The organism is Corallincola holothuriorum, from assembly GCF_003336225.1.
GTDB classification, from domain to species: domain Bacteria; phylum Pseudomonadota; class Gammaproteobacteria; order Enterobacterales; family Neiellaceae; genus Corallincola; species Corallincola holothuriorum.
Genome location: NZ_QPID01000003.1, coordinates 230,687 through 346,029, shown reverse-complemented (window position 1 = coordinate 346,029; position 115,343 = coordinate 230,687). Strand labels below are relative to the sequence as shown.

Genomic DNA, 115,343 nt, shown 5'->3' with positions numbered 1-115,343 from the left:
TATTAAAGGCTAACAAAGCAAGCGGCAGATCTGGGGGCATAATTTCGCCCAAGAACCTGAAAGTTACCCATACCTAAGCGTTAAACCGACGATCAATTAGATCAATGACGCTTGTTCGAAGCTAAGCAAGGCTAACCACCGTCCATTTCACCGATGCTATTTGTGCGAGATCTCTTACAAAGGTGTAAGACATTTAGTAAAAAAACCACGAAAAACGCTGCAAAAATCAGACATAAATGATATTTATCAATGAGTTAAATTTTTCCTCGGTAAAAAGATGTTTCCTTTCCCTCCTCCTAACATCTTTAACCCATTGTTAACTTCGAGGCAGACGCTATCATTCTAACTGTCAGCAGGATGTTGACACCTCAGGAAGAAAGTAGGGACACCGTTGGGCCGACATGAAGTCAGCCTTTGCAGGATGCAGAATGGACCGCTCAGGATGAGTTAGGAATAGCTTCAGGATGGAGCGTTGTGACATAGGATTTGTCGCAAGTCAGGATGACACAAGGACCGCCAACGGATTGGTTAGGAAGTGGAACGGATCCACAGTGACATGGATGCCAGCAGGGAAAGCACAGTTGAAACGGGATTGTTTCGAAAAAGTTTGTCGGGCACAGCGAAAGCTGTGCCCGCTTCATTTATAGCGTTCAACAAAATGATAATTGCTCTATTCCGGGTATCGCAGCAATGCCCTGCCTACTCGCTGAGAAACGCTTTTATCAAATGAAAGGTCACAGAACAGTATTTCGCTCTAAGCAGCTTAAGCCTTGGATCTGCTAATCCCTTTCCCGAGATCAACTGATTAAAACCCACCTCCGCAGCTTTTTCAGCTACCGTTGTATCAAACCCCATACTCCAATCAGGAAATGAACGCGCCGGCACCACACCTTGATTCAGTAGCTCGATATCGTAATGTCTAGGATCCGTAGAAATAGCAGCAAACACCTGTTCTACCGCATCTCTTTCACCTTCGAGAATCTGAAAGAAGCACCCTTGCCGGTAAAGAAGCAGCCCTGTTACGCCCTTTTGCTTATTTGCCTGCCTGGATAGGGCAAGTAACTCAGCCAAGGCTTCTGGCGACCAAACAAGATCACTGACACTGCGATAGACCAATTCATAACAAGTGATGGTGGTGAACCTCTTAGGCTGTTTTGATAGCAATAACCCTAGCCAGTTTTACAACACAAGAACAGTGCCGCAGCAACAAGCTGTGCAATTAGCCAAAGTGATTGTGCGAGATCGCTTACAAAGCTGTAGGAGATTTGGGAGACAAAATGTGGAAACAGCGCATAGAACTCAAAAAAAACAATAAATATCAGATGGTTGAAATTCTATTTAAAAACAAGTTTGCCGAGATTTTTTTTCTAACATTTTTAACGCATTGTTAACCTGCCACTGCGCGCTAATATTCTAACTGTCAGCAGGACGCTGCAACTGAGTAGACAGGGAGTCACAAAACGCGATTCATGATGAAGAGCGGCGCAGGAAGCGAAAAAGGATGAGGTCAAAGGTTGACCACAGTGGAGAGCTTCAGGAGGAAGCGCAGTAGCTAAGGACAGTTACTGGTTATGGATGACACAGGAACAGCCAGAGGATTGGTCAGGGCTAAAAAGCCCAGCAGGGAAGCGGCAGGGAACTATGTTCGGTGGACGGCATATTCTTTGTAACAGGGCGCATCTGAGATGCGCCCTGTTTTTTTTGTGTGCCACATATTAGTTCACCCCAGCTTTCAATCTTCCAGCGATCCCAGTAGAGTCTTTTATTAACAAACCATTAGCAAATTTCAGAGAGTTCTGCGCATGATCCGCCCTCTAGCACTGACACTGGCACTCGCGTTAATAGCGGCCTGCTCTTCTGCTCCGGAAACGGAACAGACATTTTCCGGCTACTTACATGACTACAACAAGCTAAAACCAGATCCTGAAGATGCCAGCAAACTGATCTGGTACGCGGAGGATTATTCAGCAAACAACTACGCGATGATCGACGTTGAACCAGCAAAGATCTGGCTGTCACCGAAACTCAGTGATAAGGAGGTGGTACCCGCTGAAAAACAGCAAGCCTTTGCCGCCTATCTAGTAAAATCTTTAAAAGAGGCGATCCCGGAGCATCTACGCACCGCGGCCGCGGGTAACAACACGCTAATTATCAAGCCTGCTATCACCGGCTTTAGTACCGGTTCAGCCGATCTTGCCGCCTATCAATACCTGCCCATCGGTCTGATTGTTGTTGGCGCTATGGAAGCAACAGACTCCAGAGATAAAGTACCAGTGATGTTTCTAGAAGCAGAAGCGATTGATAAGGACAGCGGTAAAGTGGTTGCCCAAGTGGTACGCCGCTTATCCGGTAAGGATATTGACCCCGATCTGATGACGGACAATATCGTTGAAGCTTTTTACCCCCAATTAGATGCCTGGGCTAAAGAGCTCGCTGACAACCTGCAAAAACAAGTAGAGAACATTAAGTAAGTTGTAACCAGGTCACAAGCCTCATAGCCACGCTAGGCTTGTGACTATTTGCCCCTGTTCTTGCCCTCTTCCCCCCACCTCAAGTTCTGCGCACAGCCAAGCCTCAACTAAACAACAAAAATATAACGCAAAATCAACAAGTTGACTGGCTTCACAATATCCATCAATGAACTAAACTTAATTTACCCTTGTTACTCCAATGGATATTTGGCCGCGGACGCAACATCATGCATATAGTTAAAAAACCGGCTCGTTTTTTCCCCGATGTATGCCAACGAACCTATACCCTTGTGCTGGCAGGCGGGCGTGGCACCCGATTACACGATCTAACCCAAGCACGAGCGAAACCAGCGACTTTTTTTGGCGGTAAATACCGCATCATCGACTTCACCCTTTCTAACTGCATCAATTCCGGTTTTCACCGTATCGGCGTGCTGACTCAATACAATGCCTTCTATCTGATCGCCCACATCCAGCGTACTTGGGCACGTTACAGTGGTGAACACGGTGAATATGTCGGGATCTTACCCGCAGAGCAGCGGAAAGAATCAGACTGGTATTCAGGCACTGCCAACGCTGTGTATCAAAACTTATGGCTGCTGGAGCGGCAACCGATAGATTTTGTGTTGATCCTCGCAGGCGACCATGTTTACACCATGGACTATCTGCCAATGATGGACCAGCACGATGAAACGGGCTCCGATATCACCATCTCAACCATGGAAGTGCCGCTTGAGTTAGGCAGCCTGTTTGGTGTCGTGCTTACCGACGAACATAACCGGATCACAGGCTTTGTGGAGAAGCCTGTGGACTGCACGCCTTACCAAAGCAGCCCGGGCAAAGTACGTGTATCCATGGGCATATATGGTTTTCGCCTTCAGGCATTAAGCCAACTGTTACATGAAGATGCGAAGAACCTGGATTCACAACATGACTTTGGTTACGACGTATTACCTAAAGCGCTCGCTGAAGGCTACGTTATGCATGCCCATGACTTTATTGATGAAGATGGTTTACCCGGCTATTGGCGCGACGTCGGAACCATTGAAGCTTACTATGACAGTAATATGGAGCTGCTCGCTCCCTTGCCCAGGTTGAATCTATACAACCCGGTATGGCCTATCACCAGCTATCAGGAGCAGCGTGCTCCCGGCAAACTCTCCCGTGGTGTTAATGGAGAGCCAGGCACCGCCTGCGACTCGCTGATCTCTGCGGGAAGTATTATCTCCGGCGCCGAAGTTACAAGAAGTGTCCTGAGCTACGACGTATGCATTGCTGCCAGTAGCGAAGTGAATCACTGTATTCTGTTACCTCAGGTCAAGATCGGCAAAAACTGTCATATCAATCATGCCATTGTCGACGAGGAGTGTGAGATACCTGACGGTACCGTGATAGGAGATGATGCAGAGTTAGATGCGGAACGCTTTTTGGTGACAGACGATGGTATCGTCGTCGTAACGAAAGAAAGATTGAACCGCATCTAAGCGGTTCAATCTGCAACACTAACCTGCTTTAGGCGATGCCATACTCCTGACGATACGCTTCGACCGAAGCCAGCTGGGCTTCTTTGCCCGGCTGTTGCGCCAGATAGCTGATCAGATCCTTCAGCGTCACGATAGATATCACCTGACAACCGAAGTCTCGCTCCACTTCCTGGATCGCTGACAACTCACCCTTACCACGCTCCTGACGATCCAACGCGATAAGAACACCCGCCAATCCCGCCCCATTTTGCTCAATGATAGTCATCGATTCACGGATCGCAGTACCCGCAGTGATCACGTCATCCACCAACATAATCCGGCCTTTCAGTGGTGAGCCCACTAAACTGCCGCCTTCGCCATGGGTTTTCGCTTCTTTGCGGTTAAAACAGTAAGGCGCGTCGACGTCATACTCATTGGCCAAAGCAACGGCGGTTGCACTGGCGATCGGGATACCTTTATACGCCGGACCAAACAGCACGTCGTAAGGAATAGCCGCATCTTGTAACGCTGCTGCGTAAAACTTGCCTAAGCGAGCCAGATCGCGTCCAGTGTTAAACAGGCCAGCATTAAAGAAATAGGGGCTGGTGCGGCCTGATTTGAGGGTAAACTCGCCAAAGCGCAGTACCTCACGCTCCAACGCAAATTCAATAAATGCCTTTTGATACTCTTTCACGGGAATAGTCCTTACTCTGCCAACGCCGCGTTCTGTGCCGCGATGATTGTATCGATACCACTTTTTGCCAGCCCTAACATCGCGTTGAGCTCTTCAAAGCTAAACGCTTCCGCTTCTGCTGTACCCTGCACTTCAATCAACTTGCCTTGATCAGTCATCACCACATTCATGTCGGTATCAGCTGCAGAATCTTCCAGATACTCCAGGTCACAGACCGCTTCGCCTTTGTAGATACCAACAGAGACCGCCGCAACCATCTGCTTCAATGGATCCGTGGTGATCAGCTTTTCTTGCTGCATCCAGCGCAGCGCATCCACTAACGCCACACAGGCGCCAGTGATCGAGGCAGTACGTGTACCGCCATCTGCCTGCAGAACGTCACAATCCAGAGTGATCATATGCTCACCCAAGGCCTTTAAATCGACCGCTGCGCGTAACGAGCGTGCGATCAATCTCTGAATTTCTAAAGTTCGTCCGCCTTGCTTGCCCTTCGCAGACTCGCGTTGATTGCGGCTATGGGTTGCCCGTGGCAACATGCTGTATTCAGCGGTAACCCAGCCCTGTCCCTTGCCTTTCAAGAAGCGAGGAACCGAGGTTTCCACAGATGCAGTACACAGTACCTTGGTATTACCAAACTCAACCAATACCGAACCTTCGGCATGGCAAGTGTAGTTTCGGGTAATTTTAATAGGGCGGACCTGATCTGTGGTTCTACCGCTTGGGCGCATAGTGGCTCCGATTATTTTGAGTAAGATGTGTTAAAGGCCACTATTATAGTCTTCAACGATAGCGATAAAAGGCAAAGTTAACAGTGAGTCCAATGAATCTTTCCGCCACCCAAAAAATGCTGTATGGCGTTGTACTCGATTTGGACACGCTTCATCCGCAAGACCTCGACCTTAGCAAGCTGGATCGTTGCGTCACAAAGTGGCAATACCACGGACATACCGCGCCTTCACAACTACATGAACGCTTGGCTAACGCCGAAGTGATCGTCACCAATAAAGTGGTGATCGATGCCGCCGCCATCGCAGCTGCCCCAGATCTAAAATTGATCTGCGTAGCAGCGACCGGCGTCAACAATATCGACTTGATCGCCTGCCATGAACACAATATTACCGTATGCAACTGCCGCAACTACGGCACTGCCAGTGTCGTCCAGCATACTTTTTCGCTTATTCTGGCATTGGCCAATCAACTACCGGCCAATCAAAAACTTATCGATTCGCAGAAATGGCAAAACGCAGCGCAGTTTTGTTTGTTGAACCACCCGCCGCAGCAACTGGCAGGCAAATGCCTGGGGATCGTTGGCTATGGCACGCTGGGTAAAGCGGTGGCTCATGTCGCCGAAGCGCTTGGCATGATCGTACTGATCGCGGAACGTGCCGATGCCGAATCGGTACGCCCGGGGCGAGTCAACTTTAAACGCTTGCTGCGCAATGCCGACGTGCTGTCACTGCATTGTCCGTTAACTGCGGACACGCGCAATCTATTGAGTGCAGAGATGTTAGCGCTAATGAAACCCAACGCATTGTTGATCAATACCGCCAGAGGCGGCTTGGTTGACGAACAAGCATTGGTCAAAGCATTACAGCAGAACAAGCTCGGCGGCGCGGGCGTTGATGTGTTGAGCTACGAGCCGCCAAACAACGGCAATGATCTACTCGACACTCAGCTCGACAACCTGATTGTTACCCCGCATATCGCATGGGCCAGTGCAGAAGCCCGGCAGATGCTAGTAGATCAATTGGTGGAAAACATTATCGCCGCTCAGAACGGACTGCCAATCAGGACACTAGCACCATAACGTTTTGCGCAATACCGCTCGCCAGCGCATAATATCAGCTAGATCGCTGATTAAACGCTGGAAACTATGTCTTCGTTACCTTACGGTGCCCCCCACTCTATCTGCTTACTAAGGCTCTCCTCGATCGGAGATGTCTGTCATGCTGTCGCTACCGTTCAGGCGATCCAGCGCCGCTACCCCGGCGTGCCCGTGACCTGGATACTGGGTAAAGCAGAGGCAAGCTTGCTGCAGGGCTTACCCGATGTAGAGATCATCGTCTATGACAAAACGAAAGGGTGGCAGGGGATCCTAGACGTCAGACAACAACTAAAGCGACGCAAATTCGATGTCCTGCTGCATATGCAGGTCGCCTTTCGCGCCAGTATTCTCAGCGCTTTTATCAGCGCCAATAAAAAATATGGCTTCGACCGCGCCAGAGCTGGCGAAGGCCAATGGCTATTTAGCAATCGCCGCATCGGCAAACAAACCCATGCCCACGTGTTAGAGGGGTTTCAGGCATTCGGTGCCGCCATTGGTGTACCGCCACCGCCGCACCCCTTATGGCAGATCCCCGTCAGCGACAGTGACAGCCAGTATGCGCAAACAGTGATCCCCGACGGTCAGCCAGCGCTGATTATCACGCCCGCCGCCAGTAAAGCCGAGCGCAACTGGACAGTAGCAGGCTACGCCGCCATTGCCGATCATGCCGCGCGGCAGTCACTCAAGGTGATCTTATGTGGTGGGCCTAGCGCCATGGAAAAAGCGCTGGGTGAACAGATCAGCCAAGCCTGCCAGGTGGCCGAACCGGATAATCAGATAGGTAAAAGCAGTTTAAAACAGCTGCTCGCACTCCTCGGCAGAGCACGGGTGGTATTAGCACCAGACACCGGGCCGGCTCATATGGCGGTCACACAAGGCACGCCGGTTATAGGCTTGTACTGTCATTCAAACCCTCGACGCACCGGCCCCTATCTGTGGCCAGATTATGTGATCAACCATTACGATCGTCTGTGCGAACAGCAACATGGTAAGCCGTGGCAAAAATTACCTTGGGGTACCCGGGTAAAAGGCGATGGCCTCATGGCTGAGATCACCATCGACGAAGTCAAAGCGATGTTTAACCGCGTACTGGTAGAGCAATCTCAACGCAGCTAATGCAAACCAGTTTGCACTGAAACGCCAGCATTTCACCATAAACGGATCCCAAAGGACGATAGCATGGCAAATATACTGATCGCCGGTTGCGGCGATGTCGGCACAGCCCTCGCCCTACGCTTGCTTGCCGATGGCCACCAAGTCACTGGAATACGCCGTCATCCGCCACAAACAAGCTGTGCGCTGCAATATCTAGCGCTGGATATGACCCAGCCCAATAGCTTGCTTCAGCTTACCCAGCCGTATGACTACCTGTTTTTCCTACCAACGCCAGATCAACACACGGAATCAGGCTACCGCACAGTGTTTGTCGATGCCTTTACCCATCTCAGCCAACGCCTGCAACAACTCGCAGCTCAGCTCAACACACCATTACCAACGATCTTTTATATCTCATCGACCGGCGTCTACGGGCAGAACCAAGGGGAGTGGGTCGATGAAACATCCACCACCGCCCCTACCCGCTTTAGTGGCCGCGTTTTACTTGAGGGCGAAGCGCTGGCGACCAAACTTGGCGGCACCATTATCCGTTTTTCCGGTATCTATGGTCCGGGGCGAGAGCGCTTAATCAACAAAGCCCGCGAGCTGAAGCCGATCGCAGCCACACCGCCCAGCTATACCAATCGCATCCATCGCGACGATTGCGCTGGCGTGCTGCAGTTTCTGTTACAGCTGTCAGAACAGCAGCACAGCTTGGCGCCGGTTTACCTCGGCACAGACAGCGATCCTGCGCCGCAGCATCAGGTGCTCGATTTCCTCGCCCAAGCCCAAGGATTGGCGCCATTGCAAACCGTGGCCGCAGCCGCCGATGCCACCCAGAACAAACGCTGTCGCAACCAGCGCCTGCTCGATGCCGGCTACCAGTTTATCTACCCCAGCTATCGCCAAGGCTATCAAGCGGTGATCGATAATATGGCCAAGGGCTAGGTGGCACGAGCTCGCAGATGACCAACAGACGGATGATCCCTCCCAGAGTTTCGGTTAGAGTGCTTGCACTCTGTTTGTTGTATGGCTGGTTATGTATATAGATTTAGGCTCTTTTAGTTGGCTGATCCTGCTGTTTGTTATTGGCGGTTATTGGTGGCGCGCCCGTGAAGTAAAGGAGCTGGCGCTGAAAGCCGCCCGTGCCCATTGCGAACAGATGAATGTGCAACTGCTGGACTATTCAACCTACCAGCAGCGCCTGCGTATTAAACGCGGTAGTGATGGCAAACTGCACCTTTTGCGCACCTTTCAGTTTGAATTCTCTTCCATGGGTGAAGATCGTTATCTCGGTAAGATCGAAATGCTTGGCAAACGTATGCAGCATATTGAACTGGCACCACACCGCATCTAACAGCATCGGCCACACGCTCGGGGCATAAAGCAATCATGAAATTCACCATCAGCAAGAACGGTATCCGCCTCCTGAGCATCATTAGCCTCTATGTTGGCAGCAGCCTTTATTCATTTGCCCAACCCGACCTGATCTATCTGTTGCGCCATGCGCCAAAACAAACCGACGCAATCGACAGCAAAAACCCGCCCATCAGCGCCGACGGAGAGAAGCTCGCACAGCAACTGGCTGTGCGCCTTAAAGATGAACAGATATCCGCAGTGATCAGCAGCCATCTGCTGCGCACCCAACAAACGGCACAGCCCACAGCCAACGCCCATCAGCTAACAGTGACCATCCCCAGTCAAGCCACCTCACTCACTGCCCATGTCGATGAAGTTGCCGCGCTGGCCATGGCGCAAGATGGCGTCGTTCTGATCGTGGGTCACAGCAATACCGTGCCGATGCTGATCAAAAAACTAGGAGGGCCACCGCTGGCCAATCTGAGCGAAAATGCCTATGGCGACCTGTTTATCCTTAGATTGACTCCCGATCCGACACTCAGCCCCAAAGTCGGCCCCAAACTCCAGCAGGAACGGCTAAGCTGGTAATTAGCTGATTAATCACAAAACAGAGTCGATCAACCGTTTAACCATGGTGTCGGCTCCCCTATAATCCGAGCATCAATTTTTGACGCATTAGCAAGGTTGCCAATGACTATTCACAGCATGACCGCCTACGCCCGCCACACCCTGAAGGGTGAATGGGGCACCGCCGTATGGGAAGTTCGCTCCGTTAATCAACGTTATCTGGAAAGCTACCTGCGCCTGCCTGAGCAGTTTCGCGGCTTAGAGCCAGTATTACGCGAGCGTTTCCGTAAGCGCCTGAATCGCGGCAAGCTGGAGTGTAACCTGCGTTTTGATGCCAGTGCCGAGAAGCAATCCAAACTGCAAATAAACGAGGCGCTAGCCAAAGAAGTGATGCGCTGCGCAGGCTGGGTGAATGATCAAACCTCAGGCTCCATGCACCTGAACCCCCTCGACGTGTTGCGCTGGCCCGGTGTGATGGAAAATGAAGAAGCGGATATTGATACCATCTCCACCGAACTGTTAGCCGCATTCGACGAAACCCTGAACCAGTTTATCGCCGCCCGCGCCAGCGAAGGCGACAGCTTGGAAACGATGATCAGCCAACGTCTCGATGGCGTGATGGTTGAAGTCGCCAAGGTGCGCGAGCAGATGCCAGCAGTAATGATCTGGCAGCGTGAACGCCTCACCAACAAACTGGAAGACGCCAACGTCGAACTCGACAACGGCCGTTTAGAGCAAGAGATGATCCTGCTGGCGCAACGCTTAGACGTTGCCGAAGAGCTAGACCGCCTCGAAGCCCATGTGGCAGAAACCCGCAAAATCCTAAAAAAAGGCGGTGCTATCGGCCGTCGTCTCGACTTTATGATGCAGGAGTTTAACCGCGAATCGAACACCCTCGCCTCCAAGTCAATCAACCAGGAAGTCACCCAGTCAGCGGTAGAACTGAAGGTATTGATTGAACAGATGCGCGAGCAGATCCAGAATATCGAGTGATGTCTCAGCCCCATTGTCTGACTAACAAGTAGCCCCCAAAAACCGGCGTCCTAGCCGGTTTTTTTCACCAGTGCGGCGAAGGAATTTAAATCACGGAAAATCAATTGATCTGACCCCTTTGATCGCCTTTGATCGCTACTCATCTTGGGAGCGGGGACTGAACGAGAACTTCAATGGCCTGCTACATCAGTACATTCCGAAAGGAACAGACTTACGGCTAGTGACAGATGAGGATGTGCTGCGAGCGCAGATGCGATTAAACGAGAGACCGAGGAAATGCCTCGACTTCAAGCAGCCCAAAGCAGTGTTTGAATCACTGTGTCAGGCTGCATAGGCGAACGTTGCACTTCGGAGTTGAATTCGCGGACAACTAGGAGAATATGATGGAAATTATTCAAAACCGCAGTGACCGCTTTCTTCGACTACGCGATGTGATGGAAGTTACTACACTGTGCCGCAGCAGTATCTACCTCTTGATTAAAGCTGGTGATTTCCCAAAGAACGTTACGGTTATGGGCAAGCGCAAAGCCTAGCTTGAAAGTGAGGTTGACGATTGGATGATGGAGAAAGTGCAAGCATCAGAACTAGATTAAGATTCAAAAAAGAACATATAAAACAATAGTCACATAAACACTCGTCAACGTATTTTTACTTCCTCAATTTCCCCATATTCTCTCTATTAAGTGCTAAAAATGACATGGCAGAGAGCACAACCAGATGGTTGACCAAATTCTAACTCTTAAAGAAGTAGTCGCTTATCTAAAGCTGGCAGAGAAAACCGCGTATCGACTTGCCAGTGAAGGCAAGCTACCAAGCTTTAAGGTTGGTGGTTCATGGCGCTTTAAGCGAGAAGATTTAGAAGCGTGGATAGAAAAGCAAAAGGACAATGCATGATCCCAAATTACCAAGAGTTTATGCGCCCATTCCTTGAAATCGCATCGGTTTATCCAGGAAGATGAAATATATCTGTATTGGTTTTACTTATAGGTTGGCGAAAGCTATATACAAAGCCAAGTCTAAGAAAGTTATCAAGCAACGATCAAGCAAATTTAAATTTATACTTATCATAATCTTGAAAGCTAAAACCAGACTAAAACAACATGATTCGTTGATGTTATGAAGCAGTCATCAAACAAATAAACCTATGTACGATTACTCTCGTTCTCGAACAACGTGGCAAACTCTTAAGCTGAAAGACCTAACCTTGCTCTTCTAATTCACGCTAAACATCGAATTGGAAAACTTGCTTCATCAATGGTTGCACTTCTACTTTATCCGGCGTCCTAAGCTCATTAGCATGCCTCATTGGCGCAACCGTCACAAAGCCCCAAAACTCCAGGAAGCGTTTAATAAAGCGCGATTCAATCATTGTGCCTAGTAGCTGACTTGGGGACGAGTACTCATCTTCAGGGCATCTCAGCAGTAAGTCTGGGAATGCGATCATTACCTCTTCAATCAATTGTTTTGTATTGCCATGACGTTGCAATCGCCACAGCATAAATAGCCAGAAGGTTCTTAGGTCAATATCGTGCTCCCATCCATCTAGGTAGCCCCAATTGTACTGAGAGGTTGTAGCTTCGAGCATAGGGATAAAGAATGCTTGAATACCGTGCGTTAGGTACTGCTTTTGAGCTGTTTTTTTAACATGATAACGACCGCTTCGAAGATAGATGATACCCACTATCTCTGCCAGCACCCGGCTGTAATGCAATGCATTAAACTTATCTTCGTTACTGCCTGCATATTCACTAATGCTGATATGTCGTTCAAATTGAGAAACGGCAAACTCAGGCAATAACTCACTGGCCGATTTAACGATTTTTATCGGCAAGTTACCTTTGCTGGTGGCTTTAAACGAACCGCCATTCTGCATAGCTTCGTCTAAAATCAATGCCAAATAACGCATCACTGGGCTAGCAGATAAATCCTCTGGCGTGCTAATTGTGACCCACGCCAATTCATTGAAAGGCGCATATAACCAATTACTCATTTGTGTTGGCGAAAGGCCACAGAAATCAGGATGAGGCCGTTCATTAGCCGCCTTCATTTTTTGCTCTGCAACGATATTGAGTTCTTCTAAAGACAAGTTAGGGTTCATTACCGCAACTTGCTCAATGTCATCCAGCATTGATGTGTGTTGTTTAGAAATACTGTTCATGCAGCAACGTTTGTACTTTTTACCGCTGCCACAAGGGCAAGGTTCATTTCGACCTGGTTTCATGTTTTATCTACTCGTCTTCTTTATCTTATTGCTACGTCACCTAAGAAAACATTATCTCAAACCAAGAGTGCCGCGTTTTCTTGCTTGCGCTCTGCAAGAGTTTTTTCTATCGCTAACACGGTTGTCTTGCTGATCACGTGTTGCTGAGCAAGATGCGCAAACTGGCTAATGGCCTCAACCACTTCTTTGATACAAAGCTGCGCCTCCTTCCAAGTAGCAAAGCCCGCACTGGCAGCCAGCTTTTGCATCACGTTGAGTGGTGGCGCTTTTCCGTACCCAGCAAAGGCGGTAGCATGCTCATTAAAGGGGTGAGGGCTAAACGTAACATCGTAGAAAGGGGCGAGTTGCCAGTTGCCATCATCGGCTTGTAAAAAGCCCCAGTTTTTACTGTGATCGTCTTGGTTCGCTGCAAATAAGTTAAAGATTGCGCGACGAAATTGAAGTTGCCCAGCAGCAGGTGACTTACACAATTGGCGGCTGGCTTTAATAAGATCGCTATAGTCTAAGCTAGGGCTGCGAAAGTCAGCATCCAATAGGCCGCAGGCACTGTGCATATGTAAACGCCCAGCCTTATCCTGCGCAGGTAAATAATCGAAACGCTTTAACGCAAGCCATGCTTTAGCGCCGCTACTCGCAGGTGCTTCAATTAGCTGCCAAATCGGTGGCTGACATTTTGCCAATTCAGCCATTTCTAAATAGACCGCTTCACACAAACCTTCTTCGTGGCCCAATGCTAAGTTCTTCGAAGTAAACTTAACTAACCATGCTTCATCGCCAGATTGTGCATAAGTGCGGCATTGCGTCGCGTCACCAGAGGGCATATAAATTTGCGCTTTAGGGCGAGCACCGCCGGAGCTGCCGACTGCTACCAACGTTGCTAACACTTGCTGAGTGCTACCGTCTAGATCGTCAGAGAGGGACTGGTCGAACAAGGTTTGGGCTTCAAGCCCAAGTGTTTCCAAATCAATATCTGAACGCTGATCTAATGAAAGCTCTGATACAGGCGTAAAAGACAATGCCCCCATTCCTTGCTGGCCAACAAACGCCAGTCTATCCATTGCTGTTACTTGTGCGGGTATTATACCTTGTTGGCGAAACACACGATCTTGCAACAACAAACCCCAACCATCGGGAAGGCTGTCTCCAAAAACGCCGTGTATACCTTGGTGAGGCTCTTTCGGTGCTTGCTGTAATCGCACATCGCCTTGAAGAGTAAAAGGGGATAAATTGCCAAACCTGCTTAGATAACTTTCATCATACTGAAAGAAAACACCTTGGCGGTTTTGCGCTAATACACCCACCGATACAGTTTCGCCCGTTGTGAGAGTGCGCTCCACATTCAACTTTTGAATGGATTTAAAGCTCATCTTTAAGCACCTCTTCTATACTGGTCGGTAAAGCGGTACGGTCAGCCGTGGTTTGTGTCAGTTGATAAAGCCTGTCTAGTGAATCCAGCGACTGCCACAAAAGCAGCAGCTGACGAAATGAAATTTGCCCGGTGAGTTCAAACTTTTTTATGGTCGAAGCAGGTACACAACTACGCAGTGCCAGTGCCTCTCGCGATAGCTTCGCTTGTTTACGCAAACCCCGCAGATGAGTAGCAAAAGCTTGGCTTACATCGGTATCATCTAAAAGTGAAAAGTTCATACGCAATCTCAATGGATACAATAATGTCTATTATAGCGTCATTTCCTAACTTATGGACACAATAACGCCCACATAAATGTGAATAACCACTACATGACTGGAGAAAGATACTAAAAGCTGATACTTTGCGTCAGGCAAGGGGTGAGGTAAGGTAATTCATCGCCTAATAGGCTCGTATCTAGGAAGTGAATGACTGGTGGTTAAATTGGTGGTCAACAAAGAATAATTAAGACCATTTAATCTGCAGTTGCTTGATTTTTAATTAATTTAACATTTAACTCTACATTAATATTCAGAATATCGAGTAAACGCATCTAAGCCTGATATCCACCAAAAACAGAAAATGCCGCTTTTAAGCGGCTTTTCTATATGTGACCAAATCATACGGCTTCAAACTGCTTGCCATGGCAGAAACACATAGTGCGAAACAGTCGTAACTTTATTTAGCCAATCGAAAGATCCCCTTTACCCAACACCAACTATAATTGCTTTCTAATCGCCATTTTAGAACTTCAACTTATACTCAAAAGTTTCGTTTGACCCAATAAGTTTCGAACTGATATAGTCGCAACCCCAAAAACGAAACATTAGGTGTTATGTCTAAACGCAATACACAAAACCGCCGACACCAAATCGTTGCCCAGCTGCAAGCGCAGGGTGAAGTCAGTGTTGACCAACTCTCCAAAGAGTTTGATACGTCCGAAGTCACTATCAGAAAAGATCTGAGTGCATTGGAGAAGAGCGGTATATTGCTGAGACGCTACGGTGGCGCCGTGCCTTTACCAAAAGACCTGATCAGTGACTCAAGTGAAGCAGACGATCAAAAAGTTTCGAAAAAAAAGAAACCTATCGCTTTGGCTGCTGCGGCGCGTATACGAGATCACAACCGGATCATTATTGATAGCGGCAGTACCACAGGCGCGCTCATTCCCGCCCTAAATTCGAAACAAGGCCTAGTGGTGATGACGAACTCAATAAAAGTCGCCAACGCCTTACTTGAACTAGAAAACGAACCCACGCTGTTAATGACGGGCGGCACCTGGGATCCGCACTCAGAAGCATTTCAAGGCCAGGTCGCTGAACAAGTCCTCAGGGCTTACGACTTTGACCAGCTATTTATCGGTGCGGATGGCATTGATCCGGAACGCGGCACAACCACCTTTAATGAGTTAGTCGGTTTGAGTCAGCAGATGGCTGAAGTCGCACGAGAAGTCGTGGTGTTAATCGAATCAGACAAAATCGGTAGACGGATCCCAAATTTAGAGTTGCCATGGAGCAATATCGATACTTTGGTTACCGATGCCGACATATCACCACAAATAAAAGCAGATATTGAACGCCATGGTGTCACCGTCGTTTGTGCCACAATGGATAAATAGCCTCACAACAATTATGAATTTTCTGGAGAATCAAACATGTGTGGAATCGTAGGCGCTGTAGCACAACGAAACGTAGCTGAAATATTGGTAGAAGGCCTGAAACGTCTAGAATACCGCGGGTATGACTCCGCCGGTATTGCGGTGCTGGATGCGCACGGCGAATTACAACGCGTGCGCCGCTTAGGTAAAGTGCAAGAACTGGACGATGCCGTCGCAGCCTCAGCGGCCAATGGCCCTATCGGTATTGCGCATACCCGCTGGGCAACCCATGGCGAACCCAGCGAAATCAATGCTCACCCACATATATCTAACGGTACCCTGGCTGTTGTACACAACGGCATTATCGAAAATCATAATGAACTGCGGGAACGACTTCGCGGCAAAGGCTATAACTTCACATCGCAAACCGATACCGAAGTGATTGTTCACTTAGTACATCATGAGCTTAAAACAGCCAACAGTCTGCGCGAAGCAGTACAAAAAGCAGCCACACAGCTGGAAGGTGCTTACGGCACCGTGGTATTGGACAAAAATGACCCTGACCGTTTAGTTGTTGCACGCTCAGGCAGCCCGCTAGTGATCGGCTACGGGATCGGCGAAATGTTCTTAGCCTCTGATCAACTGGCCTTATTACCGGTTACCCGTCGCTTCAGCTATTTAGAAGAGGGTGATGTCGCTGAACTTACCCGTGGCGGTGTAGAAATTTTTGACATTAATGGCGCGCCTGTTCAACGCGAAGTGATCGAGTCTGACGTAGAGCATGATGCCGGTGGTAAAGGCAATTTCCGCCACTTTATGGAGAAAGAGATCTTCGAACAGCCAGTGGCATTGCAACAAACCCTGGATCAACGTGTATCTACGAGTGGCGTCAATATTGACGCTTTCGGCGAAGGCAGTGAGACACTGCTTTCCAAAGTAGAACATGTACAAATCTGCGCCTGTGGCACCAGTTATAACTCAGGTATGGTGGCCCGCTATTGGCTGGAAGCGATTGCCGGAGTGACCTGTAATGTTGAGATCGCTTCAGAGTTTCGCTATCGCAAATCTGTTGTGCGTCCCAACAGCTTATTTGTCACCTTGTCTCAATCAGGTGAAACCGCAGACACTCTCGCCGCATTGCGCCTAGCAAAAGACATGGGTTATATGTCTAGCTTGGCCGTGTGTAATGTACCGGGCTCTTCTTTGGTACGTGAATCAGACCTCGCCTTCATGACCAAAGCCGGCGTAGAAATTGGGGTGGCTTCCTCTAAAGCGTTCACCACGCAATTGGTTGCGCTGTTGCTACTCACCTTGGGCATCGGCCGTTTGCAAAACAAGATCACGGCAGAGCGCGAAGCGGAAGTGATCAGTGAGCTGAAAGCCGTTCCCGCCAAAGTGGAACAACTGCTGCGTGGCTCTAAAGCCATTGAAGCCTTAGCCGCTGACTTTGCAGATAAACAACACGCATTGTTCTTAGGCCGTGGTGATCAGTACCCCATCGCGATGGAAGGAGCGCTGAAGCTCAAAGAGATCTCCTATATTCATGCCGAAGCGTATGCTGCGGGAGAACTCAAGCACGGGCCATTGGCATTGATCGACGCAGAGATGCCGGTGATTGTGGTGGCGCCTAATAATGAGCTGCTGGAAAAACTGCATTCAAACGTAGAGGAAGTGCGCGCCCGTGGTGGCCTGATGTATGTATTCGCAGACAAAGATGCGCAATTCGTCAGCGACGACACCATGCAAGTGCTGGATGTTCCTCACTGTGACGACTTGGTCGCGCCTATCCTCTATACGGTACCGCTGCAACTGCTGTCCTACCACGTCGCCCTGATCAAAGGCACCGATGTCGACCAGCCACGCAACCTAGCCAAGGCTGTCACCGTGGAATAATCCACCAAAACGAGTCATGCAGATTGTCGGCGGACAATAAAGTTTGATCGTTTACAATAAACATTGATCATTTACAATAAAGATTGATCGTTTTTTAACCTCCTGTTAAGTTGTCTTAGCAGGAGGTTTTTATGTCTGATGCAGATAAGCCACTTAATAAAAAAGACCAAAAGCGCTTAAAAGAAAAGCGCGGAGAAGGGATCGGCAAAGATTATGTACCCTTTGTTCAAGTAGGCGAATTTAGCAGCTCAGGCGAAAGCATTCGAGTAAAAAGCGCTACTATAGGGCGTACTCATCATTTCCTGTCCGGAATAGAACTTGCTGCATTTTTGGTTTTTGACTGGTGCAAGGATGTCATCGACATTCGAGAGCAATTCCCTATCCCCCTCGCTGACTCACTCAATATTTGCCGTCAATTAGGTATAAAACATCCTCAAATTAGAGGTGAGCTAAAAATCGTAACGACAGATCTACTAATTGATTTTGTTGATGGTAAAAAATTAGCCATACCAGTTAAACCAGCTGCAGATCTTGACCGCAAACGAATTATCGAAAAAATTCAAATAGAGAAAGCATTTTGGGAATCTGCACAGGTTCCATGCCTTATTTTTACCGACCAAGATATCTCCAACGATCTCAAGATGAATTTGAATTGGATAAGACCACTTATCGATATCGATACCGAAGATCATTGCTCACTCACCAAGCAAGATGTAATGGACCTCGCTGTTAGGCTAGCCAAGCAACCCAAAGATTTTGTTGCCAGATACTGTGCTAAATTGGATGATCGCTACCAGTTAGAAGCAGGCACACATATTGAAACTCTTCGCTTTGGTATCGCCAATCAATATTTAAAAGCCTCTCTAGAAGTCCCATTCACAGATTGGAAATGTGGAGATATCGAGCTGTTAGCAAACTACAGTGCAGGCTTCGGGGCGGGCAATGCTTCTTAATCAAGTCTATCAATATACTGATTCCGATGAGCGTGTGCGTATCGTATACGAAACGATAGAATTTGTTTGGTTGATTAATATAGATGATGATTCTGCTTGGCCCATCAGTAAGCCTATCCCCGAGTTACGAGAACTGACCATTAACAAAACAATAAAAAGCATTAATGAGCCTTTTACTTTCTCTCTCGTTGAAATCAATAGCCCTCAAAGTACAAAGAGAGATCAGGCATATTCGCTGCTCAAAATTTTATTGGAAGAACACAGTAAGTTATTTAATAAATCGTCACGTAATCAACTAATTAGAAGCGCAGTTGAGCAAACGGGTAAACCAAGGATCTATTTTGTTCGTCAATTGCGCCGATATTGGCAACGAGGGATGACACCAAACGCCTTACTACCGGATTACTATCGGTGCGGTGGTAAAGGTAAGTCGAGACGAAAAATAGACAAGAAACTTGGACGTAAGCGAACAACGAGCGAAGGTGTCGGGGCAATTATTACTGATGATGTTGCCGAGCTTTTCCGTTTAGCCATTGATGGGTTCTTTTTACAAAATGACAAATTTTCTATCAAAGATGCAAAAGACAAAGCTATTGGTCTATATAAATCACGCTATCCAAGCGCTGATAAAACATCGATACCGACTCTTCGTCAGTTTCGCTACTTCTACGAATCGAACTATCGGCAACATGATGTCGTTAAGCTGCGGACGCCATCTAAAATATATGATAAAGACATTAGAGCATTAACGAGTACCTCGGCATACATGAATATTGGGCCGGGCGGTCGTTATGAGATAGATGCAACGATAGCTGATCTATACTTAGTTTCTGAAAAAGACCCAAATAAAATCATCGGGAGACCAGTAGTTTACATAGTTAAAGATGTGTTTAGTCGAATGGTTACAGGGCTTTACGTTGGATTAGAAAACCCTTCTTGGGTAGCTGCGATGATGGCGATGTCAAACGCCTTTTTAGATAAGACAGAGTACTGCCGAAGCTATGGCATAGATATAGATAACAGTATGTGGCCATCCGTTGGGCTTCCGGCATCCATCATGGCAGATAAAGGCGAGCTTCTACATAGGCAAGCTGACGTACTCGTCAATGCGTTTAATGTCCAATTGAGTAACTCGCGTTCCTACCGAGGGGATGACAAAGGTGGTGTGGAGCGATATTTCAATACACTTCAGACAAAATTTAAGCCCTACATCAGCGGTATCGTTGAACCGGTTAATGGTAAAAAACGTTTGGGGCGACGATACGAGTTAGATGCAGAATTAACCTTAGCAGCGTTCACTGAGACCGTGATACACATCATCATCAACTACAACACTCGGCATGTAGTGAAAGATTATGATTTTGCGAAAGATATGCCCGATGAATTGCCAGCAGTCCCCCTCCAACTTTGGAACTGGGGAATCAAAAACCGAACTGGTAAGTTAAGGGCATGCAGCAAAGACTTAGTCGAAGTGAACTTGTTACCGACTGAAAACGGGACAGTGTCAGAAGTGGGTATTGGTTTTAAAGGCCTAAAGTACACATGCAGTGAAGCGATGGCGGAGGGGTGGTTTGACCGATTTAAACACGCCAGACAAAAGAACGTAGAGATAGCCTTTGACCCACGACGAACCAATGTGATCTACCTGAGACCTGATAACAGTTACCAATCCTATTGGATATGTGAGCTTTCAGATCGTAGCCGTCGATACAAGGGAATGAGTTTTGTTGATGCAGCGGGTATTCTCAAGTCCTCTAAAGTCGCAGAGGCGTCAGCGAATCAAGATAAAGATTTTGAGGCGCCTAACTTGCAAGAAAAAATGGAGAGTATCGCTAAACGAGAGCGTGACAAAAAGGGAAGTGCGCCAAAGTTGACGGGCTCACAAAGGCTGGCCGGAATTAAGGGTAATCGAGATGCAGAGCGGGAGCTTGAGCGAGACAATACCGCAGTCAATCTTAAGCATAAGTCAAAGCAAAGCGCTGCCGATGTCATTGATATTCACACAGGTCATAATTCAGAAAATATCGAATACCCATCCCTTGATGACTTTCTAGAGGAAGACGATGATTAACATTCATCAGGCAGAATATGCTGAACCTGAAATTGAAGACTATCGAGGTCAGCCACTGATTAACGCGCTACCTTTGCTCAATTCCCCGCAAGATACTGCCAAAGCGTTAAATCGATATCCTAAAGTGCGAGAATCTGAAAAGAACTTGCCGGGCTACATTCGCCGTCATGCGATGATGAGAATACTAGATGAGTTTTTATATCCGACTAAGGCGCACCTCCAACTTGAACAAATGATTTCTGGGATGATTCGCCGAGGATACTTAGGGCGAAACATCGCATCAAACGAGTATCAACGTAATCTTTCAGATGTCGATAATGTGGATTTCTCTGTCGCTTCTAGAAATGCAGGGAGTGCCGCACTTGCCAGTTCAATTATTGGCTGTTCAGGTACCGGTAAGACGACAGCTGTTCAGGCAGTCTTAGATACTTATTGTCACCAAGCAATATATCATCCCGATTACCAACACTCTCAGCTTGTGTGGTTGAAAATCGATAGCCCTCATGATGGCTCAGCTAAGAGTCTATGTATTCATTTTTTTCGAGCAGTGGATGACGTCATAGGTTCTGACTATGAAGCACTTTATGTAAAAGCAAAGTCATCTGCCGAGTCAATGCTGGGTGACATCGCAAGAGTATGTGCGCTTCATTCTATCGGGATCTTAGTCATTGATGAGCTCCAACACCTCAACGCTGCTCGTTCAGGAGGGGCGTCTAAACTGCTCAATTTCTTTGTCACACTTACCAACGTCATTAAAGTCCCTGTGCTGTTCATCGGAACACCCAAAGCAGTCGATCTCTTTTCTCCCACGCTGAGATCTGCTCGTCGTGCGGCCCAGTTTGGGAGCTTAAACTGGAATAGATTCGATCACTTGTCTAACAACGCCAACGAAAGCGAGTGGGATTGTTTTATCAAACGAATGTGGAAGCTACAGTGGTTTAAAGCGACGACCCCACTTACCCAATCGATGAAAGATTTATTCTGGGAGTTAACACAAGGCATCGCACATGTTGCTGTTTCACTATTCTATTTATGCCAAGCAAGAGCAGTTGTTGCAGGCAAAGAGTTGATCACTATTAAGTTAGTAAAGGATGTCTTTAATGAGGAGCTTTCCATTATTCACCCAATGATTAAAGCGCTGCAAAGTGGTCGGCAAGAAGAGATAGTAAAGTACGCAGATTTGGATTTGCCAGCGGATGCAATCCGCATACTCGGCCAGCCGGATGATACGATATTAAGCGAACCAGTGAATACTGATGAATCATCGCATGATAAACGAACTGAACTCACGGAAATGCTCATTCGAATGGGATTAGGAAAAGATGTGGCTCCGTTGGCCGCACAGCAAGCATTGATTGAGAAACCAGAAGAAGATCTCTTTGGTCTGGTCGCACATATCAAATCTCTAGAAGACGAGCCAGAGCAGCCCTCAAAAACGTCAACCCCAACCGCAAAAAAGCTAACACCTACTTATGTTGACAATGACCTTCGGTTACTACGAAGTGACGAACCCATGTCTACTTATCGTACTCTGAAAAATGAAGGCAATATCTTAGATATTACGCCATACCTGTGAGCTGTCGTTCCGCAAACTATCTTTAAATGAGTTGAATTAGCTTTGGTGTGGCTTTTATGTTGGCTCACTTCCCGATAGCGCAAAAAGATGAGTTGCTCACGAGCATCCTTGCTCGGTTCGTTCAGCACATGGGGATCAAAGATGACAAGATTGCACTAGATATGCTGTTCAATAATAGAATGGTAGTGCCCTCTCCCCTTCTACAGGGCCACATTGAGCAGCTACTTAAGCAAGTTGGCCACATCTGGGATATTACGCCTAGAGAGATCATTGAGCGCCATTCTCATTTACCTTTGTTTAGCGCTTTTATACCTACCTGCCGATACAACGTACTACTCTCGGATTTAGCCTGTCGGGATGTTAATCCGAGTATGTCACGAGCAGGAATCAACGCGTCGATAGTTAACTGGCCTGCTCATTACAAGATTTGTCCTCTGTGTTGGCGAGAACAACTGGAATCTCTGGGATTTACTTATTGGCAACGATTGTTCCAATCACCCGGTGTCGATGCTTGCCCCACACATCGGTGCACGTTAATTGATACCCATCTAGCACTGCAGTCTCTCCATCGTCATCATTTCACCGGAACTCACGACTACCAATACTTAGGTCACTATCCTGAGGCAGCCAAACCAAACGACTTGAAACTAGCCACTATGGTAGAGCAACTATTGAACTCAACGCTTGCTCCTGTGTCGGTTGAACAATGGACTCGTTATTACCAGAAGCTGGCGAGAGATACGCGGGTAATGAGCGGAAAAAGAGTTGATCATAGCGCCATTGCCAACCGAGTACGCAAGCTGTGGCCCGACGAATGGTTACGGCAGCAAGGATTAGCAATTTCCGGAGAAAGTTCTTGGCTGCTGGCAATGTTTAGGAAACACAGAAGAGTTTACAGCTATTTGCAACACCTTATTGTTTGGTTGTCTCTTCGTGGTACTACTGTTGAACTGCATAAAGAGCTCAAACTGGCGCGTCATTTTTCAAGCTTTGAAGGACATGCAAGAAGAATGATAACCACACCAAACATCACCAAACGTGATGAATCAAGAGCGAAGTGGCGCGAACTGCTGCAATCATCAATGTTAGATTCACTCAAAAGCATTCGAACAACAGTCCTAGGTGCAAGGCTGTACTCTTGGCTTTATCGTTATGACAGAGAATGGCTCAATACCCATAAACCTGAGCCTGCTAACAATCATCAAGATAAACGTGTGAACTGGCATACAAGAGACCTTCAACTAGTTAAGAAATTAATTGAAACCAAGAACAGCGCAGAAGAAAGAATAGAAGATCCTCGTCACTCAAAGTCATGGTTTGCATTACGTATTCAACAAAAGAGTTTAATGGAGAAAAAACTGCATAAACTGCCACTTTGCGGTATGTTTTTTGATCGGTATTGCGAATCTATAGAAGAGTACCAAGTTAGAAGGTTAAGCCGTGTTATGGTTAAACTTATCGAACATAAGGATATTTTAAGGCCTGTGTGTGAAATTGAACGACTTGCAGGACTTAATCGTAAACGCAGCAGGAAACCTGCACGGAAAATTCTCAGATTGGACATCCCAGCCTGGCAGAGAGTTAAGTCACTTTCCTAAAAACGTGCCACTCATTCAAATTGGCAGTATAAAAACCAAGCAAGTATTCAACAACAAAGTTAGGCCATATATTAATGTTCAGTTTTTGGGCTTTCCGGAAAAACAAATTCCCGCAGAACTAATCCCCATGCTGGTTCTTAACTCTCACTATGACAACAAAGTGCGCACAACTCCGCATCAACGGGACAATATCGAGATAAAAGTCAGTGGTGATTATCAAAAAATCCCTTCAGATAAAAGAATTTCAATTGTCTTACAAGCGGGAAATATAAAAGCTGCAATCCCCTGTTTAGAGCTAGCTCGAACCCTGTTCTTACACAATGTTCACCTTACCCGCACGGCTCTGCGACCAAATGGCTTGAGAGGGATGGCTAACGTCGATCGTTCAGGCAAAGAAACCATTATCAAATTTCACAAAATGTCCGACTATCCGTTAACAAACCTATCCTCTCACAGCGCATGCCAACACCTTAGGTGGTTATTGCTCAATCCCGATGCTAAAAAAAGCTTTAACAGTATCTACCAGTGTTTGCGGCAAGGTGAACAGCGGAACTGGTTGTTTAACTTTACTCCTCCACCATTAAAAGATTGGCGCTTTAGTTTCGCCGGCCAATACGATTCAGCAGATCCAACATTGTTTCATGTCGAAGAGATTAAGAGGGTCTACACGCCATATTTTAGCTACGATAAAAAAGTATCCATCTTTCATCCTAATAAAAAAGAACTTATTCCGATTGAGCCGACGAATGGAAGGCGCCCAGAAGTTAATCGTTCAGATCCAGACCCGCTGCTAGATTTTAAAGCCACTCCAGCACTCAACAGAAAGCACGACGTTGTGAGTGAAGATGGGTTCAGATTTGTATGTGGCACCAATAACGACGTCAAAGTGTTACCAGGCGCCGATCAAACAAGAGTAATTCCCAACATAAATATGGATAAAACGCCTACACCTGATACCTCTGGTGTAGGCCACGGTACGGCTGCAGGTAGTGCCCAAGAACTCGATTGGGCAATCAACCGTGCTGATGATGAGGACAATCCTCTTGAAGAACCCGAAGAAGCAGCCCCTACGGACAACTTTCAAATATTTGAAAGAGTGATTAAGCGACTAATGGCGTTGGACGATTACACGCATATATCAACGCAATGTTTGTCGATGCCTATACCGAATAACGGCTCGCAGATATACAAGAACAAAGCTACTCATCTGCCTAGAACTTACCATTGTGCTTATTTTTCTTATCAGGATTTGCCATTGGTGATCATAGAAGTAGATATCAGTGATCTTAACGACAAACACAAACTAGGCTCTCGGCTATTCGGGTTTTCAGAAAGCGGTAAAAAAGGGCTGATGCAGGTGATGAAAGCCTGCGCAGAGAAAGGGGTTCATTGGGACGCAGTAGTCAACAAATCACACTGTTCGATCGTAGTTGAAATTAAACACCCATTTAGGACAAAGAAAGTGGATGGTAAAACAGTGTGCAGGACCAATAGCGAATATGAAGATGCGTGGGTAGAAGCCTTGCGTCGGGCAGTAGAAAATGCAAGCCCACGATAACTACGAAAACTATGTGCGATTTTCTCTACTGATCACTGGAAAGTAGCCCAAAGAAGCTTAAGACAGTCCTGTTCAGGAGTGTACCTCCATGCCTAAAAACAAGGTTCAGTTTCAAAACGATGCCATTTACCGAGTGCATACGGCTGCTCGTAAGAGAGGAATAATACCAGTCACTGTGGGGGCGCAATAAAGTCTCATACCGAGTAATAAAGATTCATACTCGGTGCACTTTGATTCGGCAAGCATGAGGGTTGCAGGCAGACAACTCACTGGCAATTTTGAGCGATTTACGGTCAGTCGGCTAACAAACCATCTTGGTAGGCTTTCCTTTAAGCGGACAGCCGTTCATGACTAAAGTGCCGCTTAAAATAATGGGGTAAGCGGACTAAATGGTTGATCTTATCTTTGCATGAGAGTGAGGCAAACCGACATTTCATCGGATTGTCTGTTTGGTGCTCCAACCTACTTCTGATGCATGCTTCCCTCGCTAACTCCAGCTTATCTTGTCTGTGGGCGTACTCGTAGAGGTGGTGATACGCTTTGCATTCGGTAGTGTCCCTGAATCGTTGGCAATGATGGCTATCGCATTCGTCGCATTGATTGACAATACCAGTTGTCTGCTGCTCATATCCAAACACCGGGAGGGCGGAGCGCACATAAAGGCAAGCTGGATATTTTCGTTCAACGACGTGGTGATCAACCTGGGGGGCATTGTATTTAACGGTGCAAGGGGCATCTCGGCGTTGAAGGGTTAAATAATGCTCATTATTGGCAAAAGGCTCTCGCAGCATATCCTACGGTTTGCTGGCAGCGTCTGATCAGTCTGTAAAGTGGTTGGTGCAGCAATCAATGGCCTATGGTGAGTCTGTTTCGGTGACCCCATTTTTTAACTGGGTGCACCTATGGAACACGAGTGCCGCATTTAGTATTTTTACGAATTCTGCAGGCTGGCAGCGCTATTTTTATCGGGATCGCGGTGGTGGTCTCGATTTTTCTGATCAAGCTGATCCGTGAAAACCGTCATAATAGAGAGACCTGCCGTTTCATCTAGAAGCGGCAGGCAATTTATTCGCTTAAGTCATTGTGTTCGCCTTCACACTGCGAACGCTTCCACAAGACCATTCTGAACAAGTTTTATCAGGTAAGAATCTGTACGCAGATATAGACGAACTTCAGAAAAATCTGGACGAATGGATGACGTATTACAACAATGAACGAACTCATAAGAGCAAGATGTTCTGCGGCATAATGCCGCTGGATACTTTGCTTGATGGTAAATCGATTTGGACTGAGAAGAATTTAGCTTAAATCTAACCTGACAGGCACCAATTCAAAATCGGGTAACTGTCAGATTAGGTCTGAGCTTATGCACTTTAAAAAATGAATAAGCTTTCAGCGCTTTCGCCCTGTACCCGGAGGGGTCTTATGGCAGCTCCAGGGTTGATGAGCCGCATTGTCTTTCACGTTCTGATCGACAAACCGGTAATAACTTTCCTTAAAGTGCGTCCACCAGTCATGACTGACCTCGATATTATGGTTTTTTAGCACTTCTTCAATACCATCAATACAGAGACGTGACGCATCGTAGGCCAAGTTAAGAACTAGGGATTTTTCATCAAAAGTCACACCATCAAGTCCGTAGAGCTGATCAATTTCTTCAAGCGCAGCGTTAATCTTCGCTATATCAATTAGCTCAAGCTTTAAATGGCGAACCACCAAATTGACCTCGGCCACACCGGGTCTATGTTCGTTTTGACTCATAACTTATCCTTACCTCAACACAGTTGAGGACACCTCATTAATCCGATTACAGCCAATCCACATCATTGAGTGGCATGAAGAGCAATACAAATCGATTATTTGTCGTGCTGATGTTGATTACCTTTCTTCTCTTCGGCACAGTGAGCCATCATCTGCATACCTTTTTTCATTGAGGCCATATGTTGCTGTATGAGTTCTTGATATTTTTTGGGATCATTTTCACGCTTGATATTTTCCATCAGAGTCAGCATTTCCTGCATATGTTCATGCATCGTCATCATCCCTTCGTGGCTCATCATGCCATTCGGCATGTCTCTCTCTTTCACCTCGCCGCCGTGTTGATGCCCTTCTTCAGCCAATACCGGGAAGGCCAGCAGTGTTGAAATCACAATAACTGATATTAGAGTTTTCATAGTCTTTTCTTCATAGTGTTTCGACTTCGTCAATTTTAAATTTGGGAATCCACGCAGGTGTAATCTCCATATAGCGGCGATAATCATCACCGAATTCATCCAACGCAATCCTTTCTTCTCGCTTTGCCAAACGGAAATAGACAACGACCAATATGGGAAACATAACTAGGGTGGGGATCGTCGGCCACTGAAGTAAGAAAGCGAACATTATCAGAATAAAGGCCACGTATTGAGGGTGTCGACATGCAGCATAAAGCCCGCTGGTTGCCAGCTCGCCACGCTGTTGGGCCTGATGTAATACATGCCACGCTGAAGATAGGACAATAAAGCCGACAACAATCAACAGCATACTGAGGATGTGAAGAAGATCCCAATGTGGGTCTCCTTCCAGCCCGAGAAAAGTGTGTAAGAGGTGGCCATTCTCATGGCTTAGAAAGTCTATGCCGGGGTAGGTTTCCGCTAGCCAGCTGGAAAGAAAGTAGATGGTAAGGGGGAACCCATACATCTCGGTAAAAAGCGCAACGATAAAGGCGGAAAATGCGCCTAGGCTGCGCCAATCGGTAGTAGTCTTAGGCTTAATAAAACTAAAAGCGAAGAAGATGAATAGGGCGGAATTTAGTATTACCAAGACCCAAAGCCCGTACGAAGAATCGCCATGCATAACTATTTCCCCTTTCGTTCTGATCGTTGTTCTGCTTGCCTCTGTCCGTCCTCCATACCACGACGATAGGCCTCTTCCTCTGCTTGCCCAGAACTGTCCATCTTTTTGTTTTGGGGGCTGTCATTGTTGCTGTTTGAACCATGGTGGCCATGCCCTCTGTGCATAAACAGGTGCATCAAGGGGCAGAGCAGCAGGATCAGGTAGGGAAGAAAAGCAATGGCATGCGCTCTGTGCTCTGTAACAATAAAATAGCTGACGGCGATCGTCACGAAGATGGTGATGATGCCGGTTCTAGATCTCCAAAAAGATTTATTCATGGATACCTCCTCCCAGTAGAGGCGGCGCATATTTGCGCCGCCCCTGTTACGGACGTTACTTGTAATTGTTGAACACGGATGTGGAGCCGTCTTTATGCACGGTGATCACATCGTATGCGGCTTTATGGTGCCCCTCCATGCCAGGCGATCCCATTGGCATACCGGCGACGGCGATCCCTCGGATATCCGGCTTCTCTTCAAGCAGGCGCTTCACGTCTTCAGCTGGCACGTGCCCCTCGATGAAGTAGCCAGCAATAGAGGCTGTATGGCAGGAGCCTGCCGCAGGCACAACTCCTAATTTCTCCTTGATGGGTGCCAGGTTGGCCTTGTTATGAATGGTCATCTCAAAGCCATGCTGTTGCATATGATCCACCCACTTCTCGCAACAACCACAATAGGGGGATTTGTACACTTCAATGGCATCAGCGGCGACCGCGAGGGCCGGCATGGTGAGCAGACCCATAAGAAAGACCTTACTGGACAATTTAGAAAACAGAGTGTTCATCAGACACGCTCCTTATTTAAGGGTTTAAGAGATCGTTGGCACCACAGAAAGTAAACCGCAGGCACCAGTAGCAGAGTGAGTAGAACCGAGCTGACCATGCCACCTACCATCGGCGAGGCTATGCGTTGCATCACTTCTGATCCGGTCCCTGTGCCGTACATGATTGGCAACAGACCGACAATAATGGTGGCTGCAGTCATCACTTTGGGGCGCAGACGCAGCGCAGCCCCTTCGATCATTGCCTGGCGTAAGCCCTGCTTGTCTGGCCTGACCCCCTCTTTATCGCAGGCCTCCAACCAGTCCTGGTAGGCATGCTGGAGGTAAAGTAGCATCAATACACTGGTTTCGACGGCAACCCCCGCCAAGGCAATAAAGCCGACGCCCACAGCCACCGAAAAGTTGAACCCTTGCAAGTAGATAAGCCAGATCCCGCCGAGCATTGCCAACGGCAACGTCCCGAGGATGATAAATACATCACTGAAGCGCCTGTGGTTGAGGTACAGCAGTACCACTATGATCATCAAGGTGAGTGGGATCACGTAGATTAGTTTTTCCTTGGCGCGCTGCATGTATTCATATTGTCCAGACCAGGTGATCGAGTAGCCTGCAGGAACCACCAGTTGCTCCGCAACGATCATCTGTGCTTGTTCAACATAGCTGCCAACGTCGACATCTTCGATATCCACATAGGTCCAGCCATTGAGGCGTGCGTTTTCACTCTTGATCCCCGGCGGGCCTTCTTCAATATAGATATCGGCAACATCCCCCAGGGCGATGCGCTGACCGGTCGGCGTAACCACTGGCAGCTGCGCCAGGCTTTCCGGTGAGTTACGGTATGCTTGCGGATAACGCAGGTTCACCGGGTAACGCTCCAGACCTTCCACTGTCTGAGTTATATCCATGCCGCCGATCGCAGTGGCGATCACCTGCTGCACGTCTGCGATATTCAGGCCGTAGCGGGCGGCTTTGGCACGATTAATATCGACTTTGGTGTAACGCCCACCGACAACGCGTTCGGAATACGCCGACGCGGTACCGGGCACGTCTTTCAGGATCTGTTCAAGCCGTTGTCCTATCTGCTGGATCTGCTCCAGTTCAGGCCCGGCTATTTTTATCCCTACCGGGGTCTTGATCCCAGTCGCAAGCATATCGATCCGGGTGATAATCGGCATAACCCATGCGTTAGTTAGTCCGGGGAACTTCACCAAGGCATCGAGTTCTGCTTTCAGTTCATCCGTGGTGAGCCCCTCGCGCCACTCACTGCGGGGTTTTAGTTGGATAAAGGTTTCGATCATGGTCAGCGGTGCCGGATCGGTAGCGGTTTCGGCGCGTCCTACCTTGCCGAACACGTTTCTTACTTCAGGTACTGTACGGATCAGTTTGTCGGTCTGCTGAAGTAGTTCTCTCGCTTTACCAATGGAAATCCCGGCGTACGTGGTAGGCATGTACATGAGATCACCTTCATCCAGTGGCGGGATGAATTCGGTACCAATCTTGTTCACCGGCCAAAAGCCGACGAGGGTAATCAGAATGGACGCTATGATGGTTGTTTTCGGGTAACTAAGCACCGCTTTTAACAACGGCATATAACCTGCCATCAATATCCGGTTAACCGGGTTCTTGTTTTCGGCGATGATCCGCCCACGGATAAAGTACCCCATGAGCACAGGCACCAGGGTGATCGCCAGCGCTGCAGAGGCCGCCATGGCATAGGTTTTGGTAAACGCCAGAGGGGAGAACATCCTTCCTTCCTGTGCTTCCAGAGTGAAAACAGGTAGGAAGCTGACGGTGATGATCAGCAGACTGAAGAACAGCGACGGACCCACTTCGGTAGCGGCTTTCGAGACGACCTCCCAGCGGTTCTCCTTGGTAAGTGGCGTCTTCTCCATGTGTTTATGCATGTTTTCTATCATCACTATGGCGCCATCTACCATGGCACCGATAGCGATGGCGATCCCCCCAAGAGACATGATATTGGCGTTAAGCCCTTGCAGGTGCATTACAATAAAGGCGGCCAGAATCCCCACCGGGATCGTGATGATGCCAACCAGTGAGGAGCGAACATGAACCAGAAAAATAAGACAGACGGCGGCCACAACTAGAAACTCCTCCAGTAGCTTGTGCCACAGGTTGTCTACTGCACGCTTGATCAGGTCGGAGCGGTCGTAAACAGGCACGATTTCGACGCCTTCCGGCAAGCCGGCCTTCAACTCTTCCAAGCGAGCTTTAACACCGTCAATCACCTGCTGGGCGTTCTCCCCAAAGCGCATGACTATTACGCCACCAACCGTTTCACCTTCACCATTCAGTTCGACAACGCCACGACGCATCTGAGGCCCTAACTGAATATCGGCGACGTCCTTGAGCAACAGAGGCGTTCCCTGATCATTCACACCTAAAGGTATATGAGATAGATCGCCGATGCTTTTGATGTAACCGGTTGCGCGGACCATGTATTCGGCTTCGGCCATCTCCATCACCGAAGCACCCACCTCCTGGTTACCACGCTGTATCGCCATCTGGATCGCGCTTAGCGGGATCCCAAAGGCGCGCAGCTTTTCAGGATCGACCTGTACCTGATACTGCTTCACCATACCCCCTGCAGTGGCCACTTCAGAGACACCGGGCACTGTTTGCAGTTCATACTTCAGGAACCAGTCTTGCAGACTGCGTAGCTGCGCCAGATCATGCTGACCAGTGCGATCAACCAAGGCGTAGATATAAACCCAACCTACGCCGGTTGCGTCCGGACCTAGCTGGGGCCGAGCAGTTTCCGGTAATGTCGGCGCCACCTGGCTTAAATACTCCAGAACTCGGCTGCGTGCCCAGTAAAGATCGGTGTCGTCATCGAAAATCACGTAAACATAGGAATCGCCAAAAAAGGAAAAACCCCGCACAGTCTCTGCTCCGGGTACCGACAGCATGGCTGTGGTCAGCGGATAAGTGACCTGCTCTTCGACAACCTGAGGAGCTTGTCCTGGATAACTTGTTTTGATGATTACCTGGACATCGGAGAGATCTGGGATCGCATCAATCGGCGTTTGCTTGACAGCATACAGACCACCACCGATCAAGATCAGCGTCATGAACAGCACCATAAAGCGGTTGTAGATAGACCATCGGATTACTGCTGCGATCATGATTTGTCTCCCCGGCCTTTGTGCTCGCTATGACCCATACCCTTGTGTTGACTATGATCCATCTGCTCCGATGCATTGCCCATCACATGGATACCGACGATGCGGTAGCCACTCTCAATCTTGGAGATCTCAAAGTGAAGTGAGGTGCCAGGTTGTAATTGCTCAAGCTCAATAGAGTCGGCAACGTGAAAGTCCATCACCATAGCCGGCCACTCCCAGGCTTCTACTGGCTTATGATCTATAGTGACGGTTCGAACAGAGGGATTCATCGCGGTAACTAGCCCCTCAGCCCAAACGTTTTCAGATGCAGACTGCTCATAAATGGTCATGCGCATAAAGTCGGAGCTGATATTGGATTCAGAATCCAGCAAAAACTGCGCGGAGGTAACAATGCTGTCATTGGCTTCCACGCCTTTTACTATCTCCACGTCCAAATCGCTCAACCGACCTAGCTTTACTTCGACCGATTTGAACTTACCTTCGCCCAGCGCCAGCACAACGCGATCCTGTTGTCCGGTACGGATCACAGCTTCTCGGGGCACGATAAGGGTTACCTGATCGTTCTGGGTGTGGATGGCAACTCTGGCAAACATGTTGGGTTTCAGTTCCTCACTTGGATTGGCGAAACGCAGCCGAACCTTAGCGGTACGGTTGGTCGGATCCAAGGTTGGGTAGATGTAGTCGACGACTCCGGTCCATTCTTTGCTGGGAAGGTAGTCCAAACTCATGCTGACGGTATCGCCGACTGACACCAGTGTTGCCTGACGCTCAAAAACTTCAGCGGTAACCCATACTTCTTCTAGGGAGCCAATTGATAAAATGGTTTTGCCGGGTTTAACGAAGTGCCCCTCGGATACGTTCAGTTCAGCGATCACCCCAGACTGCGGTGCATAAGCGGTTACGGTGCGCGATACTTTTCGGGTCTTTACCAGTTTATCTATCTGGTTTTCAGAGACATCCAAGGCACGGAGGCGCTCTTTTGCAGAATTGATCAACGTACGTTTGTTCCTATCCAGCGCGAGCAACAGCTCTTCCTGGGCATTGACCAGTTGTGGTGAATAGATGGAGTAAATTGGCTGGCCTTTCTCGATTCGCTCGCCTTCAACTTTGATGTACAGGCGTTCCAGCCAACCTTCAACGCGTGGGTGCACGTGGGCCAGATTGTCTTTATCAAATCCGATGTAGCCCACTGTGTCGATCTGTTGGTGTAACGGTTGCTGTTCAACCTTCGCCGTGCGTACCCCCAGATTGTTCTCCACTTCCGGTGAGATTTTAATAGTTCCAGGGCTGTCGTCGGCACCACTGCCCTCCTCATAGACAGGTACCAGATCCATACCCATCGGAGACTTACCTGGCTTGTCGCGCCGGTAATTAGGATCCATAGGGGCAACCCAATAAATCGGTTGTTTTTCTACCGAGCCATTATCACCGTCCGAAGTCAGCAGAGGGCTGGACAAGTAGTGGTATCCGCCAGCGCCAATAGCCGTACCAACAGTGACCGCAACAATAAGTGCAAGTGAATTTTTCATTTAATCTGCTCCGTTAATTAAGTTCGCCAGCCAGCAGATAGTTAAGGCGAACAATCATCTTGAGACGTTCAACCTGGATCTGCAGAGCTTCAATTTTGGTATTTAATTCAGCGATATGCGCGCGCATAACCTCGGCAAAATCGCCGACATCATTGGTGTAAGCGCTTAAGGACGATTCACTCTGTTGGTGCACCTGAGGTAATAACACCTCCTGATAACGATCATCGCGCTGATTCAAGCGTTCGATCCGCGCCAATGTGGATCCCACCTCCGCACGCAGTTTTCTCAGTATCAACAGACGTTCAGTTTCAATGGCTTCGGCGCGATAGATTGCCGAAGATACCTTCTTATCCTGTCGATTATCAGTGAACAGCGGCAGGTCAAAGGTCACGCCAACCGATATAAAGTCAGAACGATTACTACCATCCGGCGCATCTTGCCTGTAGCCATAGTTTGTGTTCAGTCCCCACTCGGGTTTGTAACCCTGCTTGGAAATATCCACGTCGGTTTGGGCGATATCGATCTGTTGCCTTATCGCCAGTACGGATGGATGCTTTGCCAGTATTCCAGACAAACTTAACCAGTCACCGGGACGTACGTGAGCCAAAGGTAGAATGGCGGGGAGGTCGCCGGACAAAGGTTGAACAGCAACCTGCTGTGGTAGCCACTCCATCAATGACTGCCAGTTGCCATCGTACTGTTGCCACTGTTTGTCCAGCCGCTCATCCAGACGACCCAACTCAAGTTCCGCCCGGATAATATCGGCCTGTCGGGTTCGGTCCAGCCCGGCACCGTAAGACACTTCGGTGACCTGCACTAACTGTTCAAACGGAGTGCGGCTAGCTTCGATAAGCGCAATAGTTTGCTGCGACAGATAGACATCCAAAAAAAGTTGGCTGACGGTCATGGCGACCTGCGCTTCCCTTACTTTTCCCTGATACCCCGTCAGCTCAGCCTGCTTGCGACCTTTAAGTTGTTTGAGCTCGAGGGTGTCGCCACGGGGGAATATCTGCGATACCCCCACTTTCAACTGTGTCATAGCTTCCTGATCCAGATCGAAAGAATCAACCGGAACATTGGCTGCCGACAGTGTTATTTTCGGATCAGGCAATTGGCCTGCTGCCACGCCCTCGGCAAGAACCACCTGCTTGCGTAACTCATTGCCCTGCTGCCAAATATCTTCACTAAGGGCAGCTCTTACTACTTGATTAAGTGTTAGTTGGCCCGAGTCTTGCGCTCTTATTGGGACGGAAAGCACCAGCCCGGAGAGCACGCCAGAGAAGACCAATATCGACTTTATGGCACGGGCCGTTATGACAGACAGGTTTTCGCTTACTTGTCTGCGTATATTTGCAAATATGACCATTGCAAATCTCCAATTTTTAGATAGTAGGATAGGTATATACGTGCCGCTCCGTTACTGAATTCGGGGCAGCAGAAATGAGAGGCCAGCAGGGCTTAATTCAGCAGGCGCAGGGTCGTCAGGAAAACCGGAGGGTAACTAGTTAGTGGTGGTGCTTGTGCCGGTTGATAACAACCGAGGCTGATAAGCCTTAACATGATAGGAAACAGCTGTATACCGACGGCGATAGCCAAGGCAGCAAGGGAGACTAGCTGCCAGCCGGAATAGCTGAGCAGATTCGCCATTTCGTGCTCGCCATCGCCTTCCGCGCTACAGCACTGCATCACATGCTGAGCGTGTGATGCGGCAACGTGCTCTTGCATACTTTGATGCTGCATCGGGCTGCCCACTTCAGGCTGTGAAGCGTGTTCAAATCCCATTGGTGCCAGCTCTGAGCAAACCACACCTACGCAGAATACAAACCACACCAGCATCAAAGATGCGGTGTGGGTCGCGTATTTCTGCAAGCGGTGCATGGAAAGCAAAGCTGCCTACCTTAGGATCTTATTTGAGAGTTAATTTGAGTGAAGTCTAGACCCTCCCTTAAGGGGAAGGTCAAAGCATTTTTTGCAAAAAAGGGGGACAATGTGAACTGTGGCGCTCATTTGCTCAACTGTTCAAGGATCTCACAGGATGGCGTTTCATTATTAGCGCAGCAGTCTGCTAACTTGCTAAGCTGTTCCCGGATCATGGTCAGTCCTAGAATTTTGTCATCTATTTCGGTGATTTTCTTTTCCACCAACTCATGCACATCGGCGCTGTACCGATCCGGATTGTTAAACAGATTAAGCAGTTCCTTGCACTCTTTTACCGAGAAGTCGCTCTTACGCGCACGGCTGATCAAGCGCAATGTTGGTAGGAGGCTTTCGCTGTATTCCCGATAGCCGTTGTCGCCCCGAGCAGGTTCCGGTATTAAACCCGCACTCTCATAGTATCTAACCGACTTTACTGTCAATCCGGCAGCATCGGCAATTTCAGAAATCTTCATATTTGTCCCACCCGCTGCTGGCGTCGCTCACAAAAAGACAAGAGTGACCCTCTTTATAAAAACAACCTTGACCTTACTGTAAGGGTAAGGTCTATAGTCACATTATGCAAGTTTAACGAGGAGAGGTCCTGATGAGGTGGTTGACGGCAGTTCTGGTACTGATTGTTGTGGCACTGTTGTGGTCATTCGGACTAGTACAACTTGCTGCGGCGGTCTTGCTCTTCGGGGGTTTTGTACTGGCGTTGGCCAGACAGATCCGATCTCCCAGTCGGTGTTGCAGTAGCGCCAAAACCACCAGCTGCGGGCCTGGGAGGAAGCAAAATACCGACACTGGAGTGCAACATGAATCCAGAAATTAATTCTCCAAACGCGAGTAGCCCAGTGAAGGCGAGGACGGACCCTATTCACGAACTAATTATCGAAGGTGCCGGATGCGCCAGTTGTGTGGGCAAAATTGAGAAGGCTTTGAAGCAGGTGCGTGGCGTTGAAAATGCCGATATGAACTTTGCGCAACGTACGGTAACAGTCACGGGGAATGCAGACACTGCAGGGCTGATCGCAGCCGTCGAGGGTGCGGGATACAACGCCAGGCAGCTGGGCGGTGGCGCTAATGACGACGAGTTGGAGCAGAAAGAGAAAGCCGATTGGGCTTATTACAAGCGCCTGATGCGGGAGATGGCCATCGCTTTGTCACTCGGGATCCCCTTGATGATTTACAGCCTGGTTGTGGGCGAGATGACGGTCGCTACCACCGTTGAACGACTTGTTTGGTTAGTGGTTGGTTTGCTCACACTTGGGGTTATGGTTTTTTCCGGAAAGCACTTTTATATCGGCGCCTGGAAATCGCTGAAAAATCACAGTGCCAATATGGATACCCTGATCGCGCTGGGAACCGGCGCTGCCTGGCTCTATTCCATGGTGGTGATAATGGCACCTTCGTTATTGCCGGAGATGGCGCGGCATGTTTACTTCGAAGCCACCGCGATGATCATCGGCCTGATCAATCTAGGGTTGGCATTGGAGCTGAAGGCCCGGGGTCGCACGTCTGCGGCGATCAAGCGCCTGGTTGGTCTGCAGGCGAAAACCGCCCGTGTGGTCCGAGATGGACACGAGCTGGATATAGCTATAGAGCAGGTGCTTAAAGATGATGTAGTCAGGGTTCGACCCGGTGAAAAGCTGCCTGTCGATGGCGAAGTGCTGGAAGGACACAGTGCCATCGACGAATCCATGTTGACCGGTGAACCGATGCCAGTTGAGAAAGCCAGGGGGGATGAGGTGGCGGCCGGCACCTTGAACAAAAACGGTACCCTGTTATTTCGTGCCACCCGGGTAGGCAAAGATACCGCGCTGGCTCAGATCATTAACATGGTCAAACGGGCGCAAAACTCCAAGCCGCCAATTGGCCGCTTGGCCGATGTGATCTCAGCTTACTTTGTTCCGGCTATCATGATCATCGCTGTTTTGAGTGCACTGGCCTGGCTGAATTTTGGCCCTGCCCCGGCGGTTGCATTCGCTGTCGTCTCTGCCACCACGGTGCTGATCATAGCCTGCCCCTGCGCGTTGGGATTGGCAACACCGATGTCAGTCATGGTTGGTGTAGGCAAGGCCGCCGAGGCAGGTGTGTTGATCCGCAATGGCGAAGCCCTGCAGACGGCATCCAAGATCACTGCGATGGTGCTGGATAAAACGGGCACTATCACCCAGGGAAGCCCCAAAGTCACAGATATCATTGTGCTGGAACAGGAAGCTGACGCGCCGGAAGAATCTGCCATATTACGCTGGGCAGCCAGTTTAGAAGCTGGTTCTGAGCACCCCTTGGCCCTGGCGATTGTAGACTCTGCCAAATCCCGCGGACTTTCGCTGGATAAGGTGACAGGCTTCAATGCCATCGCCGGGCATGGCATCGAAGGCAGAGTTGGTAAGCGTGCGTTGCTATTTGGCAATGATAAGTTGATGGCACAGCGCGATATCGATATCCAGCCTCACATCGGAACGATTCAGGCATTGGCAGCAGAAGCCAAAACTCCGATGTACCTGGCGGTTAATCAGAAATTGTTGGCGATTATTGCGGTTTCAGATCCACTCAAGCCGGATTCAGTCACCGCGATCAACAGGCTGAAGCAAGCCGGGGTCCGGGTAGTAATGTTGACCGGTGACAACCAGGCAACCGCGAGAGCTGTGGCTGCACGGGCCGGGATCAGTGAATTTGTTGCTGAAGTACTGCCACAAGACAAAGCCAACAAGGTGATCGAACTACAGCAGCAGGGCGAGATCGTCGGCATGACCGGCGATGGGATCAATGACGCACCGGCACTGGCTCAATCCAACGTGGGATTTGCTATCGGCACCGGCACAGATGTGGCGATAGAAAGCGCCGATATAACCCTGATGCGGGGCTCGCTGCATGGACTGGCGGATGCTATTGAGGTAAGCAAGGCTACCTTGCGCAATGTTAAGCAAAACCTGTTGGGCGCCTTTATCTATAACGCGGCCGGCGTGCCAATCGCTGCCGGTGTGCTTTATCCCCTGTTTGGTTTGCTGCTCAGCCCGGTAATTGCAGGCGCGGCGATGGCCCTTTCCTCGGTCACCGTGGTGACCAATGCTAACCGTTTGCGGTTTTTTAAACCGCAGGTATCGAACTACCAATCAGAGGAGGTCTGAGCATGCTGCTGGTTAACCTATTTGGCCTTGCCCTGATTGGCCTGATCATCTGGTGGTTCTGGCTGTACCGGCCAGAGCAAGTGGATGCTGATTCGACAGCGATCACCGTGCGGGTGGAACATGGTGTTTATCAGCCGGCGCATATTCATCTCCCCCCGGATCAGTCATCTGTACTCAGCTTCGAACGTGTGGACGAGTCTCCCTGTGCCGAAATGGTGCTGTTCCCGGAGCTGGAGATCTCCGAAAGCCTGCCTGTGAACCGGGTGAAGACCATTCGGATCCCGCCACTGAAATCAGGTGAATACGAATTTCACTGCCAGATGCAGATGTACCGCGGCAAGTTAATCGTTTCGGATTAACCAAGCAGCGGTGGTTTGGACTGCATTTGGTCTTTAATAATCGAGTAAGAGTTGGGAGGGCATATGAAGATCAACGCGATGAAACTTGGGCTGGCAGCGGCTCTGGATCCTCCGTATTTACTATGAGTATTTCGGCTAATTCATTGATAGAGCTAGTGTCCAGTGAACATAGAAAAATCCTCGGTAGGGGAAAAGTAAGGCAAAACCAGCAGAACCCTTTCCAGCCTTTATTGATTTTCCAGAGAGGATTTATCAAGTTACCCTTATGACCGCTACTGGCACTGTTCACCCAGTCGACGGCACAAGAAATCTTCGGAATTAATTCCATAACTGATCCGGGCGAATAGCGTTCATTCTGGTCTACAAGGCTTTGGATAGAGCCGTTCTATACGATTGACTAATTCAGTAATTAAAGAATTAATTCTGGTACGGAAAATCCATTTGATTACGAATCTCCGACCATCCATCGAGCTATCAAATGTTAAGTAAGCAAGATCCTTATTAGCAGTCACAATCAACCTTGGCTTTACAACCACCGTCTGACGTCTCTAATGTAGTCAAGATACATTAGCCCAAACTTGCTTTTCAGCAGGCGTTCTTCGGATAAAATTTGAAACCGAGTGATATATGTGGAGAACCCATACACAAGCACTAATGCAATAAAGCTGCCGAGGTATAACCCCCATCCCGTTAAACACAGTGCCATACCCAAATACATCGGATTGCGTGTAAATCTATAGATGCCAGAGGTAACCAATTGGCTAGAGGCATCTGGGGTTCGCGGGTCGATCGTTGTCTGGTGGCTTCTAAACACCTGTACGCCACGAAAAATGACAATCAATCCCGCCAAAACACAAAACCATCCTGCTATTTTAATTTCTAGTACATCATACGATAGCTGACCTGTTGCCTTCGCAGCCAAAAACATAAAGCTGGCTGTCGATAACATCACAATGATTGGTGGAACCTTTAGCTCCAAACCAGTTAAATACGACATGCTGACACCTCTTCCTTTGCTACATTAGCTGAGCCCATGTTAAAACCTCTAGTCACTAGAGGTTCAAGCGCTATTTTTAACCAAGGTAAAAATGGAACGAAAAAAATCATCGGCATTAATGTCAATTGGCCAACTGTCCAAAATGACTAACGTAAAGGTGCCCACCATTCGTTACTATGAACAGCAACAGTTAATTATTGCGGCTTGTCGTTCTGAGGGGAATCAACGCCAGTACTCTGAACAAGAGTTCCAGAGGCTGACATTCATCAAACATGCAAGGGACTTGGGGTTTTCGCTAGATGACGTGCGACAGCTCATTTCACTTGATCACCAGCCTCATCGCTCATGTGAAAGCGCACACACAATTGCCGCTCAACATTTGAATTCTGTTCGCTCTCGTTTAACGCGTCTGAGGCGGCTAGAACATGAGCTCGAACGAGTTGTTTCGCTGACTGATAGTGGGATGAATGACCAGTGTTCCGTGATTAAAGCGCTTGCTGACCATTCGCAGTGTGAGGACGAACACTAGAGCTTAAGCAAATAGATTGCCTGCCGCTTCGAGATGAAACGGCAGGTCTCTCTATTATGACATCTCGCGTATCTTGCCTTGCGAGAACCAAGCAAACAGCACTGGCAATACAAAGAGTGTAAGTAGGGTTGCAGTGACTAAACCCCCGACAATAACCGTAGCCAGCGGCTTTTGGATCTCAGCACCAACCCCATTTGAAAGCAACATCGGGATGAGTCCCAAAGCAGAGGTCATCGCGGTCATTAATACAGGTCTAAGCCTTGAGAGCGCACCATCAAACACTGCACTTTCAATAGATAAACCGTCACTAATTCGTTGATTGATACTTTCAACCATCACCACCCCATTCAGCACCGCCACACCGAACAGTGTGATGAACCCGACGGAGCTAGGTACAGATAAGTACTGACCTGAAAGCCACAAGGAGAACACACCACCAATAACAGCCAGTGGCACATTGACGAGAATCAACATGGCTTGCCCCACCGAAGCAAACGTGAAGTACAACAGCAGTGCAATTAAACCAAGTGATAGTGGCACCACGAGAGACAAGCGCTGCTGTGCTCGCTGTTGGTTCTCATACTGACCTCCGATATCAATTGAGTAGCCGGTAGGTAACGTAACTTCTTTGGCGATAGTCTCTTGAATATCAGCTACCACACTGCCCATATCTCGACCATGGACATTGGCTTGTATCACTACCCGGCGCTGAACATCATCTCGGCGCACTTGGGGTGGACCAGACGCTACCGACACCTCTGCCACGTCACCCAATCGTACCCATGCGCCGGAAGGAGAGCGTAAACGAAGTTCGGCGATATGCTCTCTATCCTGGCGAAACGTTTCTGCTATCCGCACATAAATATCATATCGTTCATTACCGTTGATGATTTGTCCTGCATCCACGCCTCCAAGACCATCACTAACTAACGCCATCACATCCTCAACATCCAGCCCATATCGTGATAGCGCGCGGCGATTAGGTTTCACAACCAATTGAGATTCTCCTACGATTTGCTCCATGGCAACGTCACGAGTACCCGCAACTTCTTTAACTGCGGTTTCTATGGCTTGCCCTTTCTGTGCTAACACGGCCAGATCAGGACCAAAGAGTTTAATCGCGAGTTGTGCTTTTACCCCGGAGAGTAACTCGTCGACCCGAGTGGCAATTGGCTGAGAGAAGTTGAATAGAAGACCTGGGTGTTGCTCAAGCTTCTGTTCCATAAGGGCTTGCAGTTCATAGCGGTTGTCTGCACTTGTCCATTCAGTAACAGGCTTTAATCCAATATAAATCTCTATGTTATTAACAGGCTCAGGATCACCACCAATTTCGGCTCGGCCAATGCGAGACAAGGCATAAGTCACTTCAGGAAATTTCATCAAAATAGCTTCTAACTTGGGCGCAACCTCCAGCGCTGTATTCAGGCTTGATGATGGCGCTAATGTTACCCGCAGGTTGATAGTGCCCTCTTCAAGTTCTGGTACAAACTCCGTTCCCAAACGCGGGATAACAACGGCTGTCGCCACAACCAAGAAAACCGCCACACTGACGACAGCCCGACGGTGATTTAACCCCCAACGAAGGACAACTCTGTATGCGCGTTCAAGAGGTTGCAGCACGAAGCTTTGCCGCTCTCTCACACCATTTCTGAATAGATATGTCGCAAGCGAAGGCACAACCACCAGCGCAACGAACACTGCTGCCAACATGGCCAGCATGATGCTAACCGCCATGGGTTGAAAGAGCTTAGCCTCTACTCCCTCAAAGCTGAATAGTGGCATGAATACCACCAAGATAATTGCTGTCGCAAAGAAGATGGGGCGTGCCACTTCTCGACCAGCTTGCTGAAGTCTTAAAGCAATACCGGCTTTATTTTGATCGTTGCTAGTGACAACCTTGACCAAACTATCTGACCTGGAAGCTCTTTCTTCATCATGCTCCGCATCAGGGTGACTCAAGTGCTTAAACATGTTTTCTACCATTACCACTGAGCCATCTACCAGCATACCGATTGCAACGGCGATCCCACCTAGTGACATTAGGTTGGCCGAGATACCACACCAGGCCATCACCATTAATGCGATACCAATTGAGATGGGAATGGAGATCAGAACCAGCAATGTAGCCCTAAGATTCATCAGGAACAGTGCCAGTATCACCACAATAAGAATGAACGCCAGTAGCAGTGCATTTACTACCGTCTGTACAGCTTGAGAGATCAGATCGGCCTGGTCATAGAAAGCTTGAAAATGGACACCTTCAGGTAATGCCTGATTGATGCGCTCAACCCTGCTATTTATTCCGTCGATGGTCGCTTTGGTGTTTGCCCCCATACGCTTGAGAACGATCCCTGATACAACTTCGCCGAGAGATTCGATAGTTCCATCTTCAGCTTTGCGGGTCATTGTCACAGCGCCTTGCCGGATCTCTCCACCCAACATCACGTCAGCAACATTAGCCACTGTGACCGTCACACCTTCAATGGTTTTAACAGGTACTTGTTTAAGTTGCTCCAGTCCAAGCTCTCCTGAGGCGACCCAACCAGTTCCTCTTATCACGAGTTGTTCTTGGCCACGGTTCATGTACCAGCCACCGACATTGGTGTTATTTCGTTCGAGTGCAGCGATTACATCATCTTGTGAAAGCTCGTAAGCGAGCAGTAGCGAGGGATTCAAATTCACTTGATACTGGCGAACTTCGCCACCGAACGAGAGTACATCTGTCACCCCCTCAGCCGGAATAAGAAGCAGTTTTACTACCCAGTCGTTAAGGCTGCGTAGCGCCATGGCATCAAGTCCAGAGTCTGGCTCAGCCACCAATAAGTACTGATAGACCTGCCCCAAACCGGAGGTATTCGGTCCCATTTCAGGCGTACCCACACCCTCAGGAATTAGCTCTTTTGCGGCTTGCAGCCTTTCAAACACCAATTGTCGAGCAAAGTATATGTCGGTGCCTTCTTCAAATACGACAGTCACGCCAGACAGCCCTGTTTTTGAAATAGAACGCACCTCCTTTACATCGGGCAGCGCATACATAACCGCTTCAATCGGGTAAGTAATAAGTTGCTCTACTTCTTCCGCCGCCAACCCGGGAGCCTCGGTGTTCACTGAGACCTGAACATTCGTGACATCAGGGAATGCATCCAGATTTAACTTAGGGATCAAGAAGATAGTGCTGACGATAAGCACAGCAAGGGCGATAAGTACCAACAACCTGTTGGCCACAGCCCAATCAATGATTCGATTAAACATTGGGACTCCAGTCGTTTAGTGGTTGTGGGGATCAAAGCCGCCTTTGGCGATCTGTGAAGCAACAAAAAATGCACCCTTGGTAACCACCCGAGTGCCCGGCTTAATGCCAATAATTTCGCGTACTTGCCCGTAGGACTCTCCCAACTCTACTTCTTGAGGAAGAAACTTCCCTGGATGATCTTCGACAAAAACAGTCCAGTCTCCATGTGTATCTCGCATCAATGCGGATTCAGGCACTGCAATGACTGAATTTGGCGAGCGAAAACTGAAAAACACTTCAGCAAATTGACCAGGGTGAAGCTGATGAGAAACATTCTCTACGAGTAATCGCACAAGACGTGTTCGTGTGACAGGGTCTATCGTATGGCCTTCTTGGGATACAGTGGCTTCTAGCCGTATACCTGCACTCACCACTTCTGCTTTTGCTCCGGCATCTAAGGAAAGGGCTAGGTTGGGAGGTAGATGGGCTTCTACCCATAGCTGCTTTTCGTCGGCAATCAGAATGAGTGGTTCGCCCGCCTCAATACGCTGCCCTTGCTCAAATTTGTCAGCCAAAACTGAGCCATCGATTTCAGCCCGAAGGGTATACTCCCCTAATGATGGCGTGTTCTGCGCTTTCAAACTTTCTAAATCACTTCCCGATAGTCCATATGCCAACAAGGTTGCTTGCACTGCTTCAAGATTCGATTTTGCTTCAATGTACCGTTGAGCTCCGACAGTTTTCTTTCCTAACGACTTAACTCTTTGCCATTCAGGCCATGCGGTACGAAATTGAGATTGAGAGGCGGCGACACTTTCACTAAAAAGAGTGACAAGCGCCTGTCCTTTCTTCACATGTTCACCCAAAGCTACATGCCGGCTCAGAACCAAGGAGGGAACGCGGGGAGATACGCGATAGCTTGTGTAGCCATTTGTCAGTACTTCACCCGGCGCATAAAGCTGATAATCAATTTGCCTAGCCTTAAGCGGTTCGACAACTATGTTAGCCAGTGCCAATTGCTCCTGGCTCAGTATTGCAGCCCCTTCTGTGCCATGATCTTCATCTACAATGTCAGCCTCAAGCTCTGTTTCATGCTCATGCTTATCATCTTTTTCATGTATATGTTCATCATGCGCTTCGTGGTCATGTTCCTCATTATCATTTTCACCTGGCAGGTGGGGGGCTTGGTGTTTCTCGTGGCTCTCAGTTGGTGGAGATTCATTTGTGTGTTCATACTTTGTCTCAGATGCCGATAAAGCCGCTGAACTGAGCAAGCCTGCGATCAAAAAAGTGGTAAGTTTTATATTCATTAATATGGTCCTACGCTTAGTTCACAGGCTGGATGAGAGTGGTTAACTGACCGGACTGATAGAGTGCTTCTGTTAGTGCAAGCTGCGCTTGTTTTTCGAGCTCTATACCTGCGAGTAGGCTCTCGGTACGTTGGTTTAATGCCGATAAATAGTTAGGTGTTGAGAGGTCTCCACTTTGCCATTGGCGCTCTAACAGCTTTTCACTGTTCTCAACGCGATTGGCCAAAAGGTCTTCCCATGCCTTGAGGTGGTACTCGTAACGTTTCCAACTAGCCCGCGCGGCATCCCAGTCGACACGTTGTTTTTGAAAAGTCGCTATCCACGTTGCCTCTGCTTCAAGTTCAAGGCTCTGGGCTAAACGGGTCTCTGCAGTGAAGTCATTTCGGACATGAAGCGGAACCGAGACCGTCAGTCCGACCAAGCTGTCGCCGCCGTCACGACCGGCATTTATCCCAAATGTAGGATCAGCTTTGGCAGCTCTGCGAGCGGATTCAGTGTTCTCTTTTAGAGAACGCCAAGCGGCTTCTGTGCTAGCAACCAACGGGTGGAGCCTTAGCCGTTCATCGTTGGACACGGGAATAGTTGATGGCCAAAACGACTCAGGAAGCCCGCCCCTTGATTTTGTCCATTTTGGTAGTAGTTCTCGAAGCCGAACTTCAGCTTGTAACAAGCTAGACTCTACCTCTGCGACTTGCGTGATTTGCTGTGATAACGATAAAAATGTCAGCTCAGCATCAACAGTCCCTAGGTCACCAGACTTTTGTCGAGTGTCGAGCAGTTCAAGCATCGAATAGAATTGTGCTTGCTGCGCTTTAGCTATACGGGCTGCCAGATTAGCGCTATGCCATTGAACCAAGGCAGCAACAACCTCAGCCGTTTTATCGAGCACTTGCTGCTTATAGGTGTGCATGGCCGCCGTTTTTAAGTGTGCAGCTTGCTTAACATTTACTGTCCTTCTATCCCAAAGGTCTATGGTCTGCTGCAACCCCACTGCATAGTTGTTGTCGTCGCCGTTGCGATCTGCTCCAGCAGACAGTTCAGGGTTGTAGATAGGCTGCTTCATTGCATCTGCATTGGCATTGGTTCCCTGCCAGCGCTCCTTTGCTGCCCGCACGTCTGGGTGTTGACTAATTTGAATGGCTAACCAGTTGTTCCAATCGCTGCCTAGCGCCTGTGAATTAAGAAAGAGCGCGCACAGCACGCCGAGAGGAAAACACCGTATTGCGCCATAGAGGCGCCGAAAAAAAATATTTGTCATGGTTTCGACCAAACATTGAATATCGATAGATACACAGCGACTAATTGTCACTGCGAGCTCAAAGCAAATTGAAAGATCGAATTACGCTATCGGAGGGCGAAACAAAGAGATCGGGAGATATTTCGTTTGGCTGGGTAAAAAGCCTATTTCCTCGTCTACGATAAGCTGCAAGGAAATAGTTGGGTCAAGAACTACAAACGCAACAGAACTATGGCCGTGGCAATGACCACATTGATGGCAATCGTTCGGTGGTTGCTCGGAGTTTTCAACATAGGAGTGGGGGGCAGCGTGCCCATCTGACAACGCTTGATTTGAAACTTGTTGATGAGCATGGTTCGTTTGAAAGTGTTCTAAGCCTGATTGATGCGGTTTGTAAGCATAAGCTATAGCCACCCCTGATTGCAGAGCAATCAGTAGAGCAAGCAGTGATATAGAATACTTAAGAAGCACTAGGCTACAAATCCGTAAGCATCAAACAAGAGCCGTAAATCTATCAAAGCCATACCCCTTCGGCAAGCTAATCAGAGAATTAAAAGCACTCAGCTCGATCCCTCAATTAACTTCAGGCCTATGGCTGTTGCCCCTGAAACATAAAGACCAACACCCTGGGGCATACTATATAAAAAATACCTAATTCGAACCGAATACCTGGCAAGCTTTGCGGTAAAAACGAGTTCAACGAGCGAGCACTTTTAGCACACTCTGGTCCTTAAACAGCTAAGCAGCGGACATGTGGTATCGGCTGGTGAGTATGAATCTTTATTGCTCAACGCCGTTGTGCCGATACGCACGTTTTATGGTTCAGTGTGAAACTTTGTCTTTCAGCTCAGGCTCTGGGTAGCTGTTGGAAAGGGCTTACCGGCGAGGGCTGTCTGAGACTTCATTACTTTCCGACAGTCACATCAATTAAGCAGGCGATGACCGGATGGATTTCCCAGCCCTGAAGCGGCCATGGTAAACGCTGTCAGCTAAATGCCAGAGCTGTATACCAGTGCAACAAGGCCCTGATAATTTGGCAGATAAGTTATCGCAATCAAATAGCTCGGTCATGGAATGGAGAGTAAACAATTGATAGTCTGAAATACATGTTAATCAGGTTGCAGATAGTATGACTGCGGACACTTCAGAAACATTAGAGCATTCAGAGCTAGACTTTGGTCTTGAGGCTGCTACAACTCGATTAAAGCAAAGGGCTGAGCAAAGGAAGGGCTCGTTCAGGAAAATGTGTCAGGTTCGTATGCCTGAGTCGTTAACAGTGATGGCAGGTCCAGTGAAAAAGCCAGCCTCAAAGAAGTGAGTGGCGAAGTCTGTGAACTGTTCGGGGCTAATTCCCCAACGGTTAGTATGAAAAGAGTTGTGTATCGAGGTCGAGGTTGCCCGAAAACCTAATCATTACTAAGCAACTTTGTATGGATCTAATAAAATGATCAAACTTTATTGTATGACTTCTGCTATTGAATTCGTGATAGCCATCTTAAAATGATCAAACTATTGCTTGGTAAACCCAGCTAAAAAGACATGATGGCGCGTATTTTTGATCAAACTTTATTGTCCGCCGACACAGATGAACAGCCGGGCCATGCCCGGCTATTTTTTTGCCTAAAATAGCTGACAACCGCCTACGCTCGCTGGTTTCTCTTCTTGGTTTGGGAAGTCGACTCGGCGACGAGATCCGCGTGCAGGCTTCAGGGCCGGATGCCGAGGAGGCGATCATCCAACTAAGCCAAGCTATCCGCAATGGCCTTGGCGAAGCGTGTGGCAAAGCACAAAGTTGTGCAGCAACTAACGCAACTCCTCTACCAGAAGAACAACCACTTTTAGGCCAAACCAACGACGATCCGAATACGCTCAGTGGCGTAGCCGCATCGCCAGGCTTAGCCATTGGCCAAGTTTTTCAGTTGGTAGAAGAAACCTTTGAGTTTGCAGAGCAAGGCACTGACGTCACAACTGAACAACAGCAGTTAAGTGATGCGATAGAGAAAGCCAAGCAACAGCAGCAAACATTAAAAGCCGATGTCATCTCCCACGGTAGTAGCGAGCAAGCGGCAATCTTCGATGCGCACCGAGAACTGCTCAATGACCCAGAATTGACCTGCAAAGGCGCTCATAAACACGGTAAATGGGTAGGCGTGTGCGGCGGGATAGCATCCGACACCCAAGCCGTTCCCCTATTGATTGGCCTCGGCGTTGATGAGCTTTCAGTGAGCGTCCCCACCCTGCCAGCGATAAAAGCACAGGTGCGTGAGCGTTCGTTAAGTGATTGCCAATCACTGGCGCAACACGCACTCACACTGGAAACGGCGGCAGAGGTGAGAAACGCCAGCCCAGTGCGCTGAACCTATTTCGCGCCAGAACGCGCGCAACAATTGAAACGTCGCTGATACCAGTGGCGTTTTTTTGTTTTCACACCCAATAAGAATAGCGAATATGCCCTCTCTACGCTTGCGCAACATCATGCGCCAGCCAATACCCAACATGTATCCCACTCGGTTTTATGCGCATTAAAAAGAGACAATCCACACTTTAATGCGCATAAAAATGCGTAAAGTTGCTTTTTTATGCGCATTAAAGTGTAATAAATAGAGTAAAACATGCTCATGGGAAGACGATGCAGAGATTATTGCTCGAAAAACTACTGCTCTGGAAAGCCAAACCAGCGCGTAAACCCCTGCTGATTGATGGTGCCCGCCAGACAGGAAAAACCTACCTGCTGCAATCCCTGCTGGGAGATAGCTTCGAGCATGTCCTACGCGTTGACTTTCTTGAATCACCCGAAATGGCCGAGGCCTTTGCTGGTTCATTGACGCCAGAAGAGGTAATAGTCAACCTTGAGCTACTCACTGGCGAACAATTTAATCCCATCACAGACCTACTGATCCTCGATGAAATCGGCGAATGCCCACGTGCCGTCACGGCGCTCAAATACTTTGCCGAAAAAGCACCACAAATGTATGTGGCCGCCAGCGGCTCCAACATTGGGCTACTGAATGCTTTCCCGGTAGGCAAAGTCGAGCAACACAACCTGCGTCCACTTACCTTCCGCGAGTTTCTAATCGCCTCTGGTGAAACAACGCTTAGCAAAGCATTTGCAAGCCAAGCAAACTCAGCCGCCGCCCACAGTAAACTGTTCGACAAACTCACTGACTACTATTTTACCGGCGGCATGCCTGAAGCGGTGCGGATCTGGTTTGATATGAAAGAGCACAGCATTATTGAACGAGTGCAGGCCGTTTCAAACCTCCATAGCGATTTGGTTTCCGGTTACCAACGAGACTTTGGTAAATATTCCGGCAAAGTAGACGCAGGCTTGATCGAAGCCGTATTTAGCAATGTGCCATCGCAACTCTCTTCCGTCATCGACGAATCGGTGAAACGGTTTAAGTTCAAAGGGATCCATGAACGAAAATCACGCTACAGTGAGCTGGAAAGTGCCATCACATGGCTGGATAAATGCCGCTTAGTACTAAAAAATTACCCTATTGATGGCACACCACGAAACCCGCTCGCTGCATATCAAAAACAAAACATGGTTAAATTATTCATGTTTGATGTTGGGCTGCTTAACCATATGCTGGGTGTCAGCTACAGAGAAATCAAACAACAGGGCTATGAATATAAGGGATTCATCGCGGAAAGCTTCGTGCAGCAAGAGTTTGCAGCACAAGGTATCGACCCCACTTTCTCTTGGGGCGATGCCCGCGCAGAAATCGAATTCATCGTCGCGGATGACCAAGGCAACATCATCCCCATCGAGGTGAAAAGCGGCAAACGCACCAGAGCTAAATCCCTACAGTCCTACATCAACAAATGCGCGCCAAATAAAACAATAAAACTGACAGGAACACAGGGATCATCCCCAGTAGAACGGCACAACATTGTGTTGCCGCTCTACTACAGTGAATATGCTATTAGTCGGCATTTGAAGCGGTGATTTGATCTGGTATTTCTAGGCACCACGCTAAGCGAGTAAAATTGCCTAACGAGGTGAACAATGACATCTAAAACTACCCGCAAAACTTATACCGCCGAATCCAAAACCGATGCGATCAAAAGCCGAGGACAGTGACATCCATCCCTCAACAGCCCCAAATTATCTCCAGTGAGCAGGCTTCACACAACAGGCGTATGCGCGCATTAAGACGTGTATTAAGACGTGTATTAATAATACCTTATCGCTAATCCCAATTACGCTAACGGGAACATGTAATGCGCAAGGACTAAGCTTCCATCATCACGCGGCACGCTAACATGCATAGAGAGATAGCTACTGCGCCATCAAGGCATAGGTGATGTAAGAAATATAGGTGACCACCAGCAAGGCACCGACGGGCTTGCCTAGTGGACGCCCTTTCAGAGCCAGTCCCAGCACAAACAACAATGCTGTCACCGCGAAGTTAATCAAAATGACATTGTTCAATGCCAGATCCAGCGGGATCGGCATGATTAACGAGGTGGCACCTAAGGTGAAAAATATATTAAAAATATTTGAGCCGAGGACATTCCCCATCACCATGCCAACATCTCTCCGACGGGCGGCAGCAATGCATGCAATTAACTCAGGAAATGAAGTACCGGGGCCGACAATGGCTAAACCGATCGCCTTATCTGAAAGGCCGATGGTGCGCGCCAGGCTGCTCGCACCTTCAACAATAAACTCACCGCCAAATACTAAGCCCGCCAATCCTAAAATGACGTAAATAGTTGCCTTTAGCATGGGGTGAGGAGATTTCTTTTCATCATCGCCGCCGCTGGTCATCCCTTGCTCTTCGGCAATCGCTTGGTGGGAAGCACCAGCACCAGTGACTGCGGCACCGTAGACATAGCGCATAAAGATGGCAAAAAACATCAGGAATAGCAGGCCACTCGAGGCAAACAGTTCGTGATACCGGATCTGGTCAATATAGATCTGGTTACCCGCAATGCCGACGGCGGCAGCAGACAATAGGCAGAGGAACAGATCTTTACTCGCCACATCCTTGGCAATGGCAAGTGGTGCAATTAACGCCACCACGCCGACAATGGCGCAGATATTAAACAGATTACTACCTAATACATTGCCGAAAGCTAGATCCGTATTGCCATTCAAGGCTGCATTAATATTCACCGTAAATTCAGGCATCGACGTGCCAAATGCAACAATGGTGCTGCCGATGACCAATGTGGGTATGTTAAAGCGCTTAGCGATGGCTGTACCACCATCCACCAGAAACTGAGCTCCGTAGACTGCCATTAAGATACCGGCAACTAATAAGACAATATCCATCAACTATGCTCCCTGATGTATGACATCAATAGTTATTTAGTCATTTTTTCATATAGTTAAAAAACTATAGCCATAAAACTAAGCGATAGGAAAGTATCACGCAGAATTGCAGAGCACGACCTAGAATAGAGCAAGAGCTAAAGCTTGTTACAGTCAGCGAATGCGACGGTTAACTAAATGGACTAAGCAAAGAAATATGCTTTTAAGTGCAAATACGAATCGCTATCATAAACCTGTTAATACCACTGCTTACCAGCCATCCAGAGCAATAGGAATACAAATGAACAAGGCACTATTGACCACCACGATCACCCTTTTTCTGCTCTTTTCTGGCTTAGCTCAAGCCGCTTCTAGCGAAGTGAATGTCTACTCCTCACGCAAAGAAGCCCTGGTCAAACCCTTACTCGATGAGTTCACTGCTGAAACCGGCATCAAAGTGAACCTGGTGACAGGCAAGGATGATGCGCTGATCACTCGCCTGCAAAAAGAGGGTAAACGCTCACCGGCAGATCTACTGATCACCGCAGACGCAGGCCGCTTGTATCGCGCCAAACAAGCCAACCTGCTGCAGGTCATCAACAGCGATGCAGTCAATAGCAACGTGCCAGCGCATTTGCGTGATGCAGAGAACTACTGGGTAGGGCTGACGATGCGTGCCCGCCCGATTTTCTATGTTAAAGAGAAGGTGCAAGCCAGTGAATTGTCGACCTATGAAGCATTAACTGCGTCGAAGTGGGCAGGTCGCATCTGTATCCGTTCCTCCAGTAATATCTATAACCAGTCCCTTATTGCTTCAGTGATTGCCGCAGACGGTGAAACCGCCGCCGAAGCGTTCGTGGCTGGCTTGGTAAAGAACTTCGCGCGCCCACCAGCGGGTGGCGACACCGACCAACTAAAAGCCGCGGCAGCAGGTATGTGTGACATCGCCATCGCCAACACCTATTACTTTGGACGCCTTGCTACCAGTAATAAAGCGCAAGATCAGCAGGTAGTGAATAAACTGGGTGTGTTCTGGCCCAACCAACAAGGTCGCGGCACCCATGTGAATGTCAGTGGTATCGGCATCACCCAAGCAGCCAAAAATGTACCGGCGGCAACCCAACTCATTGAGTTTATGCTCACCCAACAAGCACAGACCTGGTATGCCGAGGTTAATAATGAATATCCAGTGGTCACTGGCGTTGCTCCCTCAGCCACACTTACCAGTTGGGGTGAATTCAAGGCTGATGCCACCAACTTAACCAAGCTCGGTGAGCTCAATCGACGTGCTGTCGAGGTGATGGATCGCGCCGGTTGGAAGTAAGTGGTTTTTATTAGCAGTAGAGAGATAACTTGCTCAGACTTCGAGCCAACAGACTAACTTCTATCGCCTTGCTGGTGGCATTGCTGCTAGCCACGCCGATCCTGGTCGTGTTAGTACAAAGCACCCTTGGCACGGAAGAGGTATGGCGCCATCTGTGGGACACAGTACTGTTCGATTATGTCAGCAACTCTTTGTGGCTGGTGGTTGGCGTCGGCGTCTGTGTGTTACTGCTTGGTGTGCCCGCGGCATGGCTCGTCGCCTGTTGCGAATTTCCATTTCGGCGGCTGCTGACGGTTTTACTGCTGTTACCTATGGCGATGCCCGCCTACATCATCGCGTACACCTATACCGGTATTTTTGACTTTGCCGGGCCCGTTCAAACTCTGCTCCGCGATCTAAGCGGACTCGGGTATGGCGAATATTGGTTCTTCGAGATTCGCTCACGCCCCGGCGCCATCATGATGCTGGCGCTGGTCCTCTATCCTTACGTGTTTTTAATGAGCCGGGCCGCCTTTATATCGCAGCCCGGTAATATCTTAGATGCCAGCCGCAGCCTTGGCCTGTCGCCGATCCAGGGATTCTTTAAAGTGGCCCTGCCAATGGCGCGGCCAGCTATTGTCGCCGGTTTGTCTCTGGCACTGATGGAGACTTTGGCGGACTATGGCACGGTGGAGTATTTCGGTATTGCCACCTTTACCACCGGCATTTTTCGAACGTTTTACGGCTTTGGTGATACCGCCGCAGCAGCACAACTGGCGATGTTACTGCTCTCTTTTGTGCTGGTTCTGCTGGTAACTGAAAAGTATTCCCGGCGAAAAATTATCTATTTCAGCGCCGCCGAGCACACAACCAGCAACAACAGGCATGAGTTACGCGGTGGTTGGGGGGCACTTGCCACCCTCGCTTGCGCCATCCCATCGCTGTTTGGCTTTGTTCTACCTGCCGCCATGTTGCTCTACTGGAGTCTGGGCAGTGAAGAGCTGGCCAGCGCGGCGTTTCTGACGATCGCATGGAACTCTTTTTCCCTCGCGGGTATGGCCGCACTGATCTCGGTGCTACTGGCGCTGATCATGGCTTACGCCCTGCGGATCCATAAAAATACCGTCACTCGAGCCGCGGTGCAGTTCGTTTCAATGGGCTACGCCCTACCCGGTACTATTATCGCCATTGGCGTGCTGGTGGCCTTAACCTGGGTTGACCATCAACTGGTGGCAAGGGTCGAAACCGCACTGAATCACGCCGGTGCCGATATCGATTTTGGCTTGCTGTTCTCCGGTACTCTGGTGGCGTTGCTATTTGCCTATACCGTACGCTTTTTGGCGATCTCGCTGGGCGCCGTACAAAGCGGCCTGCAAGCAATTAAGCCTAGCCTCGACCAATCCGCGCGAACGCTGGGGCATACGCCGGTGCAGGTGCTGAAAAAAGTACACTTACCTTTGCTGAAAGGCAGCGTACTCACCGCCCTATTAATTGTGTTTGTTGATGTTTTGAAAGAGTTACCAGCAACCTTGATGTTGCGGCCTTTCAATTTCAATACCTTGGCGGTACGCGCCTATGAACTGGCGTCAGACGAACGCTTGGTCGATGCCGCGCCAGCATCCTTGATGATTGTGCTGGTGGGACTACTGCCCGTGCTACTGTTAAACCGTTCTATTGCGAAGAGTCATTAGTATGCCTTGTTCAGCGACACCGTCAGCACCCGTATCAGGTTATGTCGCCGCTTCGACTGCGCAGCCGGTGCAGCTAGATCTGCAACAATTGAGCGTCAACTACGGTGATGTTAGCGCCGTAAAGTCGGTCAATTTACAGCTGCACCAAGGGGAAATCGGCTGCTTGTTGGGCCCCAGTGGTTGTGGCAAATCCACTTTGTTACGCACCATCGCTGGCTTTGAAACCCTGCAACAGGGGCGCATTACGATGCACGGCGTGCAACTGGCTGAGCCACAACATCAGCTCCCCCCAGAGCAACGCAAGATCGGCATGGTGTTTCAGGATATTGCGCTGTTCCCTCACCTGACAGTGGCACAAAACATCGCTTTCGGATTACGCCAGCAGACCAAGCAACAGATCCAACAGCGGGTCTCCGAACTGCTCAAACTGATCGGTTTGCCGGATACCGAAGAGCGCTATCCCAGTTCATTGTCTGGCGGGCAACAACAGCGGGTGGCCTTGGCCAGAGCGCTGGCTCCTAAACCGGATCTGCTGCTGCTGGATGAGCCATTTTCAGGATTAGATGCGACACTGAAAGAGACGCTGGTGCCGGAAGTTAGACAGATACTGCAAAAAGAGAATATCACCGCGCTGATGGTGACCCACGATCAGATGGAAGCCTTTGCCATCGCCGATCGCGTGGCCATTATGCAGCAGGGAGAAATCCACCAGTTTGATACGCCATACGAGATCTACCATGCACCGAAAACCCGCTTTGTGGCCGACTTCATCGGTCAGGGGCATTTTGTTCCGGCATTGGCGTTTAATCACTGCGAGATCAAAACCAACTTCGTCAATGCATCACTGCAATTTGAACATGGCTTCGACGTTGAGACCCCAATAGAGCTACTGATCCGTCCTGATGATCTGGAACATGACGACGACAGTGAGCTCACCGGCACCATCATCAGTAAACAGTTCCGTGGCACCTCCTTCCAGTACGAAATTGAACTGCCTTGCGGCGAACGGGCGCTATGTATCGCTTCAAGCCACCATGATCATGGAGTGGGAGAAGCGATAGGGATCCGGCTGGATCTGCAACACGTGATTTTCTTTGTTAAGGACAACCCCGGCGAGGACTGACTAACCCAGCTGGCTGGTGGCCTTAGCTAAATCCGTGATCCCTTGCCAATCACCGGCTTCAACCATGGCATTAGGGCAAACCCACGAACCACCCACACACACCACATTGTCGAGGGCTAGATAATCAGCCGCATTGGCCTCGCTGATGCCACCCGTTGGACAAAATTTGAGATTGCCAAACGGGCCGGCAAATGCTTTCAACATACCCACGCCACCGGCTTGCGCTGCGGGGAAGAACTTGAGCAAATTAAAGCCATACTGCTGCGCTCGCATCACTTCGCTGGGCGTACTGACACCGGGTATTAAAATGAAATTATTGGCAACGGCGGCCTCGGCTAACTGCTCAGTCAGCCCCGGTGATACCGCAAAATCAGCCCCTGCAGCTTGCACTTGCAGCAACTGTTCCGCGCTACACACAGTACCGGCACCTACCAGCGCATCCGGCACATCTTGTTTAATCGCCTTAATCGCATCGAGCGCACACGCTGTGCGCAGTGTCACTTCGAAAACATCGATGCCGCCCTTCGCCAGTGCCGTTGCCAACGGCACTGCGTCAGCTAAACGCTTAATGACCATGACCGGCAATACCGGATAGGTGCGTTCAATCAGTTGTTGCATCTTGTCCATGTCAGATCCTCATATCCCGTTGTAAACCTTTAGCTTATGCCAGTTTGTCTGGCTGAAAACCCAATTGACGTTGGATCGCCTGCGCCGCTTTCATGCAAGCAGTGATCGCCCGCTCTTGCGAAACACTGGGTTCATTCAGGTTGTCGCTGTAAGCACCCAAATAGGGCACGGTCAGTACCGCAAATGCTTCACCCTGTTCATTACAGATCGGAAAGCTGATGTTAAGAATGCCTTTGATCTGCATGCTTTCTCGTACCAAGCGGCGATCCCGACGAATACTCTCTAATTGCGGTGCTAGCTGTTGTCTTAATTTTGGGTTAACCGCCTGACTGTTCCATAGGCGCTGCTGCATCGAATCACCCGCTAAAGCCAGCAACAACCAGCCAGAGGTTGACTCAAACACATCCACTTGTGTCCCTAAACGTACAGTAAAGCCCATTTTTCCTGGGCTTTCCTGTCGCGCTGCGACCACTAAATTCTCTTCTTCGGGTACCACTAGATGGCACGATTGCACCAGCTCTTGGCTAAGTTGCTGCATCACCGGCAGCGCCATTGCACGCAGCCGGTCTTGCGGTGGGTAACGATGAGCCATTTGCCAAAGACGCATACTGAGTTGAATACCACCCGCGTCATCAATCCGCAGATAACCGCGGGCTTCGAGGATCGAAAGCATCCGAAAGATCTCGTTGATACTTCTTTCTAATTTTTCGGCAATTTGGTTCTTACTCAATGGCCCAGACTGCTGTGCCAGCAGCTCTAAAATGTCCAGCCCTTTCTCTAATGCGGGGGCCGTATAGGATGATTTTTCTGACTGTGGTTTTGTTGCCAAAACAAGACTCCCAAACTGATATAAAAACAGGCACAACGAAAACAGCTCAATACTTTAACGCAGGCATCATGGCGACGGGAACAATTGCGCCAAATTGTGAGATGACGCTGGCCGCCAGTATGTGGCCACAACGCGCAGCAGCCTCGCCACCAGCGCCCGTGAAACGGGCAGCAAGATAACCGGCATTAAATGAATCACCCGCTGCCGTAGTGTCTTGCACCTCAGCTGGCACGCTAGACACGGCAACACATAGGCCATCGGCCTGAACATGAGCCGGGGCTTGCCCACACTTAATTACCCCTTCACAGCCGTTGGGCAAAATAGCATCAGCCACGAGGTCTCGGCCGTGCAGTGCAGATTCGTCTTCCAGCGTCAGTAAGTTCAAACAAGCCATCTGCTTCGCTTGCTGCATCCAATGCATCGCGTGCTGATGATTGCGCCACAGCTCTGGTCGAAAATTACTGTCGAAAATGAGCCGCCCCTGCCTTTCAACAAAGCGTACCAATTCCGCCATCAGCTGCTCACGCCCTTGGTCATCGAGAATGGCGAGGGTAACACCGGTCAGATAGATGGCATCGTAGGGCTCTGACCACCCCGAAGGTAGGCGAGACAAATATTGTGATGCAGCGGAGCCTGCCCGTTGATAACGAAAGCTACGTTCACCGTTTTGGTCGAGATGGATCTGATAACGTCCGGTGGCTTGCTCAGACAACAGGGGGACACCGGAGCAATCCAGCCCCTCCTGTCGCCAAGACGTAAGCAGTTCGCGACTGCTGTCGCTGTCTCCTAATGCTGAAATAAAGCAAACCTGCTGCGCATCCCCGACCAATCGTTTTAAGTAGATGGCAAAGTTAATGGCATCGCCACCATAAACGGTCGCTGAATGATCGGCCGACGACTCCTCTAAACAGGCATGCGCACGCTGTTCCAGCATCGCCTCACCGACCACCGCCACCGACTTAACATCCTGCCAATGAAACTCATCGATAAGTGATGTTGATCTCGTTTTTTCAATTTTTAGGTTCACAATCAGTCAACCCTCTGCAATTTTATATACGAAATTATTTTTCACCAAAGAAAACAAGAGCGCAAGCTTTAGATTCAAAATCTTGCCATAACAGAGGTGAACATGAACAAAATCAGATTTACTACAACGCGGCTACTGCAAACCAGCATCGTATTCACGGCGGCGCTACTGGGATCGGCGAATGCAGGGATGAAGCAGGGTGCATTAGAAATTTGGGCAGATAAGGGCACGGTGCAGATGCAAGCCGTTGCAGCCAAGTTTACCGAGGATACTGGTATCCCTGTCACCGTGGTTAAACAGGGCGATGCTCCCGGGATGTTTGGCATCGCCGCTGGCGGTGGCGAAGGCCCTGACATTATGTTGTGGGCTCATGACAGATACGGTGATTGGGGCACTGGCGGCTTGATCCAACCGCTGAAGCCCAGTCGACATATTCTGGAAAATACTCTTGATTACGCTTGGGATGCCGTCACGGTGAATGGCGATATCTTCGCTTATCCCATCGCCATTGAGGCGGTAAGTCTGATCTACAATAAAGCCCTCATCGACCAAACACCGGCAAGCTTTGAAGCGATGTTTGAGTTACATAAATCACTCATGTCTGAAAGTAAGGTCGCCGCCATCGCATGGGACTACAACAATACCTATTTTACCTGGCCAATACTGGCTGCCCATGGTGCCAGACCATTTGCCAAAACCGCCAAAGGTTATGACACCAGTGAAACCGGTGCCAACAGCGAAGGTGCCATCTATGGTGCGCAATTACTTAAACGCATGATTGATGAAGGACTGATGGAAAAGCATATCGATTACTCCGTCATGGATATGAAATTCTCGAAAGGTGAAGTGGCGATGGTGATCAGTGGCCCATGGTATTGGGATGATCTGGATAAAACGGGTATCGACTTCGGCGTCGTGCCACTGCCCAGAGTCAATGGTCATCACAGTAAGGCATTTGTTGGTGTCTATGGTGCAACGATTAACGGCAACACCCCAAATAAAGATCTCGCTGTCGAGTTTATTGAAAACTATCTGCTCACCCAAGATAATTTGACGCTCTACCACAGCAGTAATGAACTGGGTGTTTCTGCCAATAAACAATTAAGGCAGGTCATGCTCAAAGACTCCCGCCTGGCAGCAACCTATCGCAGTGCTGAACTCGGCGAGCTGATGCCGAATGTCAACAAAATGGGCCAGTTTTGGTCGGCGATGAATGCAGCACTGTCCAATATCACCACCGGGCGGCAATCACCAGAATCAGCCCTCAATGCCGCGGCCAAACGTATTGTACGCTAAGCAACGAGCACCATTTGCGGCACTATTTTTCATCACTTACAGAGACATCATGTTATGAAATTCAAACAACCTAAACGCCTTAATCGCGCAGTCTCTGCACTGGGTTATGGCTGCTGGGGCATCTCCGGTGGCGACAGCTGGACCGGCGGCAGTGACAAAAATGCTATTCAAGCCATTCACGCAGCAATCGCTGGCGGCATAAACTTTTTTGATGTCGCACCTGTCTATGGCTTAGGGCACGCGGAAACCATTTTAGGTAAAGCCCTGCAAGGAAAGGCACGCCAAGACCTGATCATTGCCAGTAAGTGCGGCCTAGTTTGGGACAAAAACAACAACGTCAGCAATGACTTGTCAGCCGCCAGCTTGCTAAAAGAGATCGATGACAGTTTGACCAGAATTGGCACTGACTATCTGGATATCTATCAGATCCATTGGCCGTCAGCCGATCAGCCGTTGCCGCAAACTCTAGAAACACTGCAAGCGATCCAAGCCAGTGGCAAGGTGCGCCATCTAGGGGTGAGCAACTTTTCACTAGCTGAGCTCGAACAAGCCGATACGCTGGCGCCAATTTGCAGCTATCAAGGGCTGTACAACATGCTCGAACGTAACCCTGAGTACTATCACTTCATTGCTTTGAGCTATCGCACTGAGCAACAGATCCTTCCCTACTGCACACAGCAGGGACTCGCGTTCTTTCCCTACAGCCCATTAATGCAGGGCTTACTCAGTGGTCACTTCGATGTCGACGCGCCTCTGCATGAAAATGATGTACGCCGTCACAACCCCAAGCTCCAAGGTGAGCTGCTACCTAAATACATGCAGATCATTAACGTACTGCAGGAGTTCGCCGGAGCATTGGGCAAACCGCTCAATGAGTTGGCCATTAATTGGTTAGCAGATCAGCCTGCGGTCACCTCGGTTATTGCCGGGGCGCTCAACGCCGAACAGGTGGAAGCCAACCTCAACGCCATGACATGGGAATTAACCGACTATGATCGCCAAGCCCTAGAGCAATTACTGTCACCCTATCAACAGGAGGGCTTACTATGACGACCATTAAGCCATCTCAATCCGCTGATATCGCGACTCCTGACTGGGTCAAACAAGCCGTTTTTTATCAGATATATCCTGATCGCTTTGCCCGGCGTGAAGCGCCTGCTCCATTGGGGGTTAAATTCAAACCCTGGGGGACACCCGCAGAGCAGCAAGGCTTTCAGGGGGGTGATCTGTATGGCGTTATCGACAAGTTAGATTATTTGCAGCAGTTAGGCATTACCGCGATCTACCTCTGTCCAATATTCAGATCCGCCAGCAATCACAGGTATCACACCTTTGACTTTATGCAGGTTGATCCTCTGTTGGGCGGTAATCAAGGGTTACGAGAACTGCTGGACGAAGCACATCGGCGCGACATGAAAGTCGTGCTAGATGGGGTCTTCAACCATGCCAGTCGCGGCTTTTGGCCATTCCATCATATTTTAGAATGCGGTGGTGACTCCCCTTACATTGATTGGTTTAAAATCCAAGATTGGCCCCTCAATCCCTATCCAAGCAATGCTGATGAGCCCACCAATTATGCCGCTTGGTGGGATCTGCCTGCCCTGCCTCAGTTCAACCACAGTAATCCCGGCGTGCGTCAGTATATCTATGACGTAGCCAAATTCTGGCTAGAGTTTGGCATTGATGGCTGGCGTCTTGATGTTCCTTACGAGATCGACGATGACGAATTCTGGCGCGGATTCAGGGATGTGGTTAAAACCGCTAATCCTGACGCTTACATTTGTGGCGAGGTGTGGGAAAAAGCACAACGGTGGCTGCAAGGTGACATGTTTGACGCCACCATGAACTACACCTTTTGCTGGGCAAGTTTAAGCTACTTTGGTGCTCATACCCTCAATGGCTACCAGCGCAACCACCTCACCCTGGAACCACTCGACAGCAAGGGCTTTCAGCAGGTTATTAACCAAATGCATGGCTGGTATGACTGGCAGATAAACTTCGCCCAGCTCAACTTGTTGGGCAGTCATGATATGGCTAGACCGTTGTGGATCTTATCGGAGGACAAAGCGGCACTAAAACTATGCTGGCTGTTTATGATGACCATGCCAGGAGCGCCCTGTATTTACTACGGTGATGAAATAGGCATGTCATCTGCAGACGATCCATATTGCAGAGAGGCCTATCCGTGGCACGCCCCGGAGCAGCAGGATAACAACATGGCGGCTCAGCTAACGACATTGATCCAACTGCGTAAACAATATCCGACCTTGGCAACGGGTGATTTCTGTTTTCAACAGAGTGACGACAACGTGCTCCGCTACCAGCGAAGCTCACAACACCAGACCCTACAGGTGGCAATAAACCGTAGCAATACAGCGCAACCGCTACAGATTGATGATGCCAACATCGTCTACGGAGAGCTTAACGACGGCTATTTGCCAGCACAATCCGGTGTGGTGCTGCTACTGAACAAGGGCTGATTAACTGCAGGTAACTAGTCAGAATGAAAACGGCAAAGCCACCCAGCAGGTAAATCAGCCTCACGCTCGATTTGCCTGCTGTGGGCCAATGAAGGATCGCGGGGTTAAAGTACTTTTTGATACAGTGCTAAATCCAACCAGCGGTCAAATTTAAACGCCGATTCGGTCAGAGTGCCAGCGTGGACGAAACCGAGCTTTTCGTGCAAACGAATACTGGCGGAATTGTCGGCATCAATGGCGCCAACCAACACATGCACCGACTGCTGCTCTGCGCGCTTGATCAAAGCCCGCAGGAGCAACTCCCCTAATCCCAACCCACGATGCTGCGGGTGGATATACACGGAATGTTCCATGGTCTGATTGGCTGCGGGTTTGTCACGAAACAGGCCGTAACTGGCAAAGCCCTGTAGGTAACCTTGCTCATCAACGGCACCAATAACAGGATGTCCGGCTGTTAGCTTGTGCTGAAACCATTGCGCGATATCCCCTTCACTGCGCGGCTGATATTCGTACAGCGCGGTGGAGTTGAGGATCGCATCATTGAAGATCTCTCTGATCACTGCACCATGCTCACTCATATTGCAATCTACCAGCTTGGCAGCGGGGCTTGCCGCATAGGCATCGTGTGGTGGTAAAGGCGGTAAGGCTGACGACATAACTATTCCGGTGATTTATACGGCGAACAGATCAGACACAGCTTAACAAACTCATCGAGTTACCGGCAGTGGCTTATGTTTGGGCAGTGCAACGGAGATGGCTGCAGTCATCAGCAAGAGCCCCACCGAGAACCAGAGGCACGCCGCTAACCCCCAATATTGGTAGATAACGCCGGATAAAACGGTCCCTAGCAGTCGTCCCATGGCATTGGCCATGTAGTAAAAACCAACATCCAGCGACACACCATCTTCGCCAGCATAGCTAACGATCAGGTAGGAGTGCAGAGACGAGTTCACCGCAAAGACCCCACCAAAGGCCAGCAGGCCGATAACAATCACCCACTGCGGCTGCCAGCCCGCTTGTACCGAGACAGCCACCCCAGTGGTTACTATCGCTAATAAGCCAGCCCAGACTAGGGCTGAGTGGCCATCGGGCACCCGGCTTTGCGCCTTGCCCGTTAGCTTAGGTGCCACACTTTGCACCAGACCATAAGCGATGACCCAACTGGCCATAAAGCCACCGACCCAGAGGTGGCTCCAACCAAACACGCTACCCAGATAAACCGGTAACGCCACCACAAACCAGACGTCTCGCGCAGCAAACAAACAGAGCCGGGCGGCGGATAAGATATTGACGCTGCGGCTTTTCGAAAAAATCTCGGTGAATTTGGGTTTGCGCTTAGTTTTGCCTAAATCTTTTTGCAACAGCATCAGGCTGGCTATCAGCACCAAACACAATACGCCAGCCATCAAAAACATCGAGCCACGAAAACCGATCCATGCCAGCAATGCACCACCGATAAAGAAGCCGATCCCTTTCAGCGCATTTTTCGAGCCAGTCAGGATAGCCACCCATTTATAGAGCGTCCCCTGCTGGCCATTAGGCACTAACAGTTTAATGCTGCTTTTGGCGCTCATTTTATTGAGATCTTTGGCAATACCAGAAAAGGCCTGCGCCAGCATCACCAAGGGCACCGTTAGCCAACTGTCTGGCACGGTTAACATCATTAACGCCAGCACCTGCAATGCCAAACCGACATTCATGGTGCGATTTAACCCTAACCGCGCCCCCAACCAACCACCGACAAGGTTGGTCACCACACCAAAGATCTCGTAAAACAGGAACAGCATCGCCACCTGCAGCGGCGTGTAACCCAACCCATGGAAATACAATACCACCAACATACGCAACGCGCCGTCGGTCAAGGTGAAATTCCAATAGTTGAAAGTGACAACCAAGTACTGCCGCACTTCGCTAGATAGCTGCTTTATCATCTGAGACTGCCCGTTAGCCCGCCAAGCCGACTTTGCGCACTAGCTCAGCGGTACGCGTGGCATACCCCATCTCGTTGTCATACCAGGCATAAATTTTTACCATGCGATTTTCGACCACCATAGTGGAGAGCGCATCGATAATGGTCGAACGCTGGTCGCCTTTGTAATCGATCGACACCAATGGCCGCTCTTCATAACCCAAGATACCCGCCAACTCATTCTCGCTGGCCTCTTTCAGCAAGGCATTAACCTCTGCCACTGACGTATCCCGCGCCACATCAAACACCATGTCGGTCAGCGACGCGTTAGCCAACGGCACGCGCACAGCATGACCATTAATTTTACCTTTTAACTCAGGGAAAATTTCAACAATGGCGGTCGCTGAGCCGGTGGTAGTTGGGATCAACGACATACCGCAAGCACGCGCTCGACGCAGATCTTTGTGCGGCGCATCCAATATAGTCTGGGTGTTGGTAAGGTCATGGATCGTGGTCATCATGCAGCGCTCAATACCGAGCTTTTCATGAATAACCTTGATCACGGGCGCTAGGCAGTTCGTCGTGCAGCTAGCGGCGGTCACGATAGGGTGCTGCTCAGGATCGAAAATATGCTCGTTCACACCCACCACGATGTTGGCGATACCCGGCTCTTTTACCGGCGCAGACACCACAACCCGCTTCACGCCTTGGGCCAGATATTGCTGTAAAATTTCAGTACTGCGATGCACGCCGGTGGCTTCCAGCACCACATCACAACCAGACCAATCCACATCAGCAATATCACGCTGCTGCGTGCATCTGATCGGCTTACCATCGATGATCATATTGTCGCCATCGCTAGCCATCAGATGATCCCAGCGCCCCTGCACTGAATCAAACTCCAGCAGATGCGCCAAGGTGGCGGTATCACCTGCCACATCATTGATCTGCACAAACTCTAACTCAGGCCAATCATAAGCCGCGCGCAAGGCCAAACGGCCAATACGGCCAAATCCGTTAATGCCTACCTTAATCGTCATGCTGTCATCCTTTATCAAAACAGATTCGTGTCATTTAGTTCGTGGCGTCGGTGCGAAACCAGTGCCTTGTGCGGTTGGCAAATGCCACCAGTGAAAGCATTACCGGTACTTCCACCAGCACCCCTACCACCGTCGCCAACGCCGCCCCAGAATGCAGGCCAAACAGCGAAATCGCCACGGCGACTGCCAATTCAAAGAAATTTGAGGTTCCGATCATGCACGCTGGTGCGGCAATGTTGTGGGGCAGCTTTAACCGTTTAGCAAGGTAGTAAGCGATGGCAAAAATGCCATAGGTTTGCAGCATCAATGGGATGGCGATTAACACAATCACCTGCGGCTTGGTCAAAATGGTTTCCGCCTGAAAACCAAATAGCAGAACCACGGTTGCTAGCAAACCAACTATCGACCAAGGCTTCAACATCCCACTAAATTGCTGCAAACGCTGCGGTTGTTGATCGCAGTGCAGCAATTTCCGCGTCACCACGCCCGCCACCAGCGGGATCACCACATACATCAACACTGATAACAGCAGCGTTTCCCAGGGCACATGAATATCTGTTACGCCCAGCAGAAAACCGGCAATGGGTGCAAATGCAAACACCATGATCAGATCATTCACCGACACCTGCACTAGCGTGTAATTGGCGTCGCCTTTAGTCAGCTGACTCCAGACAAACACCATGGCGGTACAAGGCGCAACGCCCAGTAACACCATGCCGGCGATGTAGGCCGTCGCATCAGCCTCTGGTACTAAGCTGGCAAAAAACACTCGGAAAAATAACCAACCCAATGCCACCATGGTAAAAGGCTTAATCAGCCAGTTAATCACCAGTGTCAGTACCAGTCCTTTCGGGCGCTTGCCGACATCTTTAATGGCGGACAGATCCACTTGTACCATCATCGGATAGATCATGATCCAAATAAGCACCGCCACCAGCCAGTTAACATGGGCATACTCCCAACCTGCCAAAGTGGCAAACAGATCAGGCATGACAACGCCCGCAACCACACCGGCAACAATCGCTAGTCCCACCCAAAGCGTTAAGTAACGTTCAAATATACCCACGTTAATAGCCTCTTAGTTGCAGCACTGCTGAACCCGTTCAGGGCGGTCACCCATCGCTTTCAGCCGTGCTTTTTCATTATTAATCAGTGCAGGATTACCGATCCGTGTGGTTGCCAGTACATGCACAGCCCATGGCGGCAAGGCATCACTCAAGCGATAAAAGACCCATTGCCCCTGACGCTTATCCTGCAACACGCCCTGCTTACGCAGCTGAGCCAGATGGCGAGATATTTTCGGTTGTGAAAGCTGCAATGCCGTGACCAGCTCGCAAACACACAGCTCGCCTTCATCCTGCAGCAACATCAATATCGACAAACGAGTAGAGTCCGTCAGCGCCTTAAAGAATTGGTCGGCTGACAGATCGGGGGATTGCGGCTGTGGTTCGTTTGCATCAGTGTGCCCCCCCCGATTGCCACGCAGGGGCGCTGTATAGCTGTGCAACAACACGGCCACTCGCTGCTGAATATCGGCAAAGGCGTTGGCAAATGCCAGACTATCGCTGCCAATTTTTGGGTCGCTGATATCCCAGTGCAACTGCGCTACCGCTACTGGCAATGCACCACACTCCTGATTCGCTTCATTGCACAGGGTAATAATCAGGTCAAAATCATCGAGGCAATAGTCCGTTAGCGGTTGGCTGCGCAAGCGATTAACGTCAACGCCCTCAGCCTGCAATAACGTCAGCGCTCTGGGATCGATCGGCTCTGGCGCCGTTCCGGCGCTGGCCACCTCAAATTGTTCAGCGCCAATATGGCGCAGCCAAGCTTCAGCCAGCTGGGAACGGGCTGAATTGCCGGTACAGAGAAACAGTACTTTGGCTCGCTGACGCTGACATTGATTAACGGGCATGGGACTAATTAAACCTTCAAGTTACATATGGATTTCCATATATTCGATATTCCATATGTTAGTTATGGATACCTCACCCGTCAATGACAAATGCCCGCAACACGGAAATAAACATCACCGGCGTCTAACAACGACAGCCGACAAATAGTCCGAAAAAATGCAGCAAGCTCTCTTGCTGCGGTAAGTTGGCGTTTTAGGTTGGGATATTTTTACTGGAGCTGTGTCATAAAAATTTACAGCACTTGATGGTATGCTCAGCCTAATCCTAGGCCGCTATATTCGATTCATGCCTGTAGTCACATCATTAGCACTACCTACACTGTTGCCACTGTTGGCTCTATTCCTGATCGCACCGCTATCAGGATTAAGCTTGGACTATCAGCAACTCTTAAAGTGGTTACCTTATCCGCTGTTTATCATGGCTGCGGGGCTTGGTCACATGTATAGCTTGGGCAGACCAGTCGCCCTCGCTTTAATTCTGACCGCCAGCTACTTAGTGCTGCAGGGGCCGCTGCAAAGCAACCTGTCGGTGATACCCACGCATCAGCTATTTGTACTACTCACTCTGTTGCTGCCTTGCTCGCTGCTTACGCTCTCTTTTCTACCGGAATCTGGCTCGCTCAACCGTCGCTTTGTTCTGCTGTTACTGCCCACTGCCGCACTCACCGGTATCGCTGCTATTTTTTGGCAGCCGTCGGCAACAGCTCCCAGTGAGTGGCAAACGCTATTTAGTCTACGACCAGCCCCAGCGGTGTTTGCGCCGATATTTAGCCTGTTGCTTGCGGTGGTCATCGCGTTAATCCTGCTATTTCGACAAACATTGCTGCAGTGCCCTTGGCAAGGCACGTTGCTCGGCTGTTTAGTTGCAACATCACTGACATGGGCGATGTTCGATAAGACACTTATCTCTAGCCTGATGTTTTGTACCGCTGCGGTGGTGCTAATTTTGTCCGTGCTATTTCAAGGCCACTATTTGGCATTTCGTGATCAATTAACCGGTTTACCTGCACGGCGCTCGTTAGAAAATGCATTTAAAGGGGTTGGACGGCGCTACGTCGTCGCCATGATGGATGTTGACCACTTTAAAAAATTTAATGACACCTATGGCCACGATGTAGGTGATGATGTGCTGAAGATGGTGGCAGCTCATATCGCGCAGGTCACCGGAGGTGGCACCGCTTACCGCTATGGTGGCGAAGAGTTTACCGTGCTGTTTAAACGTAAAACCTTAGATGATTGCATTGAACATCTGGAGGCCGTACGTGAAGCCATCGCCGACTACTCCTTGGTGATCCGCGACAAAGAGACACGCCCAAAAGACGCTAAAGCAGGCAAGCAGCAACGAGGCCAGGCGATCCGCGGGCGGCGAGTTTCAGTGACCATTAGTATTGGCGTTGCCGAACGTGAGCCCGGTGTCGACCAACCTATGCAGGTACTAAAAGCCGCAGATAAAGCCTTATATAGAGCGAAGCAAGCGGGCCGAAACTGCTTAAAGGCATAACAATTAGTTGAGTAGCAGAAACACCCATATCCGCAGAAAGCTTCACGCCGCCGAGCACAGTGGGTGTACGACCGCCAAGGATGGCGGAAATGTCGAAATAGCAGGGAGCACTTTTCGACCATACATCCTGCACACAGTGTGCCCCGAGCAGCGTTTTTGGCATAAAAAAATCCCCGGACAGGCCGGGGACTAAAATAAGGGAATGTTTTTAAAGAAACGGTTTTTGACTAAAACCAAAGCACTTTCTTCACTAGGTAAGAGTGAGCTGTACAAAGAAAGTTCAGAAAATATTTCAAAATATTTCAAAACGCCAAATAGTGTGAAGCAGATCGCATTAAATCCACTATATTGCGAGCCGTTCCAAAAATAATAATCCAACCCATCACTGTGACATCAGTGCATAGGTGGGAAATTGTAATTTTTTTCTGCCATGTTAGGCTATGTCGCCTTTCAAAACAGACGAAAGCGCTCGCGCCAGGAAATCCGATGAACGCGCCCGGAACTCTCTTTATTGTTTCAGCTCCCTCTGGAGCTGGTAAATCTAGCCTGATTGCTGCACTACTTGCGCGGCACCAGCAGGCCACCATGGAAGTCAGTATCTCCCATACCACCCGACAGGCGCGTCCGGGCGAAGAAAATGGCAAGCACTACCATTTCGTTTCAGTAGCTGAATTCAAATCACTGATCACCGCAGATGCCTTTTTCGAACATGCCGAAGTATTTGGCAACTTCTACGGCACCTCAAAAGTGAACATTCAACAGCGACTGCAGGCTGGGGTGGATATTTTCCTGGATATTGATTGGCAAGGGGCGGAACAAGTTCGCCAGCAGATGCCGGAAGCGAAAAGCATTTTCATTCTGCCACCCTCGCAAGCGATCCTTGAACAACGTTTGAGTCACCGAGGACAAGACAGCGCAGAAGTGATTGCCCAACGTATGACCAAAGCGCGCGCAGAAATGAGTCACTATCCGGAATATGATTTCCTCATTATTAATGATGAATTTGAGAAAGCGCTGGACGATTTAGACGCGATCGTACGCTGTCATGGACTGCGCCGAACTGGACAAGCGATTCGACATAACGATATGCTCAAGCAATTACTGGCAGAATAGGCCTGGATCGGCTAGAATTCGCGCCCTTTTGATAAAACTTCCTCATGACTGGAGAGACAGATGGCTCGCGTAACCGTTGAAGACGCCGTAGATAAGGTCGGTAACCGTTTTGACCTGGTTTTGGTTGCGGCTCGCCGTGCCCGCCAAATTGCTGTTGAAGGCAAAGAAGTGCTGGTCGACGAAGAAAATGATAAGCCAACCGTATTGGCACTACGTGAAATCGAAGAAGGTCTGGTGACCTCATCAACGATGGATCAAGAAGATATCCAAGCCGTGCGTGAGCAGGAAGCAGCCGAATTAGCCGCTGTTGCCGCAATCGCCGAAGGCCGGTTAGGCTAGGCGAACGGTAGGGCAGGCGGCCACGCGTGTACCTATTCGAAGGATTGAAGGAGCAGATCTCTGGATATCTCGAACCTGCTCAAGTGAGCCAGGTTCAGCAAGCCTATATTGTCTCCCGCGATGCCCACCAAGGGCAGATGCGAACAAGCGGCGATCCGTATATTACCCATCCGGTCGCCGTGGCTCGTTTCCTTGCTGATATGCGCCTCGATCACGAGACGCTGATGGCAGCGCTACTTCACGATGTCATCGAAGATACCGAGCTTAATCGTGAAGATCTGGCCGAACTGTTTGGCTCTACGGTGGCGGACTTAGTCGAGGGCGTTTCCAAACTCGATAAGATCCAGTTCGACTCGAAAGAGGAAGCCCAAGCAGAAAACTTCCGCAAAATGATCATGGCGATGGTGGTCGACATCCGCGTCATTCTGATCAAACTAGCCGACCGTACCCATAATATGCGGACTATCTTCGTCCTGCGCCCTGATAAGCGTCGCCGCATCGCCCGGGAAACACTCGAAGTTTATGCGCCATTGGCAAACCGGCTGGGTATTCATAATATTAAAAACGAGCTGGAAGATTTAGGCTTTCATGCCATGTATCCAGCCCGCTATCGGGTAATTAAAGAAGCGGTACGTAAAGCAGCAGGTAACCGCAAAGAGCTGATGCGTAGCATCAAAGAAGAGATCGAAGGACGCCTGCAGGATGCAGATGTTCCTGGCAAAGCCGTCGGACGCGAAAAACACCTGTACAGCATCTATCGCAAAATGGTCAGCAAAGAGCTGCAGTTGCATGAGGTGATGGATATCTACGCGTTTCGAGTCATCGTCCACTCAATTGATGACTGTTATCGCGTTCTGGGCGTCATGCACCGTTTGTATAAGCCCAGACCGGGGCGCTTTAAAGACTATATCGCTATTCCCAAAGCCAACGGTTATCAATCGTTACATACCTCATTAGTTGGTCCCCATGGTGTGCCCGTCGAGATCCAGATCCGTACCGACGATATGGACCAGATGGCAGACAAAGGGGTAGCGGCACACTGGGTTTATAAGCAAGATGGCGATCGCTCTGGCACCACGGCACAAGTTCGCGCACGCCAGTGGATGCAAAGCCTGCTGGAGTTACAACAAAGTGCTGGCTCCAGTTTCGAATTTATTGAAAACGTAAAAACTGACCTATTCCCAGAAGAGATTTACGTATTCACCCCAGATGGTCGCATTATTGAACTGCCAGACGGTGCGACACCGGTCGATTTTGCCTATGCCGTGCACTCAGATGTCGGTAACACCTGTGTCGGTGCCCGCGTTGATCGCAAAGCCTTTCCGCTGTCACAAAAGCTGAAGAGTGGTCAAACGGTCGAGATTATTACCTCTCCAGGCGCCCGACCGAATGCAGCATGGTTGAATTTCGTCATCACCTCGAAGGCGCGAGCCAAGATCCGTCAGCTACTTAAACGGTTGCGCAGTGAAGAATCGACGGCACTAGGTAGACGTTTAATCAATCATGCATTGGGCGCTAAGCGCCTCGAAGATATTCCTGAAGCCCAGATTGAGCGCGCACTCGAAGCGCTGCGTCAGCCATCCCTCGAAGACCTGCTCAGTGAAGTAGGTTTGGGTAATGCGATGAGCGCCGTGGTCGCTCGACGTTTGTTAGGTGAATTAGACGATGCGTCAGGCACAGACAGAAACCACTTCCCGATCCGTGGTGTCGAAGGCCTGCTGCTTAGTTACGCAAAATGTTGTCATCCGATCCCTGGTGACCCGATTATCGCCCATGTCAGCCCCGGAAAAGGCTTAGTGATCCACCATGAATCCTGCAAAAATATTCGTGGATATGATAAAGAGCCTGAGCGCTATTTTGCTGTCGACTGGGATGAAGCAAGGCTCGATGAAGAGCAATTTCTTGCGGCACTTCGCATAGATATTGTTAACCATCAGGGAGCACTGGCAAAATTGACCGCGCTCATTGCCAATACTGATGCCAATATCCATAGTCTGAGTACTGAAGAGAAAGATGGCCGAATTTATCTCATCCATCTGGTACTCACCATCAGGGATCGTGTTCATCTGGCCGGTGTCATGCGCCGGATCCGCGTGATGCCTGATGTACTAAAAATCAGTCGTAACCGAAACTAAAATAACAATCTTACGAAGGCAAAAAAAATGGCAAAGACCATCATTGCAACAGACAAAGCACCAAAGGCTATCGGCACCTACTCACAGGCAGTTAAAGTAGACAATACCGTTTATCTATCAGGCCAAATCCCTTTAGTACCAAGCACCATGGAACTGATCAGTGAAGACTTCAGTGCTCAGGTCAGGCAGGTATTCGATAATTTGACCGCCGTCTGCGAAGCCTCTGGTGGTTCACTGAACGATATCGTAAAGCTCAATATCTTCTTACTCGACCTAAGCCACTTCGCCACGGTTAACGAGATAATGGCCGAGTATTTCCAACAGCCCTACCCTGCGCGAGCAGCCATCGGTGTTGCCGCATTACCAAAAGCAGCACAGGTCGAAATGGATGGCATCTTAGTCACCGAATAATCCTTTTTCGCAAGGCCGCAGATGCGGCCTTTTCTTTTGTAGATTGATCCATGAGCCATTCTCGATTCTCCCGCATATCCGCCCTGCTTGACCGACGCCAGCCCGATCTTACCGTGGTCATGGATGAGGTGCATAAACCGATGAATATGGCAGCCATTATTCGTAGCTGCGATGCGGTCGGTATTCCTAAAGTCCATGCCATCTGGCCTGAAAAATCGATGCGGATCTCTGGCAATACCGCCTCAGGTAGTCAGCAGTGGGTCGACGTTGCTGTTTATCAAGATGCCGAAAGTTGCTTGAGTAAATTAAAAAGTGAAGGGATGCAGCTTGTGGTCACTCACTTGAATGCGGCTGCAGTGGACTTTCGCGAGGTCGACTATACGCGACCAACTGCGATCCTGGTTGGTCATGAAAAGTTTGGCGCATCAGAAACGGCTTTGGCCTGCGCCGATCAAACCATAGTGATCCCTATGCTTGGCGCAGTCCAATCACTTAATGTCTCTGCTGCAACCGCGGTGGTACTCTATGAAGCACAGCGACAACGAGAGATGGCCGGCATGTATCAACAACCTAAGCCACTAGACAGCAGGGTACGTCACCGCATGTTGTTTGAATCCTGCCATCCGATATTTGCCAAGCTGTGTAAGAAAAAAGGCCTACCCTACGCCGAGCTGGATGACGACGGTGAGATTATCGCTACAGATGACTGGTGGCAGCAGATGCGAACAAAAAGCAATGGATAGCAGATGAGCGACCTCCGCCAAAGCAACGCATTAGCACAGCTGAAAGTGACCGAGCTTAACGGTGTCGGCCCCAAAGTTGCGGAAAAATTGGCGAAGCTAGGGTTGGTGGTGATCCAAGATCTGCTGTTTCACCTGCCCTATCGTTACGAAGACAGGACCCGTATCTACCCTATCGCAGCCCTAATGCCCGGGATCCACGGTAGCGTCTGTGGTGAGATCATCAGTAGCGATGTCACCTTCGGTCGCAAACGTATGCTTAGGGTAAGGATCAACGACGGGGGAGGTGCACTCACCCTACGTTTTTTTACTTTCAGTGCCGCGCAAAAAAACAGTTTTGTTAACGGTAAGTGGGTGCGTTGCTTTGGTGAAATAAAACGTGGTCAGCACGGTTTTGAGATCATTCACCCCGAGTACTCCGTCGGCGAGCAAACCACGCTGCACACCATGGAACAGGCGCTTACACCTGTATATCCCACCACCGAGGGATTAAAACAGATCAGCCTGCGTAAGCTTTCAGATCAAGCCTTAGCCATGCTCAGCCGTCACGGCCTGCCGGAATTGATCCCAGCAGACTTGATGGCTCATCCTATTACCCTGAACGATGCTCTCCAGCAACTCCACAGACCGCCGCCCGATATTTCATTGGAGCAGCTGGAGTTGGGGCAGCATCCGGCACAACAACGCTTAGCCTTGGAAGAGCTGACCGCTCATCAAGTATCTGTACGCCAGCTAAGACAGAAAAGTGATCTACATAAGGCGCAAGCGATCGTAGTTGATGGTCGGCTGCAACAGCAGCTGCTGGCTCAGCTACCATTCAGCCCAACCAATGCACAGCAGCGGGTGGTGAGGGAAATTACTGCAGACTTAGCTAAAGCTCACCCAATGATGCGGCTGGTGCAAGGCGATGTGGGCTCAGGCAAAACCCTGGTAGCAGCGATGACAGCAGCATTGGCGCTACAACAAGGTGGACAAGTCGCACTGATGGCGCCAACGGAACTGCTTGCAGAACAACACGCACTGACCTTGGCGGCCTGGTTCGAACCACTAGGGATAAAACTCGCTTGGCTAGCTGGCAAACTGAAAGGTAAAGCCCGACAAGCGTCACTCGATGCTATCGCCAACGGCGAGGCACAATTAGTGGTCGGCACCCATGCCATTTTTCAAGAGCAGGTGATTTTCCACGATCTGATATTAGTGATCATCGATGAGCAGCATAGATTCGGTGTGCATCAACGCTTAGCGTTACGAGAAAAGGGCAACAAATCATCTGGCTACCCCCATCAATTAATCATGACCGCCACGCCTATACCTCGCACCTTAGCGATGACTGCCTATGCCGATCTTGATACCTCGATCATCGACGAGCTGCCACCAGGGCGCACACCAGTTACGACTGTCGCTATACCTGATAATCGCAGAGAGGAAGTTATCTCACGGGTCAGTATGGCATGTAGCGAAGGCAAGCAGGCCTATTGGGTATGCACCCTGATAGATGAGTCTGAAGTGTTACAGTGCCAAGCGGCCGAAGAATCATCTACTGCACTGCAAGAGCTGCTTCCCCACTTAAATATTGGCCTAGTACATGGGCGGATGAAGGCTGATGAAAAGCAGCAAGTGATGGCGCAGTTTAAGTCTGGTCAGCTGCAATTACTTGTCGCTACCACCGTCATAGAAGTAGGCGTGGATGTACCGAATGCCAGCTTAATGATCATAGAGAATCCAGAACGCTTAGGGTTGGCGCAGCTACATCAACTACGTGGCCGCGTTGGCCGAGGTAGTGTCAGCAGCCATTGTGTTTTGCTTTACCATGCACCGTTGTCAAAAACAGCCACTAAACGTTTAGGTGTACTACGACAAACCAATGATGGCTTTCAAATCGCCCAACACGATTTAGAGATCCGCGGACCAGGGGAACTGCTAGGCACCCGGCAAACCGGACTGGCACAACTTAAAATAGCCGATCTGTTACGGGACCAGGGGCTGATCCCTATGGCACAACGGATAGCCGAGCAGCTCCATTCGCGATACCCAGCCTATCTATCACCACTGACGCAGCGTTGGTTACAACAAGAGTTGGATTATGGTGCAGTTTAACATTTAAACAATAAATTAAATTTTTCGTTACATTTACCTGTTTTTATTCCGAAAAATCTACATACTAAGAGAAGCTATTCAGAAGAAATAGCTCCTCTTTCCAATGCATGCGGAATAAAAATATGAAAAGGATACTGCTCGTCGGAGCGATGTTGCTGCTGTCTGGCGCTTCATACGCCGCCGAAAACTACGATTTCCCATTCACCGACCCCTTCAAAGCCACCGTATTTGGTACTCCGGCAGCTTATAAGGCTGATCTTCCGAAAGATGATGAGATCAATCGTGAAGTTCTCTCGCTGGATATTTTTCCGGAACGCGAAGTTCCTGAAGTTTTTTGGTATCAAGAAGAATTTGAGTATTCGGTTGTATATCAAGAGAAGCCCGCGCCATTAGTTTTCTCCATCGCTGGTACTGGCGGTAAATATAATGGCGGCAAGATGAAAGCGCTGGAGAAAGCGTTTTTCAAAGCTGGCTACAACGTTATCTCTATCACCTCACCAACCCACGCCAGCTTTATTGTTGCCGCATCAGAATCACAACTCCCTGGCGATTTGGCTAATGACGCGGAAGAGATCTACGGTGTGATGCAAAAAACACTGGCTCATGCAAAAGATGAGCTAGGAGACAAGCTGCAGGTCACTGACTTCTATCTAACAGGTTATAGCTTGGGCGGTGCCCATTCCGCTTTTATAAGCAAGTTAGATGAAGAGAAAAAAGTGTTCGACTTTAAGAAAGTCTTTCTCGTTAACCCCCCTGTTAGCCTCTACAACTCCGTCATCATTCTTGACGGCTATGTTGAGTCGGTCGGCACCGCTGCCGTCAAGCAAACCATAGACAGCATTTTTAGACGCCTCGGCGAAAACGTATCTCATGCTGACCGTGTCGAATTAACCCCCGATTTCATTTATAAAATGTTTGTCGCTGCAGGCGTTAATGATGCAGAGCTGGCACAACTTATCGGCCTAGCCTTTCGCCTCAGCTCAACCGATATGATTTTTGCGATTGATGTGATGCAAAACTGGGGCGCGATTACCTATAAAAACCACGAAATATCTAAACATGAGAGTATCAGCCACTCATTTGCTCGCGGCGCACAAGTGGGTTTTTTGACCTACTTTGAACAAGCCATGGTACCGATAGCTGAAGAGAAAGATCCCAGCATGGATCGCACCCAAATGATCAACCGTCTCAGTTTGACCAGCCTGGCTGGCTATCTGATGTCAGCAGATAAAATTTCTGTAGTCACCAACGCTGATGACATTATCCTAGCAAGCCCTGACCTTGCGTTTCTCACCAAAACCTTTGGTGACCGAGCGAAAATATATCCCTACGGTGGCCACTGCGGCAACATGGACGAAAAAGTCTGGGTTGAGCATATGCTGGCCTTTTTCGCGGCTGAGAAGTGAGCAGGGAGCAAATAATGATGAATAATATGAACCATATACGTAATGCATTGCTCGTTTCTGTTGCTCTGTTACTGGGGGCGTGTAGCGCCACTCCAGAACTAGAAGCTGATGCGGTCGAGCCGATGTTGCCGATGCCAGCTCCGCCTGCAGATCCAGATGAGAAAGGAATTTCTTACAGTAACGATCCTTGGGAAGGCTTTAACCGTCGCTCCTACTACTTCAATGCCAAAGCCGATGAGTATGTGATCTTACCCATCGTCAATGGTTATCAGTGGATCACTCCTGATATTGTGGAAACAGGCGTAAGCAACTTCTTCAGTAACTTGGGTGAACTGACCACCTTTATGAACTCGGTATTACAGTTAAAAGGTGAGCGGTCAGCGACAACTGCGTTTCGCTTTGTGACTAACACCACCATCGGCTTGCTCGGTGTTTGGGATCCGGCAACAAAGATGGGCGTTTACAAAGAAAGAGAAGATTTCGGCCAAACGCTGGGACATTGGGGCGTAGGTGCTGGACCTTACTTTGTTATCCCTTTACTTGGGCCATCAAGCGCACGTGATGCGTCAGGTCTATTGGTCGACACCTTGGTGTTCAATGCCATCATTAGCGAACTCGACATGAAAAGTGAAGAGGAGTTAGCACTCACTCTGATGCGGGCCATTGATACACGGAAGAATATTCCATTCCGTTATTATGGTTCAGGATCTGCGTTCGAATATGAGCTAATCAGATTCCTATACTTCAACGCACGTGAAATCGCCGTGAAGCGGTAATCGTTCTAAACAATAAACATGGCCGCTATCGCGGCCATGTTTGTTTTTTGACCAAGCTATTAAGCTAAGGTATTATCAACGCTGTACAGGAAGTACCACACACGGAAGTAAGGAGTGCACAATGGATATGTGCGTAATCGAGCAAAAAACTCTCTCACTGATACAACATACCGCCTATCGCTGCCTATTTTGGCTTGCCTTAGTCACTTTATTTTCTTTATTTGGTGAAGCCATCGACGGCGCAATTAGCCTGTCGGACCTATCTTTTACTCTCAATTTTGTTATCCCCTGCGCACTGCTGGCATTGGTGTATATCGGCTTAGCACTGATCAGCAACAACTATGGCCAGGAACTAAGACTTATATGGAATGGGGCGCAACTTCAATACGACCGTTATGGCCAGTCACAGATATTTCTGCCTAGCCAGATACGCATGGCAAAACTGGAAGGAAAGGTCACTCCACAGCTGACCTTGTACTTATCAAATACGGACAGTCCGCGTCGACTCTCTTTAGAAGGGTTACCTTTAGCCGAATGTGAAGATTTACTACAGCAGCTTTCGTTTCGAATCGAGTCCAGTGAGAAAACGATGTTGCGGTCAAAAGCTGAAGGTGAATCGCTAGCCAATAACATCAGTTTGGCGTGAAGCCTGCGAGACCCTTGGATAAAAATCGAAATAGGCTAAGCATACCTTTCCCTGCGATTGCCTATTTCTCTTTTAAAACCATATAGTTTGCTTTGTTTATTGGCGAGCCACCTAGTTTTTAACGCTATACTGACTCAATATATCCAAAGATAGTCTTGCCATGAATATTCGTCGTTTACTTAAATGGACTGCAGCCACCCTCATAGCCGTGCCGATGTTAGCTATCGTGGCTTTCTTGCTTTGGTTTAAAGGGGATTATTATCGCGGTCATTTAGAACGCCTGGTGACAGACAACACACCGATTGCTCTAACAATTAATGCCCCCGTCGAATACTCTCTCACAGATCCCTATCTGATCACTTTGCGCGCCCTTGAATTTAGCTTCAACTCAAAGCCGATTTTAACGCTTGATCGTTTTGCCCTGCGGATTGACGAACTTTCCCTATTAAAACGAGCAGTTGTTATTGAAGGGATCAGCGTAGACAGACCCGCCTTGGATATGAGTCCAGAGCAGTTAGAAGAGCTGCTTGCAGCATTTGCAGAAGGGAAAGAGGCTGAGCCACAAGGCCAACCCAAAGAGGAGTTATTGCTCCCCTTATCAAGTTTGTCCCTGAAACAACTAAATATTGATGGCCTATCACTACGTTGGGAAGATCTTAAGCAACCTATTCGACTTAAAGAGCTCACTCTCGCGATCACCAACTGGCAGGTAATCCAAGAAGCTAAACTGTTACCCACAAATTGGCAGCTAGCGGTCTACCTGTTTGCAGAGGAGGTTACCTGGCAACATGTTTCAGCTGAAGATCTAACGCTGCACGCACTCATGGATGAACACAAATTTCGCATCACAGATGCCAGTGTGCAGATCTTTTCCGGACAAGCGACTCTCGCTTCCAGCACGGTATTAGATGCAGGATTTGCTACCACAATACACAGTGCTACCCTTAAGCAGATAACCTTAGATGACGCCCTGTTTGGCCCTTTACTGTCATTAGAGCAGGACACGAGCAATGCAGAGCCAATACCTGAGCGCCAAGACAAAGATCTATTAGCCACGATTTCACTCCCCATATCCACGTTCAATATTGAAAACCTTGAGATCAGCGAATTAGGTCTAAATAGTGAGATCCTTGGACAAGGATTAGCACTCGACAACTTTTCTCTCGACGCGGGAGATATGGTTCTGGTCAATGATTATAAATTCGATCCCGCAGTGATCAGCGGTACTGTCGAAGCAACATTTGATCGGCTGATATCGCAGCAACATCAACTCGATAATCTTATGGCCGAGCTAGGTTTATCCAACGGTACCCTGCTGTTGAACAAGCTTGAAGCGGAGCTGCTGAATGGTTCGTTAAGCCTTGTGGCAAAAACCCAACTCGCCGACCACCTGCAAACAGAAATCACCTTATTACAATTAAAAGATCTGCAGATTAGCGACACCTTGTGGGCTCAAACAACGCCGCCAGCAGATGAAACGGATGAACCAACAGCGACGGTAGACGATGAACCAACGGCAATGCCATTGAAGGGCCTATACATCAAACAAGTCGAAGTTGAGCGCCTGCAATTAAGCTTAACTCAGATGGAGCCCCAGGTAGCTGCAGATTCCCTCAATATGAGCTTAAGTAATTTGGCTCTCATCGAAGATTTTACGCTGGCAACTTACCCCGACCTGTTAGCTTTGCCATTTGCACTAACGCTTACAGGTGCCAACATTTCATCCGCTGATAGGGAGATAGATGCTACAACCATCGCCGTCAAAGGGGGTCAACCGTTTGAAATTTCGAAGTTTAATATTGAGAGTAAGCAAGGCACAGTGGCAGGTCATGGGACCATTGAAACGCAGGACAGTACGTTACCATTTGAACTGACATTGGCAGGAAAGCAGCTGGATCTTACGCTGCTTGATCCTCTCGATACTGGTTACCCTCTGAGCGGCAAAGCACAGCTGGATGCCTCGCTCACCGGCTCGGCAGTTTCCAGCGATGCTATATTAAACTCTCTCACCGGCCCTGTGCATCTGAGCACTGGCCGAGCCACCATGTACAACATCGACGTTGATATGACTTTACAGGGCTTTCTCGACAGTCAAGAGCTCACACTTACCGATGTAGGCGCATTTGCGTTACTTGGCCCCATCGGACTCGCGGTGAGCAAAGCTAGCGCTGTCAGCAGTGCCGCCGCTGGCGCACTGGCAGGTGGAGAAACGCAGATAGCCGAAACGGACATCAATATCAATTTTAACAGCGGAGTAATCGACTTTGGCCCCTCGGCCATCGCCACAGAGAAACACCGCGTTGCCCTTTTTGGCGATATCGATCTACCAAAGCAACGTTTTGACCTATTGCGCACCACCATATTGGATGATGAAGCCTGTGTGCGGCTTGCGCGAAGTATCGATGGCCCCTTCAATAACCCAGATGTGCAGGTCGCCAGTGCTATCACGGGGACGGTAACCGGTCTATTCAGTGGCGCATTCTCGGGCACAGAGAAATACTTTGGCGATGGTTGTGAGCCGGTCTACAGCGGCCCTGTAAAATCACCAAAGCCATTCGATTTCGAAGCGAATGCAGAAAAATTAGTACAGCAAGAAAATGACCTTTTAAAGACACTACCTGCAGCAGCCCAACGTGCCGAAGAGGAGATGCAGAAAGCCATGTTTGAGATTATCCAGCAGGCAAAAGATCAATCAACTGATACCAGCGGATAGCACCAAATATTCTCCTTTAAACTGTGCTGCTAAGGGCTGCTTGCTATCTTCCAGCGTCACCGTCACAGACAGATGCGCCTGCTCGCCGCGTCGCAGCGGGTGCACACTGCCCTCAACTTCCGCTCGACTTACGTAAGCGGTAGGCTCCTCCGTCAGCGGACGCAAATGGCGAATTTCACCGTGGCTTAAAGCGATACTACCGGAAAGCCCTTGCTCTTTAAGCATCATGTAGATCATCCCCCAGCCAGTTAAACAAGCTTGAGAATATGCACTACCGGCAAACAACGTGCCGTGCAGATTAATGTTGGCATTAAACGCGGCACGAGTTTCAAAGCGCTCACCGCTATACTCAATGATCCGGATCCCCAATGCTTGACTGATTGGAATGCCATCACGCCATATTTTTTGTAGTTCCTCACACCAATCAGCGTGGCGGGTACGATCATTCAGTGCAGGGAGTTCCTTCAGCATTTGCTGGTGATGGATCTGGCCAAAATGGGTTGGCCCCTCGCCAACAGCTTGATACCCCTGCTTCTCGTAAAATGGCAATGCTTGCTGCCTTGCGTTGAGCACGATACGTTTCAGTCCCAATTCACGCGCTAACTGTTCCAGCGCGAATATCACCTGAGAACCCAGACCACTGCCTCGCATATCGGGATCCACCGCCATATGGCGTAACTGCCCTTCATCTGCACTACTTTGGTAAAGCCGTCCAACGGCACGGGGGAGCCCCTGTTCGTCAACTAACATGCGATGATGGGCGTAAGGATCAAATTCATCCTTTTCCGAGCCCTTCGGCAGCTGAAACGGTGCCCTCATTACTTGCCAGCGAAACTCAAAATAGCGTTCAAGCTCTTCATCTGTCTTTGGCTCAATTAAGGTAAACATGGCCCCGCATCCTTGAACTCGTTTTGCACACCGACACTGATGCACAGTTATATTTGAGCACTTTTTATCCGTGCTTTTGCCGAAGGAGTCAATCAATTTGTTTTCTCTGCAGATCACACAGCAATGCGACATAGTAATCGAGAGCCATGCCACGCTTTCAATGGATAAGGCTTGGTAAGGCCTTATCTCAGGACTATGCTCGGTATCATATGGCAACGTTAGAGCAGATGTTATGAACAACCCGCAAGATCGATCGAACCAAGGTTTACTGCAGTTTTTTCTTTCGAACAAACAGCCTTTTGCCATAGCGACATTGAAAGTAAGAGAGATCGTTAACTTTCAAACTCTGACCCAGTTGCCCCACAGTCACCCAGCCATTCTTGGTGCAACAACATTACGCGATGAAACCATCTCTATCATAGATATGGCGATGGCCATCGGTTATCCGCCGGTCGCAGAGGAAGACTTAAAGAGCTGCAGTATTATCGTGACGGAATTCAGCCGTAAACAAACCGGCTTTCTGGTGCGAGGGATCGACAAAATCATCGAGGCTGAGTGGCAAAAAATTGCTGCGCCGCCCGCCAGTTTAGGTGCACAAACCTATATCACCGGCGTAATCAGAAGCGATGCTGGACTTGTTCAAATCATTGATGTTGAAAAGATTTTAGAAGAGATTGAGCCACCAGAAAGCGGTTCAGTCTCAACCGATTACGGCACAGAAGATCTAGCTCCTTTAGCAGATAAGAGCATACTGCTAGTAGATGATTCCCTCGTCGCCAGAAAGCAGATTTCTCATGCATTGGATGATGTGGGTGCCTCCTATTTTGTTACCAACAATGGCCACGAAGCGTTGGCTTTCTTACAGGAGATGGCAGATGAGGGTGGCGCGGTAGACATTGTTGTCAGTGATATCGAAATGCCACTCATGGATGGTTACGAACTGACCCGAGAAATTAGACGAGACCCACGTTTGAGTAAAGCCTATGTCATTCTGCATACCTCCCTCTCCAGCACCATCAGTATGGATCAGGCAAAAGATTGTGGTGCAGACAAAGCTTTAACCAAGTTCAATGCCAACGATCTGATCCACACCATGCTGGAAGGTGCACGGCACGGTCGACAAAGTTAAAGTTGCAGTGAGAAGGTAACAGGACCATCGTTTTGTAGGCTGACTTGCATATCTGCACCGAACTGGCCTGTCGCAGTCGTTACACCGAGCTGTCGCAACTGGGTAACGAAACGCTGATAGAGTCGTTCCCCTTCGGCAGGTATCGCAGCGGAGCTAAAGCTCGGTCGCAGGCCTTTTCGCGTATCAGCGGCAAGAGTAAACTGAGAGACGACAAGTATCTCTCCACCGCTTTGCAATAGGCTGAGGTTCATCTTCCCAGCATCATCCTCAAACACCCGATAGTCGATCACCCGACGCGCAAGCTTGTCACAACCACTATCTGTATCACCTTTTTCAACACCTAAAAACAGCAGTAGCCCAGAATTAATCGCCCCAACCGTTGCACCATTAACTTCAACGCGAGCGAACTTAACCCGCTGGATCAGCGCTATCATTCTGCTTCATCATCCTTTTGTTCTGATTCGGCTTCCAACTCGCCAAGCGCTGCAGTCAACTCAGCGCCAAGCAACACAACGCTCCACGCTAAGTAAATCCAGATAAACAGCAAAGGAATCGCAGCAAGTGCACCGTATATCGCCTCATAAGAGGGGAAGTGAGTGACATACAGAGCGAAACCTTTCTTGGTCAATTCAAATAACACAGCGGCCAATACGGCACCTGCGAGGGCATTGCGAAAACGAACAAAGGTGTTCGGCACGAGCGTATAAAGAATAATAAAAGCACAAACGGACAACAGAAAAGGAAGAAAGCGCAACACCGTTGGTAACATGCCGCCAATCGCACTATCACTAAATATTTTTAAGGAAACTAAATAGGAGGTCACGGCAATACTAGAGCCGATGAGAACAGGCCCTAAGGTCAGCACCATCCAGTAGATAGAGAAGGAGATAATCGTCCTGCGCCCCCCAGATATCCGCCAGATACGATTCAGTGTCTTATCGATAGCGGATATCAATAGCAGCGCCGCAGCGACCAAAAAGCCTATCCCGATCGCGGTCATTCGCTTGGCATTCTCTGCGAAACCGGTCAGATGCTGACGTACCGCGTCACCAGACGCGGGGACAAAGTTATTAAATACAAAGTCTTCAATTTGCCCCTGCACCGACTGAAACACCGGAAACGCAGAAAACACAGAGAAGGTCACAGCAACCAGAGGAACCAGAGACAACAAGGTAACGTACGCAAGATAGCCCGCCACCATAGTGATCTCATCTTGCTGGATCCGCTTTCGAATATGTAACAACAGAGTGACTGCCTTGTCGACATACGCTCGCAGCGATTGGATCAATTCTTTACGATTAATCGGTTGCATACCCTTGCCATCTCCTATCGTAGGAGTCTAAAGTCTTAGCTGTTAGTCATATACAATAGCAAATTCAGACGGTTAATAATCTACTTAACGGTCACAGAACGTAAGGAGCTTTTATGTCAGGTCAAGGATCAGGAGGCAATGTACTTGCCGCTATCTGTAGTTTTTTTATTCCCGGATTAGGCCAATTGGTTCAAGGACGCATTCTGGCCGCACTGCTGTTCTGTGTCTTTATCTTTGCCGGTTATGCAACCGCGTGGTTGATTGTGCCGGGCATCATCGCATTAGTCCTGCACATCTGGTGCATCGTTGACGCCGCCATGTTCAAAGCCAGTGGCGAGTAAGCAGATGACGATATTTAAAGCCCTTTGTCTAACTTGTTGTTCCCTGCTTTTTGTCTGTGGGTGTGAATCAACCTATTACGCCACCATGGAGCAGGTGGGTGTGCACAAACGCGACATACTTAAAGACCGTGTCGAAGAAGCTAAAGAGGCGCAAGGTGAAGCGCAACAGGAGTTCAAAGATGCGTTAGAGCAGTTCTCCGTGCTGGTCAATTTTGATGGTGGTGAGCTGCAGGATATGTACGAGCAGACAGAAGACGCCTACGAAAGCAGTGCCGATGCAGCAGCAGAAGTCACAGAGCGTATTGATGGCATAGAGACAGTTGCAGACGCTTTATTTGATGAGTGGGATGACGAGTTAACACAATATACTAACGCCAATCTCAAACAACAAAGCGCGCAAAAACTTAAAGCAACCAAACGCCAATACACTAAGTTACTCAAATCCATGCGTCGTGCCGAAAGTAAAATGGCGCCGGTGCTCGCTGCACTTAAAGACAACACGCTTTATTTGAAGCATAACCTTAACGCGCAGGCTGTGGGTTCACTGAAGGGTGAGTATCAACGAATAAAGAAAGACACCGATCTTTTGATATTAGAGATGAACAAAGCGATCTCTGAATCTGAAGCATTCATCGCCACGCTAAAATAGGCATGAAAGCAAAAAAAAGGGTAACCATTCGGCTACCCTTCTAACTCCACCAACGCTGCTACTTATTCAGCAACGTTGCGTGCAGCACGCTTACGTTCATTTTCTGTTAACAGCTTCTTCCGCAAGCGGATGTGATTAGGCGTCACTTCAACCAGCTCATCGTTGTCGATAAACTCCAACGCTTGCTCAAGTGTCATCTTAATTGGCGGACTCAATACCTGCGCTTCATCCGTACCAGACGCACGAACGTTGGTCAGCTGCTTACCTTTCAACACATTCACCGTCAGGTCGTTAGAACGGTTATGAATACCGACTAATTGGCCTTCATACACTTCGGCCGCATGCTCAGTAAATAAGCGTCCACGCTCCTGCAGGTTAAACAGTGAATAGGTCAACGCTTTACCTGTCGCATTGGAGATCAAGACGCCATTCATCCGCTGACCAATAGTGCCACCTTTATGTGGACCATAGTGATCAAAGGTGTGATACAGCAAACCTGAACCAGAGGTCAGAGTCATAAACTCGGTCTGGAAGCCAATCAAGCCGCGACTAGGGATGATGAAGTCCAAACGCACGCGCCCCTTACCATCAGGCTGCATGTTGGTCATCTCAGCTTTACGCAAGCCAAGTTGCTCCATCACTGAACCCTGATGAGGCTCCTCAACATCAACCGTCATAGTTTCAAACGGTTCTTCTAACTGACCATCGACTTCACGCAAGATAACTTCTGGACGCGATACGGCCAGCTCGTAACCTTCTCGGCGCATGTTTTCAATAAGGATCGCCAAGTGAAGCTCACCACGACCAGACACACGAAACTTATCCGGATCCGGCATCTGCTCTACACGCAGTGCAACGTTATGAACCAGCTCTTCTTCCAGCCGGTCAAGGATGTTACGTGACGTGACATATTTACCATCCAAGCCAGCAAACGGAGAGGTGTTTACCTGGAAAGTCATGGTCACTGTTGGTTCATCAACACTGAGCGGTGGTAATGCTTCAATCGCACTCGGATCGCACAGAGTGTCAGAGATCTTAAGTTCACCAAGACCTGTGATAGCGATGATGTCACCAGCAGCAGCATCTTCGACTTCATGTCGCTCTAATCCAAGATAGCCCAGTACCTGGCCCACTTTACCATTGCGCTGCTTACCGTCAGCACCAACGATAGTTACCTGTTGATTTGTCTTAACGCGGCCTTTGGTTATGCGACCAACACCGATAACACCAACATAGCTAGAATAGTCCAGCTGTGAAATCTGCATCTGGAACGGCGCATCCTGAGTCGCTTCTGGGGGGGCAACCTTTTCGACGATAGTTTCAAACAGCGGCGTCATATCATCACTGGCGTCGTCCACTTCTAACGTGGCAAAACCATTAAGAGCTGAAGCATAGACAATCGGGAAATCTAGCTGCTCATCAGTGGCACCTAAGTTATCAAACAGGTCAAATACCTGATCGATAACCCAGTCAGGACGAGCACCTGGGCGGTCAATTTTGTTAACAACGACAATGGGCTTGAGTCCCTGAGCAAACGCTTTTTGCGTTACAAAGCGGGTTTGCGGCATGGGGCCATCAACAGCATCAACCAATAGCAGTACAGAATCTGCCATTGACAATACGCGCTCAACCTCACCACCGAAGTCAGCGTGTCCAGGAGTATCGATGATATTAATATGATAGTCGTTCCAATGGATGGCGGTGTTCTTAGCCAGGATCGTGATCCCACGCTCCTGCTCCAACTCGTTGGAGTCCATCACACGCTCACCATGATTGGCACGTTCGTTAAGGGTACCCGACTGCGCTAACAGCTTATCAACCAAGGTAGTTTTACCATGGTCTACGTGGGCAATAATGGCGATATTACGTAGCTTCTCGATCACCTGAGGCCTTCCATCTAATAAGGGTGGTCTTTACAAAGGGCGCCTATTGTATAGGCGACGTGACTTAAATCCCATTTTTTAATCGTGCAAAAGATAGTCAAAAATGGATATTTTGCATCTATAATCAATATTTCCTTTATAAACAAAGGGTTAAAAATCACCTTTGATATTTATTTTTATAAACGGCAATCAACTTGAAAGAAGTTAGATTTCTCACTAACCAAAAGTGTGATATCTGTATACCCCTCTTTACGTTATGGGATATAGCACCAGATTGGCACTATGCATCACAGTGGTGCAGTGATGCACAATTACAGTGCAAGATCTATCACCTTTAGATCCCAGAAAAGTAAATTAATTGTTTTAAAACAGCCACATAATATAGTGGCACGAATTTCGCTTTTGAAGCGCAAGCTTCAATATATCTAAACATTGACACCGGAGGATGAACTAGGATGTCAGTCGCAAATGTTCTCGAACTGATTAAATCAGAAGAAGTAAGATTCATTGATCTGCGTTTTACCGACACAAAAGGTAAAGAGCAGCACGTGAGTATCCCAGTAAGCCAAATCGACGAAGAGTTCTTCGAAGAGGGCAAGATGTTCGATGGCTCATCGATCTCTGGCTGGAAAGGCATTAACGAATCAGACATGGTACTGATGCCTGACGTATCAACTGCGGTATTAGACCCATTCTCAGAAGAGTCTACGTTAATCGTCCGTTGCGACATCTTAGAACCAGATACATTGGCTGGCTACGACCGTGATCCACGCTCTGTTGCCAAACGTGGTGTTGAATACCTGAAGTCAACTGGCATTGCCGACGATGTGTTCATCGGTCCTGAGCCAGAGTTCTTCATGTTTGATGATGTTCGCTTCCACACCGACATGAGCGGTAGCTTCTATAAGTTAGATTCAGAAGAATCTAAGTGGAACAGCGGTAAAGAATATGCAGACGGCAACCTGGGTCACCGCCCAGGCGTAAAAGGCGGTTACTTCCCTGTACCTCCTGTAGATTCAGGTCACAACATCCGCTCAGCAATGTGTATCGTGATGGAAGATATGGGCTTGGTTGTTGAAGCTCACCACCATGAAGTTGCTACCGCTGGTCAGAACGAAATCGCATGTAAGTTCAACAGCTTGGTTGAAAAAGCTGATGAAGTTCAGATCTACAAGTATGTCGTACACAACGTGGCGCACCTGTATGGTAAGACTGCGACCTTCATGCCTAAGCCAATCGTTGGTGACAACGGTTCAGGCATGCACGTTCACCAGTCTTTGAGCAAAGGCGGAGAAAACATCTTTGCTGGTGACAAGTACGGCGGTCTGTCGCAAGAAGCGCTGTGGTACATCGGTGGTATCATTAAGCACGCTCGCGCGATCAACGCATTCGCGAACGCTTCAACTAACTCTTATAAGCGTTTGGTTCCAGGCTTCGAAGCTCCTGTTATGCTGGCATACTCTGCACGTAACCGTTCTGCTTCTATCCGTATCCCTGTGGTACCGAGCCCGAAAGCACGTCGCATCGAAGTTCGTTTCCCTGATCCAACTGGTAACCCTTACCTGTCATTCACAGCGATGTTGATGGCTGGCCTAGACGGAATTAAGAACCAGATCGATCCAGGCGAAGCAATGGACAAAGATCTATACGACCTGCCAAAAGAAGAAGCGTTGGCCATCCCAACTGTTGCAGCTTCACTGGAAGAAGCTCTGGCGGCACTCGATGCTGACCGTGAGTTCTTGACTGCTGGCGGCGTAATGAGTGATGACAGCATTGACGCATACATCGCGTTGAAGCAAGACGAAGTTGAGTTGCTGAACTCAACGACTCACCCTGTAGAATTCGACATGTACTACAGCGTGTAAGTAAGTTGACCATCCTCACAAAAGCCCACTGAAAAGTGGGCTTTTTTTTCGACAGCGCTTTTTGATGGTGACAAACTAGTCGATCCCAAATATAGTAAGAGATATGTAGGAAAAAGGTGAAAAGTTATGGTCGTAAAACGCATCGCCTTGCTCTTGTGTCTGTTAGGTGCAGCAACCGCTCACGCGGGTAAACTCTACACATGGAAAGACGCTAACGGTGTCGTCCACTACTCAGATAAACCAGTGCAAGGGAACAAAGCACAGCAGGTGCAACCTAAGGTTGGCACTAATGTGATCCCTCGATTGAATGATGGTGTTATCGAAACGAATAAAGGCCCGGAAGGCAAAACTTCGTTCAAGGTATCTATTCGTTCGCCCCACAATGAAGCTACAGTCCGTGACAACATGGGCCGGCTTTCTGTCGTTGGTCAGGTCGAACCTGAGATCCAAGACGGCTACAGCTATCGTCTTAAAGTCAATGATCAAGTACTAGGCACATCTGAAGATGAACCAGTATTTCATTTGATGAATGTTAATCGCGGCGAACATAAATTAAAGTTAGAACTGCTAGATCAAAGAGGCAAGGTTATTGCATCCTCCCCGGTACGGATCATTTATCTGCACCGCGCCTCGGTATTACAAGCTCGCTAAGCACAAGGAAAGTGCAGCAAGCTGAGTAAAGTGCTAGAGTGCAGGTGCATTCGCACCAAATTGGTGCGACACATGGGGAAGACGCACCGTGCTCTCACAGCAGAACGGATCACATCAGAACGCCTTGTCAGGGGTGACAACCACCCTGCTAGATGTTCTCAGCACCGCTATTATTCTTCTCGATCACCACTTGGTCATTCGTTACATCAATTCGGCGGGCGAACAATTACTTGAACAAAGTTCGCGTCGGCTGATTGGCGAACCGCTACCTAAGCTATTTGAACACCTCTCTCTCGATATCCAGCTGATCAACGAGACACTGACCCTTGGCAATAGCTTTACAGACAGCGACGTCTCAATGGTTAAACAAGATGGCATCCACATCGCTGTTGATGTCACGGTCTCTCCTTTTGAACGCGGCGACCAACGCTATGCGCTACTCGAACTTAAGCAGATCGATCAGCAAAAGAAAATCAGCCATGAGCTTTATCAGGCCAGCCAACAACAAGCAGCAAGGGAGCTCGTCCGAGGCTTAGCTCATGAAATTAAAAACCCGCTAGGTGGGTTAAGAGGCGCGGCGCAGCTACTGGAAAAAGAGCTGCCAAGCCCAGAGCTAAAAGAGTTTACCGGCGTGATCATAGAGCAAGCTGATCGGCTTAGAAATCTAGTCGATAGGCTGCTTGGACCACAACGCCCCTCTACCCATAAGTCCCATAATATTCATATGGTGCTTGAGAAAGTTTGCCAATTAGTGAACATGGAAGGCTTAGATCAGTTAGTCGTCAACCGTGACTATGATCCAAGCTTACCCGATATCGAAATGGATCCAGAACAGCTCGAGCAAGCCGTTCTGAATATCGTTAAGAACGCCGTTGAGGCGATGCATGGCAAAGGCACAATCAACGTTTCAACCCGCTCAGCCAGTCAGATAACTCTGAACGGCGAACGCTACAGACTGGTTGCCGAAATAAAAATCACAGACAACGGCCCTGGTATCCCTCCAGCCCTGCAAGACACTCTGTTCTACCCCATGGTGACAGGAAAGGCTGACGGGACAGGGCTTGGCCTCTCCATTGCACAAACATTGATCACACAACACAAGGGCCGCATTGAATGCATTAGCTGGCCCGGACACACCGAATTCATTATTCACCTGCCAATCAGGAAATAAGGGAGCAGTATGACTGACGCACAGGTTTGGATCGTCGATGACGATAGTTCAATTAGATGGGTACTTGAACGCGCTCTCGCAGCAGCAGAAATTAATGTAAGTAGCTTTGAATCAGGCGAGGATGCGCTGCAACAGCTTCGCTATCAGACCCCAGATGTCGTTCTGTCTGACGTGCGCATGCCAAATATGGATGGCCTGACGCTGTTAGACAGGATCCATGATGTCGGATCGGATATTCCCGTGATCATCATGACTGCACATTCTGATTTGGATAGCGCGGTTTCGGCCTACCAAAGTGGTGCATTCGAATATCTGCCGAAGCCCTTTGATATCGATGAGGCTGTCGCTTTGGTGCAACGCGCCATCACCCACAGCCAAGAAAATCGCCGCAGTCGCCGTCGCCGTGAAGTTGAAATACCAGAAACCGAGATCATAGGTGAAGCACCCGCCATGCAAGAGGTGTTTCGCGCTATCGGTAGGCTCTCTCGCTCCTCAATTAGCGTTCTCATCAATGGTCAATCAGGTACGGGTAAAGAACTCGTTGCGCAAGCGCTGCATCGGCATAGCCCACGTTCTGACGAGTCTTTTATCGCATTAAACATGGCGGCAATACCTAGAGATCTGATTGAATCAGAGCTGTTCGGCCACGAAAAAGGCGCTTTTACCGGGGCCAATACGGTCCGTCAGGGGCGCTTTGAGCAAGCCAACAATGGCACACTGTTTCTCGATGAGATCGGCGATATGCCGCTCGATATTCAGACTCGCTTGCTGCGAGTACTTTCTGATGGCCAATTCTACCGTGTCGGTGGCCACTCACCGATAGAAGTTGACGTGCGCATTATCGCCGCGACTCACCAAAACCTGGAAGAGTTGGTGCGGCAAAACAAGTTTCGTGAAGATCTGTTCCATCGCTTGAACGTAATTCGTGTGCACCTGCCACCACTGTGTGAGCGCGGCACCGATGTCGGCCAATTGGCCAAGTACTTTTTACGTAAAGCTGCTGAAGAGCTTGGTGTTGAAGCGAAGACGCTAGCAACAGATACCGAAACTTATATGTGTCAATTGCCATGGCCAGGTAACGTTAGGCAGCTTGAGAATACCTGTCGCTGGCTGACCGTGATGGCCTCGGGACAAGAGGTGCTGATCTCTGATCTGCCACCAGAACTGCAGCAGTTACCTCCACCAGTCATCAGCGACGGCGAAGCCCCAGCAGCACAAACCTGGCAGCAATCGCTCAACCACTGGGCCGAACAACAATTGGCGACAGGTCGCATAGACATACTCAATGATGCATTACCGGAGTTCGAACGAGTCATGCTGAGTACGGCCTTGCGCCACACTGGCGGACACAAGCAGGAAGCAGCCAGACGTCTTGGCTGGGGGAGAAACACCCTAACCCGTAAACTCAAAGAGCTAGATATGAGTTAGTCTCTTTTACTAGCATAAAAAAATGGCCTCAGTTGAGGCCATTTTTTGTTTCAATCTTTAGCCCCTGCGAAGGGGCTTTTAATTAAGGGTGAGCGCAGGTATCTGCCCAACCTTCAACCGCATCGAAACAGCCATTAGCATCTCGATACAGGTTGTCAGTTTGAGCACCAGAACCACCGTCTGCCGCATCATTGAAGATCAAGTCGACGGCACGTACGCCATCGGCAAACTGGTAACGGAGCCAACCATCGCCAGCATCTTCCATGGTATAGCCAGGCCAGCTTGCTGGAGCACCTTCAACACCCCAGTAGTAAACCTGAACAGCAGTCCAAGCATCTGGCTTCTTAAACCAAACTTCGATGCCTGGCAGCACACAAGTATCAACCCATGCGCCATCAATGTAACAACCGTCACCTTCACGGAAACTGTCAGTCGTCTGCTCACCAGCACCGTTATGGAACAACATGTTGGAACCAGTGACACCATCTTCAAATTGGTAGCTGAAGAAACCACCGCCCAAAGATGTCATCAGCAGTCCAGGCCAATCTGTCGATGACGAAACACCCGCAGATGCCCAGTAGTGAACATAAGCTTCAGTCCAAGTTTCCGGCGCCTTGTAGTAAACCGTAATTCCCGGTTCCAATGCAGGCTCACCACAAATATCTTGCCACTCGTTTACGACATAACATCCATCCTGCTCAGCAAACAGATTTTCTGTTTGTGATGCGCCATCGTTAAAGATGATGTTCGCAGACGTTGCATTCAGCGGGAAGCTGAAGCTATATGAACCATCAGCTTCTGCGGTCATCGGAACACCTGGCCAATCAACGGCAGGCGCGTTGGCAGCATCCCAATAATAGATGTTAACGTCACTGCCCCAACCGGCTGGAGGAACAAATCCAAGCTCAAGGCCTTTTACCGGTGCAACACAGTTGTCGTCCCACACATCGGCGACGTAGCAGGCATCTGTATCGTGGTATAGATTCGCAGTCTGATTGCCGCTGTTATCGTTGAAGATCATATCGGCAGCGCCCACGTTCACAGGGAACTGGAACGTATACCAGCCGTCACCAACTAACTCGGCTTGAACACCTGGCCACGCACTGTTGTCTGCAGGGGCTGCATTCCAATAATGAACGTGGATATCATCGCCCCACTCAGCAGGCTTCTTGAAATGAACAGTCATGCCAGGAACAGGCAAAGCACAACTGTCGCTCCAGTTGTTATTCTCGAAGCAAGCATCACCGTCAGCAGTCAAGTTTTGAGTTTGCAGCCCTTGGCCATCATTAAAGATGATGTTGGCAGCAGTCACACCGTTCTCAAACTCGAACTTGTACCAATCGTCGCCCATGTGCTCCATAGCAGCACCTGGCCAGTCAACGGCTGGCTGAGGATCTGCAGACCACCAGTAGACATTGGCGCCAACCCAATCAGTAGGCTTCTTCAACCATAAAGTCATGCCTTCCTGCACACCTTTCTCAACGGTGGTCTCTGCACTGGTTTGACTGCCGTTGAAGTTATCTACCGTGGCACGGAAGGTAAACTGGGTGCCATCTTCATAAGAAGAAACGTCATAATAGACCTGGTACTCAGGGGTGTAATCAACGCCAAGAGACTCGAAATCACCTTCATTAACACTGACTTCGAAAGACACGTTGTACAGAGGCAACGCTTCCGCATCGATCCCTTCTAGCATGGCATTAACGTTTACACGGTGAGACACCTTGCTACCGTCAGCAGGTGCAGCGATAGTCAGCGTCGGCGCTTCTGCAGCATACTCGATCAGGTCGTCAGCACGATAAACCACGGTGCTAAACGGCTCCACTGTCACATCAATCAGGTTTTCACCGTTGGCGGCAAGCTCTGTACCTTTCTGTGGCCAAACCTGACGATAAGTAGCACTGGTTGCGGCCAGGCTCACTGATTTTTCTTCTGCAGACGTGTTCAACACGACCAAATATTCACGTGGCGTTTCAGTTTCAACGCGCGAGAATGCAAAAAGACCAGCTTCACCTTCACTGTAGCGAACAAACTGCTTACCGCGACGCAAAGCAGAATGCTTCTTAGAAAGTTTGCTCAGCTTTTTGATTTGACGATAAAGCGGATGACGGCGATCGAAGTTATCATCGGCAGGTGTTGCGTCAGTACCGATCTGCGTCAAGGCTTGATAATCAGGTGTTTGCGAAGGCATCATGTCTTCACGTGCACCGGTATCACCGCCCAAGCCTGTGAAGCCCTGCTCATCACCGTAATAGACAACTGGAATACCACGGCTAAAGAACAAGATCTCGTTTGCGAGTTTTGCTCTAGCAAGACGCTCTTCTTCTGTGGCTGTCGGGTTTTCCTGATCGATGTGGAAACCGATACGGCCTACATCATGGTTACCAGCAAAGTTCATCAACAAACCAGCATGGCTATCAGCATCAGTATAGTAATCATCTTGGCTGAACAACCAAGCCAGACCATCTGTCGCCTTATTAGAAGCTACAGTGTCTTTAATCTGGAAATACAAACCAAAATCGAGAACTGATGGCAATTTGCCTTCGGTAGTAAAGGTACTCAGTACCTTAGGATGACCTTCAAATACTTCACCGAAGATAAAGAAGTTCTCAATGCCTTCAGCATCAGCGTGATCCATGATCTCTGGCGTCCAGTCAGCCCAGAACGGCATATCAACGTGCTTCACTGTGTCGACACGGAAACCATCAATTTTGAACTCGCTGATCCAACCTTTGAAGATATCTTTCATACCCGCCAACACATCTGGGTGCTGCGTGTTGATATCATCCAAACCTAAGAAGTCACCATAGATGGCCGACTCACCAGACCAGGTGCTATCACCCTGGTTGTTGTATAGCTCTACATTGTTAAGCCAAGCAGGAACCTTCACATCTTCCTGACCTGCAGGAATAAAGGTGGTGTATTGGCCATCAGCGCGGTTTTTATAAGGGCAAGTGTCCAAACCTTCTAGCAAATAGCCATCGGCATCATGACACTCTTCATACTTGATAACGTCAGCAGTGTGGTTGATGACGATATCAAAAAAGACTTTCATATCACGCTTTTTGGCAAGACGGATCAGCTGCTTCAGCTCATCGTTACTGCCCCAGTGCGGATCAATCTGGGTATAATCTGTGGTCCAATATCCATGGTAGCCAGCCGATTCACCTTGAACAGCCTGGTTTTTGAATACTGGCGTCAGCCAAAGTGCAGTGATCCCCATATTGTCGAGGTAAGATAGCTTCTCTATCAAACCTGCAATGTCACCACCGTGATAGTAACGAATATCTGAAGGATCAAACCCTGTCTGTGAGCGATCACCACTCAGTCCACCAAGGTCATTGTTAGAATCACCGTTTTGAAAACGGTCGGGCAATACGAAATAAAACACTTCGTCTTCGATTTGCCTATCTTGTTTACAACCAGCCATAGACATGACTGCGCCAGCCATACACAAGGCTGCCAGGCTCTTTTTAAAGATCATCGCCTTACAAACTCCTTTTATTACAAATTTCCGGTACAACACCCGTTTTGAGTGCTAACTACGCAAATAAACAAGTATCCGGCTGATGACGATAATCATCTAAGCCTAATTCTCTGAATCTGAATAGATTAACATCGACGGTCAAAACAATGGCAGATTAATTTCACATTTTTGTTACATTGGTGGTCAAACCAGCCTACGGCAAATGATAACCATACCATTACGGCGTTTTTGGATTGACTGCAGCTGTTCCCCGCAGTGCCTATGACACCTGACGTCACGGAAAAAAACTCTATTGTCACTGCCCACCCTGTAGCGACAAAAACGAAAACACTGTGCACAGATAGATTTTGAGCGTACACTTGTACGCTCAAATTTTGTACGGCAGATCTTATTCGTGAGCGACACCCAATACAGTCCGGCAGAAGAGTTGGCCAACACAGTTACCCACCTCATCGGCGCCCTGCTCGCGGTCGCAGCCTTGGTGATGATGATCAACGTCTCATTGGCCCAGCACGATCCTTGGCGACTGACGTCGAGCTTGGTCTATGGCATCAGCCTGTTAACCCTTTTTGCGTCATCTTCGTTCTATCACGCAATATCCTTCCCTAGGCTCAAAAGCCATCTAAAACTGTTAGATCATTGCGCCATCTACCTGCTGATCGCCGGTACTTATACCCCTTTTCTACTGGTCAGTTTACGAGGATGGATAGGTTGGACCCTGCTAGGCACCATATGGAGCCTGGCCATTGCCGGTTTAGCGCTAAAAATAGGCTTTGGTAATCGATTTAAGGCGTTGCGGGTTGGCAGCTATATATTAATGGGTTGGCTGGTAGTGATTGCCGGTGCCCCCCTTGCCGACGCAATTGGTCGTGGAGGTATGATCTGGCTGGTTGCCGGTGGCCTTTGTTATAGCCTTGGTGTCATCTTCTATCTCAACAAAAAAATGAGATTCAGTCACAGCATCTGGCACCTGTTTGTTTTAGGCGGCAGTATCTGCCACTTTTTTGCCATTTGGTATTACGTGCTAGCCGAGAGCAATTGACCCTTTCTGTCACAATCCAAACAATGGACACTGTGCAGCTGATGCCAACCTCACTAGCTGACTTTTGCCGCAAACAGAAAAGGGGCTCATATGAGCCCCTTTAACTAACGTTTCTTACAACTCATAACAAAGCGTTATTTCTTCTCACCTGCGTAGACAACCACAACGCGGTCATCACCTTTAACTCGGCTAAACGCATAGGGCTGTTCACTGAGCATTTTATGCTCACCCGCACCCACAGCCACGTGGTTGTTACGGAACTGACCAACCTTCTGCCAGTGAGCCACCAGCGCTGCGCGATCCCCCTTAAGCTGATCCCAGTTCATAAATGAACGGGTCGGAGAATCAAACGCGTCACTCATAGGTCCCGCTGGACGCCCGCTCTCATCGCCGTAGTAAATCTGAACACCACCCGGCATCAATAGCAGGCCATTGGCGGCGCCTTTCTGCAGCTCCAGGTTCTCATAACGTTGGAAGAACAGCTTGGTATCATGACTAGAGATATAGGTCAGCAGGTTAAAGTCTGGGTCGGTATTAATATCTTTCGCATAAGTTGCATACAGATCTTCATTCTGATTAATACACTGCGCACCTTTCACCGCCTGCATTTCACCAGCGTAATCAAAGTTAATCAGGCTATCCATACCGTGGTCGAAGTAGAAATCCTTGTAAGCGCCATGGTGCCAAACTTCACCGACCATCCAGAACGGCTTGTCATCAATCGCCTTATCCGGGTTCTCAGCTTTCCACTCAGCCAAGGCTTTGGTCGCAGAGTCTTTTAACTTAGTCCAGACTTCAGCTTCAACGTGCTTCACGGTATCAGCGCGGAAGCCATCGATACCATACTTGCGAACCCAGGTGGTATGCCATTCCACCAGGTAATCAACCACGGTGTAGCCTTCACGCTCCACTGCACGTGTATCCGGCTTGTTCTTCAGGATCGGTGGCAAACCGACATGCTTTTCGCTTTCGGTCAAAAAGTCAGGTAGGCCAGCCAAGTTCATGGTGATGTCATCGCCACCCGGTGCGGTGTACCCAGCCATACCACTGCGCACCCAATCTGGTCCCCACCATTTCTCAGCCCACTCGCTGGAACCCCAGCGGATATAGTTGTTGTAACGATGCCAGTTCTGTCCCTTCTTCTCATCCGGCACCCAATCAGTCCACTGATCTGGCACTGGTGCGTTTGGCGCTAACGCATTGATGTCGAATGTTTGCATATCATCTAGGGTTGGATAACCCGCATGGTTCATTACCACATCGATGACAACGCGAATTCCGCGTTTATGTGCTTCCGTCACTAGGCGCTCAAGATCTTCATCGGTGCCGAAGTTTGGATCCAAACGGGTAAAATCCAACGCCCAATAGCCGTGATAGCCATAAAATGGGAAGCTGCCCTTCTCACCACCGCCGATAAAACCGTGGATCTGTTCGACAATCGGCGTTAACCAGATAGCGTTCATACCCAGTTCCTGGATGTAATCCAGCTTCTCGATGATGCCTTTGATGTCACCGCCCTGGAATGTACCAGTCTCCAACTTACCGTCTTTCTTCCGGTTAAATGGGTAGTCGTTGCTGGTATCACCATTATTAAAGCGGTCTGTCATGATGAAATAAACAGACGCATTATCCCAATCGAAGTCGCTGGGCTTGGCTTTCGCAGGCTCAAGCAACAGCAGGCCGCCGCTCTCCTTGCTAGGTTGCATCGAGACTTTACCGCCCGCAACCTCTGCGGTTTGCCCTGAGTAAAAATCTTTTACCAGTTCACCGTCTTTAAAAACGCTACTGACATTAACTTCGACGGCATTGCCATCCCAGGTTCCGCAATCAACTGCAGGCGGCTTACGCACAACAGCGACTTTCTTCGGCTTACGCATTACGCTGATCGCATTGCCGCTGTCAGCTTTAGTGTCTAAGGTGAACTCATACTCACCAGGGAAGAGAATGCGAATAGAAAAATCGGTATCAGTTGCACAATCCGACACTGGCACAGGGGTTTTGAATTTGATCTTTTCGGCGGCTTCAGGACCAAATGACGTTCCGCAGGAGAACTCTTTATCCGCTAAGCGGAAATGGTAAGTACCCTTCTCCAACTCTACCGTTGCTTTGTACTTGCCTTTGCCTTTGAATTTAGCGCGATTCTCCGCTGCATAATCATGTTCAGCGATACGCAGGAAGATAGGTGTTTTTATAATCGCCTGGGCACTAGGCACCAGCAACGACGTGACAAGCGCCGCAAGCGCTAGTTTTTTCGGAGCGAACATAAGCGAGTTCCGTTAGCTAATAAAAATTAAACCCGATTTTATACGCAATTTTTATCAAAAAGTCTTATAGCTAAATCACGTTAGGTGGTTAACCTTTCCTGTACTAGGCTTAAAACGTATTTTCCAAGGAGGACATTCCATGCTCAAACGCACATTAAAAATCAGTTTATTTACACTTTTCATTCTATTACCAGTGTTTCAAAGCCATGCAGCGGATAACCCGCTGGTTGGCATGATCACGCAACAGCTGGGCGTCAGTCAGGATCAAGCCACCGGTGGTTTAGGTGCCCTACTCTCCTCTGCCCAACAGGGAATGTCCGGTGATGATTTTGCCGCCCTGACCGATGTCATTCCTGATATGAGTAGCCTGCTGTCGGCAGCTCCTTCACTGGAAGGCGCAGCAGGTGGTGGCGGTGGCCTCGCATCAATGGCAACCGACATGCTTGGTGATAGTGCAGGCAGCGATACCATCGCCCTCACTCAGGCTTTCGAGAGCCTTGGACTGGATTCAAGCATGGTCGGTCAATACAGCAAAATACTGCTCGACTTTGTTAATTCAGAAGGGGGGAACGCACTGATGCAGTCCCTTAAATCGGCGCTGCTTTAAGCCCCTAGCAGAAATGACAACGGCAGCGAAGATCGCTGCCGTTATTTGTTTAGCCCCTATCTCTGCGTCAGTACTAGCGCAGCCTTGATGCAAATCTTTGTTTGAATTTCGCCACTTTAGGCGCCACAACCAAAGAACAGTAAGGCTCGTGGCCATGCATGGAAAAATACTGCTGATGATAATCTTCTGCGGGATAAAATACCGCCAACGGCACCAACTCCGTCACGATAGGATCATCCCATTCAACCGCTTGCTGCTGGATCTCTGTCGCCGCTAACTGTTGCTGCTCGTCATCATGAAAGAAAATGGCGGATCGATACTGACTGCCGATATCCTCACCTTGACGATTAAGTGTTGTTGGATCATGGATGGTAAAAAACACTTGTAACAGTGTCGTGTAACTAATGACTGCGGGATCAAAAACAATCTGTACAACTTCCGCATGGCCTGTGTCACCGGTGCACACGGCTTTATAGCTAGGATGCTTCACGCTGCCACCGGAATAACCCGACGTCACCAGCTTCACCCCTTTTAGTTCGGTAAAGACCGCCTCAAGGCACCAAAAACAGCCCCCTGCCAATGTAGCGATTGATGAGGGAACCTGACTCTGCTCTGTCATTACGTATTACACCTTAAATATTAGCGCTTAAGTTGTTGTTGCCATCACCAAAGACACGGCAACACAAACCTGATTTATCATTAAATTCCTGACGGGAGCCGCCATAGTTAACAAACTGATACGGATTAAGTTTAACTGAAGATCGCGACATAGACAGCAGGTGATAGAGAACGGAACACATTCCTGTAACCCGCCAACAATCCGTTGTCCGCCTTAATCAGCATCACCCGAGTCACCCTACAACTTTTTTAGCCATTGTGACTGCATACCACTTCGCGACCACCGCTCTCCTTGCTAGACTGCCTCATCCAGCATAAGAGCTTGAGTGAAAGGTGGCGTGAGTGAGTGAAATTAACAAGGTGACGATTGTCGGTGGCACCCATGGTAATGAGTTTACCGGTGTCTATTTGGTTAAAAAGTGGCAACAGCAGCCAGCAGAGGTTACGCGCAGCAGCTTTACCACGTCGACCTTGTGGGCAAATCCGAAAGCACATGAACAAAACAAACGCTATTGCGATCAGGATCTCAACCGCCAGTTTACCCGAGCCCAACTGGACGACGTCAATCTAGTTGGCTATGAGCAGTCCCGCGCCAAGATTATTGACGCAGAACTTGGCCCGAAAGGTGATGCAAAGTGCGATTTCGTTATCGATCTGCATACCACCACCAGCAACATGGGACCCTGCTTACTCCTCACCCAGCAAGGCAAGATCTACCGGCAGCTAGCGGCTTACGTCAAAATGCAGATGCCAGAAGCGGTAATCTTTAGAGATGAAGATCATCTCTCCGCAGCCCAGCATCACCTGCTAGCCACAGTGGGTACCTATGGTGTCATCGTTGAAGTCGGCCCAGTGCCACAATCAGTGATCCGTCAAGATGTGCTGGAACAAAGTGCCGAATTAACCCGCCATATTCTCGATTTCATCGAACACTGCAACTTAGGCACTTTGCCCACGCTGCCGCAACAGGTTGAAGGGTATCGTTATCTAGAAAGCATCAAGTTACCGGTTGACGCCAACGGGCAGCGTTTAGGTATGGTGCACAATCATGTGCAAGATAACGACTTCAAGCCGCTCCATCCGGGAGACCCCTTGTTTATGACCTTCGCCGGTGAAACCATCACCTATCAGGGCGCTGACACCGTCTATCCGGCATTTATCAATGAAGCGGCTTATTACGACAATAACCTCGCCATGTCATTGTTAGAAAAGGTCGTCATCGATGTTGAATAAGCCAGACTCATCACTGCGTGTAGTGATTGCCGATTACCGCGATCCGACGCAAGGCGAAGCACTGCTGCAACTTCTGAACGAATATGCGATGGATCCCATGGGTGGTGGCGCCCCCATCACTGCTCATACACGAGCAAATCTCCTCCACTCACTGGCCAACGAGCCACAAGCGGTGACATTTTTGGCTGAACTAGACGGCAAATATGTAGGGTTAGCAAACTGCTTTTTTGGCTTTTCTACTTTTGCTTGCGCCAAGTTGATAAATATCCACGATTTTGCCGTTTCACCAGGCTTGCGTGGCCAAGGCATCGGTCAAGCTTTAATGGCGGCAGTGGAAAATCATGCCAGAGAGCATGGCTGTTGCAAGGTCACACTCGAAGTGCTTGAAGGCAACAAGGTAGCGCAGCGCTTATACCAGCGCTGCGGCTTTGCTGGATACGCCCTAGACCCAGAGGCGGGTCAGGCAATGTTCTGGGATAAAAAGCTGAATTAACCGCTGAAAGCCTTCGCTCAAGCGTTCACATCGGCGGTAAAAACCTCTGCTTTTGCCGCCGCACTGCGCTGTTTTAACCGGGTTAAGTAGTACTCAAGATTATCGAAGCCTGCGAGCTGATCTCGCCGATCTAACAAACCAAGCAACTGCCCCACTACGATATCCGCGACAGTAAAGCTATGCCCTACCAGATAGTCTTGGCCGACTAACTCGGTATCCAACGCTTGCAGCAAACGCTTAAGCTTTACCACAGCTGTTCCCGCCTGGTTTTTCGTGACAAATACCTGGCTCACAGCCGCATCTAACGTGCTTAGTCCAAACATCAAATAGCTCATGCAGCGGCTGCGCCCCAACTTATCGTTAGGCAACAGTTCATGGGCTGGTGTATTCGCCAACAAGTGCAAGATAATGGCGCCAGACTCATGCAACACCAGCTCGTCATCTTCCCATACAGGTACCAGGGCAAACGGATTGCGTGCCACGAAGTGTGGTTGTTGATGTTCACCTTTGGCGTGATCCAGTACCACTTCATGATATGAAACGCCCAGTTCATACAACAGCCAACGTACACGGGCTGAGCGATCAAAACGAGCAAACGAGTAGAGAGTAGGCAGTGAGTCTGTTTGGGTCACAACTTGCACATCCGATGGCAATGACAGCCCTAAGCTAACCAAGCTTGATCATGACTGCAAGTGTTTGCCAACCATCAAAGCCGCAGATCACACGGATTGATTAATAAACCAGAGCAAACACAGCGCTCATCAATGGGCGGACGGCACCTGTTTTAACCGAAGCTCGACCAGCAAACCGTTATGGTCGGAACTCTCTGAGACATAAGATGCTGCCTGCTCAACCTCGAAGCCTCGAAGCCAAAGCTGATCAATAGCAAAACCAAATATCCGTGTACGTCGATCTGGCATGGGTCTCACCGCCCGCAACTGCAACGGTTTTAGGGTCTGCCCGATACGATCGATACGTTTCTGGCGCCAGCTATTGAAATCGCCAGCCACGATCACCGGGCCACTATGCTGCTTAACCAAGGCGGCAAGTAGATTTAGCTGCTGCTGATATGCCTCGAGCTCCCAAACAAAATTGATCCCATGTAGATTCACCACCAGCAGCGACTGGCCATCATGAAGTGGATAACGATTGGCTAGTAGTGATTTCGGTACGCCGATCCAAGGCTCTGCGGTGCGCATCCCGCAAACTGCGCTAGGGCTGACCACGGCACTGGTCATCACGCCAGCGGCTAACTGATTATAAGTAAAAGCCTGTAACAGAAATGACGGCCTTTCGCCAAGGATGGGAGCCAGTTCAGCTCGTGCAACAACCTCCTGAAGTAGCAACAGGTCGCGTTGTGCGGTTAGTTCGGCCAACTCCTGCTGCCAGCCGGGTTGCTCCAATTTATAGCTATTCCACACCGCAACGCGGAGCAGCGGGCCAAGGGTTTTGCGTGAGGTCTGCATTGGAGCGGCGGCTTGCAATAACTGCCGCTCCGGCAAGCCTTCGACGCAATCACTCAACGCCTGGTGCGGTCGGTCCGGCTGCCAGTAACTCAACGCCTCCGGCACCTCGATATTAGCCAAACCACTAAGCACCCAGAGGATCAAAGTACTAATAATGGCTTGCAACGCACTCACTACTGAGCGCCCTGCAGGGAGATATAGGCAGCCACCTGTTGTTCCAGCTGCTGTAAGGTAACCGCACCATTGGCAAGCAAAGCGTCATGGAATGTACGAATATCAAAACGCTCACCCAATGTCAGTTCAGCCTCTTTACGCAGCCGCTTTATCGTTAACTCACCAATTTTGTATGAGAGTGCTTGCGCCGGCCAAGAGATATAGCGATCCACTTCAGTACGGATATTGTGCTTGGATAAGGCGGTATTCACTTCCATATATTCAATCGCCTGATCACGACTCCAACCCATGGCATGGATCCCGGTATCAACGACTAAACGGCAGGCGCGCCACGCCTCGTAGCTAAGACGGCCAAAACGCGTATAAGGATCCTGATAAAATCCCATCTCTTGCCCTAACCATTCAGAGTATAAACCCCACCCTTCACCAAAGGCTGAGAGGTACAGATGACGTCTGAATTCAGGCACCTGCTCCATCTCCAGAGCCAGAGCGTTTTGCAGATGATGGCCTGGCACCGCTTCATGCAGGGTGAGAGCCTCTAATACATAGAGCGGGCGCTTGTCTAAAGCATGGGTGTTAACCCAATAGTAACCGGGGCGATCATCACCGCTGGGACCAACATAACGACCCGTAGTGTATTTAGGCGCAATATTCGCAGGTACCGGCTCTACACCATAGGTGCGACGCGGTAGGGTATTAAAAAACGCAGGCAACGCCGCGTCGGCCTTTTTTGCCAACCAAGCGGCATAATGCAGCAACTGTTCCGGGGTTTTGGCGTAGAACTGCGGATCAGTGCGGAGAAACTCGATGAACTCAGCCAGCGAGCCAGAAAAGTTGGCATCCCGCATCACCTCACCCATTTCACTGCGAATACGCGCCATCTCCTGCAAGCCCAACTGGTGTATCTCTCCCGCCCCCATATTCGTGGTGGTGTAATAGCCGATACGATTGGCGTAGTACTGATCGCCATTTTCCAGTGCGCTCACGGCTAAGGTGTCACGCGTCGCGGGCTGATACTCTTGCATAAAAAACGTCAAATAGTCACGATAGGCAGGCATGACTGCCGTTTTAACCAACTGTCTTGCCCGCAGTTTAAGAGCCGTAAGTTGTTCGACAGGAAGATCAAGATCCAAAGTTTTCAGGGGTTGGTAGAAGTCACTCTCTACCGGATCATCAACAATAAATGCAGAAATAGTGGTTTCATATCCGGTCAGCACCGCCTTTGGCACTGTGCGCCCAGTCGCTATCCCTTTGCGCATCCAATCAATATTCTGCTGAAAATAACGGGGGATCTCAGCCAGTCGAGCCAAATAGTCCTCAACCTCCTGCACGCTGTCCATTGTGGTCATAGAGGGAAGGTGAGCAATGCCCGCATGAAAGCCATACTCTGAGGTCAACGGCATCATCTGTGCGTTGAAACGTAGCTCATCGATCTCGTTCTTGATGGCATACTGCATCAACCGCAGGTTAATTCTATCCTCGGATTGCAGTTCCGCCGACTCAGCCAGTAAATTGAACTGCTCATAATAGTCGGTCAACTTAGTACGGTGCGCAGCCAAAGCTTGCGGGGAAAGATCGGGGAGACGATCGGCACCAAGAGCACTACCGGAATAGCTTGCTAGCAGGGGATCTTGTTCAAGTCGGTACTGCCACACCTGCGCCAATAACTGCTGCAACTCCTGCTGCTCTGGTGCAGGCGCATCGCCAGTGTCACTGCAACCGGCAAACCACAATGCACACAATATAATTAAAAAACGCATCACTTTGGCTCTCTTTCTCAACTAAAAACGACGTTTCCGCCCTGTTTATTGCCCATGACTATACCGTAACAACACCTTTGTTACTCCCCGCCACGGCGATCAACCTTTAGCGGATTGCGCGAAATCAACACCATTGAGTAACGACACCGCCATACTGTTTGCTATTGCAGATATGGAATACCGATATGACCTCAATACATGGCCACAAAGTGCTGGAACTGATCTTGTCGAGCGCCCCCAATCAGTCCCTCACTGAGCTGAGACAATTAGTGATTAATAACTTCGGCGCTGACGCCATCTATCACACCTGCTCTGAGTCCGATATGGATCTGGATAGCTTGCTAGCCTTCTTTGTTGCACGAGGCAAAGTGGCAGGTGACGACGGCGCGCTAAATGTCGATGAAACCAAGATCTGCCAACACCACTAACACCAGTCCTGCTAACTTTACAAACAGCTCGATCTCCGCTTGTCATACAGGCGGGTAAGCTGGCTCGCCTGTGATATACTGAACCTCCTACAAGCTCCTGCTTTTTAATCGTTTTTAGAGGCTTCCTTCGATGGATACGCTGTCGGCAGCGGTGACGCTGTTTCTAATCATGGATCCTTTGGGCAATCTGCCCATTTTTCTCTCGGTATTGAAGAATATCGAGCCTAAACGCCGACGCGTGGTGCTGATACGCGAGCTGGTGATCTCTCTGGTGATCATGATGCTATTTCTGTTTGCTGGCAGTAGCATTCTTGATTTTCTGCAATTGACCCAAGAGTCGGTGAGTATTGCCGGCGGTATCATTCTGTTTCTTATTGCGTTGAAAATGATCTTTCCGCAGCCTGGAGGCGTAACGGGATTAGCTGTTGGCGAAGAGCCGTTTATCGTTCCGTTAGCTATTCCCTTAATCGCTGGCCCATCGATATTGGCAGCCTTACTGCTATTGGCGCATCAAGATCCCAGTCGCATGGTCGATTGGTCGCTGGCACTGGTCGGAGCCTGGACAGTCAGTTCTTTGATTCTACTGTTTTCCGGCCTGTTCCATCGTATGCTTGGCGAACGCGGCCTCACAGCAATGGAACGACTAATGGGGATGTTATTGGTAATGATTTCGGTGCAGATGTTCCTGGATGGCATCTTTGCCTACTTCGCCCACATGGATGCAGCAGGATGAGTGCATTAATGCGCCTATACCAAGCAGCAAATGCACTGGAGGCAAATTTGCTGAAGGGGATGTTACAAGCCGAAGGCTTCGACATTCAGCTCAGAGGCGAAAACCTCGCCGGGGCAGCGGGCGAACTGCCACTGTCGGTACAACAGGTCGATCTGTTCATCGTAGAAAAAGATTACCAAGATGCTCTGCGCTTGCTTAGTCGCTACGAGGGCAACGGCAAGACCGAATGGTTCTGCCACCAATGCGGTGAGAAAAATGGTAGCAATTTTGAACTCTGCTGGCAGTGTGGCCAGCCGAAATCGGAGTAATTCATGGCGAGTACAGCACAACTAAACCAACAACTACGTGAGCTGACACCATGGCAACAGCTGGCTTTCTCAGCTTGTCTGAGTGAACGCATGCTACCTAACTACCTATTATTCAGTCATGCGGTTGAATGGGGAGATGGCAACATCCTCAGGAACAGTATGAATGCGGTATGGGATGCCCTACGCAGCAAAACCACCCAGTTTAATCACGAACGGTGGCAAGAAAAATTAGCTGACCAGATCCCCGATCCTCAGCAATTCGACATGTATGGTGTTTGGCCCGCACTCGACGCCACTACCGCACTGGACACGCTATTTTGCCAATTTGCCGAGCCCAGTAGTCCGGCAGTGGTGGAGATCAGCCGTCTCAGTCGCCACACCGTAAAACAATACATTCAGCTCAGCGAAGGCGAAGAGGTTGATCTGAAAAACCACCCTTTGATGCAGTTTGAGTTTGAATATCAAGGTGAATTGGCTGAGTGGTTAAGCGACAGAGCGCCGACACAAAAAACTATCGCCGCCTTGCGGGAAGCATTTCTCACCCCGCTGGAGTCCAACTTGGGCTTGAGCCAGGAGGAATGAAACATTTCGTTGCAATTATTGCCCATAGCAAGATTGCCAGTCACTAGGTCAGATCTTCAAACTGCTGGCTGTTTTACATATTAGTAACCCAGCAACCAGCAATGGAGTAGGTATGAAACGGGTTTTATTTATTTTTATCATCGTTGCCACCATCGGCTCTGCCGTTGGTTATCGCTGGTGGTCACTCAATATGGCACCCGTGGCAGCGAAGAAGGCCAGAGGAGCCGTTGCCGTTGTCGTGGCACCAGTCAAGTCCGTGCTTTTAGAAGACAAAGTTGAAGCGCTAGCCACGGCAAAAGCGAATGAGTCTGTCGTCATTACCGCCAACGAGACCGAAAACATTGCTGCGATCTACTTTGAAGATGGGGATCAGGTCAAAAAAGGCCAGCTATTAGTTAAGCTCCGTGATGCCGAGCAGGTCGCCAACCTGCAGCTCGCTGAAGTCGCGCTGGCAGAACAGGAACGTGAATATCGGCGGATTGCAGACTTAGTAAAAAACCGCACTATTGCCGGTTCCGAACTGGACCGTATTCAGAGCTTGATTGATGCCGCCAAAGCCCGCATCGCCGCCGAACAGGCCAAGATCGATGACCGCCAGATCCGCGCACCATTTGCAGGCCAACTCGGCTTCAGACTGGTCAGTAAAGGTGGCCTAATTACGCCGGGAACCGTGATCACAACCTTGGATGATCTCGCCACCATCAAACTAGACTTTACCGTTCCGGAACGGTTTATGACATCGCTGACCAAAGGCTCGATTGTGCGCGCCTACTCAGATGCTTATCCCGACCAGGTGTTTGATGCCCACGTAGATACGATCAATCCGCGGGTGAACCCGATCACCCGTGCTATCACAGTTCGTGCACAGTTAAAGAACCAAGACTTGCAACTGAAGCCCGGCATGCTGCTCAAACTTGAGTTGATCCATGACCAAAGGCAATCACTGGTGATCCCTGAAGCTGCCATCATCGCATTAAAAGATAAGCATTTCGTATTTGTGGTGGACGCAGAGAACAAGGTCAGTCAGAAACAGATTGAAGTAGGTCTACGTAAGCCTGGAATCATTGAAGTTGTTGCAGGGCTTAGCATTGACGAGCAAGTAATAACCCAAGGCGTATTAAAGGTACGCAGCGGCGCCACTGTCACCATCCAGGAAGAGACATGGCGTGAAGGAGGCGGGGCATGATCCTCACCGATCTGTCAGTCAAACGGCCGGTCTTTGCTTCGGTTATCAGCCTGCTACTCATCGCCTTTGGCTTGGTCGCCTTTGACAAGCTGCCATTGCGTGAATACCCCAACATTGACGCCCCTGTGGTGTCAGTCGAAACCCGATATAGGGGCGCTTCAGCGGTAGTGGTTGAACGCCGTATCACCAAGCTGATTGAAGATAGGATCAGTGGTGTGGAGGGGATCAGAAATATCAGCTCCGAAAGTAAAGACGGACGCTCCTCTATCACCATTGAATTCACTGTCGAACGCGACATCGACGCCGCAGCCAATGACATTCGAGAGCGCGTTAGCCGGGTTTTGAACAACTTACCTGACGAAGCCGATCCGCCAGAAATTAGTAAGGCCGGCGCGGGGGATGACACCATCATGTGGCTTAACCTTGTGTCCGACCGAATGGATCTGTTGGAGCTCAGTGACTATGCCCAACGTTACTTAGTCGACCGCTTCAGCACCATTGATGGCGTTGCCCGCATCCGCGTTGGTGGTGGCCGTGACTACTCTATGCGCATCTGGTTGGATCGCTCAGCGCTGGCTGCCCGAGGCCTGACAGTGAACGACGTTGAAGATGCGCTGCGCTCACAGAACGTCGAACTACCTGCCGGTAGTGTCGAATCGGTGGATCGCCAGTTCACCGTGCGTGTGCAGCGCGCCTTTAATACCGCAGAACAGTTTCAGGATCTGGTACTGACTCAAGGTGACGACGGTTATCTCGTGCGTTTAAGTGATGTTGCCAAGGTCGAACTGGCCGCTTCCGAGGAGCGGCTATCATTCCGTGGCAACGGCGTACCCATGGTGGGTATCGGGATCACCAAACAATCCACTGCCAATACCCTGTCGGTAGCACGTGCGGCGCGCGCGATGGCTATCGAAGTAGACCGCACCCTGCCGGAGGGGATGGAGCTGATCAACAGTTACGACAGCTCAGTCTTTATCGAGCAGTCAGTGAAAGAGGTTTATCAAACCCTATTTATCGCCATTACGCTGGTCGTGATCGTTATCTATCTGTTTCTCGGCAGCGCGCGTGCCATGCTGATCCCGGCGCTGACGGTGCCGGTGTCATTGATGGGCACCTTTATCGTGCTTTATCTGCTCGGTTACACCATTAATATGTTGACCTTGTTAGCCTTGATCCTCGCCATTGGTATGGTGGTAGATGATGCCATCGTGATGCTGGAAAACATCCATCGTCGAATAGAACTAGGGGAATCCCCTTTAGTTGCAGCATTTCTCGGGGCACGCCAGGTCTCTTTTGCGGTCATTGCCACCACGCTAGTATTGATCTCGGTATTCATGCCTATCACCTTCCTCGAAGGCGATCTCGGCAAGCTATTTACCGAGTTCGCTGTCACCATGAGTGCAGCCGTGGCATTTTCCAGCTTAGTGGCGCTCAGCCTTTCACCGATGATGTGTTCAAAATTGCTTGTGCCGCACGAGCAGCCTGGCTGGTTAACTCGCCAGGTAGACAGAGCACTGAATAAGTTTCGTGATAACTACATCAGCGCGCTGCGCACCTCGATCCATAAACCAAGCCTGACCCTGGTATTGATTCTCGCTGCGCTGATCAGCTGTGCCTGGCTGCTTAAACAGGTACCAGGGGAGTTCACTCCAAAAGAAGATCGCGGCGCTTTTTTCATTGTTGTTAGCGCACCAGAAGGCGCAACGTTTGATTACAGCCAGAGCTACATGGACGAAGTAGAACGGCGCCTGATGCCGTTAGTAGAACGCGGCTCAGTGAAACGACTGCTGATCCGCACACCACGGGCATGGGGGCAAACCCAAGATTTTTCTGGTGGCTTTGCCATTATCGTATTGGAAGATTGGGCCAACAGGGAAAGCGCCTGGCAGCTGATGGGGGAAGCCCGAAGCAAGTTAGGTGATCTTGCTGGAATCCGCGCCTTTCCAGTCATGCGCCAAGCACTGGGTGGCGGTACCGGTAAACCGGTACAGTTTGTGATTGGCGGTAGCGACTATGATGAACTGGCTCGCTGGCGTGATCTGCTCATCAACGAAGCAAAAAACAACCCCGGCTTAATCGGTATCGACCACGATTACAAAGAGACCAAGCCACAGCTGCAGGTACGCATAGATACCGAACGCGCAGGTGATTTAGGCGTATCAGTGGAAACCATAGGTCGTACATTGGAAACCATGTTGGGTAGCCGTATCGCCACCACCTTCCAACATCGTGGGGAAGAGTATGATGTGATCCTCGAAGGTAACCGTGAAGATCAAAGCGCGCCAACGGATATGACCAATATCTATGTGCGCAGTGATTACAGCAAAGAGCTGATCCCGCTATCTAGTTTGGTCAATATTGAAGAGTTTGCTGACGCTGGCAACCTGAATCGCTACAACCGTATGCGCTCAATCACTATTGAAGCCAATCTGGCAGACGGCTACACCTTAGGCGAAGCACTGAGCTATCTGGATGAGCTGGCTTATCGGGTGCTGCCCGGTGATGCGGTGATCAGCTACAAAGGCCTATCCCAGGATTATCAAGAATCAGGAGCCTCGATCTACTTTGTGTTTATGCTGGCACTGATTGTCGTCTTTCTGGTGTTGGCAGCACAGTTCGAAAGCTATATTCACCCCATTGTCATTATGTTGACCGTGCCTTTAGCCATGATGGGCGCCTTGATTGGTCTCTATCTATTTGGCCAGTCGCTCAATATCTATAGCCAGATAGGTATCATCATGCTGGTGGGGCTGGCCGCGAAGAACGGCATCCTGATCGTTGAGTTTGCTAATCAGCTACGTGATCAAGGAATGAATTTTGATGAGGCCTTGCTGCAAGCATCCGGCCAGCGCCTGCGTCCCATTCTAATGACCGGGGTAACCACCGCCTTTGGTGCACTGCCATTGGTGTTGTCATCCGGTGCCGGTAGCGAAACCCGCTTTGTTATTGGTGTAGTGGTACTCGCTGGCATTTTGATCGCCACACTGTTTACCCTGCTCATTGTGCCTGTGATGTATGCACTATTGGCCCAACACACTAGCTCACCAGATGCGATCAGCCACCGCCTGGAACAAGAGTTAAACAAACCCTAACTCATGCCTGTCGACAAGAAGGCGGCTCCAGCTTTGCTAAGCCGCCTTTTATTTGTCACCCTCTCCCCCAACCAAGATTGTCACAATTATTTCACAAAACCAGAATAAGATTTTCCTTATAAAACATCATGTTATTTACTTTTGCATAACATTTGCATAATAATGCGGGACATTTTGTGACCAGTCGTTCAGCCGGGCAGTCGGATGACTCACACAAGAGATGCTCGCCCGGCCGTTTGACAATGGATTAACAGAAGTCTGGACACATAACCCAGTCACTTAACCATTGTAAAGGCAGTAAAAATGACGCAGCACAGTTCCAACAGCAAAAAGCGTTCACTACGTAATATGCTGTTTATATCAGCCACTTTTGTTTTCTCCGCATTTAGCACATATGCGGTGTACCAAAATCATCAAGCGGTCGACGTTACCGCCCCCACCAGTCAAGTACTGATCCAGGGGAAAGACACTGAACAACTCGCCAAACTGGTGACTGATCTTGGCGGCAAAGTCACTCACCAGTTGGATGTGATCAATGCAGTGGGTGCGGAACTGACGCAGCAACAGATAAACGCCCTGAGCCAATCCAGTCTGGTAAGACGGATCCAGGCCAATGGCGTTGCAACACTGGACTCGGTAACGGGTTGTGGTGTCACAGGCGACCATATCCTGAAAATTGAGCAAGACCATATCAGCTGGTCATTGTTCAATATGGGAAGCGAGCCAATTACGCTGTCGCAAATCGATTTCAATTGGCCGGAAAGCTATGGGCAACTGACCAGTATCACTTTTGGTGACCTGTTATATGAGGAGCTGGATGAAGCCGAGATGCCAAGTGGCAGTTTATTGCAAACCTCAGAGCAGATGTTGTCAACCGCACTGGCGCGTCAAATCCCTAGCGATGGTCAAGTCAACCTGCAACTCAATTTCGTCAATAACGAACCGCTATACAACATCGCTGAGCAATCCGACTTCCAGCTGATAGCTGGGTTTGCAGAAGGTTGCGAAACCAAATTAGTTACCGGCTATGACGGCTTAGATAACAGTGTCGAAAACAGCTATTACACTCATCCTATTGATGCCGACCAAGTCCATTCCGAAGGCAATACAGGTGCCGGAGTCACTGTTGCCGTTATCGATTCGGGAATTTGGTCAGCCAATAGCGGTTTGGGTCAAAACACCCAACTGGAAAGCCGTATTCTAGCCACTTATGATGCCATTCAGGATCTCGAAGGCAGCGCATTAGATGAGAATGGTCATGGCTCCCATATTGCTTCAATGATCGCCAGCAGCCTGGAAAGTACAGCCGAGGGTGCCTTTACCGGCGCGTACCATGGTGTGGCTCCCGATGCAGATTTGGTTATTGTTAAAGCGTTTGATGTCGAGGGCAAAGCCACTTATCTGGATGTTATTCGAGCGATTCAGTTCGTCATCGACCATAAAGATGAGCACAACATACGCGTGCTCAACCTATCATTCAGTGCTCCCCCCTCCTCTTACTATTGGGACGATCCAATCAACCAAGCGGTGATGCAGGCCTGGCAAGCCGGTATTTTCGTTGTGGCAGCGGCTGGTAACAACGGTCCAGAGGCGATGACCATAGGTGTGCCAGGTAACGTACCTTATGTGATGACGGTCGGCGCCGTCAGTGATAACTATACCCCCGATGATATCTCCGATGATTTTCTTGCTAGCTTCTCATCTGCAGGGCCGACCCATGAAGCGTTTGTGAAACCAGAAGCCGTAGCACCCGGTGGACATATGTTGGGGATCGTTGAACCAATCACAGCACTGTCACAACAATTCCCGCAATATCAGCTTGGCAATCATTTGATGGTATCGGGCTCATCACAAGCCGCCGGCGTAACATCGGGCATTGCCGCACTTTTACTAAGTGCCGATCCCACATTAACGCCAGATACCGTAAAATGCCGGCTGATTGCGACATCGGCTTTTGCTGTAGATGACAATGGCGAACCGATTTATAGCGTGTTTCAGCAAGGTGCTGGTTACCTAAATGCCAAAAATGCGATTGAAAGCGAAGCGCAAGATTGCGCGAATCAAGGTTTGAATATAACTGCAGATATAGCTGATACCGAGCACTTTCAAGGCCCAGCTTTTCAAGACGAGCAAGGCCGGTTTGGCATAAACGGTTCAGACTTGCCACTTTGGCAAGCAACAAACCAATGGCAAGTAACAAACCAGTGGCAGGTAACAAACCAGTGGCAGGTAACAAACCAGTGGCAGGTAACAAACCAATGGCAAGTAACAAACCAGTGGCAGGTAACAAACCAGTGGCAGGTAACAAACCAGTGGCAGGTTGGTAATCTATATCAAGCCAGTATAGATGATAGTCACCGTTCCTATGTTGTTAGCTCAAATTGGGTACCACATCAATAACAACCTAAGAGAAAAATAAAAATGAGATTGTTGAATAACGAAAAATATTATGTTGGACGATTTTTTCAATACCTCATTTTCATACTGCTTTGTTTAACAAACAAAGCAGTATTATCCAATTCACCAGAAAGCTATCAATTTTCACTAGCTGAGCTCAATGATAAAGTATTTCAAAGAACAATAAAAAAACTATTGGAAGATAGAAAAGGATTTATTTGGCTCGCCACCCAGAATGGCTTGATAAGATTAAACGGGAATGAAGCAAAGACCTTTACAAACATCAAAGAAGATGGCACTTCAATCTCTGCAAATAATGTTATTGATATAATACAAGAAACGGAAAGCGAAAATATTTGGGCAGCTACTTTTGCTGACGGATTAAATCTAATAAACGAAGATGGAAAAACATTCTCTAGATATCCTCTACCTCAATATAGTAAATCACGATATTTATGGAGAACATTCCTTGATAGCTCAGGAAAAATATGGCTGGGTCTTGATGGCGGAGGACTTAGTTGTTTCAGCACATTAGAAAGAATATACACTGATTGCGGTTCAATAGCATTACAGCAACTCGTATCAGAAAACACCCTACTCTCTATTACTGAAGATCACGAAGGAAATATATGGCTAGGAACAGATGGCAATGGACTAGTAAGATATTCACCAAACAGTGGTCATATTAAACACTTTCCTCTCTTAGGAAAAATCAACGGAATAGATACACCAATAAAAGTAACCGCACTATTAGAAGATAAGAATGGAATAATTTGGATCGGAAGCGAAAACCATCAAATTTATACTCTAGCTCAAGATGGTAAATTTAAATTAGTCAATACAAGTCGACTTAGCTCAGACGGGTTGATACGCGTATTGTTTGAAGATCTTAATGGGACTGTTTGGATTGGAACGGAACGAGGATTAGCTGTCTATGATGAAGAAATCGACGCAATAGCGCCATATCCTACTCAAAATAACAGTTTATCTGGAAACATGATCTTAAATATATATCAAGATCATACAGGGATTATGTGGGTAGGTACTTTTTCTGGTGTTTATGTTGGCGTTAAAAACAACTTTGAAACTACAGATACTAATAGAGGTCTATCTAATAATATCGTATTTAGTTTTGCAGAAACAAATAATGACATTTGGATTGGGACATATGATGGACTAGCTCGACATCCAAAAGGAGAAAAATATCCTAAGCCGTATGATTTTATTAGCCCAAATAAAGAAAACACATTAAGAATCATGTGTCTTAAAGGACAAGGTGATGTTCTATGGCTCGGGACACGCTCTAAAGGACTAGAAAAAATAGACCTATTATCAGGAAAGGTTAAACAGTTTGAAAATTCACCATCAGACGATAATTCAATAAGTAGTAATG

The 115,343-nt window shown here is 49.1% G+C and carries 98 protein-coding genes and 4 pseudogenes (1 of these 102 cut by a window edge); 63 read left to right on the top strand and 39 right to left on the bottom strand.

The window, feature by feature from the left end; genetic code table 11:
- Window positions 1–699 precede the first annotated feature (699 nt).
- The gene (locus tag DU002_RS07055) at window positions 700–1,164 is read right to left on the bottom strand and encodes a BLUF domain-containing protein (RefSeq protein WP_199405188.1); all 465 of its coding nucleotides are present in this window, start codon (window positions 1,162–1,164) and stop codon (window positions 700–702) included.
- A gap of 638 nt (window positions 1,165–1,802) precedes the next feature.
- Here DU002_RS07055 and DU002_RS07050 point away from each other — a divergent pair.
- Complete coding sequence (locus DU002_RS07050) at window positions 1,803–2,471, top strand: DUF3313 domain-containing protein (RefSeq protein WP_114337661.1); 669 nt, start codon at window positions 1,803–1,805, stop codon at window positions 2,469–2,471.
- Window positions 2,472–2,698: 227 nt separating this feature from the next.
- The gene (glgC, locus tag DU002_RS07045) at window positions 2,699–3,955 is read left to right on the top strand and encodes a glucose-1-phosphate adenylyltransferase (protein ID WP_114337660.1); all 1,257 of its coding nucleotides are present in this window, start codon (window positions 2,699–2,701) and stop codon (window positions 3,953–3,955) included.
- Window positions 3,956–3,983: 28 nt separating this feature from the next.
- On the opposite strand, the gene pyrE is transcribed toward glgC, so the two are convergent.
- Together pyrE and rph are read right to left on the bottom strand one after the other, a co-directional pair.
- Complete coding sequence (gene pyrE, locus DU002_RS07040; RefSeq protein WP_114337659.1) at window positions 3,984–4,628, bottom strand: orotate phosphoribosyltransferase; 645 nt, start codon at window positions 4,626–4,628, stop codon at window positions 3,984–3,986.
- An 11-nt stretch (window positions 4,629–4,639) separates the two neighbouring features.
- Window positions 4,640–5,356: a ribonuclease PH gene (gene rph, locus DU002_RS07035; RefSeq protein WP_114337658.1), complete on the bottom strand. Its 717-nt coding sequence runs from the start codon at window positions 5,354–5,356 to the stop codon at window positions 4,640–4,642.
- 92 nt (window positions 5,357–5,448) lie between these two features.
- Between rph and DU002_RS07030 the strand changes: the two genes are divergently transcribed.
- From DU002_RS07030 to mads1, 9 genes and pseudogenes are all read left to right on the top strand, one after another.
- Window positions 5,449–6,435 carry a D-2-hydroxyacid dehydrogenase gene (locus DU002_RS07030; protein ID WP_233496441.1) on the top strand — a complete coding sequence of 329 codons (987 nt, stop codon included), beginning with the start codon at window positions 5,449–5,451 and terminating at the stop codon, window positions 6,433–6,435.
- Between the two features lie 66 nt (window positions 6,436–6,501).
- Complete coding sequence (locus DU002_RS07025; protein WP_114337657.1) at window positions 6,502–7,569, top strand: glycosyltransferase family 9 protein; 1,068 nt, start codon at window positions 6,502–6,504, stop codon at window positions 7,567–7,569.
- Between the two features lie 63 nt (window positions 7,570–7,632).
- A complete protein-coding gene (locus DU002_RS07020; RefSeq protein ID WP_114337656.1) occupies window positions 7,633–8,496 on the top strand; it encodes an SDR family oxidoreductase in 864 nt (287 codons plus the stop codon).
- A gap of 91 nt (window positions 8,497–8,587) precedes the next feature.
- The gene (locus DU002_RS07015) at window positions 8,588–8,905 is read left to right on the top strand and encodes a DUF3301 domain-containing protein (protein ID WP_114337655.1); all 318 of its coding nucleotides are present in this window, start codon (window positions 8,588–8,590) and stop codon (window positions 8,903–8,905) included.
- A 35-nt stretch (window positions 8,906–8,940) separates the two neighbouring features.
- A complete protein-coding gene (locus tag DU002_RS07010; RefSeq protein WP_114337654.1) occupies window positions 8,941–9,495 on the top strand; it encodes a SixA phosphatase family protein in 555 nt (184 codons plus the stop codon).
- Window positions 9,496–9,597: 102 nt separating this feature from the next.
- Window positions 9,598–10,467, top strand: a complete 870-nt coding sequence (locus DU002_RS07005) for a YicC/YloC family endoribonuclease (protein ID WP_199405187.1) — start codon at window positions 9,598–9,600, stop codon at window positions 10,465–10,467.
- Window positions 10,468–10,603: 136 nt separating this feature from the next.
- Window positions 10,604–10,801 (top strand): annotated as a pseudogene (locus DU002_RS07000) (transposase); the annotation flags it as partial.
- Between the two features lie 49 nt (window positions 10,802–10,850).
- Window positions 10,851–11,000, top strand: a complete 150-nt coding sequence (locus DU002_RS06995; RefSeq protein ID WP_114337653.1) for an AlpA family phage regulatory protein — start codon at window positions 10,851–10,853, stop codon at window positions 10,998–11,000.
- A gap of 184 nt (window positions 11,001–11,184) precedes the next feature.
- Complete coding sequence (gene mads1, locus DU002_RS06990) at window positions 11,185–11,361, top strand: methylation-associated defense system helix-turn-helix domain-containing protein MAD1 (RefSeq protein WP_114337652.1); 177 nt, start codon at window positions 11,185–11,187, stop codon at window positions 11,359–11,361.
- Window positions 11,362–11,689: 328 nt separating this feature from the next.
- On the opposite strand, the gene DU002_RS06985 is transcribed toward mads1, so the two are convergent.
- From DU002_RS06985 to DU002_RS06975, 3 genes are read right to left on the bottom strand one after another with little or no spacing between them, the layout of a single operon-like run.
- Window positions 11,690–12,688: a YecA family protein gene (locus tag DU002_RS06985; RefSeq protein WP_114337651.1), complete on the bottom strand. Its 999-nt coding sequence runs from the start codon at window positions 12,686–12,688 to the stop codon at window positions 11,690–11,692.
- 56 nt (window positions 12,689–12,744) lie between these two features.
- Window positions 12,745–14,055 (bottom strand): type II toxin-antitoxin system HipA family toxin, encoded by a 1,311-nt coding sequence (locus tag DU002_RS06980; protein ID WP_114337650.1) that lies wholly within the window; start codon window positions 14,053–14,055, stop codon window positions 12,745–12,747.
- Window positions 14,045–14,335 (bottom strand): helix-turn-helix domain-containing protein, encoded by a 291-nt coding sequence (locus DU002_RS06975; RefSeq protein WP_114337649.1) that lies wholly within the window; start codon window positions 14,333–14,335, stop codon window positions 14,045–14,047. The genes DU002_RS06980 and DU002_RS06975 overlap by 11 nt, the downstream gene beginning before the upstream one ends.
- Before the next feature lie 596 nt (window positions 14,336–14,931).
- Here DU002_RS06975 and DU002_RS06970 point away from each other — a divergent pair.
- From DU002_RS06970 to DU002_RS19430, 10 genes and pseudogenes are all read left to right on the top strand, one after another.
- A complete protein-coding gene (locus DU002_RS06970; RefSeq protein ID WP_114337648.1) occupies window positions 14,932–15,714 on the top strand; it encodes a DeoR/GlpR family DNA-binding transcription regulator in 783 nt (260 codons plus the stop codon).
- 36 nt (window positions 15,715–15,750) lie between these two features.
- The gene (glmS, locus tag DU002_RS06965; RefSeq protein WP_114337647.1) at window positions 15,751–17,586 is read left to right on the top strand and encodes a glutamine--fructose-6-phosphate transaminase (isomerizing); all 1,836 of its coding nucleotides are present in this window, start codon (window positions 15,751–15,753) and stop codon (window positions 17,584–17,586) included.
- Window positions 17,587–17,717: 131 nt separating this feature from the next.
- Window positions 17,718–18,539 (top strand): TnsA endonuclease N-terminal domain-containing protein, encoded by an 822-nt coding sequence (locus DU002_RS06960; RefSeq protein ID WP_114337646.1) that lies wholly within the window; start codon window positions 17,718–17,720, stop codon window positions 18,537–18,539.
- Window positions 18,529–20,610, top strand: a complete 2,082-nt coding sequence (locus DU002_RS06955) for a Mu transposase C-terminal domain-containing protein (protein WP_114337645.1) — start codon at window positions 18,529–18,531, stop codon at window positions 20,608–20,610. Before DU002_RS06960 ends, DU002_RS06955 begins: the two co-directional genes overlap by 11 nt.
- Complete coding sequence (locus DU002_RS06950; protein ID WP_114337644.1) at window positions 20,603–22,186, top strand: ATP-binding protein; 1,584 nt, start codon at window positions 20,603–20,605, stop codon at window positions 22,184–22,186. Before DU002_RS06955 ends, DU002_RS06950 begins: the two co-directional genes overlap by 8 nt.
- Before the next feature lie 56 nt (window positions 22,187–22,242).
- Window positions 22,243–23,784 (top strand): TnsD family Tn7-like transposition protein, encoded by a 1,542-nt coding sequence (locus tag DU002_RS06945; protein WP_114337643.1) that lies wholly within the window; start codon window positions 22,243–22,245, stop codon window positions 23,782–23,784.
- Window positions 23,675–25,342, top strand: a complete 1,668-nt coding sequence (locus DU002_RS06940; protein WP_199405186.1) for a hypothetical protein — start codon at window positions 23,675–23,677, stop codon at window positions 25,340–25,342. The genes DU002_RS06945 and DU002_RS06940 overlap by 110 nt, the downstream gene beginning before the upstream one ends.
- Window positions 25,343–25,833: 491 nt before the next feature.
- Window positions 25,834–26,097: pseudogene (locus tag DU002_RS06935) on the top strand (cation transporter); the annotation flags it as partial.
- A 3-nt stretch (window positions 26,098–26,100) separates the two neighbouring features.
- A pseudogene (locus DU002_RS06930) lies at window positions 26,101–26,387 on the top strand (signal peptidase II); the annotation flags it as partial.
- Between the two features lie 54 nt (window positions 26,388–26,441).
- Window positions 26,442–26,650, top strand: a pseudogene (locus DU002_RS19430) (integrase core domain-containing protein); the annotation flags it as partial.
- Window positions 26,651–26,734: 84 nt separating this feature from the next.
- Here the strand turns inward: DU002_RS19430 and DU002_RS06920 are convergent.
- The 10 genes from DU002_RS06920 to DU002_RS06875 all read right to left on the bottom strand — a co-directional run bounded on the left by DU002_RS06920 (window position 26,735) and on the right by DU002_RS06875 (window position 36,058).
- Window positions 26,735–27,103 carry a cation transporter gene (locus tag DU002_RS06920; RefSeq protein ID WP_114337642.1) on the bottom strand — a complete coding sequence of 123 codons (369 nt, stop codon included), beginning with the start codon at window positions 27,101–27,103 and terminating at the stop codon, window positions 26,735–26,737.
- Window positions 27,104–27,198: 95 nt separating this feature from the next.
- A complete protein-coding gene (locus tag DU002_RS06915; protein ID WP_114337641.1) occupies window positions 27,199–27,516 on the bottom strand; it encodes a hypothetical protein in 318 nt (105 codons plus the stop codon).
- A gap of 10 nt (window positions 27,517–27,526) precedes the next feature.
- Complete coding sequence (locus DU002_RS06910) at window positions 27,527–28,177, bottom strand: methyltransferase family protein (protein WP_114337640.1); 651 nt, start codon at window positions 28,175–28,177, stop codon at window positions 27,527–27,529.
- Between the two features lie 2 nt (window positions 28,178–28,179).
- Window positions 28,180–28,494: a DUF2933 domain-containing protein gene (locus DU002_RS06905; protein WP_114337639.1), complete on the bottom strand. Its 315-nt coding sequence runs from the start codon at window positions 28,492–28,494 to the stop codon at window positions 28,180–28,182.
- A gap of 55 nt (window positions 28,495–28,549) precedes the next feature.
- Complete coding sequence (locus DU002_RS06900; protein ID WP_114337638.1) at window positions 28,550–28,999, bottom strand: DUF411 domain-containing protein; 450 nt, start codon at window positions 28,997–28,999, stop codon at window positions 28,550–28,552.
- Window positions 28,999–32,139, bottom strand: coding sequence for an efflux RND transporter permease subunit (locus DU002_RS06895; protein WP_114337637.1), 3,141 nt, complete (start codon window positions 32,137–32,139; stop codon window positions 28,999–29,001). Before DU002_RS06895 ends, DU002_RS06900 begins: the two co-directional genes overlap by 1 nt.
- Entirely contained in the window at window positions 32,136–33,668 is a 1,533-nt protein-coding gene (locus tag DU002_RS06890) for an efflux RND transporter periplasmic adaptor subunit (protein ID WP_114337636.1), read from the bottom strand. Before DU002_RS06890 ends, DU002_RS06895 begins: the two co-directional genes overlap by 4 nt.
- Window positions 33,669–33,681: 13 nt before the next feature.
- Complete coding sequence (locus DU002_RS06885) at window positions 33,682–35,034, bottom strand: TolC family protein (protein WP_114337635.1); 1,353 nt, start codon at window positions 35,032–35,034, stop codon at window positions 33,682–33,684.
- 92 nt (window positions 35,035–35,126) lie between these two features.
- On the bottom strand, window positions 35,127–35,546 hold the full coding sequence (locus tag DU002_RS06880; protein ID WP_114337634.1) for a hypothetical protein: 420 nt from the start codon (window positions 35,544–35,546) through the stop codon (window positions 35,127–35,129).
- Window positions 35,547–35,671: 125 nt separating this feature from the next.
- Window positions 35,672–36,058 (bottom strand): MerR family transcriptional regulator, encoded by a 387-nt coding sequence (locus tag DU002_RS06875; protein WP_114337633.1) that lies wholly within the window; start codon window positions 36,056–36,058, stop codon window positions 35,672–35,674.
- A gap of 342 nt (window positions 36,059–36,400) precedes the next feature.
- On the opposite strand from DU002_RS06875, the gene DU002_RS06870 reads away from it, so the two are divergent.
- Window positions 36,401–38,719 carry a heavy metal translocating P-type ATPase gene (locus DU002_RS06870; RefSeq protein ID WP_114337632.1) on the top strand — a complete coding sequence of 773 codons (2,319 nt, stop codon included), beginning with the start codon at window positions 36,401–36,403 and terminating at the stop codon, window positions 38,717–38,719.
- Window positions 38,720–38,721: 2 nt separating this feature from the next.
- Complete coding sequence (locus tag DU002_RS06865; protein WP_114337631.1) at window positions 38,722–39,078, top strand: cupredoxin domain-containing protein; 357 nt, start codon at window positions 38,722–38,724, stop codon at window positions 39,076–39,078.
- A 526-nt stretch (window positions 39,079–39,604) separates the two neighbouring features.
- Here the strand turns inward: DU002_RS06865 and DU002_RS06860 are convergent.
- On the bottom strand, window positions 39,605–40,075 hold the full coding sequence (locus tag DU002_RS06860; protein ID WP_114337630.1) for a methyltransferase family protein: 471 nt from the start codon (window positions 40,073–40,075) through the stop codon (window positions 39,605–39,607).
- Between the two features lie 91 nt (window positions 40,076–40,166).
- Between DU002_RS06860 and DU002_RS19625 the strand changes: the two genes are divergently transcribed.
- Window positions 40,167–40,604, top strand: coding sequence for a MerR family transcriptional regulator (locus tag DU002_RS19625; RefSeq protein WP_114337629.1), 438 nt, complete (start codon window positions 40,167–40,169; stop codon window positions 40,602–40,604).
- Between the two features lie 54 nt (window positions 40,605–40,658).
- Here DU002_RS19625 and DU002_RS06850 read toward each other — a convergent pair whose 3' ends face one another.
- From DU002_RS06850 to DU002_RS06840, 3 genes are read right to left on the bottom strand one after another with little or no spacing between them, the layout of a single operon-like run.
- Complete coding sequence (locus DU002_RS06850) at window positions 40,659–43,856, bottom strand: efflux RND transporter permease subunit (RefSeq protein ID WP_114337628.1); 3,198 nt, start codon at window positions 43,854–43,856, stop codon at window positions 40,659–40,661.
- A gap of 15 nt (window positions 43,857–43,871) precedes the next feature.
- Window positions 43,872–45,146 (bottom strand): efflux RND transporter periplasmic adaptor subunit, encoded by a 1,275-nt coding sequence (locus DU002_RS06845; protein ID WP_114337627.1) that lies wholly within the window; start codon window positions 45,144–45,146, stop codon window positions 43,872–43,874.
- Between the two features lie 16 nt (window positions 45,147–45,162).
- On the bottom strand, window positions 45,163–46,404 hold the full coding sequence (locus tag DU002_RS06840) for a TolC family protein (RefSeq protein WP_114337769.1): 1,242 nt from the start codon (window positions 46,402–46,404) through the stop codon (window positions 45,163–45,165).
- A gap of 179 nt (window positions 46,405–46,583) precedes the next feature.
- Between DU002_RS06840 and DU002_RS06835 the strand changes: the two genes are divergently transcribed.
- The 3 genes from DU002_RS06835 (at window position 46,584) to DU002_RS06820 (ending at window position 50,335) form a co-directional block, all read left to right on the top strand.
- Window positions 46,584–46,793: a hypothetical protein gene (locus DU002_RS06835; RefSeq protein ID WP_114337626.1), complete on the top strand. Its 210-nt coding sequence runs from the start codon at window positions 46,584–46,586 to the stop codon at window positions 46,791–46,793.
- 1,206 nt (window positions 46,794–47,999) lie between these two features.
- Complete coding sequence (locus DU002_RS06825; RefSeq protein WP_199405185.1) at window positions 48,000–48,740, top strand: HPr family phosphocarrier protein; 741 nt, start codon at window positions 48,000–48,002, stop codon at window positions 48,738–48,740.
- Between the two features lie 272 nt (window positions 48,741–49,012).
- The gene (locus DU002_RS06820; RefSeq protein WP_114337624.1) at window positions 49,013–50,335 is read left to right on the top strand and encodes an ATP-binding protein; all 1,323 of its coding nucleotides are present in this window, start codon (window positions 49,013–49,015) and stop codon (window positions 50,333–50,335) included.
- Between the two features lie 333 nt (window positions 50,336–50,668).
- On the opposite strand, the gene DU002_RS06815 is transcribed toward DU002_RS06820, so the two are convergent.
- Window positions 50,669–51,667 (bottom strand): calcium/sodium antiporter, encoded by a 999-nt coding sequence (locus DU002_RS06815; protein WP_114337623.1) that lies wholly within the window; start codon window positions 51,665–51,667, stop codon window positions 50,669–50,671.
- A gap of 280 nt (window positions 51,668–51,947) precedes the next feature.
- On the opposite strand from DU002_RS06815, the gene DU002_RS06810 reads away from it, so the two are divergent.
- Genes DU002_RS06810 through DU002_RS06800 form a run of 3 tightly spaced genes read left to right on the top strand, consistent with a single transcriptional unit; the run spans window position 51,948 to window position 55,763 of the window.
- Window positions 51,948–52,970, top strand: coding sequence for a Fe(3+) ABC transporter substrate-binding protein (locus DU002_RS06810; protein ID WP_114337622.1), 1,023 nt, complete (start codon window positions 51,948–51,950; stop codon window positions 52,968–52,970).
- 29 nt (window positions 52,971–52,999) lie between these two features.
- Entirely contained in the window at window positions 53,000–54,640 is a 1,641-nt protein-coding gene (locus DU002_RS06805; RefSeq protein WP_199405184.1) for an ABC transporter permease, read from the top strand.
- Window position 54,641: 1 nt separating this feature from the next.
- Window positions 54,642–55,763 carry an ABC transporter ATP-binding protein gene (locus DU002_RS06800; RefSeq protein WP_114337621.1) on the top strand — a complete coding sequence of 374 codons (1,122 nt, stop codon included), beginning with the start codon at window positions 54,642–54,644 and terminating at the stop codon, window positions 55,761–55,763.
- Here DU002_RS06800 and DU002_RS06795 read toward each other — a convergent pair whose 3' ends face one another.
- The 3 genes from DU002_RS06795 to DU002_RS06785 are packed head-to-tail and all read right to left on the bottom strand — an operon-like array spanning window position 55,764 to window position 58,246.
- Window positions 55,764–56,390 (bottom strand): bifunctional 4-hydroxy-2-oxoglutarate aldolase/2-dehydro-3-deoxy-phosphogluconate aldolase, encoded by a 627-nt coding sequence (locus DU002_RS06795; RefSeq protein ID WP_114337620.1) that lies wholly within the window; start codon window positions 56,388–56,390, stop codon window positions 55,764–55,766.
- Window positions 56,391–56,424: 34 nt separating this feature from the next.
- Window positions 56,425–57,219: an IclR family transcriptional regulator gene (locus DU002_RS06790; protein WP_147271797.1), complete on the bottom strand. Its 795-nt coding sequence runs from the start codon at window positions 57,217–57,219 to the stop codon at window positions 56,425–56,427.
- A 46-nt stretch (window positions 57,220–57,265) separates the two neighbouring features.
- Window positions 57,266–58,246 carry a sugar kinase gene (locus DU002_RS06785; protein WP_114337618.1) on the bottom strand — a complete coding sequence of 327 codons (981 nt, stop codon included), beginning with the start codon at window positions 58,244–58,246 and terminating at the stop codon, window positions 57,266–57,268.
- A 102-nt stretch (window positions 58,247–58,348) separates the two neighbouring features.
- Between DU002_RS06785 and malE the strand changes: the two genes are divergently transcribed.
- The 3 genes from malE to DU002_RS06770 are packed head-to-tail and all read left to right on the top strand — an operon-like array spanning window position 58,349 to window position 62,022.
- On the top strand, window positions 58,349–59,542 hold the full coding sequence (gene malE / locus DU002_RS06780) for a maltose/maltodextrin ABC transporter substrate-binding protein MalE (RefSeq protein WP_114337617.1): 1,194 nt from the start codon (window positions 58,349–58,351) through the stop codon (window positions 59,540–59,542).
- A 54-nt stretch (window positions 59,543–59,596) separates the two neighbouring features.
- Window positions 59,597–60,592, top strand: a complete 996-nt coding sequence (locus DU002_RS06775; RefSeq protein ID WP_114337616.1) for an aldo/keto reductase — start codon at window positions 59,597–59,599, stop codon at window positions 60,590–60,592.
- Window positions 60,589–62,022, top strand: a complete 1,434-nt coding sequence (locus DU002_RS06770) for a glycoside hydrolase family 13 protein (protein ID WP_199405183.1) — start codon at window positions 60,589–60,591, stop codon at window positions 62,020–62,022. The genes DU002_RS06775 and DU002_RS06770 overlap by 4 nt, the downstream gene beginning before the upstream one ends.
- 104 nt (window positions 62,023–62,126) lie before the next feature.
- On the opposite strand, the gene DU002_RS06765 is transcribed toward DU002_RS06770, so the two are convergent.
- Genes DU002_RS06765 through DU002_RS19580 form a run of 5 tightly spaced genes read right to left on the bottom strand, consistent with a single transcriptional unit; the run spans window position 62,127 to window position 66,886 of the window.
- Window positions 62,127–62,678, bottom strand: coding sequence for a GNAT family N-acetyltransferase (locus DU002_RS06765; RefSeq protein WP_114337615.1), 552 nt, complete (start codon window positions 62,676–62,678; stop codon window positions 62,127–62,129).
- 51 nt (window positions 62,679–62,729) lie between these two features.
- Window positions 62,730–63,953 (bottom strand): organoarsenical effux MFS transporter ArsJ, encoded by a 1,224-nt coding sequence (gene arsJ / locus DU002_RS06760; protein WP_114337614.1) that lies wholly within the window; start codon window positions 63,951–63,953, stop codon window positions 62,730–62,732.
- A 13-nt stretch (window positions 63,954–63,966) separates the two neighbouring features.
- Entirely contained in the window at window positions 63,967–64,971 is a 1,005-nt protein-coding gene (locus DU002_RS06755) for an ArsJ-associated glyceraldehyde-3-phosphate dehydrogenase (protein ID WP_114337613.1), read from the bottom strand.
- Between the two features lie 34 nt (window positions 64,972–65,005).
- Window positions 65,006–66,037 carry an ACR3 family arsenite efflux transporter gene (gene arsB / locus DU002_RS06750; protein WP_114337612.1) on the bottom strand — a complete coding sequence of 344 codons (1,032 nt, stop codon included), beginning with the start codon at window positions 66,035–66,037 and terminating at the stop codon, window positions 65,006–65,008.
- 12 nt (window positions 66,038–66,049) lie between these two features.
- On the bottom strand, window positions 66,050–66,886 hold the full coding sequence (locus DU002_RS19580) for a metalloregulator ArsR/SmtB family transcription factor (protein ID WP_114337611.1): 837 nt from the start codon (window positions 66,884–66,886) through the stop codon (window positions 66,050–66,052).
- A 250-nt stretch (window positions 66,887–67,136) separates the two neighbouring features.
- Here DU002_RS19580 and DU002_RS06740 point away from each other — a divergent pair, with 250 nt between their 5' ends.
- The 11 genes from DU002_RS06740 (at window position 67,137) to DU002_RS06690 (ending at window position 80,763) form a co-directional block, all read left to right on the top strand.
- On the top strand, window positions 67,137–68,387 hold the full coding sequence (locus DU002_RS06740) for a GGDEF domain-containing protein (RefSeq protein WP_114337610.1): 1,251 nt from the start codon (window positions 67,137–67,139) through the stop codon (window positions 68,385–68,387).
- A 486-nt stretch (window positions 68,388–68,873) separates the two neighbouring features.
- Window positions 68,874–69,500, top strand: coding sequence for a guanylate kinase (gene gmk, locus DU002_RS06735; protein WP_114337609.1), 627 nt, complete (start codon window positions 68,874–68,876; stop codon window positions 69,498–69,500).
- A gap of 60 nt (window positions 69,501–69,560) precedes the next feature.
- The gene (rpoZ, locus tag DU002_RS06730; protein WP_114337608.1) at window positions 69,561–69,839 is read left to right on the top strand and encodes a DNA-directed RNA polymerase subunit omega; all 279 of its coding nucleotides are present in this window, start codon (window positions 69,561–69,563) and stop codon (window positions 69,837–69,839) included.
- Window positions 69,840–69,865: 26 nt separating this feature from the next.
- Window positions 69,866–71,974 (top strand): bifunctional GTP diphosphokinase/guanosine-3',5'-bis pyrophosphate 3'-pyrophosphohydrolase, encoded by a 2,109-nt coding sequence (spoT, locus tag DU002_RS06725; protein ID WP_114337607.1) that lies wholly within the window; start codon window positions 69,866–69,868, stop codon window positions 71,972–71,974.
- Window positions 71,975–72,001: 27 nt separating this feature from the next.
- A complete protein-coding gene (locus DU002_RS06720) occupies window positions 72,002–72,385 on the top strand; it encodes a RidA family protein (protein ID WP_114337606.1) in 384 nt (127 codons plus the stop codon).
- 50 nt (window positions 72,386–72,435) lie between these two features.
- Window positions 72,436–73,128 carry a tRNA (guanosine(18)-2'-O)-methyltransferase TrmH gene (gene trmH / locus DU002_RS06715; RefSeq protein ID WP_114337605.1) on the top strand — a complete coding sequence of 231 codons (693 nt, stop codon included), beginning with the start codon at window positions 72,436–72,438 and terminating at the stop codon, window positions 73,126–73,128.
- 3 nt (window positions 73,129–73,131) lie between these two features.
- Window positions 73,132–75,222 carry an ATP-dependent DNA helicase RecG gene (recG, locus tag DU002_RS06710; RefSeq protein ID WP_114337604.1) on the top strand — a complete coding sequence of 697 codons (2,091 nt, stop codon included), beginning with the start codon at window positions 73,132–73,134 and terminating at the stop codon, window positions 75,220–75,222.
- A 122-nt stretch (window positions 75,223–75,344) separates the two neighbouring features.
- Window positions 75,345–76,628 carry an alpha/beta hydrolase gene (locus DU002_RS06705; protein ID WP_147271795.1) on the top strand — a complete coding sequence of 428 codons (1,284 nt, stop codon included), beginning with the start codon at window positions 75,345–75,347 and terminating at the stop codon, window positions 76,626–76,628.
- Between the two features lie 14 nt (window positions 76,629–76,642).
- On the top strand, window positions 76,643–77,404 hold the full coding sequence (locus tag DU002_RS06700; RefSeq protein ID WP_114337602.1) for an MlaA family lipoprotein: 762 nt from the start codon (window positions 76,643–76,645) through the stop codon (window positions 77,402–77,404).
- A 121-nt stretch (window positions 77,405–77,525) separates the two neighbouring features.
- Complete coding sequence (locus tag DU002_RS06695; RefSeq protein ID WP_114337601.1) at window positions 77,526–78,050, top strand: hypothetical protein; 525 nt, start codon at window positions 77,526–77,528, stop codon at window positions 78,048–78,050.
- A gap of 160 nt (window positions 78,051–78,210) precedes the next feature.
- The gene (locus DU002_RS06690) at window positions 78,211–80,763 is read left to right on the top strand and encodes an AsmA family protein (protein ID WP_114337600.1); all 2,553 of its coding nucleotides are present in this window, start codon (window positions 78,211–78,213) and stop codon (window positions 80,761–80,763) included.
- Here DU002_RS06690 and DU002_RS06685 read toward each other — a convergent pair.
- A complete protein-coding gene (locus DU002_RS06685) occupies window positions 80,743–81,651 on the bottom strand; it encodes a bifunctional GNAT family N-acetyltransferase/hotdog fold thioesterase (protein WP_114337599.1) in 909 nt (302 codons plus the stop codon). The two genes, DU002_RS06690 and DU002_RS06685, sit on opposite strands and share 21 nt — an antisense overlap.
- A gap of 232 nt (window positions 81,652–81,883) precedes the next feature.
- Between DU002_RS06685 and DU002_RS06680 the strand changes: the two genes are divergently transcribed.
- Window positions 81,884–82,780, top strand: a complete 897-nt coding sequence (locus DU002_RS06680) for a chemotaxis protein (RefSeq protein WP_114337598.1) — start codon at window positions 81,884–81,886, stop codon at window positions 82,778–82,780.
- Here DU002_RS06680 and dtd read toward each other — a convergent pair.
- Both dtd and DU002_RS06670 read right to left on the bottom strand, forming a co-directional pair.
- Window positions 82,777–83,214 carry a D-aminoacyl-tRNA deacylase gene (dtd, locus tag DU002_RS06675; RefSeq protein WP_114337597.1) on the bottom strand — a complete coding sequence of 146 codons (438 nt, stop codon included), beginning with the start codon at window positions 83,212–83,214 and terminating at the stop codon, window positions 82,777–82,779. The two genes, DU002_RS06680 and dtd, sit on opposite strands and share 4 nt — an antisense overlap.
- Window positions 83,211–84,092, bottom strand: a complete 882-nt coding sequence (locus DU002_RS06670; protein WP_114337596.1) for a virulence factor BrkB family protein — start codon at window positions 84,090–84,092, stop codon at window positions 83,211–83,213. The genes dtd and DU002_RS06670 overlap by 4 nt, the downstream gene beginning before the upstream one ends.
- 113 nt (window positions 84,093–84,205) lie before the next feature.
- Here DU002_RS06670 and DU002_RS06665 point away from each other — a divergent pair, with 113 nt between their 5' ends.
- Both DU002_RS06665 and DU002_RS06660 read left to right on the top strand, forming a co-directional pair.
- Window positions 84,206–84,433, top strand: a complete 228-nt coding sequence (locus DU002_RS06665) for a hypothetical protein (protein WP_114337595.1) — start codon at window positions 84,206–84,208, stop codon at window positions 84,431–84,433.
- A gap of 4 nt (window positions 84,434–84,437) precedes the next feature.
- The gene (locus tag DU002_RS06660; RefSeq protein ID WP_114337594.1) at window positions 84,438–85,082 is read left to right on the top strand and encodes a DUF2959 domain-containing protein; all 645 of its coding nucleotides are present in this window, start codon (window positions 84,438–84,440) and stop codon (window positions 85,080–85,082) included.
- Between the two features lie 62 nt (window positions 85,083–85,144).
- Here DU002_RS06660 and typA read toward each other — a convergent pair whose 3' ends face one another.
- The gene (gene typA / locus DU002_RS06655; protein ID WP_114337593.1) at window positions 85,145–86,965 is read right to left on the bottom strand and encodes a translational GTPase TypA; all 1,821 of its coding nucleotides are present in this window, start codon (window positions 86,963–86,965) and stop codon (window positions 85,145–85,147) included.
- Window positions 86,966–87,420: 455 nt separating this feature from the next.
- Between typA and glnA the strand changes: the two genes are divergently transcribed.
- From glnA to glnG, 4 genes are all read left to right on the top strand, one after another.
- On the top strand, window positions 87,421–88,830 hold the full coding sequence (gene glnA / locus DU002_RS06650) for a glutamate--ammonia ligase (RefSeq protein WP_114337592.1): 1,410 nt from the start codon (window positions 87,421–87,423) through the stop codon (window positions 88,828–88,830).
- Window positions 88,831–88,956: 126 nt separating this feature from the next.
- The gene (locus DU002_RS06645) at window positions 88,957–89,481 is read left to right on the top strand and encodes a DUF4124 domain-containing protein (RefSeq protein ID WP_114337591.1); all 525 of its coding nucleotides are present in this window, start codon (window positions 88,957–88,959) and stop codon (window positions 89,479–89,481) included.
- An 88-nt stretch (window positions 89,482–89,569) separates the two neighbouring features.
- Window positions 89,570–90,652, top strand: coding sequence for a nitrogen regulation protein NR(II) (glnL, locus tag DU002_RS06640; RefSeq protein WP_240695169.1), 1,083 nt, complete (start codon window positions 89,570–89,572; stop codon window positions 90,650–90,652).
- A gap of 9 nt (window positions 90,653–90,661) precedes the next feature.
- A complete protein-coding gene (gene glnG, locus DU002_RS06635) occupies window positions 90,662–92,080 on the top strand; it encodes a nitrogen regulation protein NR(I) (protein ID WP_114337590.1) in 1,419 nt (472 codons plus the stop codon).
- Between the two features lie 82 nt (window positions 92,081–92,162).
- Here the strand turns inward: glnG and DU002_RS06630 are convergent, their stop codons facing one another.
- Window positions 92,163–95,564 (bottom strand): starch-binding protein, encoded by a 3,402-nt coding sequence (locus DU002_RS06630; RefSeq protein WP_114337589.1) that lies wholly within the window; start codon window positions 95,562–95,564, stop codon window positions 92,163–92,165.
- Between the two features lie 397 nt (window positions 95,565–95,961).
- Here DU002_RS06630 and trhA point away from each other — a divergent pair, with 397 nt between their 5' ends.
- On the top strand, window positions 95,962–96,609 hold the full coding sequence (trhA, locus tag DU002_RS06625; protein ID WP_233496440.1) for a PAQR family membrane homeostasis protein TrhA: 648 nt from the start codon (window positions 95,962–95,964) through the stop codon (window positions 96,607–96,609).
- 134 nt (window positions 96,610–96,743) lie between these two features.
- Here the strand turns inward: trhA and DU002_RS06620 are convergent, their stop codons facing one another.
- The gene (locus tag DU002_RS06620; protein WP_114337587.1) at window positions 96,744–98,873 is read right to left on the bottom strand and encodes an alpha-amylase; all 2,130 of its coding nucleotides are present in this window, start codon (window positions 98,871–98,873) and stop codon (window positions 96,744–96,746) included.
- Between the two features lie 139 nt (window positions 98,874–99,012).
- On the opposite strand from DU002_RS06620, the gene DU002_RS06615 reads away from it, so the two are divergent.
- The gene (locus DU002_RS06615) at window positions 99,013–99,480 is read left to right on the top strand and encodes a DUF2780 domain-containing protein (RefSeq protein ID WP_114337586.1); all 468 of its coding nucleotides are present in this window, start codon (window positions 99,013–99,015) and stop codon (window positions 99,478–99,480) included.
- Window positions 99,481–99,553: 73 nt separating this feature from the next.
- On the opposite strand, the gene msrA is transcribed toward DU002_RS06615, so the two are convergent.
- Window positions 99,554–100,099, bottom strand: a complete 546-nt coding sequence (msrA, locus tag DU002_RS06610) for a peptide-methionine (S)-S-oxide reductase MsrA (protein ID WP_114337585.1) — start codon at window positions 100,097–100,099, stop codon at window positions 99,554–99,556.
- A 341-nt stretch (window positions 100,100–100,440) separates the two neighbouring features.
- On the opposite strand from msrA, the gene DU002_RS06605 reads away from it, so the two are divergent.
- Complete coding sequence (locus tag DU002_RS06605) at window positions 100,441–101,331, top strand: aspartoacylase (protein ID WP_114337584.1); 891 nt, start codon at window positions 100,441–100,443, stop codon at window positions 101,329–101,331.
- Window positions 101,321–101,824: a GNAT family N-acetyltransferase gene (locus DU002_RS06600; protein ID WP_114337583.1), complete on the top strand. Its 504-nt coding sequence runs from the start codon at window positions 101,321–101,323 to the stop codon at window positions 101,822–101,824. Before DU002_RS06605 ends, DU002_RS06600 begins: the two co-directional genes overlap by 11 nt.
- A 17-nt stretch (window positions 101,825–101,841) precedes the next feature.
- On the opposite strand, the gene DU002_RS06595 is transcribed toward DU002_RS06600, so the two are convergent.
- The 3 genes from DU002_RS06595 to DU002_RS06585 all read right to left on the bottom strand — a co-directional run bounded on the left by DU002_RS06595 (window position 101,842) and on the right by DU002_RS06585 (window position 105,224).
- A complete protein-coding gene (locus DU002_RS06595) occupies window positions 101,842–102,456 on the bottom strand; it encodes a glutathione S-transferase family protein (protein WP_158537989.1) in 615 nt (204 codons plus the stop codon).
- Window positions 102,457–102,585: 129 nt separating this feature from the next.
- The gene (locus tag DU002_RS06590) at window positions 102,586–103,464 is read right to left on the bottom strand and encodes an endonuclease/exonuclease/phosphatase family protein (RefSeq protein WP_114337581.1); all 879 of its coding nucleotides are present in this window, start codon (window positions 103,462–103,464) and stop codon (window positions 102,586–102,588) included.
- On the bottom strand, window positions 103,464–105,224 hold the full coding sequence (locus DU002_RS06585) for a DUF885 domain-containing protein (protein ID WP_114337580.1): 1,761 nt from the start codon (window positions 105,222–105,224) through the stop codon (window positions 103,464–103,466). The genes DU002_RS06590 and DU002_RS06585 overlap by 1 nt, the downstream gene beginning before the upstream one ends.
- Window positions 105,225–105,409: 185 nt before the next feature.
- Here DU002_RS06585 and DU002_RS06580 point away from each other — a divergent pair, with 185 nt between their 5' ends.
- From DU002_RS06580 to DU002_RS06545, 8 genes are all read left to right on the top strand, one after another.
- Complete coding sequence (locus DU002_RS06580) at window positions 105,410–105,652, top strand: YecH family metal-binding protein (protein ID WP_114337579.1); 243 nt, start codon at window positions 105,410–105,412, stop codon at window positions 105,650–105,652.
- Window positions 105,653–105,782: 130 nt separating this feature from the next.
- A complete protein-coding gene (locus DU002_RS06575) occupies window positions 105,783–106,385 on the top strand; it encodes a YhgN family NAAT transporter (protein WP_114337578.1) in 603 nt (200 codons plus the stop codon).
- Window positions 106,382–106,693 carry a putative signal transducing protein gene (locus tag DU002_RS06570; RefSeq protein ID WP_114337577.1) on the top strand — a complete coding sequence of 104 codons (312 nt, stop codon included), beginning with the start codon at window positions 106,382–106,384 and terminating at the stop codon, window positions 106,691–106,693. Before DU002_RS06575 ends, DU002_RS06570 begins: the two co-directional genes overlap by 4 nt.
- Before the next feature lie 3 nt (window positions 106,694–106,696).
- Window positions 106,697–107,275, top strand: coding sequence for a YjaG family protein (locus tag DU002_RS06565; protein WP_114337576.1), 579 nt, complete (start codon window positions 106,697–106,699; stop codon window positions 107,273–107,275).
- 112 nt (window positions 107,276–107,387) lie between these two features.
- Window positions 107,388–108,461, top strand: coding sequence for an efflux RND transporter periplasmic adaptor subunit (locus DU002_RS06560; protein WP_114337575.1), 1,074 nt, complete (start codon window positions 107,388–107,390; stop codon window positions 108,459–108,461).
- On the top strand, window positions 108,458–111,553 hold the full coding sequence (locus DU002_RS06555; RefSeq protein WP_114337574.1) for an efflux RND transporter permease subunit: 3,096 nt from the start codon (window positions 108,458–108,460) through the stop codon (window positions 111,551–111,553). The genes DU002_RS06560 and DU002_RS06555 overlap by 4 nt, the downstream gene beginning before the upstream one ends.
- Window positions 111,554–111,856: 303 nt before the next feature.
- Complete coding sequence (locus tag DU002_RS06550; protein WP_114337573.1) at window positions 111,857–113,953, top strand: S8 family peptidase; 2,097 nt, start codon at window positions 111,857–111,859, stop codon at window positions 113,951–113,953.
- 30 nt (window positions 113,954–113,983) lie between these two features.
- Window positions 113,984–115,343, top strand: the start of a protein-coding gene (locus DU002_RS06545) for a hybrid sensor histidine kinase/response regulator (RefSeq protein ID WP_158537988.1). 3,134 nt of this gene lie beyond the right edge of the window; 1,360 of the gene's 4,494 nt are visible here — the first part of the coding sequence; its start codon is at window positions 113,984–113,986; its stop codon lies beyond the right edge, outside the window.

Bases quoted from the DNA above. Each gene is read 5' to 3' on its own strand.
- DU002_RS07050 (WP_114337661.1), top strand. From the start codon at position 1,803: ATGATCCGCCCTCTAGCACTGACACTGGCACTCGCGTTAATAGCGGCC.
- glgC (WP_114337660.1), top strand. From the start codon at position 2,699: ATGCATATAGTTAAAAAACCGGCTCGTTTTTTCCCCGATGTATGCCAA.
- rph (WP_114337658.1), bottom strand. From the start codon at position 5,356: ATGCGCCCAAGCGGTAGAACCACAGATCAGGTCCGCCCTATTAAAATT.
- DU002_RS07030 (WP_233496441.1), top strand. From the start codon at position 5,449: ATGAATCTTTCCGCCACCCAAAAAATGCTGTATGGCGTTGTACTCGAT.
- DU002_RS07025 (WP_114337657.1), top strand. From the start codon at position 6,502: ATGTCTTCGTTACCTTACGGTGCCCCCCACTCTATCTGCTTACTAAGG.
- DU002_RS07020 (WP_114337656.1), top strand. From the start codon at position 7,633: ATGGCAAATATACTGATCGCCGGTTGCGGCGATGTCGGCACAGCCCTC.
- DU002_RS07015 (WP_114337655.1), top strand. From the start codon at position 8,588: ATGTATATAGATTTAGGCTCTTTTAGTTGGCTGATCCTGCTGTTTGTT.
- DU002_RS07010 (WP_114337654.1), top strand. From the start codon at position 8,941: ATGAAATTCACCATCAGCAAGAACGGTATCCGCCTCCTGAGCATCATT.
- DU002_RS07005 (WP_199405187.1), top strand. From the start codon at position 9,598: ATGACTATTCACAGCATGACCGCCTACGCCCGCCACACCCTGAAGGGT.
- DU002_RS06995 (WP_114337653.1), top strand. From the start codon at position 10,851: ATGGAAATTATTCAAAACCGCAGTGACCGCTTTCTTCGACTACGCGAT.
- mads1 (WP_114337652.1), top strand. From the start codon at position 11,185: ATGGTTGACCAAATTCTAACTCTTAAAGAAGTAGTCGCTTATCTAAAG.
- DU002_RS06985 (WP_114337651.1), bottom strand. From the start codon at position 12,688: ATGAAACCAGGTCGAAATGAACCTTGCCCTTGTGGCAGCGGTAAAAAG.
- DU002_RS06980 (WP_114337650.1), bottom strand. From the start codon at position 14,055: ATGAGCTTTAAATCCATTCAAAAGTTGAATGTGGAGCGCACTCTCACA.
- DU002_RS06975 (WP_114337649.1), bottom strand. From the start codon at position 14,335: ATGAACTTTTCACTTTTAGATGATACCGATGTAAGCCAAGCTTTTGCT.
- DU002_RS06970 (WP_114337648.1), top strand. From the start codon at position 14,932: ATGTCTAAACGCAATACACAAAACCGCCGACACCAAATCGTTGCCCAG.
- glmS (WP_114337647.1), top strand. From the start codon at position 15,751: ATGTGTGGAATCGTAGGCGCTGTAGCACAACGAAACGTAGCTGAAATA.
- DU002_RS06960 (WP_114337646.1), top strand. From the start codon at position 17,718: ATGTCTGATGCAGATAAGCCACTTAATAAAAAAGACCAAAAGCGCTTA.
- DU002_RS06955 (WP_114337645.1), top strand. From the start codon at position 18,529: ATGCTTCTTAATCAAGTCTATCAATATACTGATTCCGATGAGCGTGTG.
- DU002_RS06950 (WP_114337644.1), top strand. From the start codon at position 20,603: ATGATTAACATTCATCAGGCAGAATATGCTGAACCTGAAATTGAAGAC.
- DU002_RS06945 (WP_114337643.1), top strand. From the start codon at position 22,243: ATGTTGGCTCACTTCCCGATAGCGCAAAAAGATGAGTTGCTCACGAGC.
- DU002_RS06920 (WP_114337642.1), bottom strand. From the start codon at position 27,103: ATGAGTCAAAACGAACATAGACCCGGTGTGGCCGAGGTCAATTTGGTG.
- DU002_RS06915 (WP_114337641.1), bottom strand. From the start codon at position 27,516: ATGAAAACTCTAATATCAGTTATTGTGATTTCAACACTGCTGGCCTTC.
- DU002_RS06910 (WP_114337640.1), bottom strand. From the start codon at position 28,177: ATGCATGGCGATTCTTCGTACGGGCTTTGGGTCTTGGTAATACTAAAT.
- DU002_RS06905 (WP_114337639.1), bottom strand. From the start codon at position 28,494: ATGAATAAATCTTTTTGGAGATCTAGAACCGGCATCATCACCATCTTC.
- DU002_RS06900 (WP_114337638.1), bottom strand. From the start codon at position 28,999: ATGAACACTCTGTTTTCTAAATTGTCCAGTAAGGTCTTTCTTATGGGT.
- DU002_RS06895 (WP_114337637.1), bottom strand. From the start codon at position 32,139: ATGATCGCAGCAGTAATCCGATGGTCTATCTACAACCGCTTTATGGTG.
- DU002_RS06890 (WP_114337636.1), bottom strand. From the start codon at position 33,668: ATGAAAAATTCACTTGCACTTATTGTTGCGGTCACTGTTGGTACGGCT.
- DU002_RS06885 (WP_114337635.1), bottom strand. From the start codon at position 35,034: ATGGTCATATTTGCAAATATACGCAGACAAGTAAGCGAAAACCTGTCT.
- DU002_RS06880 (WP_114337634.1), bottom strand. From the start codon at position 35,546: ATGCACCGCTTGCAGAAATACGCGACCCACACCGCATCTTTGATGCTG.
- DU002_RS06875 (WP_114337633.1), bottom strand. From the start codon at position 36,058: ATGAAGATTTCTGAAATTGCCGATGCTGCCGGATTGACAGTAAAGTCG.
- DU002_RS06870 (WP_114337632.1), top strand. From the start codon at position 36,401: ATGAATCCAGAAATTAATTCTCCAAACGCGAGTAGCCCAGTGAAGGCG.
- DU002_RS06865 (WP_114337631.1), top strand. From the start codon at position 38,722: ATGCTGCTGGTTAACCTATTTGGCCTTGCCCTGATTGGCCTGATCATC.
- DU002_RS06860 (WP_114337630.1), bottom strand. From the start codon at position 40,075: ATGTCGTATTTAACTGGTTTGGAGCTAAAGGTTCCACCAATCATTGTG.
- DU002_RS19625 (WP_114337629.1), top strand. From the start codon at position 40,167: ATGGAACGAAAAAAATCATCGGCATTAATGTCAATTGGCCAACTGTCC.
- DU002_RS06850 (WP_114337628.1), bottom strand. From the start codon at position 43,856: ATGTTTAATCGAATCATTGATTGGGCTGTGGCCAACAGGTTGTTGGTA.
- DU002_RS06845 (WP_114337627.1), bottom strand. From the start codon at position 45,146: ATGAATATAAAACTTACCACTTTTTTGATCGCAGGCTTGCTCAGTTCA.
- DU002_RS06840 (WP_114337769.1), bottom strand. From the start codon at position 46,404: ATGACAAATATTTTTTTTCGGCGCCTCTATGGCGCAATACGGTGTTTT.
- DU002_RS06820 (WP_114337624.1), top strand. From the start codon at position 49,013: ATGCAGAGATTATTGCTCGAAAAACTACTGCTCTGGAAAGCCAAACCA.
- DU002_RS06815 (WP_114337623.1), bottom strand. From the start codon at position 51,667: ATGGATATTGTCTTATTAGTTGCCGGTATCTTAATGGCAGTCTACGGA.
- DU002_RS06810 (WP_114337622.1), top strand. From the start codon at position 51,948: ATGAACAAGGCACTATTGACCACCACGATCACCCTTTTTCTGCTCTTT.
- DU002_RS06800 (WP_114337621.1), top strand. From the start codon at position 54,642: ATGCCTTGTTCAGCGACACCGTCAGCACCCGTATCAGGTTATGTCGCC.
- DU002_RS06795 (WP_114337620.1), bottom strand. From the start codon at position 56,390: ATGGACAAGATGCAACAACTGATTGAACGCACCTATCCGGTATTGCCG.
- malE (WP_114337617.1), top strand. From the start codon at position 58,349: ATGAACAAAATCAGATTTACTACAACGCGGCTACTGCAAACCAGCATC.
- DU002_RS06775 (WP_114337616.1), top strand. From the start codon at position 59,597: ATGAAATTCAAACAACCTAAACGCCTTAATCGCGCAGTCTCTGCACTG.
- DU002_RS06770 (WP_199405183.1), top strand. From the start codon at position 60,589: ATGACGACCATTAAGCCATCTCAATCCGCTGATATCGCGACTCCTGAC.
- DU002_RS06765 (WP_114337615.1), bottom strand. From the start codon at position 62,678: ATGTCGTCAGCCTTACCGCCTTTACCACCACACGATGCCTATGCGGCA.
- arsJ (WP_114337614.1), bottom strand. From the start codon at position 63,953: ATGATAAAGCAGCTATCTAGCGAAGTGCGGCAGTACTTGGTTGTCACT.
- DU002_RS06755 (WP_114337613.1), bottom strand. From the start codon at position 64,971: ATGACGATTAAGGTAGGCATTAACGGATTTGGCCGTATTGGCCGTTTG.
- DU002_RS19580 (WP_114337611.1), bottom strand. From the start codon at position 66,886: ATGCCCGTTAATCAATGTCAGCGTCAGCGAGCCAAAGTACTGTTTCTC.
- DU002_RS06740 (WP_114337610.1), top strand. From the start codon at position 67,137: ATGCTCAGCCTAATCCTAGGCCGCTATATTCGATTCATGCCTGTAGTC.
- gmk (WP_114337609.1), top strand. From the start codon at position 68,874: ATGAACGCGCCCGGAACTCTCTTTATTGTTTCAGCTCCCTCTGGAGCT.
- rpoZ (WP_114337608.1), top strand. From the start codon at position 69,561: ATGGCTCGCGTAACCGTTGAAGACGCCGTAGATAAGGTCGGTAACCGT.
- DU002_RS06720 (WP_114337606.1), top strand. From the start codon at position 72,002: ATGGCAAAGACCATCATTGCAACAGACAAAGCACCAAAGGCTATCGGC.
- trmH (WP_114337605.1), top strand. From the start codon at position 72,436: ATGAGCCATTCTCGATTCTCCCGCATATCCGCCCTGCTTGACCGACGC.
- recG (WP_114337604.1), top strand. From the start codon at position 73,132: ATGAGCGACCTCCGCCAAAGCAACGCATTAGCACAGCTGAAAGTGACC.
- DU002_RS06705 (WP_147271795.1), top strand. From the start codon at position 75,345: ATGAAAAGGATACTGCTCGTCGGAGCGATGTTGCTGCTGTCTGGCGCT.
- DU002_RS06700 (WP_114337602.1), top strand. From the start codon at position 76,643: ATGATGAATAATATGAACCATATACGTAATGCATTGCTCGTTTCTGTT.
- DU002_RS06695 (WP_114337601.1), top strand. From the start codon at position 77,526: ATGGATATGTGCGTAATCGAGCAAAAAACTCTCTCACTGATACAACAT.
- DU002_RS06690 (WP_114337600.1), top strand. From the start codon at position 78,211: ATGAATATTCGTCGTTTACTTAAATGGACTGCAGCCACCCTCATAGCC.
- DU002_RS06685 (WP_114337599.1), bottom strand. From the start codon at position 81,651: ATGTTTACCTTAATTGAGCCAAAGACAGATGAAGAGCTTGAACGCTAT.
- DU002_RS06680 (WP_114337598.1), top strand. From the start codon at position 81,884: ATGAACAACCCGCAAGATCGATCGAACCAAGGTTTACTGCAGTTTTTT.
- dtd (WP_114337597.1), bottom strand. From the start codon at position 83,214: ATGATAGCGCTGATCCAGCGGGTTAAGTTCGCTCGCGTTGAAGTTAAT.
- DU002_RS06670 (WP_114337596.1), bottom strand. From the start codon at position 84,092: ATGCAACCGATTAATCGTAAAGAATTGATCCAATCGCTGCGAGCGTAT.
- DU002_RS06665 (WP_114337595.1), top strand. From the start codon at position 84,206: ATGTCAGGTCAAGGATCAGGAGGCAATGTACTTGCCGCTATCTGTAGT.
- DU002_RS06660 (WP_114337594.1), top strand. From the start codon at position 84,438: ATGACGATATTTAAAGCCCTTTGTCTAACTTGTTGTTCCCTGCTTTTT.
- glnA (WP_114337592.1), top strand. From the start codon at position 87,421: ATGTCAGTCGCAAATGTTCTCGAACTGATTAAATCAGAAGAAGTAAGA.
- DU002_RS06645 (WP_114337591.1), top strand. From the start codon at position 88,957: ATGGTCGTAAAACGCATCGCCTTGCTCTTGTGTCTGTTAGGTGCAGCA.
- glnG (WP_114337590.1), top strand. From the start codon at position 90,662: ATGACTGACGCACAGGTTTGGATCGTCGATGACGATAGTTCAATTAGA.
- DU002_RS06630 (WP_114337589.1), bottom strand. From the start codon at position 95,564: ATGATCTTTAAAAAGAGCCTGGCAGCCTTGTGTATGGCTGGCGCAGTC.
- DU002_RS06620 (WP_114337587.1), bottom strand. From the start codon at position 98,873: ATGTTCGCTCCGAAAAAACTAGCGCTTGCGGCGCTTGTCACGTCGTTG.
- DU002_RS06615 (WP_114337586.1), top strand. From the start codon at position 99,013: ATGCTCAAACGCACATTAAAAATCAGTTTATTTACACTTTTCATTCTA.
- msrA (WP_114337585.1), bottom strand. From the start codon at position 100,099: ATGACAGAGCAGAGTCAGGTTCCCTCATCAATCGCTACATTGGCAGGG.
- DU002_RS06600 (WP_114337583.1), top strand. From the start codon at position 101,321: ATGTTGAATAAGCCAGACTCATCACTGCGTGTAGTGATTGCCGATTAC.
- DU002_RS06585 (WP_114337580.1), bottom strand. From the start codon at position 105,224: ATGCGTTTTTTAATTATATTGTGTGCATTGTGGTTTGCCGGTTGCAGT.
- DU002_RS06580 (WP_114337579.1), top strand. From the start codon at position 105,410: ATGACCTCAATACATGGCCACAAAGTGCTGGAACTGATCTTGTCGAGC.
- DU002_RS06575 (WP_114337578.1), top strand. From the start codon at position 105,783: ATGGATACGCTGTCGGCAGCGGTGACGCTGTTTCTAATCATGGATCCT.
- DU002_RS06570 (WP_114337577.1), top strand. From the start codon at position 106,382: ATGAGTGCATTAATGCGCCTATACCAAGCAGCAAATGCACTGGAGGCA.
- DU002_RS06565 (WP_114337576.1), top strand. From the start codon at position 106,697: ATGGCGAGTACAGCACAACTAAACCAACAACTACGTGAGCTGACACCA.
- DU002_RS06560 (WP_114337575.1), top strand. From the start codon at position 107,388: ATGAAACGGGTTTTATTTATTTTTATCATCGTTGCCACCATCGGCTCT.
- DU002_RS06555 (WP_114337574.1), top strand. From the start codon at position 108,458: ATGATCCTCACCGATCTGTCAGTCAAACGGCCGGTCTTTGCTTCGGTT.
- DU002_RS06550 (WP_114337573.1), top strand. From the start codon at position 111,857: ATGACGCAGCACAGTTCCAACAGCAAAAAGCGTTCACTACGTAATATG.